Source organism: Rhizobium sp. 11_C7_N12_5, assembly GCF_051811145.1.
Classification (GTDB): Bacteria; Pseudomonadota; Alphaproteobacteria; order Rhizobiales; family Rhizobiaceae; genus Rhizobium; species Rhizobium lusitanum.
In genome coordinates this window covers 1,091,598-1,205,144 of record NZ_JBPWPY010000002.1, presented here as the reverse complement: position 1 = coordinate 1,205,144, position 113,547 = coordinate 1,091,598, and the positions used below count along the sequence as shown (strand labels likewise).

Annotated in this window: 101 protein-coding genes and 13 pseudogenes (2 of these 114 running past the window's edge); 58 read left to right on the top strand and 56 right to left on the bottom strand. The window is 58.0% G+C overall.

From position 1 onward, the window contains the following. Window positions 1-871, bottom strand: partial view of a sugar ABC transporter ATP-binding protein gene (locus AB8B29_RS24690; protein WP_113119297.1) — the 5' portion only. Its footprint begins 608 nt before the window's first position; the window shows 871 of its 1,479 coding nt (coding positions 1-871); the start codon lies at window positions 869-871; its stop codon lies off the left edge, out of view. Window positions 872-1,118: 247 nt separating this feature from the next. On the opposite strand from AB8B29_RS24690, the gene AB8B29_RS24685 reads away from it, so the two are divergent. The 4 genes from AB8B29_RS24685 (at window position 1,119) to AB8B29_RS24670 (ending at window position 5,003) form a co-directional block, all read left to right on the top strand. Beyond that, on the top strand, window positions 1,119-1,835 hold the full coding sequence (locus AB8B29_RS24685; protein ID WP_439006766.1) for a FadR/GntR family transcriptional regulator: 717 nt from the start codon (window positions 1,119-1,121) through the stop codon (window positions 1,833-1,835). A gap of 64 nt (window positions 1,836-1,899) precedes the next feature. Further along, window positions 1,900-2,874, top strand: coding sequence for a mannonate dehydratase (locus AB8B29_RS24680; protein WP_113119295.1), 975 nt, complete (start codon window positions 1,900-1,902; stop codon window positions 2,872-2,874). Between the two features lie 38 nt (window positions 2,875-2,912). Beyond that, window positions 2,913-3,815 carry a 5-dehydro-4-deoxyglucarate dehydratase gene (gene kdgD / locus AB8B29_RS24675; RefSeq protein WP_113119294.1) on the top strand — a complete coding sequence of 301 codons (903 nt, stop codon included), beginning with the start codon at window positions 2,913-2,915 and terminating at the stop codon, window positions 3,813-3,815. 66 nt (window positions 3,816-3,881) lie between these two features. After that, window positions 3,882-5,003 carry a lactonase family protein gene (locus AB8B29_RS24670; protein WP_113119293.1) on the top strand — a complete coding sequence of 374 codons (1,122 nt, stop codon included), beginning with the start codon at window positions 3,882-3,884 and terminating at the stop codon, window positions 5,001-5,003. A gap of 55 nt (window positions 5,004-5,058) precedes the next feature. Here AB8B29_RS24670 and AB8B29_RS24665 read toward each other — a convergent pair whose 3' ends face one another. Further along, window positions 5,059-7,155, bottom strand: coding sequence for a putative bifunctional diguanylate cyclase/phosphodiesterase (locus AB8B29_RS24665; RefSeq protein WP_439006765.1), 2,097 nt, complete (start codon window positions 7,153-7,155; stop codon window positions 5,059-5,061). Between the two features lie 393 nt (window positions 7,156-7,548). Here AB8B29_RS24665 and AB8B29_RS24660 point away from each other — a divergent pair, with 393 nt between their 5' ends. Next, window positions 7,549-8,463: a DMT family transporter gene (locus AB8B29_RS24660; RefSeq protein ID WP_113084564.1), complete on the top strand. Its 915-nt coding sequence runs from the start codon at window positions 7,549-7,551 to the stop codon at window positions 8,461-8,463. Between the two features lie 88 nt (window positions 8,464-8,551). On the opposite strand, the gene AB8B29_RS24655 is transcribed toward AB8B29_RS24660, so the two are convergent. Both AB8B29_RS24655 and AB8B29_RS24650 read right to left on the bottom strand, forming a co-directional pair. Further along, window positions 8,552-10,135, bottom strand: a complete 1,584-nt coding sequence (locus AB8B29_RS24655; RefSeq protein ID WP_439006764.1) for a DHA2 family efflux MFS transporter permease subunit — start codon at window positions 10,133-10,135, stop codon at window positions 8,552-8,554. Further along, window positions 10,132-11,391 (bottom strand): HlyD family secretion protein, encoded by a 1,260-nt coding sequence (locus AB8B29_RS24650; protein ID WP_113119292.1) that lies wholly within the window; start codon window positions 11,389-11,391, stop codon window positions 10,132-10,134. The genes AB8B29_RS24655 and AB8B29_RS24650 overlap by 4 nt, the downstream gene beginning before the upstream one ends. A 220-nt stretch (window positions 11,392-11,611) precedes the next feature. On the opposite strand from AB8B29_RS24650, the gene AB8B29_RS24645 reads away from it, so the two are divergent. Further along, window positions 11,612-12,232, top strand: coding sequence for a TetR/AcrR family transcriptional regulator (locus AB8B29_RS24645; RefSeq protein ID WP_051964015.1), 621 nt, complete (start codon window positions 11,612-11,614; stop codon window positions 12,230-12,232). A gap of 283 nt (window positions 12,233-12,515) precedes the next feature. Here the strand turns inward: AB8B29_RS24645 and AB8B29_RS24640 are convergent, their stop codons facing one another. The 3 genes from AB8B29_RS24640 to AB8B29_RS24630 all read right to left on the bottom strand — a co-directional run bounded on the left by AB8B29_RS24640 (window position 12,516) and on the right by AB8B29_RS24630 (window position 14,968). Continuing rightward, complete coding sequence (locus AB8B29_RS24640) at window positions 12,516-12,788, bottom strand: helix-turn-helix transcriptional regulator (protein WP_037199144.1); 273 nt, start codon at window positions 12,786-12,788, stop codon at window positions 12,516-12,518. Between the two features lie 17 nt (window positions 12,789-12,805). Continuing rightward, on the bottom strand, window positions 12,806-14,128 hold the full coding sequence (locus AB8B29_RS24635; protein ID WP_439006763.1) for a type II toxin-antitoxin system HipA family toxin: 1,323 nt from the start codon (window positions 14,126-14,128) through the stop codon (window positions 12,806-12,808). Window positions 14,129-14,500: 372 nt separating this feature from the next. Further along, the gene (locus AB8B29_RS24630) at window positions 14,501-14,968 is read right to left on the bottom strand and encodes a hypothetical protein (protein WP_439006934.1); all 468 of its coding nucleotides are present in this window, start codon (window positions 14,966-14,968) and stop codon (window positions 14,501-14,503) included. Between AB8B29_RS24630 and AB8B29_RS24625 the strand changes: the two genes are divergently transcribed. Further along, window positions 14,861-16,090: a putative bifunctional diguanylate cyclase/phosphodiesterase gene (locus AB8B29_RS24625; RefSeq protein WP_439006917.1), complete on the top strand. Its 1,230-nt coding sequence runs from the start codon at window positions 14,861-14,863 to the stop codon at window positions 16,088-16,090. The genes AB8B29_RS24630 and AB8B29_RS24625 overlap by 108 nt on opposite strands. Window positions 16,091-16,274: 184 nt before the next feature. On the opposite strand, the gene AB8B29_RS24620 is transcribed toward AB8B29_RS24625, so the two are convergent. The 4 genes from AB8B29_RS24620 to AB8B29_RS24605 all read right to left on the bottom strand — a co-directional run bounded on the left by AB8B29_RS24620 (window position 16,275) and on the right by AB8B29_RS24605 (window position 21,200). Further along, the gene (locus AB8B29_RS24620; protein ID WP_113084566.1) at window positions 16,275-17,135 is read right to left on the bottom strand and encodes a nucleotidyl transferase AbiEii/AbiGii toxin family protein; all 861 of its coding nucleotides are present in this window, start codon (window positions 17,133-17,135) and stop codon (window positions 16,275-16,277) included. Beyond that, window positions 17,132-17,959 (bottom strand): type IV toxin-antitoxin system AbiEi family antitoxin, encoded by an 828-nt coding sequence (locus AB8B29_RS24615; RefSeq protein ID WP_047640194.1) that lies wholly within the window; start codon window positions 17,957-17,959, stop codon window positions 17,132-17,134. Before AB8B29_RS24615 ends, AB8B29_RS24620 begins: the two co-directional genes overlap by 4 nt. Before the next feature lie 765 nt (window positions 17,960-18,724). Beyond that, window positions 18,725-19,765, bottom strand: coding sequence for an IS110 family transposase (locus AB8B29_RS24610; RefSeq protein WP_439006762.1), 1,041 nt, complete (start codon window positions 19,763-19,765; stop codon window positions 18,725-18,727). A 268-nt stretch (window positions 19,766-20,033) separates the two neighbouring features. Then, window positions 20,034-21,200: an IS110 family transposase gene (locus AB8B29_RS24605; RefSeq protein ID WP_439006761.1), complete on the bottom strand. Its 1,167-nt coding sequence runs from the start codon at window positions 21,198-21,200 to the stop codon at window positions 20,034-20,036. 150 nt (window positions 21,201-21,350) lie between these two features. Here AB8B29_RS24605 and AB8B29_RS24600 point away from each other — a divergent pair, with 150 nt between their 5' ends. The 7 genes and pseudogenes from AB8B29_RS24600 (at window position 21,351) to argE (ending at window position 30,060) form a co-directional block, all read left to right on the top strand. Next, window positions 21,351-22,388, top strand: a complete 1,038-nt coding sequence (locus tag AB8B29_RS24600) for an IS110 family transposase (protein WP_439006760.1) — start codon at window positions 21,351-21,353, stop codon at window positions 22,386-22,388. 520 nt (window positions 22,389-22,908) lie between these two features. Beyond that, complete coding sequence (locus AB8B29_RS24595; RefSeq protein ID WP_037199134.1) at window positions 22,909-24,174, top strand: flavin-containing monooxygenase; 1,266 nt, start codon at window positions 22,909-22,911, stop codon at window positions 24,172-24,174. Between the two features lie 51 nt (window positions 24,175-24,225). After that, complete coding sequence (locus AB8B29_RS24590) at window positions 24,226-24,639, top strand: RidA family protein (protein ID WP_037199132.1); 414 nt, start codon at window positions 24,226-24,228, stop codon at window positions 24,637-24,639. 14 nt (window positions 24,640-24,653) lie between these two features. After that, complete coding sequence (locus tag AB8B29_RS24585; RefSeq protein ID WP_439006759.1) at window positions 24,654-25,325, top strand: DUF1028 domain-containing protein; 672 nt, start codon at window positions 24,654-24,656, stop codon at window positions 25,323-25,325. Between the two features lie 50 nt (window positions 25,326-25,375). After that, the gene (locus AB8B29_RS24580; RefSeq protein WP_037199129.1) at window positions 25,376-26,326 is read left to right on the top strand and encodes a LysR family transcriptional regulator; all 951 of its coding nucleotides are present in this window, start codon (window positions 25,376-25,378) and stop codon (window positions 26,324-26,326) included. Between the two features lie 194 nt (window positions 26,327-26,520). Next, window positions 26,521-28,877 (top strand): annotated as a pseudogene (locus AB8B29_RS24575) (beta-glucosidase). A 73-nt stretch (window positions 28,878-28,950) separates the two neighbouring features. After that, on the top strand, window positions 28,951-30,060 hold the full coding sequence (gene argE, locus AB8B29_RS24570; RefSeq protein WP_439006758.1) for an acetylornithine deacetylase: 1,110 nt from the start codon (window positions 28,951-28,953) through the stop codon (window positions 30,058-30,060). A 45-nt stretch (window positions 30,061-30,105) separates the two neighbouring features. Here the strand turns inward: argE and AB8B29_RS24565 are convergent, their stop codons facing one another. The 5 genes from AB8B29_RS24565 to AB8B29_RS24545 form a co-directional block, all read right to left on the bottom strand. Further along, window positions 30,106-31,191 (bottom strand): ABC transporter ATP-binding protein, encoded by a 1,086-nt coding sequence (locus tag AB8B29_RS24565; RefSeq protein WP_047640200.1) that lies wholly within the window; start codon window positions 31,189-31,191, stop codon window positions 30,106-30,108. 4 nt (window positions 31,192-31,195) lie between these two features. Next, window positions 31,196-32,098 carry a carbohydrate ABC transporter permease gene (locus AB8B29_RS24560; RefSeq protein ID WP_037199123.1) on the bottom strand — a complete coding sequence of 301 codons (903 nt, stop codon included), beginning with the start codon at window positions 32,096-32,098 and terminating at the stop codon, window positions 31,196-31,198. Then, entirely contained in the window at window positions 32,095-32,961 is an 867-nt protein-coding gene (locus tag AB8B29_RS24555) for a carbohydrate ABC transporter permease (RefSeq protein ID WP_037199122.1), read from the bottom strand. Before AB8B29_RS24555 ends, AB8B29_RS24560 begins: the two co-directional genes overlap by 4 nt. A gap of 87 nt (window positions 32,962-33,048) precedes the next feature. Beyond that, window positions 33,049-34,275, bottom strand: a complete 1,227-nt coding sequence (locus AB8B29_RS24550; protein ID WP_244655219.1) for an ABC transporter substrate-binding protein — start codon at window positions 34,273-34,275, stop codon at window positions 33,049-33,051. A 324-nt stretch (window positions 34,276-34,599) separates the two neighbouring features. Further along, on the bottom strand, window positions 34,600-35,076 hold the full coding sequence (locus AB8B29_RS24545) for an Lrp/AsnC family transcriptional regulator (protein ID WP_112442784.1): 477 nt from the start codon (window positions 35,074-35,076) through the stop codon (window positions 34,600-34,602). A 138-nt stretch (window positions 35,077-35,214) separates the two neighbouring features. Here AB8B29_RS24545 and AB8B29_RS24540 point away from each other — a divergent pair, with 138 nt between their 5' ends. The 10 genes from AB8B29_RS24540 to AB8B29_RS24495 all read left to right on the top strand — a co-directional run bounded on the left by AB8B29_RS24540 (window position 35,215) and on the right by AB8B29_RS24495 (window position 44,921). Next, complete coding sequence (locus AB8B29_RS24540; RefSeq protein WP_439006757.1) at window positions 35,215-36,702, top strand: NAD-dependent succinate-semialdehyde dehydrogenase; 1,488 nt, start codon at window positions 35,215-35,217, stop codon at window positions 36,700-36,702. 9 nt (window positions 36,703-36,711) lie between these two features. Then, window positions 36,712-38,112 carry an aspartate aminotransferase family protein gene (locus tag AB8B29_RS24535; RefSeq protein ID WP_113084587.1) on the top strand — a complete coding sequence of 467 codons (1,401 nt, stop codon included), beginning with the start codon at window positions 36,712-36,714 and terminating at the stop codon, window positions 38,110-38,112. Between the two features lie 32 nt (window positions 38,113-38,144). Further along, window positions 38,145-38,921, top strand: coding sequence for an amino acid ABC transporter ATP-binding protein (locus tag AB8B29_RS24530; protein WP_113084570.1), 777 nt, complete (start codon window positions 38,145-38,147; stop codon window positions 38,919-38,921). Window positions 38,922-38,958: 37 nt separating this feature from the next. Further along, complete coding sequence (locus AB8B29_RS24525) at window positions 38,959-39,777, top strand: transporter substrate-binding domain-containing protein (RefSeq protein ID WP_112442790.1); 819 nt, start codon at window positions 38,959-38,961, stop codon at window positions 39,775-39,777. Between the two features lie 59 nt (window positions 39,778-39,836). After that, on the top strand, window positions 39,837-40,550 hold the full coding sequence (locus tag AB8B29_RS24520) for an ABC transporter permease subunit (protein WP_439006756.1): 714 nt from the start codon (window positions 39,837-39,839) through the stop codon (window positions 40,548-40,550). Window positions 40,551-40,552: 2 nt separating this feature from the next. After that, window positions 40,553-41,233 (top strand): ABC transporter permease, encoded by a 681-nt coding sequence (locus AB8B29_RS24515; protein ID WP_112442794.1) that lies wholly within the window; start codon window positions 40,553-40,555, stop codon window positions 41,231-41,233. Window positions 41,234-41,253: 20 nt separating this feature from the next. After that, the gene (locus tag AB8B29_RS24510; protein WP_112442796.1) at window positions 41,254-41,607 is read left to right on the top strand and encodes a cupin domain-containing protein; all 354 of its coding nucleotides are present in this window, start codon (window positions 41,254-41,256) and stop codon (window positions 41,605-41,607) included. A 42-nt stretch (window positions 41,608-41,649) separates the two neighbouring features. Continuing rightward, on the top strand, window positions 41,650-42,969 hold the full coding sequence (locus AB8B29_RS24505; protein ID WP_439006755.1) for an NAD(P)/FAD-dependent oxidoreductase: 1,320 nt from the start codon (window positions 41,650-41,652) through the stop codon (window positions 42,967-42,969). 225 nt (window positions 42,970-43,194) lie between these two features. Next, on the top strand, window positions 43,195-43,929 hold the full coding sequence (locus tag AB8B29_RS24500; protein ID WP_439006754.1) for a hypothetical protein: 735 nt from the start codon (window positions 43,195-43,197) through the stop codon (window positions 43,927-43,929). Window positions 43,930-44,000: 71 nt separating this feature from the next. Then, a complete protein-coding gene (locus tag AB8B29_RS24495; RefSeq protein WP_439006753.1) occupies window positions 44,001-44,921 on the top strand; it encodes a hypothetical protein in 921 nt (306 codons plus the stop codon). A gap of 126 nt (window positions 44,922-45,047) precedes the next feature. On the opposite strand, the gene istB is transcribed toward AB8B29_RS24495, so the two are convergent. From istB to AB8B29_RS24470, 5 genes and pseudogenes are all read right to left on the bottom strand, one after another. Beyond that, the gene (gene istB / locus AB8B29_RS24490) at window positions 45,048-45,842 is read right to left on the bottom strand and encodes an IS21-like element helper ATPase IstB (RefSeq protein WP_421446353.1); all 795 of its coding nucleotides are present in this window, start codon (window positions 45,840-45,842) and stop codon (window positions 45,048-45,050) included. Beyond that, the gene (gene istA, locus AB8B29_RS24485) at window positions 45,832-47,352 is read right to left on the bottom strand and encodes an IS21 family transposase (RefSeq protein WP_439006679.1); all 1,521 of its coding nucleotides are present in this window, start codon (window positions 47,350-47,352) and stop codon (window positions 45,832-45,834) included. Before istA ends, istB begins: the two co-directional genes overlap by 11 nt. A 470-nt stretch (window positions 47,353-47,822) precedes the next feature. Next, window positions 47,823-47,999 carry a hypothetical protein gene (locus tag AB8B29_RS24480; protein ID WP_439006752.1) on the bottom strand — a complete coding sequence of 59 codons (177 nt, stop codon included), beginning with the start codon at window positions 47,997-47,999 and terminating at the stop codon, window positions 47,823-47,825. A gap of 448 nt (window positions 48,000-48,447) precedes the next feature. Further along, window positions 48,448-49,626, bottom strand: coding sequence for a GGDEF domain-containing protein (locus AB8B29_RS24475; protein ID WP_439006751.1), 1,179 nt, complete (start codon window positions 49,624-49,626; stop codon window positions 48,448-48,450). 283 nt (window positions 49,627-49,909) lie between these two features. Beyond that, window positions 49,910-50,395, bottom strand: a pseudogene (locus tag AB8B29_RS24470) (UPF0149 family protein); the annotation flags it as partial. Window positions 50,396-50,425: 30 nt separating this feature from the next. Between AB8B29_RS24470 and AB8B29_RS24465 the strand changes: the two are divergent. Next, entirely contained in the window at window positions 50,426-50,800 is a 375-nt protein-coding gene (locus tag AB8B29_RS24465; RefSeq protein WP_037199114.1) for a hypothetical protein, read from the top strand. 562 nt (window positions 50,801-51,362) lie between these two features. Here AB8B29_RS24465 and AB8B29_RS24460 read toward each other — a convergent pair. The 4 genes and pseudogenes from AB8B29_RS24460 to AB8B29_RS24445 all read right to left on the bottom strand — a co-directional run bounded on the left by AB8B29_RS24460 (window position 51,363) and on the right by AB8B29_RS24445 (window position 55,544). After that, window positions 51,363-53,198 (bottom strand): type II toxin-antitoxin system HipA family toxin, encoded by a 1,836-nt coding sequence (locus AB8B29_RS24460; protein ID WP_037199113.1) that lies wholly within the window; start codon window positions 53,196-53,198, stop codon window positions 51,363-51,365. 600 nt (window positions 53,199-53,798) lie between these two features. Beyond that, window positions 53,799-54,262, bottom strand: a pseudogene (locus AB8B29_RS24455) (DUF1348 family protein). 106 nt (window positions 54,263-54,368) lie between these two features. Further along, window positions 54,369-54,839, bottom strand: a complete 471-nt coding sequence (cynS, locus tag AB8B29_RS24450) for a cyanase (RefSeq protein ID WP_037199110.1) — start codon at window positions 54,837-54,839, stop codon at window positions 54,369-54,371. 30 nt (window positions 54,840-54,869) lie between these two features. Then, the gene (locus tag AB8B29_RS24445) at window positions 54,870-55,544 is read right to left on the bottom strand and encodes a carbonic anhydrase (RefSeq protein WP_439006750.1); all 675 of its coding nucleotides are present in this window, start codon (window positions 55,542-55,544) and stop codon (window positions 54,870-54,872) included. A 96-nt stretch (window positions 55,545-55,640) separates the two neighbouring features. On the opposite strand from AB8B29_RS24445, the gene cynR reads away from it, so the two are divergent. Further along, window positions 55,641-56,555 carry a transcriptional regulator CynR gene (gene cynR, locus AB8B29_RS24440; RefSeq protein WP_037199107.1) on the top strand — a complete coding sequence of 305 codons (915 nt, stop codon included), beginning with the start codon at window positions 55,641-55,643 and terminating at the stop codon, window positions 56,553-56,555. Window positions 56,556-56,894: 339 nt separating this feature from the next. On the opposite strand, the gene AB8B29_RS24435 is transcribed toward cynR, so the two are convergent. Together AB8B29_RS24435 and AB8B29_RS24430 are read right to left on the bottom strand one after the other, a co-directional pair. Beyond that, complete coding sequence (locus AB8B29_RS24435; RefSeq protein WP_037199105.1) at window positions 56,895-57,779, bottom strand: alpha/beta fold hydrolase; 885 nt, start codon at window positions 57,777-57,779, stop codon at window positions 56,895-56,897. Between the two features lie 111 nt (window positions 57,780-57,890). After that, a complete protein-coding gene (locus tag AB8B29_RS24430; RefSeq protein ID WP_439006749.1) occupies window positions 57,891-58,016 on the bottom strand; it encodes a hypothetical protein in 126 nt (41 codons plus the stop codon). 307 nt (window positions 58,017-58,323) lie between these two features. On the opposite strand from AB8B29_RS24430, the gene AB8B29_RS24425 reads away from it, so the two are divergent. The 8 genes from AB8B29_RS24425 (at window position 58,324) to AB8B29_RS24390 (ending at window position 67,938) form a co-directional block, all read left to right on the top strand. After that, window positions 58,324-58,830, top strand: a complete 507-nt coding sequence (locus AB8B29_RS24425) for a sigma-70 family RNA polymerase sigma factor (RefSeq protein WP_037199104.1) — start codon at window positions 58,324-58,326, stop codon at window positions 58,828-58,830. 98 nt (window positions 58,831-58,928) lie between these two features. Then, a complete protein-coding gene (locus AB8B29_RS24420) occupies window positions 58,929-59,864 on the top strand; it encodes a FecR family protein (protein WP_037199102.1) in 936 nt (311 codons plus the stop codon). A 193-nt stretch (window positions 59,865-60,057) separates the two neighbouring features. Further along, on the top strand, window positions 60,058-62,451 hold the full coding sequence (locus tag AB8B29_RS24415; RefSeq protein ID WP_162732633.1) for a TonB-dependent siderophore receptor: 2,394 nt from the start codon (window positions 60,058-60,060) through the stop codon (window positions 62,449-62,451). Beyond that, complete coding sequence (locus AB8B29_RS24410) at window positions 62,451-63,377, top strand: ABC transporter substrate-binding protein (RefSeq protein WP_162732632.1); 927 nt, start codon at window positions 62,451-62,453, stop codon at window positions 63,375-63,377. The genes AB8B29_RS24415 and AB8B29_RS24410 overlap by 1 nt, the downstream gene beginning before the upstream one ends. Next, the gene (gene fhuB / locus AB8B29_RS24405; protein ID WP_051964004.1) at window positions 63,374-65,359 is read left to right on the top strand and encodes a Fe(3+)-hydroxamate ABC transporter permease FhuB; all 1,986 of its coding nucleotides are present in this window, start codon (window positions 63,374-63,376) and stop codon (window positions 65,357-65,359) included. Before AB8B29_RS24410 ends, fhuB begins: the two co-directional genes overlap by 4 nt. A gap of 140 nt (window positions 65,360-65,499) precedes the next feature. Continuing rightward, the gene (locus tag AB8B29_RS24400) at window positions 65,500-66,306 is read left to right on the top strand and encodes an ATP-binding cassette domain-containing protein (protein WP_051964021.1); all 807 of its coding nucleotides are present in this window, start codon (window positions 65,500-65,502) and stop codon (window positions 66,304-66,306) included. 554 nt (window positions 66,307-66,860) lie between these two features. Then, entirely contained in the window at window positions 66,861-67,664 is an 804-nt protein-coding gene (locus tag AB8B29_RS24395; protein WP_439006748.1) for a PAS domain-containing protein, read from the top strand. Then, window positions 67,609-67,938, top strand: coding sequence for a hypothetical protein (locus AB8B29_RS24390; RefSeq protein ID WP_439006747.1), 330 nt, complete (start codon window positions 67,609-67,611; stop codon window positions 67,936-67,938). Before AB8B29_RS24395 ends, AB8B29_RS24390 begins: the two co-directional genes overlap by 56 nt. A gap of 21 nt (window positions 67,939-67,959) precedes the next feature. On the opposite strand, the gene AB8B29_RS24385 is transcribed toward AB8B29_RS24390, so the two are convergent. Beyond that, window positions 67,960-68,334: a PPC domain-containing DNA-binding protein gene (locus AB8B29_RS24385; RefSeq protein WP_439006746.1), complete on the bottom strand. Its 375-nt coding sequence runs from the start codon at window positions 68,332-68,334 to the stop codon at window positions 67,960-67,962. 81 nt (window positions 68,335-68,415) lie between these two features. Beyond that, on the bottom strand, window positions 68,416-68,736 hold the full coding sequence (locus AB8B29_RS24380) for a hypothetical protein (protein WP_037199098.1): 321 nt from the start codon (window positions 68,734-68,736) through the stop codon (window positions 68,416-68,418). A 140-nt stretch (window positions 68,737-68,876) separates the two neighbouring features. Between AB8B29_RS24380 and AB8B29_RS24375 the strand changes: the two genes are divergently transcribed. Then, the gene (locus tag AB8B29_RS24375) at window positions 68,877-69,770 is read left to right on the top strand and encodes an SDR family oxidoreductase (protein WP_037199097.1); all 894 of its coding nucleotides are present in this window, start codon (window positions 68,877-68,879) and stop codon (window positions 69,768-69,770) included. Between the two features lie 174 nt (window positions 69,771-69,944). Here the strand turns inward: AB8B29_RS24375 and AB8B29_RS24370 are convergent. Beyond that, a pseudogene (locus AB8B29_RS24370) lies at window positions 69,945-70,108 on the bottom strand (divalent metal cation transporter); the annotation flags it as partial. Between the two features lie 207 nt (window positions 70,109-70,315). Next, entirely contained in the window at window positions 70,316-71,314 is a 999-nt protein-coding gene (locus AB8B29_RS24365; RefSeq protein WP_081938813.1) for a DUF72 domain-containing protein, read from the bottom strand. Between the two features lie 125 nt (window positions 71,315-71,439). Between AB8B29_RS24365 and AB8B29_RS24360 the strand changes: the two are divergent. After that, window positions 71,440-72,139, top strand: a pseudogene (locus AB8B29_RS24360) (IS6 family transposase). Window positions 72,140-72,356: 217 nt separating this feature from the next. On the opposite strand, the gene AB8B29_RS24355 reads toward AB8B29_RS24360, so the two are convergent. Together AB8B29_RS24355 and AB8B29_RS24350 are read right to left on the bottom strand one after the other, a co-directional pair. Next, window positions 72,357-72,593 (bottom strand): hypothetical protein, encoded by a 237-nt coding sequence (locus tag AB8B29_RS24355; protein ID WP_113102449.1) that lies wholly within the window; start codon window positions 72,591-72,593, stop codon window positions 72,357-72,359. A 187-nt stretch (window positions 72,594-72,780) separates the two neighbouring features. Then, entirely contained in the window at window positions 72,781-73,038 is a 258-nt protein-coding gene (locus AB8B29_RS24350) for a DUF2934 domain-containing protein (protein ID WP_037199095.1), read from the bottom strand. 140 nt (window positions 73,039-73,178) lie between these two features. On the opposite strand from AB8B29_RS24350, the gene AB8B29_RS24345 reads away from it, so the two are divergent. The 3 genes and pseudogenes from AB8B29_RS24345 (at window position 73,179) to AB8B29_RS24335 (ending at window position 75,770) form a co-directional block, all read left to right on the top strand. Continuing rightward, a complete protein-coding gene (locus AB8B29_RS24345) occupies window positions 73,179-73,640 on the top strand; it encodes a YbhB/YbcL family Raf kinase inhibitor-like protein (RefSeq protein WP_037199094.1) in 462 nt (153 codons plus the stop codon). 318 nt (window positions 73,641-73,958) lie between these two features. Beyond that, window positions 73,959-74,113 (top strand): annotated as a pseudogene (locus tag AB8B29_RS24340) (DUF3008 family protein); the annotation flags it as partial. Window positions 74,114-74,405: 292 nt separating this feature from the next. Then, entirely contained in the window at window positions 74,406-75,770 is a 1,365-nt protein-coding gene (locus tag AB8B29_RS24335) for an MFS transporter (protein ID WP_037199093.1), read from the top strand. A gap of 430 nt (window positions 75,771-76,200) precedes the next feature. On the opposite strand, the gene AB8B29_RS24330 is transcribed toward AB8B29_RS24335, so the two are convergent. Continuing rightward, on the bottom strand, window positions 76,201-76,656 hold the full coding sequence (locus AB8B29_RS24330) for a hypothetical protein (RefSeq protein WP_439006745.1): 456 nt from the start codon (window positions 76,654-76,656) through the stop codon (window positions 76,201-76,203). Window positions 76,657-77,124: 468 nt separating this feature from the next. On the opposite strand from AB8B29_RS24330, the pseudogene AB8B29_RS24325 reads away from it, so the two are divergent. Both AB8B29_RS24325 and AB8B29_RS24320 read left to right on the top strand, forming a co-directional pair. After that, window positions 77,125-77,328: pseudogene (locus AB8B29_RS24325) on the top strand (DUF2934 domain-containing protein); the annotation flags it as partial. A 44-nt stretch (window positions 77,329-77,372) separates the two neighbouring features. Beyond that, entirely contained in the window at window positions 77,373-77,789 is a 417-nt protein-coding gene (locus tag AB8B29_RS24320) for an HD domain-containing protein (protein WP_037199180.1), read from the top strand. A gap of 970 nt (window positions 77,790-78,759) precedes the next feature. Here the strand turns inward: AB8B29_RS24320 and AB8B29_RS24315 are convergent. From AB8B29_RS24315 to AB8B29_RS24300, 4 genes are all read right to left on the bottom strand, one after another. After that, a complete protein-coding gene (locus AB8B29_RS24315; protein WP_051964001.1) occupies window positions 78,760-79,068 on the bottom strand; it encodes a hypothetical protein in 309 nt (102 codons plus the stop codon). Window positions 79,069-79,123: 55 nt separating this feature from the next. Further along, on the bottom strand, window positions 79,124-79,561 hold the full coding sequence (locus AB8B29_RS24310; protein ID WP_439006744.1) for a hypothetical protein: 438 nt from the start codon (window positions 79,559-79,561) through the stop codon (window positions 79,124-79,126). Between the two features lie 1,518 nt (window positions 79,562-81,079). Then, complete coding sequence (locus AB8B29_RS24305) at window positions 81,080-81,376, bottom strand: type II toxin-antitoxin system RelE/ParE family toxin (protein ID WP_037199091.1); 297 nt, start codon at window positions 81,374-81,376, stop codon at window positions 81,080-81,082. Next, window positions 81,373-81,639 carry a type II toxin-antitoxin system ParD family antitoxin gene (locus tag AB8B29_RS24300; RefSeq protein ID WP_037199090.1) on the bottom strand — a complete coding sequence of 89 codons (267 nt, stop codon included), beginning with the start codon at window positions 81,637-81,639 and terminating at the stop codon, window positions 81,373-81,375. Before AB8B29_RS24300 ends, AB8B29_RS24305 begins: the two co-directional genes overlap by 4 nt. A gap of 655 nt (window positions 81,640-82,294) precedes the next feature. Here AB8B29_RS24300 and AB8B29_RS24295 point away from each other — a divergent pair. After that, the gene (locus tag AB8B29_RS24295) at window positions 82,295-83,116 is read left to right on the top strand and encodes a helix-turn-helix domain-containing protein (RefSeq protein WP_081938821.1); all 822 of its coding nucleotides are present in this window, start codon (window positions 82,295-82,297) and stop codon (window positions 83,114-83,116) included. A gap of 36 nt (window positions 83,117-83,152) precedes the next feature. Here AB8B29_RS24295 and AB8B29_RS24290 read toward each other — a convergent pair whose 3' ends face one another. The 4 genes and pseudogenes from AB8B29_RS24290 to AB8B29_RS24275 all read right to left on the bottom strand — a co-directional run. After that, a complete protein-coding gene (locus AB8B29_RS24290) occupies window positions 83,153-83,542 on the bottom strand; it encodes a nuclear transport factor 2 family protein (RefSeq protein WP_037199089.1) in 390 nt (129 codons plus the stop codon). Window positions 83,543-83,553: 11 nt separating this feature from the next. Next, window positions 83,554-84,328: pseudogene (locus tag AB8B29_RS24285) on the bottom strand (MoaF C-terminal domain-containing protein). A 12-nt stretch (window positions 84,329-84,340) separates the two neighbouring features. After that, entirely contained in the window at window positions 84,341-85,132 is a 792-nt protein-coding gene (locus AB8B29_RS24280; RefSeq protein WP_037199088.1) for an SDR family NAD(P)-dependent oxidoreductase, read from the bottom strand. A gap of 250 nt (window positions 85,133-85,382) precedes the next feature. Next, a pseudogene (locus AB8B29_RS24275) lies at window positions 85,383-85,607 on the bottom strand (LysE family translocator); the annotation flags it as partial. On the opposite strand from AB8B29_RS24275, the gene AB8B29_RS24270 reads away from it, so the two are divergent. The 6 genes and pseudogenes from AB8B29_RS24270 to AB8B29_RS24245 form a co-directional block, all read left to right on the top strand. Beyond that, complete coding sequence (locus AB8B29_RS24270) at window positions 85,555-86,016, top strand: hypothetical protein (RefSeq protein WP_245297549.1); 462 nt, start codon at window positions 85,555-85,557, stop codon at window positions 86,014-86,016. The pseudogene AB8B29_RS24275 and the gene AB8B29_RS24270 overlap by 53 nt on opposite strands. A gap of 166 nt (window positions 86,017-86,182) precedes the next feature. Continuing rightward, window positions 86,183-86,773 (top strand): helix-turn-helix domain-containing protein, encoded by a 591-nt coding sequence (locus AB8B29_RS24265; protein WP_245297535.1) that lies wholly within the window; start codon window positions 86,183-86,185, stop codon window positions 86,771-86,773. Continuing rightward, window positions 86,766-88,025, top strand: coding sequence for a type II toxin-antitoxin system HipA family toxin (locus AB8B29_RS24260; protein WP_037199087.1), 1,260 nt, complete (start codon window positions 86,766-86,768; stop codon window positions 88,023-88,025). The genes AB8B29_RS24265 and AB8B29_RS24260 overlap by 8 nt, the downstream gene beginning before the upstream one ends. 253 nt (window positions 88,026-88,278) lie before the next feature. Further along, a complete protein-coding gene (locus AB8B29_RS24255; protein WP_037199086.1) occupies window positions 88,279-88,779 on the top strand; it encodes a carotenoid oxygenase family protein in 501 nt (166 codons plus the stop codon). Next, window positions 88,722-88,886 (top strand): annotated as a pseudogene (locus AB8B29_RS24250) (HipA N-terminal domain-containing protein); the annotation flags it as partial. The gene AB8B29_RS24255 and the pseudogene AB8B29_RS24250, both read left to right, overlap by 58 nt. Next, window positions 88,886-89,197: pseudogene (locus tag AB8B29_RS24245) on the top strand (methyl-accepting chemotaxis protein); the annotation flags it as partial. The pseudogenes AB8B29_RS24250 and AB8B29_RS24245, both read left to right, overlap by 1 nt. A gap of 207 nt (window positions 89,198-89,404) precedes the next feature. On the opposite strand, the gene AB8B29_RS24240 reads toward AB8B29_RS24245, so the two are convergent. Next, complete coding sequence (locus AB8B29_RS24240) at window positions 89,405-90,316, bottom strand: AraC family transcriptional regulator (protein WP_037199171.1); 912 nt, start codon at window positions 90,314-90,316, stop codon at window positions 89,405-89,407. Between the two features lie 91 nt (window positions 90,317-90,407). On the opposite strand from AB8B29_RS24240, the gene AB8B29_RS24235 reads away from it, so the two are divergent. The 5 genes from AB8B29_RS24235 to AB8B29_RS24215 all read left to right on the top strand — a co-directional run bounded on the left by AB8B29_RS24235 (window position 90,408) and on the right by AB8B29_RS24215 (window position 93,438). Further along, complete coding sequence (locus AB8B29_RS24235) at window positions 90,408-91,235, top strand: oxidoreductase (RefSeq protein WP_037199084.1); 828 nt, start codon at window positions 90,408-90,410, stop codon at window positions 91,233-91,235. A 352-nt stretch (window positions 91,236-91,587) separates the two neighbouring features. Next, on the top strand, window positions 91,588-91,986 hold the full coding sequence (locus AB8B29_RS24230) for a DUF3313 family protein (protein ID WP_051963996.1): 399 nt from the start codon (window positions 91,588-91,590) through the stop codon (window positions 91,984-91,986). Next, complete coding sequence (locus tag AB8B29_RS24225; RefSeq protein WP_081938809.1) at window positions 91,983-92,312, top strand: DUF932 domain-containing protein; 330 nt, start codon at window positions 91,983-91,985, stop codon at window positions 92,310-92,312. Before AB8B29_RS24230 ends, AB8B29_RS24225 begins: the two co-directional genes overlap by 4 nt. Before the next feature lie 446 nt (window positions 92,313-92,758). After that, complete coding sequence (locus tag AB8B29_RS24220; RefSeq protein ID WP_439006743.1) at window positions 92,759-93,013, top strand: type II toxin-antitoxin system Phd/YefM family antitoxin; 255 nt, start codon at window positions 92,759-92,761, stop codon at window positions 93,011-93,013. Continuing rightward, window positions 93,013-93,438: a type II toxin-antitoxin system VapC family toxin gene (locus AB8B29_RS24215; protein WP_037199082.1), complete on the top strand. Its 426-nt coding sequence runs from the start codon at window positions 93,013-93,015 to the stop codon at window positions 93,436-93,438. The genes AB8B29_RS24220 and AB8B29_RS24215 overlap by 1 nt, the downstream gene beginning before the upstream one ends. 108 nt (window positions 93,439-93,546) lie before the next feature. Here the strand turns inward: AB8B29_RS24215 and AB8B29_RS24210 are convergent. Next, window positions 93,547-93,708, bottom strand: a pseudogene (locus tag AB8B29_RS24210) (NADP-dependent oxidoreductase); the annotation flags it as partial. 186 nt (window positions 93,709-93,894) lie between these two features. Beyond that, entirely contained in the window at window positions 93,895-94,845 is a 951-nt protein-coding gene (locus AB8B29_RS24205; RefSeq protein WP_439006742.1) for an NmrA family NAD(P)-binding protein, read from the bottom strand. A 73-nt stretch (window positions 94,846-94,918) separates the two neighbouring features. Here AB8B29_RS24205 and AB8B29_RS24200 point away from each other — a divergent pair. Next, window positions 94,919-95,723: pseudogene (locus tag AB8B29_RS24200) on the top strand (AraC family transcriptional regulator). Between the two features lie 432 nt (window positions 95,724-96,155). Here the strand turns inward: AB8B29_RS24200 and AB8B29_RS24195 are convergent. Both AB8B29_RS24195 and AB8B29_RS24190 read right to left on the bottom strand, forming a co-directional pair. Continuing rightward, entirely contained in the window at window positions 96,156-98,570 is a 2,415-nt protein-coding gene (locus tag AB8B29_RS24195; RefSeq protein WP_113119633.1) for a phosphoketolase family protein, read from the bottom strand. Window positions 98,571-98,640: 70 nt separating this feature from the next. Continuing rightward, entirely contained in the window at window positions 98,641-99,825 is a 1,185-nt protein-coding gene (locus tag AB8B29_RS24190) for an acetate/propionate family kinase (protein ID WP_113119632.1), read from the bottom strand. A 273-nt stretch (window positions 99,826-100,098) separates the two neighbouring features. On the opposite strand from AB8B29_RS24190, the gene AB8B29_RS24185 reads away from it, so the two are divergent. Next, window positions 100,099-100,932, top strand: a complete 834-nt coding sequence (locus AB8B29_RS24185; RefSeq protein ID WP_113119631.1) for a universal stress protein — start codon at window positions 100,099-100,101, stop codon at window positions 100,930-100,932. An 81-nt stretch (window positions 100,933-101,013) separates the two neighbouring features. Beyond that, window positions 101,014-101,454, top strand: a complete 441-nt coding sequence (locus AB8B29_RS24180; protein WP_113119630.1) for a hypothetical protein — start codon at window positions 101,014-101,016, stop codon at window positions 101,452-101,454. Window positions 101,455-101,481: 27 nt separating this feature from the next. On the opposite strand, the gene AB8B29_RS24175 is transcribed toward AB8B29_RS24180, so the two are convergent. Next, window positions 101,482-102,207 (bottom strand): response regulator, encoded by a 726-nt coding sequence (locus AB8B29_RS24175; protein WP_113119629.1) that lies wholly within the window; start codon window positions 102,205-102,207, stop codon window positions 101,482-101,484. A gap of 247 nt (window positions 102,208-102,454) precedes the next feature. Between AB8B29_RS24175 and AB8B29_RS24170 the strand changes: the two genes are divergently transcribed. Then, the gene (locus AB8B29_RS24170) at window positions 102,455-103,108 is read left to right on the top strand and encodes a Crp/Fnr family transcriptional regulator (protein ID WP_244655222.1); all 654 of its coding nucleotides are present in this window, start codon (window positions 102,455-102,457) and stop codon (window positions 103,106-103,108) included. A gap of 21 nt (window positions 103,109-103,129) precedes the next feature. Continuing rightward, entirely contained in the window at window positions 103,130-105,049 is a 1,920-nt protein-coding gene (locus tag AB8B29_RS24165; RefSeq protein WP_439006741.1) for a PAS domain S-box protein, read from the top strand. 19 nt (window positions 105,050-105,068) lie between these two features. Here AB8B29_RS24165 and hemN read toward each other — a convergent pair whose 3' ends face one another. The 8 genes from hemN to AB8B29_RS24125 form a co-directional block, all read right to left on the bottom strand. Continuing rightward, window positions 105,069-106,415, bottom strand: coding sequence for an oxygen-independent coproporphyrinogen III oxidase (gene hemN, locus AB8B29_RS24160; protein WP_439006740.1), 1,347 nt, complete (start codon window positions 106,413-106,415; stop codon window positions 105,069-105,071). Window positions 106,416-106,492: 77 nt separating this feature from the next. Next, on the bottom strand, window positions 106,493-106,606 hold the full coding sequence (cydX, locus tag AB8B29_RS24155) for a cytochrome bd-I oxidase subunit CydX (RefSeq protein WP_037201400.1): 114 nt from the start codon (window positions 106,604-106,606) through the stop codon (window positions 106,493-106,495). 18 nt (window positions 106,607-106,624) lie between these two features. Further along, window positions 106,625-107,779, bottom strand: a complete 1,155-nt coding sequence (gene cydB / locus AB8B29_RS24150) for a cytochrome d ubiquinol oxidase subunit II (protein WP_439006739.1) — start codon at window positions 107,777-107,779, stop codon at window positions 106,625-106,627. Window positions 107,780-107,785: 6 nt separating this feature from the next. Further along, window positions 107,786-109,387 (bottom strand): cytochrome ubiquinol oxidase subunit I, encoded by a 1,602-nt coding sequence (locus AB8B29_RS24145; RefSeq protein ID WP_145676395.1) that lies wholly within the window; start codon window positions 109,385-109,387, stop codon window positions 107,786-107,788. 81 nt (window positions 109,388-109,468) lie between these two features. Next, a complete protein-coding gene (gene cydC, locus AB8B29_RS24140; RefSeq protein ID WP_113084982.1) occupies window positions 109,469-111,157 on the bottom strand; it encodes a thiol reductant ABC exporter subunit CydC in 1,689 nt (562 codons plus the stop codon). Continuing rightward, a complete protein-coding gene (gene cydD / locus AB8B29_RS24135; protein ID WP_113084991.1) occupies window positions 111,154-112,920 on the bottom strand; it encodes a thiol reductant ABC exporter subunit CydD in 1,767 nt (588 codons plus the stop codon). Before cydD ends, cydC begins: the two co-directional genes overlap by 4 nt. 4 nt (window positions 112,921-112,924) lie before the next feature. After that, on the bottom strand, window positions 112,925-113,134 hold the full coding sequence (locus AB8B29_RS24130) for a hypothetical protein (protein WP_047640904.1): 210 nt from the start codon (window positions 113,132-113,134) through the stop codon (window positions 112,925-112,927). A 272-nt stretch (window positions 113,135-113,406) separates the two neighbouring features. Next, a protein-coding gene (locus tag AB8B29_RS24125; protein WP_113119557.1) for a CBS domain-containing protein crosses the window boundary here: on the bottom strand, window positions 113,407-113,547 show its 3' end. Its footprint extends 573 nt past the window's final position; the window shows 141 of its 714 coding nt (coding positions 574-714); the start codon falls outside the window, past its right edge; its stop codon occupies window positions 113,407-113,409.

The window sequence follows — 113,547 nt, the reverse complement described above, 5'->3', positions numbered from 1 at the left end:
CCGACCCCATCAGGCCGTAGATGCCAAAGATCTCGCCCTTATGTGCAACAAAGGAAATGTTATCGATCTTGCCGTCGGCCCTAAGTCCCGAGACGTCCAGTCCGGGCACATCCGTCGGCACATTGGTCTTGATGTATTCTTCGCCGAGTTCGCGGCCGACGATCATGCGGATGAGGCCGGGTCTGTCGATATCGGCGAGCGCACCGCTGCCGACATAGGAGCCATCGCGGAAGGCCGTGTAGGAATCGGCGATCTGGAAGATTTCCGATAGCCGGTGCGAGACATAGACGATGCCTTTGCCCTCGGCCTTCAGTCGCTCGATGGTCGAGAACAGCTGCTGCGCTTCCTTCTCGCCGATGGCCGAGGTGGGCTCGTCCATGAAGATGACTTCGGCATCGTGGCTGAGCGCCTTGGCAATCTCGACCAATTGAACCTGGGCGACCGAGAGGTTCATCATGAATTGCGTGGCGCGGATATTGAACTGCAGGCGTTCGAGCAGCGCCTGTGCATTGCGGTTCATCGATTTGAAATCGATGCTGCCGAAACGGGCAGACGGCTCGCGGCCGAGATAGATGTTCTCCGCAACCGTCATGTGCGGGATCGGACTGAGCTCCTGCTCGATGATGGCGATCCCGGCGGAAAGGGCTTCCGCTGGACTGGCGTAATCAACCTCTTTGCCGCGGCGGCGGATGGAGCCGGCGTCACGCTTGTGAATGCCCATCAGGATCTTAAGAAAGGTCGATTTGCCAGCGCCGTTACCGCCGCACAATGCGTGGACAGACCCCGGTCGCAACTGAAAGCGCCCGTCGCGCAGCGCAGCAACGCCGCCAAAGGACTTCTTCAGTCCTTCCACTTCAAGCAGGAAATCCACTTTCTCCTCCGCACTCCCGATGCCGGATCAAGGTCGGCTAACACCGATTGCCACCGTCAAGCACCAATATTGACAATATTCGATAGGCTATCGACAAATGTCAATATGCTGATTTTGTTTTCGGGATAACGCGCTCTCCGATACCTGCTTCCCTATGGTATCCACATGTCATAATATGAATTTCTGGATTGACCCGGCCTATGGACGAAACAGATCGATTTGCCATGACAGATTTGGGGACCAAGGAATGACGATAATCGGCCGAGGCCGGCAAAGACTGGCGCAACGGGTCATCGACCAGCTGCGCGTCCAGATCGAGACGGGCACGCTTCAGGCGGGCGATAAGCTTCCGACGGAGCCGCAGCTGGAGGCAACATATGGCGTCAGCCGGACCGTCGTGCGCGAGGCGATTGCCGATCTGCGCTCTGCCGGGCTCGTCAGGCCTGTTCAGGGCAAGGGCGTGTTTGTTACCGAAATGATGATACCCTCAGGATCAATGCTGACGCCTGTGGAGATCAGAAGCATCCCGGAAACGCTGGAATTGCTGGAGTTTCGCATGGCCACGGAGGGTGAGGCGGCCGCCATTGCGGCCTATCGCAGGACCGCCGAACAGGAGGCGGCAATCGCTGCGGCCAATCGGAAAATGGCTGCCCTGATAGAGCAGGGGCTCCCGACCGTCGAAGCGGATTACGAATTCCACATGGCCGTCGCCATCGCCACCAACAACCGATTCTACATGGATGTGCTCAGGCATTTCGGTACTCGCACCATCCCGCGCGGGCAGTTTCCGACATTGCCGGAGGCGAATGATCGCGCCTATCTGGAAAAGGTTCATGCGGAGCATGTCGAGATTTTGGCGGCGATCGCAGATCAGGATCCGGAGCGTGCGCGGCAAGCGATGCGTGCTCACATGATGGCGAGCCAGCGACGGTATCGCTTCCTTGCAGAACAGCAACCGCAATAGGGCTCGACTCCCGACAAAAGTCATATTATGTCATATGATATGAATCTCATGGGAGATACACCAGGTGTATGCAGGGACGCAGGTCGAGGCACGGGACGATGATGACTACCGGGTTTTCAGGCAACTAGGGCTGAAGCATATCTGCGCGGATCCGCCGGGAAGACCTGACAGTTGGACGCTGCCCGATCTCGAACGTCACCGCGACAAGATCGAAAGCTTCGGGCTGATCCTGGACATGATCCAGCTGCCTCTGCCGTCCCAGCCGATCGAGAAGGCTTCTTATCCCGATATCCTACTTGCCGGACCCGATCGCGACCGGCAGATCGACGCGGTCTGCAAGCTGATCGAAGATATTGCGGCCGCCGGCATCCCATCGGCGAAATACAATCTCAATCTCATCGGCATCCCGCGCACGCCCGAGGAGGCGGGGCGAGGCGGCTCGATGAATGCGAGCTTTCGCTGGGACAAGGCTGACCACCAGGCAACCCCCGGCCTGGCCGGCGTGCTGTCGGAAGACGAGAACTGGGAGCGGATCGACTATTTCCTGGAGCGCGTCGTTCCTGTGGCGGAAAGCAATCGCGTCCGTCTCGCCTGCCATCCGCATGATCCCTATACGCCGCCAGGTTACCGCGGCGTCACGCGCGTCCTCGGCACGGTGGAGGGCCTGAAGAAATTCGTGCTTATGCGCGAAAGCCCTTATCACGGGCTGAACTTCTGCCAGGGCTCGATCGGCGAAATGCTCGACAATCCGCGCGAGGAGATCGACGACATCATCCGTTGGTTCGGCACGCGCGGCAAAATCTTCAACGTCCACTTCCGCAACATCAGGGGCGGCAAGCTGTCCTTCATGGAAACCTTCCCGGACGAGGGTGATATGGACATGATTCGCTCGGCCCGGATCTATAAGGAGGTCGGCTATCAATACATGCTGATGCCGGACCATGTGCCGACGATCAGCGGCCGCGATCCCACAGGCGTCGCCTTCGCCTTCTGCTACGGGTACATCGCCGCTCTCGTCCAGACGCTCGAACACGCCTGAAGCATCGTCGCTCCATCGATCGACAAAAGGATTTCACGATGAACCCGAATGGATTGAAAAAGGCAGTTGGCAGCGGTCTTCTGTCGTTCCCCGTCACGCATTTTAATCAGGATCTGACATTCGACGAAGCCAAATATCGCAGTCACGTCGAGTGGCTGGCAGGCTACGATGCAGCGGCACTTTTTGCAGCCGGTGGCACCGGCGAGTTCTTCTCCCTCAACCCTGCCGAAATCCCTCAGGTCGTTCGTGCCGCCAAGGCCGCGGCAGGCAATACGCCGATCATTTCGGGAACCGGCTACGGAACGTCGCTTGCCGTCGAAATCGCCAGGGCCGCGGAAAAAGCCGGCGCGGACGGTCTGCTGCTGCTGCCGCCCTATCTGATGTTTGCGGAGCAGGCTGGTCTGATTGCCCATGTGAAGGCCGTCTGCCAGGCCGTCGGCATCGGCGTCATTGTCTACAATCGCGACAATGCCGTGCTCAACGCCGAGAGCCTGGCGCGCCTTGCCGACGAATGTCCGAACCTCATCGGCTTCAAGGATGGCGTGGGTGACGTCGACAAGGTGATCGAGATCACGACGCTGCTCAAGGACCGCCTGGTCTATGTAGGCGGTATGCCGACCCACGAAGTCTATGCTCAGGCCTATTTCGGCGCTGGAGTAACGACCTATTCTTCCGCCGTCTTCAATTTCGTGCCCGCCTTGGCACAGCGCTTCTATGCAGCGTTGCGTGCCGGCGAGCAGACAACGGTGGACAATATCCTCAAAGGCTTCTTCTTCCCGTTGGTCACCCTGCGCAATCGCAGGAAAGGTTATGCAGTCTCGATCATCAAGGCGGGCCTGCGCGTGCTCGGCAAGGATCCAGGTCCAGTGAGACCACCTTTGACCGATCTGACGGCGGAAGAAATGACCGTGCTGGAAAAGATCGTCGCCGCAGCTGGATAATTTTTGCTAGAAGGCTCGTCTGATCGTCAAGCCGGGCCGGCAGTCAACGCTCGGGTGAGGTGACCAATGATTGAAGCTTCGTTCCGTGCAGCTACCCGGACGTTCGTCTATGTCGCCGCAACGACGGCGGGGACGATCGACATATACAGTATGGATGAAACGACAGGCGCGCTCACGCAGGTTTCGACTTTCGATGCGGGCAAGATGATCATGCCGATGACCGTCAGCCCCGACAGGAAACATCTCTATGCCGTCATTCGCTCGCAACCATATCGGGTGCTGACGCTGGCGATCAACCCGGAAACCGGCAAGCTGACGCACGAAGCTGTTGCTGCTTTGCCCGATAGTATGGCTTACGTCTCCACCGACCCATCGGGCAGGTTGCTTTTCACCGCCTCCTATGGCGGCAACAAGATCGCCGTACTGCCTATTAACAGGGACGGGCTTGTCACCGACGGCGCGCGACAGATGGTCCTCACCGGCCGCAATGCCCATTCGATCGTCAGCGATCGGACCGGCAAATTCGTCTTCGCAACCAATCTCGGTTCCGATGTCGTGCAGCAGTTCGTCCTCGATCCGGAGGCCGGCATGCTGGAGGCGAACGATCCGCCGCACGTCGCGACCAGGCCGGGATACGGTCCGCGTCATATCATTCTGTCTCCGGACAATAAGTCCGTTTATGTCCTGACCGAATTGACCGGCCACGTCATCCACTACGCTCTCGATCCCGGCAGGGGTACGTTGAGCGAAATCGAAAGTGTGGCGTCCGTGCCTGACGACGCGGGGTTGTCTCCGGGCGCCACCCCGCCGGCTCCTCCACCATTCAATGCAATCACGCCCGCCGCGGCCCCAGTGGATGACGGCAAACCGAAGGTTTGGGCTGCCGACATCGGCATCACGCCCAACGGTAAATTCCTGTATACGACCGAGCGAACCACCAGCAAAATTGCGCTCTTCCATGTGGCTGGTGGGGACGGGACGCTGACCTATGTCACGAATTACCCGACCGAGCAGCAACCGCGTGGCATTCGCATAGATCCGTCGGGCCGATTCCTTGTGGCATCCGGTGAGAAATCCGACAAACTGTCTGTTTATGCCATCGACCAGACGAGCGGCACGCTCGGTTCCGTCGGCAGGTATCCGGTCGACGCCGGCGCGAACTGGATCGAAATCGTGACGTTGCCTTGAACTCGGACAGCCGAAGAGGAGCGGTTACGCTGGTGCGTAAGGTGCGGCGGTTGGGCTATCCGGTTTGGGCAACCAGCTTGGCAATAAGGTTTCCGACCTCGGAAGCGGGAAGGGGTTTTGCAAACAAAAAGCCCTGAAACATTTCGCATCCGGCCCCCTCGAGGAATTGGGCTTGCTCCTCGGTCTCCACACCCTCGGCGACGACCTCCAATTCGAGAGTTCTGCCAAGTGACACGATGGCGGAGGTGATCGCCATGTCGCCAGCTTTCTCGGGAATGTCCGCAATGAACGACCTGTCGATCTTCAACCGGGAGAGGGGGAAGCGTCTGAGGGTACTTAGGCTCGAATATCCCGTGCCGAAATCGTCGATCGCGATGCTGACACCGAGCTCTTTCAATGCATGCATGCGCTCTATGGCCCCCTCCACATCCCGCATGATCAAGCTTTCGGTCAGTTCCAGCTCGAGCCATTGTGGATCGAGGCCGGCAGCCTGAAGCGCCGATGCAACCTGGTCTATCAGCGAATTCTCGAGAAACTGTCTGGCGGATACATTCACCGCTATACGCAATGGTGGCAGACCCTGGTCCTGCCAGGCCCGAGCTTGGCGGCAAGCCTCGCGCAAAACCATATCGCCGATCAAGACCACCAGCCCCGTTTCTTCGGCCAGCGGGATGAACGTTCCCGGCAATAGCAAGCCTTCGACAGGATGCTGCCATCGTACGAGCGCTTCGACGCCGATCACTTGACCGCTACTGATATTCTTCTGCGGTTGATAGTGAAGCACGAACTCGTTCCGCTCCACCGCCCGCCGCAGCTCCTCAATACGGCTCAGCTTGCTGCGGGCTTCTTCCCCCATTGCGGGCGTGAACAGCTGAATACCGTTGCGACCGGATTCCTTCACGCGATAAAGCGCCATATCGGCGTTTGCGAATAGCTCCGACGCGGTATCGCCGTGCTTTCTGGAGCACGCTACGCCGATGCTGCAACTGACTCGAATTTCGACGCCATCGATGGTCAGCGGCTCGGATATGCCTTCGAGAATAGCCTTGAGTCTTTCATGGAAAGGGTCCTGGTTCTCTTCCAGAACAATGATGAACTCATCGCCGCCGATCCTCGACACGATGCCGCTGCTTTTAATTTGCGCCGATATCCTCTGGGCAACCACCTTGAGCAATTCGTCTCCGGCGGCATGTCCAAGGCTGTCATTCACCAGCTTGAAATTATCAAGATCCACAAAGGCTACGGCCAAGGATTTCCCCGCCTGCGATGCCTTTTCCAAGAGAGCGACGACCTTTCGATTAAGGAGCGTGCGATTTGGCAACCCGGTCAGCGCATCATGCTCAGCAAGATAGGCAATGTGAGCGATGTCACGATGGCGATCGATGGCGATGCCGACGGTTTGAGCGATTCCTGCGAGGAATTCCACGAGGCCGCTTTCGTCATCCTCAGTCTTCGACGCTGTCAACGTACCGTGCTTGCCTCCATCTCGCGAGAAGATGGGAAACTCAATCACTTCATCCGCCAGGGTCTCGCGTTGCTGGCCGTCCAAAATGAAGCTGACCCGTCTTCCGTTGAGGAGGCGCTCAAGCAGGAATTGGGCATCCTTGAGAAACGAACCGAGGTCAACGCCTCGCGCAACGTCATGGAGAAGCTTCGTTTGCGCGCTCATCAACTCCTCTGCGCGCTTGCGGGCCGAGATATCGCGGGAGGCTCCGACGACGCCGATGATATTGCCATTCCGGTCCCGCAACGGCACACGCGACATCATCAGCCAGCCTTCGCCCTTCAGCCGTCGTTCCTCCACGCCGAGATCGGGCTCACCCGTCTCCATGACCCGCCGTTCGACTTCGTCAATCTTATGAGCGTCGGCCACTGGGTGAATTTCGGCATCGGTAAGGCCGATCAATTCGTCGACATGCGTGAAGCCGTTGTTGAGGACGATCGCACGGTTGGCAAAGAGGAAACGGCCGTCTCTGTCCTTGGCGTAGATGAAGTCGGGCACGTAGTTGATCATCGCCTCGAGCCATTCGTATCGCTCGGTGAGCGACAGAAGCTGAGCTTGGAGCAATTCGAGCGAGACCCGGGGCTGCCGGTCGGCGTCGTTCTGATCTTCTATGGTTGACTTTGACGGATTTCCCGGCTGCTGCGTCATCACTGCTCTCTTGCTTGGCTAACGAATAATATTGGCAACGGGTTATGCAACCACAAAAACACAGGATGCATTTTGGTCGTTGGAGGCGAGGGCATAGATCTCAACTTGCGACCAACCAAGCGCATTTCTTCCCGCATGATCGGATAAACGATCGAACTGGTCGGCCTCTGCCGCTCTTGTCACCCTTCTTCGCCTTGCGAAGCGCCAAGTGCTCATCAAGGCAAAAGGTAACAGGCGTGACCTGATCCCGCAAACAGATGGTCTGCGCCTCAAAATGGCTGATCGGGATATAGGCCGTGAGCCAGGCGACCCGCTCGCGGCCGCCTTGCGGGGTAGGGGCAAAAGCGGCTACAGCCATGTGAAAGAAACATGAGAATCGTCGGGAGAAGCATCATGGATGTTCGCAAAGCCGGCACGGACGGCAATCTCGTGCTTGCCGGCGTGCTTTTGATGCTTCTCGGCGATTTTCTGTTTTCACTGAACGATGCCATGGGCAAGTGGTTGGTCGCGAGCTTTTCCGTCGGCCAAGTTCTGGTGATACGCTCGCTCGGCTCCTTTATCATTCTCGCGCCCATGATCGCGCGGCAGGGAAGCGATGCACTGTTCCGCATCGAGCGGCCGCCGTTGCAGCTTCTGCGCATAGTGATGACGACCACCGACGTTGGTCTCTTCTATGCGGCTGTCGCCTATCTGCCGCTTGCAGATGTCATGACCTTCTACATGGCCGGTCCTATCTATGTCGCCGCGATCTCGCATTTCTTCCTTGGCGAGAGGATCGGTTGGCGGCGGTGGCTGGCCGTCTTCGTCGGTTTTGCCGGCGTACTGATCGCGCTTAAACCTTCGACGGCAATGTTCTCCTGGCCGTCGCTTTTCGGCCTTTGCGGCAGCCTCGCGTTCGCGATGACACTTGTGCTTGGCCGGCGGCTGCGACAGACGAACGATGCGACGCTCGTCGCCTGGCAGACTGTCGGCGCACTTGTCGCCGGACTGGTACTCAGCATCGGCAACTGGCGTTCCGCCTCGACGCTCGATTTTGCGGCCATGTTGGCGCTCGGCGTTGTCGCCGGCAGCGCCCATATGCTGATAACGCGATCGCTGAAACTTGCGCCCGCGTCGCTGCTCGCACCTCTGCAATATACGCTGCTTATCTGGGCGATAGCGCTCGGTTTCTTCTTCTTCGGCGACATTCCGGATATCCAGGTCTTCCTCGGAGCCGCCATCATCGTGCTTGCCGGTCTTTTCATCTTCCACCGGAAGAATCTGACCGACACTATCCCGAAGGAAGCTGTCGCACCGGACGGGCATTGAGGCGGTGGCGTTCTCCGTCTCCTAAATGCTCCTCTGAAGAACCAGTACACATCTGAACAAAGTTGGGGCTGCTGGTTTTCGATAGGCTCTAATGTCCCATGGATGCCTTTTTGCCGAGTGTTACGTTGCGTAGGGTAAGGGCCAGCGGAATTGCGGCCAGGGAAATCAGCGTCAAAACCCAGAAGGCATCGATGTAAGCCAGGAACGAAGCCTGGCTTTGCACCTGCTCGTTGATCCAGGCAAGCGCCTGCTGATTTGCCGTCACCAGTGAACTGCCCTGGCTAGTGAAGTAATTTGTCACCTGGTTGAGCGTATCCTGATAGGCCCCGTTCGAAGGTATGACATGCTCGACCATACGGCTCTGGTGAAACTGCTCCCGATGGGTAATGATGTTCGATATCAGCGACACGCCAATCGATCCGCCGGTGTTGCGCGCGGCATTCAGCAGCGCCGATGCCTGGTCCGTCTTGCTGGAGGGAATGCCGTCATAAGAGGCCGCGGTAATCGGCAGGAATATGAAGGGCAGGCCAATTCCTTGCAGCATACGTGCTTCGGCAAGATACCAGAAGCCGATGCCACTGTAGGCGCTGGTCACCTGATACATGGAAAAGGCAACAAAGCCGGCACCCACCGCTATCAAATATTTCGGCTGCACTTTTGACGACAGAACGCCGACGACGAACATCATGATCATCGTCACAAGGCCGCCGGGAGACAGCATCAGGCCAGCCCAAGTTGCCGTATAGCCGAGATTTGCTTGAACCAGCTGCGGCAGATATTGAGTTGTCGCCAGAAGCAGCGCGCCCGTCGCCATCATCACCAGGAAGCAGGTGCCGAACTGCCGGCTAACGAGCATCCTGATATCAACGGCTGGATTCTTGTGCTTCAGTTCCCAGGGGACCATTAAAACAAAGGCCAAAGCGCAGATCGCAGCGGCCATGATGATGAAGTTCGATCCAAACCAATCGTCTTCAAGGCCACGATCAAGCATCAGCTCCAGCGCTCCGAGAAAGGTCGCAACAAGGCCGAAGCCGATCCAGTCGAAGCCAATCTTTTCCTTCCGCAGCCGCACGCGCTCCTCGGCGCTGCCTTCGGGCTCCTTGATCAGCATGGCAACGGCTGCCAGCGTCAGAATGCCGACCGGCCCGTTGATCAGGAAGCACCAGTGCCAGGAAAAATTATCGGAAAGCCAGCCGCCCAGGGTCGGTCCGACCACAGGAGCAACAACAACCGCCACCCCGAACAGGGCAAAGCCTTGCCCGCGTTTTTCGGGCGGAAAGCTGTCGGCTAGAATGGATTGCGCGACAGGCACCATCCCGCCACCGCCGATGCCTTGCAATATCCGGGCTAAGAGCAGGAATTGCAGGTTGGGTGCAAAGCCACACATGACCGAACTAATTGTAAACAATGCCAGGCAGCCAAGGAAAAAGGTCTTACGTCCCAGAATGCGCACGAGATAGCTCGTCGCCGTCACGATCACCGCATTGGAGACGAGATAGGTGGTGACAACCCAGGATGCCTCGTCCTGACTGACGCCGAGGCCACCGGAAATGTAATTCAGGGCGACATTGGCGATCGTCGTATCAAGCACTTCCATGAAGCTGGCGAGTGCTACGACAATGGCGATGATCCAAGGGGTTGCCGATGGTTTGGCAACAGCGTTCGTGCTCACAGCAGGCTCCTCAAGCTTTCCCACAGGGATAGGCTTGCATCGGTCCGCACGGTTGGTACGACCGACATGCCCGGTCCCAGCGCCACATCGCTCGGCACATCGTCAAGCACGATTTTCACCGGCACTCGCTGTACGATTTTCACATAGTTGCCGGTGGCATTTTCCGCCGGGAGCAGCGAAAAAGCGGTCCCCGATCCCGGCTGTACGCTTGCGATATGGCCATCGAGTAAGCGTCCCCCATAGGCGTCGATGGTCAGCGTGACAGGCTGACCCGGACGCATATGGTCGAGCTGCGTTTCTTTGAAATTGGCCGTGACCCAAAGCTTGTCCGGCACGAACATGGCGAGATTCGACCCCGTCTGGACATATTGGCCATCGCCAGCCGAAAGCTGCACGACCCGTCCGGGCTGCGCCGCCGTTATGGTCGTATAGGAGAGATTTAGCTTTGCCTGGTCGAGCTGCGCTTCATCCTGTTTTTGGGTGGCCTGGGCGCTGGCGATCTGAGAATCATAGGCAGCGAGCTGGCGCTGCGCGGCGGTCAAAGAGGCTTCGTCCGTATTCAGGGCAGCCTGTTGCTGGTGCAATTGCGACTGATATTGCTGTGCTTCCTGAATGGTGCCGGAACCGCTCCTCATCAGCGTTTCGTAGCGGTCATATTGCTGCTGGGCAAAGACGAGGTTGGCCTTGGCCTGCTCAATCTGAGCCTTGGCCTGTTCCACATTCGCCTCCTGGACCTGCTTCTGCGCTTCGGTATTCCGGATATTGGCCTCTGCGGCGGCAACCTGCGCCTGCGCCTGTTCCAGAGATGTCTGGTAATCGCGGTCATCGATCCGGGCGATCACTTCGCCTGCGGTCACATGCTGGTTATCGGTAACCGCAACCGAAGAAATGTAACCGGCAACCCTAGAGGTAATGGCATATTGACGGGCGGCGATAAAGGCATCGTCCGTGCTTTCATAGTGCGAGCCATTATCCCAATAGACATAGGTTGCAGCAGCTGCCACAGCCAGCGCGGTCCCGCCGATCAAAAGCATCGTCGTGCGTCGCGAGCGCCCACTTTTGGCTTTCTCCTCATCGGAATTGTCCGGAGCCTGTCGTTCATCCTCACGTATGCGGGCTTGCTCGCTGGTGTGCGGCGCTTCTGCCTGCTCTTGTTTTGCCGTGATGTTATCCTGTTCATTGTCTGCCGCCGCGCTGCCTTTTTTAGGCTCCAGCACGATCAGCTTTCCAAAGGTCTCATCCTGAGGCGCGCTCATGTTCTACCTCTTTGCTCGATGCATTAAATTGAAACGAAACGTTTCATTTAAATATTGACTTAGAACTGATCGGGATGTTAGTCAAGAGGCGGAGAGGGCAGGGACCCCGATCCATGCCAATCAAAAATCGGTGAGGCCCGTTTTGGCGAGAGAAACGACAAAACTAAAAAATATAGAGCCGAAGGCAGGCATGCCCCGGCGCGGGCGGCCGCCGCGAGAAATGGCTGGAGAAGTCGAAGACAGGATCTTGCAGGCCGCTCTTCAGGTTTTCGTCGCCCGCGGTTACGAAGGGGCCAGCATTGACGAAATCGCCGAGGTAGCCAGGGCCGGCAAGCCGAGCATCTATACGCGCTTTACCAGCAAGGAAACCTTGTTCAGAGAGGTGGTTTTGCGCTGGGTGCAGAAGTCCGGCGAGATGGCTGCCTCGGCCACTTCGGGCAATATTCAGGAACGTTTCCAGACTGCGGGTGTCCTGATTGTGCAGCGCGCTATCAAGGACGAGACCGTAGGGCTCATGCGTAGCGTGATGGGAGAGGCAACGCGCCATCCGGAGCTGGCAACCACCATCCACTATGCCATCCGTGCGCATGGGACGGCCACGGTGATGAAGCTCGTCGCAGAACTGGCGGAGGCCGAGGAAATCAGATCTCTCCCGGCCTTTGCACCGGACAATCTTCCGGCGACGACCCGCCGCTTCATCGACTTGGTCTTGCTGCCGATGATGATGTCCTCGCTGTTTCATGCCGACCTGACGCCGGTCAAGACGGAGATGGAAAATCATGCGCGCGAAGCGGCATCATTTTTCCTGCGCGGTTGCGGCTACTGCCCGACTGGCGCCTGAGGTGAAGGCGGACCGACCGGCACGATAGCGCCGCGCCAGAGAATCCGCTTAGCGACAAATGATGTATCCGTTAGCCGATCAGGCGCTGTCTGGTGTCCGGGCGCTTCATCGCTCGGCTGCCACCGGAGGCCGACGGTCGCTGAAAAGAGCAAGCAGAGCCGGATTGATGTAATGTCTGAATGAAAAGCTGCGTTACAAATTCCCGTCTGGTGCCCACAATACAGACTCTTGAAAATCCGAATATTCCAATGTCTGTGTTGCCCGCGTTTCACGCCACGCAGAGCTATTTGGCCACAAAACCAACTCGGAATCCGAACAACCGGCCTATCTTTTCCAATGTTTCGAGCGTTGGGTTCCCGGTGCCGGCTTCGATCTCCGCAACTTGTCGCCTAGTAAGCGACAGCGTCTTGGCAAACTCCTCCTGCGTCATGCCGAACCCTTTACGGATCTCCGCCACAGCACCGGGCAGCCTCAGGTCCCCAGTTCGAGCACGTTCCGCCAGTGCTCGCCGGTTTTCCAGAATCTCCTCTTTCGTCGGTTTCTTCCATCGAGCCATTTAGCGGTCCTTCGTCATCAGTGGCACGCCGCCAGAACGCTGTCTGCTATCTCAATGCAGCGTCCCATTGCACGCTCCAGAACCTCCGGGGCCGCAGCCATATTCTTCGCCATGGCCGGACCCTGGCGCAGATGTTCGGCAAACGCGGAAAGCGCAGCCGCGAGAACTTTCTGCTCTTCCGGATTTGGCATCAGTTCAGTGCAAATCCGCTTCCAATCAGGAAGATGATCGCGACCTCCGTCACGCATCATGGCCCAACGGGTGGAGCGAACGATCCCCTCTTTGGCGAGCCGCATTGGTGCGAAATCAAAGAGCGGAGACAGGCGGATCGTGCCGTCCTGATGCTTGCTGAGTGCCGAATTCCGGCCGTGATTGTCGGGATTACCGAGCGCCAGATTGGCGATGTCGCGCTTCAGGTATTCCACAACGTCCGCGAAGGGATCGGCTGAATATTCGCGCAGAACGTCGATATAGGCCTCATGCGTGCCGACATGGCCGAAATCGGCAACGCCGATCGTTGACACCAGGCTTTCTTGACCCAGCCGCACGGTTCCGCCGCCTTCTTTAGTCTTCCGATCGAAACGGGGAATGATCAGGACGCCTTCGGCATAGGTCGATGGTTCGCTGACATTTAGACCGATCCCTTGAGCGATCCGCGAGTAGAGGGCTTCGCCTTCGAGAATCAGGCGGTCCACAGGCTCGTTGCTGCGGACCAGCTTGACGATGATGTGGCGCACGGCCTCATCATCGGTCACGAAGCTGTCGGGGTAATATAACCCGTCATTCGCCTGGGTCATCGAGACCTTCGGCCATTCGCCTTGCAGGCCGCTAGAGCCGGAGGCGAGCATTCCAAAGCGATCGGCGACTTCCATGAACCGATCGGAGCGCTCAAGGATTTCCGCTTCTGTAACCCCTTGGCGCTCAACGCCGCGCAGCCGTTCCGTCTCGGCTTGTGCCGCTTCTTTGATCCGGATATTGCCTATGCCCCCAGTCGCCGATCGCAGAAGCAGCGGCAGATCGGGAGCGCGCGAGCCTTCAGCAAGGCCGAGATGTTCGGCAAGCTTTCGCCTTGCATGCCCTTGGGGCATAAGATCCAACAGGAAGGGCGGCCAGCTGCGGCTAAATCGATTTTCGAGGTTAACGGGATAACGGACTGACAAGGCGCGATGGTCGCAGACCGTTTTTCCGGCCACGAATTCCGCCGACGCCACTGTGACGAAATAATCGAGGTCGTAATCGACGATCGACGCGCCTTGAAAGCCGGTCGCATCGTCCTTGAGTTCCAGCGTCGCGGCGCGATGCCACTCACCATTGAAATGGATTTGGAGCGTTAGGCGCATTAATTGACCCTTTCAATGGTTCAAATAATGCATTTCTTTAAATTATTCAACCCATCAAAGTGGGTCGAATAACTGCTCTTAGAATTGCCAGTTGCCGAAGCGGTTATGGAAGCATTTGATGCGACTAGCGACCTTTGTTTCCACATCCTCGTGCGATCGACATGCCGAGCGGATATGTCGTCAAATCATGTCGATAGAATCGCAATATATCGACACACTATATGTCTCGTAAGCAGTCTGTACAAATGCAGAAGGTGCAGCAAACGTTCCTTTGTGAACGCTTCTTGGCGAGAGAACGCAGAGATGGACTCGATCGGGGCGGTTTAAGTGTTATTCAACACATAAAAGCGAAATTGCAGATGTGAAGATGATTTAATCTCTCAATCGAGGCATGACGCCGACTCTTGTGGATAGAGGTAGGGAATGCCTAGCATTCAGTATAATCGCGCGCGGCTCGAAGCGCTCGTTTGGGGCGGTGCGTTCATAGTCCTTTATAGACTGGCTGTATATTTCGATGCCCATGAGGCGCTCGATCACTATTTTCGGGATCACGAGAGTTACAATCTCGACGAGATCTTCACAGCGCTCAATATCGCCGGATTTCTTGGGCTGATTTATTCGGCGCTCCGTATCAAGGATATGGCCCACGAAATTTCCCGCCGCCTTGAAGCCGAGCGAAATGTCGACTGGATCGCCTGTCATGATCCACTGACGCAATTGCCGAATAGACGCATGCTTGACGCCGTTTGCTCCCGGGCGGAGTTGGCCGCCAGCGATCGCTATGCCGTCTTCACTGTTGACCTCGACGGCTTCAAGAAAGTCAATGATCTCTGGGGGCATGAGAGCGGCGACCAGGCCCTCACAACGGCGGCAGGCCGATTGGCGGAAGTGTTTCCAGATGATCTCATCTACCGCCTGGGCGGAGACGAATTTGTTGTTCTGACAAAAATCAAAGGTAAACCCGATCTCCAGGCCCTTGGAACGCGGATTGTCCGGGCAATTTCGAAGCCGATGGCAATTAAAGGTGCAACTGTCGATCTCGGTGCCAGTGTCGGATATGCAATGAGCGGCCAGGAAGACGCTGACCTTCCAAAGGCGATACAGCAGGCCGACTGCGCAATGTACGCCGCGAAGAAAGCTGGCCGTAACAACGTCGCTGCCTTTATCCCTGCCATGCTTGAAGAGCTCAACAAACGGGTCCAACTCGAGGCGCAGCTTCGTGACGCCATGCGAACCGGTCTGATTGAACCCTACTATCAGCCATTCATGGATTTGGGCACGCGAAAGCTGGCAGGGTTTGAAGCATTGGCGCGGTGGAAGACGGCAGAAGGCCGTTTCATTCCTCCTTGCGATTTTATTCCGGTCGCAGAGGACGCCGGCCTCATTGTTGAGTTGACGGAGCAGTTGTTCCGCCGCGCCTGCAAGGACGCCATGTCCTGGCCATCAGATACGATCCTCTCATTCAACGTGTCACCAACGCAATTGAGCGACAGACTTCTCGGACTGCGGCTGTTGAAGATCATGGGAGAAGTTGGGCTGCCGGTTCAGCGTTTGGAAATCGAAATCACGGAAAGCGCGCTGATCCAGGACGCCGCCGTTGCGAAAGAGGTTCTGGAGGATCTCACGAAAGCGGGGATCAGGATCGCCTTGGACGACTTTGGGACTGGCTATTCGAGCCTTTCACAGCTGTCGAATTACCAGTTCCAGAAGATTAAGATCGACCGAAGCTTCATCCAGACATTCGAGACCAGCGAAAAGCAAGACAAGGTCGTCAGGGCCATGGTCGCGCTGGGACATGGCCTTGGTGTCCAGGTCACGGCGGAGGGGATCGAGGAGCCGAGCCAGCTTCAATATCTTCAGGAGCTCGGTTGCGACCTTGGGCAAGGGTATCTGCTCGGCAGGCCGCAGCCCAATGATGAAGCCATCCATTTCATATCGAGTTCCATCGACGTTGCGGTTTAGCCAGCGTCGACACACAATGCGCTATGTGAGACGGCCGGGTCCACCTTCAAAAAGAGCCCGGTAGCCCGAGCTGGCCCTGACGAACTGGGTGTCGTGAAGGCGGCAAAGGAGATCAAATCCCTGAAGCTCACATAGTGGCTCTGTTTCAGCAAGCGCGCCACACAGTCCCGACGCTTTAAGCTGGTTACAGCCCGAACCGCTTTCGCATTTCCCCCGCCTTCGCCCACTCGTCGCCGGACATCCGGTCGATCAGTTCCTTCATTACCCTCGAAAACGCGGCCTTAAGCGTTTCTTCGGTCAAAGCCTTGGCGAGATCCGTTGGAAGCAGCGGGCCCATGTCAGTGAAGAAGCCCGGATTGACGAGTTTCTGGAACATGCGCTGTTGCGCCTCGGCTCTGGAAATCGCTACCTCTCCTTTTTCAAGGTAGAGCAGAAAACACTCGACGATCCTGGCCGAGTTCAGCCCCTCGAACACGCTGAGCGCGTAGTCAAGGTCGAACAGATCGCGGCCCTTATTGCGTTGAAGCAAGGCACGCAGCTTGGTCGCCAGCATTTCTTCCCGAGAGAAGGTCGGGATTGCAGCCGTTCCGGTGAACCATGGATTTTCGACACCAAAAGGAATCTCGATGGGTGGATCGTAAGCTTCACGCTCGCGCGTGTTGATTTCGATCTTGAGTTTTATCGAACCGGGAGAAGCCTTGTCTTCGGCTTCGACAGCGTATTTAAGTTTGGGCGCAACCGGGCTCTGATCGAAACGCGGCTTGCCCAGCCACGGATCGAGAACGTCCTGGAGATGCTCCAGTAACGGGCGGATAGGACCGGCAGTCGTCCTCACAAGGTCGATGTCTTCCGAATAGCGCAGTGGCTTGGGGAAGTGCAGCTTGTTGAGCGCAGTGCCGCCGCGGAAGCGCAGTTCGTCGCGCAGGAACGGATCGGAGAAGATGGCGACAATCGCGCGGCTGATGATGAGATCCTGCTCGACTTGCCGTGGACTTGCCCATGGCACCACACCATTCCAGGCGGTGATGTAGTCCTGCGGTATCATTCGTCGATCTCCGGTGGCCAACGAACGATCACACGCCAGTGTTCATCGCGTTCAGATGGCGGCGGCGACAGATCTGGATCTCCGGCCTGCTTGGGATCGAGTTCGACCCATGGCAACGGCCCACGTGGAGATAGCGCTGCAAACATCGCTTCCGCTATCTGCGAGTGACCCAGCCTCCCAAGCAGATATCCGAGGCGTTGTGCGACCGCTTTCTCGAAAGCACGCGACAGGGAGGCAAGCTTTTTGGGTTGCAACCGGTCGGCAAGTTCGGAAAGCACCGTAGCAATATTGTCTAGACCAGCCCCGGAATGCGGATAGCGTACCAGATCGAGCGCTGTCAGTTCCGGCGAGGATAGCTTCATATATCCCGAGGGCGTCTTGCAATCTTCGATTCCCGCCGAGACTGCTCCCATATCCTTGCGATACGAAAAGACGATCCGCGTTCGCCCGGCCTCAATATCGGGCAGGAGTTTGTTCGTGACGACCTGAAATACCATGGTGGCCTGGTGGGAGGCGCCATGGGCGGCGGCGGCCGTCAGCAATCCCACATAGTAGGGTCGTTTTTCGTGGCGCATCAGGGCGTCGATATACCACTCCGGCGGCGGCGCTCCCATGACGGCGTGCTGAGGCGGCACAACCACATAGAAGCCGCGACGAGGCCGGATAAGCTGGCCGCGCCGCTGCAAACGCTCGGCGGCGTCAAGGAATGCGCCCCGGCTGATGCCGATCTCCTGCTGGGCTTCATCTGCAGAGAAAACTCCCCTGCCCGTAGCAAGTAGACCAGAAGCGTAGGAAGACAGCGTTGATCGTCCGGTTTGCATCATATCTCCTTATCCGCTTCTAACGCGGAAAAATCAATATGATGCCACTATTGAATCATTCTCGAAAATCCGCCCTTATTGCGGAAAATTTGATATGACTCGTTGACGCTGTCGCCACCGATGCCAGCCGCCAGATCAGATGACCGCTGCCATTTTCTCGAATTTCCTCACCATTCAGATGCTTCACCTAGGTGAGAAGTAGTCATTCAAATAGGCGTGCCATTAGTGGCGGTTAATCCGTTCTGAACAAGCAAACCTATCGGTCCGTTCTTGGCTCCAGATCGGCGCTCCTGGAGCGCAAGTTATTGCCCCACTTATAGAAATTAACACAAACATATGCTGCTTGAACGACAAGGTCGGCGGTTCGAATCCTTTCACATCAGGTCTTTTGTCAATTGTTCATTCGAGTGGCATCGTATTTCTCCTTGTAAGGGGATCCTTGGTCTGAGCCCATAGCAATTACCGGCCCGGTTCTCGGGCCTATACAACCTCATATGTGGAACGGCCCGCGGTGCAAGAGGCTTCGCAATCGACTTCACCCACGAGGACGGTGCGTTCATATGTACGGCCTGTGAGGGCGGTGCATGACCGCTGGCCTCGATGAGATCCGCGAAACGAGGAGCTGAATCACATCCACGCACTTTGGAGTGCACTGAGGTTGGCGGCTTCGCTCGTTCCGGAATTTCGTCCCATGACTTCATCGTTTGCTGTTGCACCTTGCATCTGTCGGCCGACGCCGGTCAGATCAGTTATAAGTCCTGATACTCTTCAGGTTGCCGCTACATTTGGGCTTGGTTCCGGAGGATCGTAGAATCCGCCCTTATTCAGGAGGGCCCAGATGATCCGAGCCATTTTATTGGCCAACGCCACAGCGGCCACCTTGAACGGACGTCTGACAAGTAGTGCCTTTAACCAAGGTCGTGCCTTTTCATCGTTCCGGGCAATCCGCAGAACGGCTGTCGCTCCGAGGACCAGGAGAACACGGAGTTCGGGATTCCCCATTTTCGAGATCCTACCCAATCGCTCTTTGCCTCCGCTGGAATGAGGCCTGGGGGTCAGTCCCACCCAAGCGGCGAAGTGCCGCCCGGACTTAAACCCGCCGGGATCCGGAACCAAAGCTTTGATCGTCGCAGCGGTTATGGCACCAACACCGGGGATCGTTGTCAGTCGACGCATGCTCTCATCGCGCTTCGATTCCGTAACGATTGTGCGCTCGAGCACGTTGATCTGAATGGCCAAGGCGTCGATCTGATCGACAATAGCTGTGAGGGCGAATCGTGCTGCTGTGGGTAGTCGGGTATCTTCAGCTTCCCGAACAATGGTCATCAGTGCCGCGACGTTGGGAAGGCCACCGGCCGCGATGATGCCCAGTTCGGCCAAATGTGCTCGTAGGGCATTAACCGATTGCGTTCTCTGTTGCACCAGAAGAGCACGGGTCTTCAGGACCATCGCATCCGCTTGCTGCTCGGCGGTCTTGATGGGGACGAAGCGCATGGTCTTGCGGATCACCGCTTCGCTGATGGCTTCCGCATCGGCCGCGTCCGTCTTGCCGCGCTTGACGAAAGGTTTGACATAAGCCGGCGGAATGAGACGCACATCATGACCAAGTTGAGCAATCTCCCGCGCCCAATAGTGTGCGCCACCACACGCCTCCATGCCAACCAGGCACGGAGGCAGTCTTTCGAAGAAGCGCAGCACTTCCGTGCGCCGCAGTTTCCGATTGAACAGGACCGAACCTTCATTGTCGGCGCCGTGAACTTGGAAGACGTGTTTGGCCAAATCCAGCCCGATTGTGCTAACTTGCTTCATGGAACGGTCCCTCCTTTGTGGCGTTCGAGCAACGACCACGTTTTAGCACTAGATGCTGTCGGAGCGGGCCGTTCCACCTCATCACATCCGGTCGCCGCTCTTAGCGGCTGCACCATTATCCCGCATTCGACGGGCACGGGCTCAGGAGAACGGGACCAAACTCAAGATCGGCATTTAAAGGCCAAAAGGATTCCCGGTCCGTTCACCTGGATCCGCCAGGACTGATCAGGTCCTGAGGATTCGAATTTTCGTTTCACACATTCCAGCTTCAAGCGGTTTTCATGGTCGCACCTTCGATCACGACACCGGAGCTCACATACTTCCATAGAGCCACGAGCAGCTTACGCGCGAGCGCCACGATCATCGGCGTCTTTAAGCGGCCGGCGTTGCGAGCAATGCGCTCTTTGAACCATAGCGTTAATGTCGATTTCGGTTGATGCCGCAACCAGAGCCAGGCGAGCTCGACCATAGTGGCTCGCAAACGAGGATTTCCCGCCTTAGACACGCCCTGTTCGCGGTTGATGTTACCGCTTTGCCAAGGGGAGGGGGCAAGGCCTGCGTACGATGCGATTTGGCGTCGGTTGTCGAAGTGTCGGAACAGTCCTTCGGTGTAAAGTATCGTAGCGAATTCCGGCCCTATTCCTTTGATGCCCAAAAGAGCGGTCGCTTCCTTCGGTGTCTCCGACGTCTCGCGGACGATCAAGGCATCTCGCTCGGCTTCTACAGCCTTGATTTGTGTGAGCAACAACTCGAGGCGGTCAAGTTCTCTGCAGACTTCGGCCTTCAGGTGTTTTGATAGCGGACGCCCATCGCCAGTTCGAAGCTCATCCAGACGTTGGCGGCGATCTCGATTGACAGGTTCGTACTCCCGTATTCCTTGCGCGAAGAGTAGTCCTTTAATGCGATTGACGTGGAAGACGCGCTCGGCAATCAGAGTTTTCCGCTCCCGCCCGATCCGTCGGTTGTCGTCTTCCTCGGGTGTGAGAAGCCTGACCATTGAGCACGCACGAGGCTCGCCACGTTTCCACGCAATCAAAGCCCGGATCAGCGTCTCACCGTCGATACGGTCGGTCTTCGCCCGGCGATGCCGGCGCGGCATGGCAATCGATGCGGCCTCGACAATGTGGCTCTCTATCCAAGCTTCCTTGCTCAGCACTCGTCCTAACCAGAAGCCATCCAGCCCGACCTCTTGGATCACGACCAATGGGTACAATGTGTTCTTTCGCCGTTTGACCTTCTGGCGAAGTGCGGCGAAGCATGCAAACAAACCGGCGATATCGCCTCCACTGATGCTGTGGCGGGACATCTTTTCGCTGCCAGGTGACAGAGCCGTCACCAGCCATGTTGACTTACTTAATTCCAACGAGACGAAAATTGCGCCAAGATCGACGAGAGTAGCGGTCTGCGCTTGAGATTGATCTGCTGTCATCGGCATGGTTGGCCTCCAGAGAGTTTTCTAGATGGTGTAACGGGCGGAGCCCAGCCAGCCGAGTTTGAAGGTTTGGTGCTTTGGTGGTCGTCCCTCACAATGATGGTGTCGCGGAGTCAGGAGTGGCCTGCTCCATAGCATCACGGAGAGACGACCATGAAGCAGTATGCCGGCATCGACGTATCATTGGAATACTCGAGTGTGTGCGTGGTGGATGCGGATGGTCGCATCGTGCGGGAAGCGAAGCTCCTCAGCGAGCCCGATGCGCTGACCGCCTGGTTTGCCGAGCACGGCGTGGCCATGGAGCGGATCGGCCTTGAGGCTGGCCCCCTGTCGCAATGGCTTTATGCCGGGATGGCGAAGACGGGTCTGGCGGTCGAGCTGATCGAGACGCGGCACGTGCGTGCGGCCTTCAAGACGATGCCGGTGAAGACCGACAAGAAGGATGCGCGGGGCATTGCGCAGTTGATGCGGCTTGGTTGGTTCAGGCCGGTCCACTGCAAATCTCTTGCCGCCCAAGAGGTGCGCGCGCTGCTGACAGCCCGCAAACTGATCCAGGGGAAACTTCATGACATCGAGATGAGCATCCGCGGCATTCTACGCGGCTTCGGCCTTAAGGTGGGACCGACGACGCGACGCACCTATGCGGCACGGATCTGCGAACTGATCGAAGGTCATCCGACCTTGGAGGCGATTGCCGCGTCGCTGTTGAAAGCGCGCGACGCGCTTGCGGACGAATTTGCCTGTTTCGAACGCAAGTTGCGTGTCATCGCCCGTCAGGACGACAAAGCCCGTCGGTTGATGACGACGCCGGGCGTCGGCGTCCTGGTGGCACTAACATTCGCGGCGGCCGTCGACGCGCCTGAGCGTTTCCGAACATCACGAGCGGTGGGGCCGCATTTCGGATTGACACCGAAGAAGTATCAATCGGGCGAGACCGACTACAGTGGTCGCATCTCGAAGATCGGCGATGTGGGTGTGCGAACCGCGCTCTACGAGGCGGCCAACGTCATCCTGACCCGGCCGGTCAAAGGCTCGGATCTTAAGACTTGGGCGCTGGCGGTCGCAAGACGGGCGGGACCCAGAAAGGCGCGCGTTGCACTGGCCCGCAAGCTGGCGGTGGTGTTGCACCGCATGCTCAGGGACGGAACCAACTTCCTTCCTCGCAAGGCAGCGCCAGCCATGGCCGGCTGAGGAGGAAGGATGTAACAAGACAGGCTTTCGGGCGGGCCATACCATCAGCCCCCCGGAGCAAGGTCCCTTCGCCGGGACGATGGATGGGTTAGGCCGCAGTGAGGTAAGCAGCCCCAGTGGACTGCGCGTTTCTAGATTGGCCAACCGGTCCTCAGCAGACCCCATAAAGCAGCGACCCCGCGTCGACTGCGGACAGAAGCAAGCACTCGGCGAGGGATTAGGCTCAAAAGGGATTGACTCGCTAAAGCCCGTTACAGAAGCGACCTCACTCTGCCACCGTGCAGGCCGCTACTCACCCCTGATGGGATCTCAAGAGCCGGGAAGTTCAGAATCGACGGTCCGGATCTTCTCGAGCATGGGCGTGGAGCGTTCTTAGCTTTAGGCGAAACGAATCCCAACCCGGCGGCTTAGCGGCAGCCTAATCATTGCAAACTAAAAACGTAATTTTCTCCGTCAGGGCTGTGAACTACACCGGATGTCGAAATCCGCATAAAGCCTTTAAGGGAAAAGGACGCAAGTAATGTCAGTTGAGACCGTGGACACTCTCGTTGTGGGTGCCGGCCAAGCCGGCGTCGCGATGAGTGAGCACCTAGGCAAGGCCGGTGTATCACACCTCGTCCTCGAGCGTAGCCGTATCGCCGAGCGCTGGCGTTCCGAGCGGTGGGACTCGCTGGTTGCCAACGGCCCTGCCTGGCACGACCGTTTCCCCGGAATGGAGTTCCCGGACTGCGATCCGGATAGCTTTCCGACCAAGGATGCCGTAGCCGACTATTTCGAGGCCTATGCTAGGCAGATCGAAGCCCCTGTCCGCTGCGGCGTCGAGGTGAAGAGTGTCGAGCGTCATGTCGGCCGCCCCGGTTTCCGCGTTGAAACCTCGCAAGGCGTGATCGAAGCACAAAACGTGGTTGCTGCAACGGGTGCCTTCCAGGTACCCGCCATTCCCGACCTGATCGCGAATACTCCGGGTATTACCCAGATGCATTCCACTAAGTATCGAAATCCCGCCCAACTCGCCGAAGGAGCCGTTCTCGTCATCGGCGCCGGCTCTTCTGGAACCCAGATTGCTGAAGAGCTTATGCTCTGCGGCCGCAAGGTCTATCTCTCCGTCGGACCGCATGATCGCCCGCCGCGCGCCTACCGCGGTCGTGACTTCTGCTGGTGGCTCGGCGTTCTCGGAAAATGGGATATGGAAACGCCCGGTCCGGGAACGGAGCACGTGACGATCGCCGTTAGTGGCGCGCGCGGCGGCTATACCATCGATTTCCGCCGCCTTGCCCGAAAGGGCATGATCCTGCTCGGCCGAACAGTGGCCTTCAACGGAACAAGCCTAAGTTTTTCGGACGATCTCGCCATGAACCTGGATCGCGGCGATGCCAGCTACATGGCGCTGCTTGATGAGGCGGATGCATACGTGGCAAGAAACGGCATCGACCTGCCGGAAGATCCCGAAGCGCGCCGTATCGAACCGCAGCCCGATTGCGTCGCGAAACCGATCCTTAATCTCGATCTGTGGCAAGCTGGCATCACGACGATCATCTGGGCAACTGGCTTCTCCTCCGACTACAGCTGGCTGAAACTGGATGTCTTCGACGAGCATGGCCGTCCGAAACACCAGCGCGGCGTGTCGGCTGAGCGCGGTATCTATTTCCTTGGTCTGCCCTGGCAGTCGCGGCGAGGATCGAGCTTCATCTGGGGTGTCTGGCACGACGCGAAGCATATCGCCGACCGCATCTCCACCCAGCGCAAGTACAACGAATACCGGCCTTCCGGTCAGAAGGCCGGGTGAACTCAGGCCGCGGCAGGATAGAAGAATTTTCCCCAGACGAGGAACCCGACAATGGCCCATACCCGCATACGCAAGTTCAATACCAAGGATACCTACCCCGAGCAGAAGCTGGATAATGATCTCTGCCAGACGGTCGTTGCCAAGGGCACGATGGTTTTCGTGCGGGGCCAGATCGGCCAGGACCTCGACACGTCCGCCAGCGTTGCAATCGGCGACGTCAATGGCCAGACCGAACAAGCCATGGCCAACATCGAGATGCTTCTTCAGGAAGCCGGCTCGTCGCTCGATCACATCTGCAAGATCACCATCTACATCGTCGATCCGCGCTATCGCGAGGCCGTCTACCGCGTTGTCGGCAGGTGGCTCAAGGGCGTTTTCCCAGTTTCGACGGGTATTGTTGTCTCCGCGCTCGCTCGGCCCGAGTGGCTGGTGGAAGTCGACGCGATTGCTGTCATTCCCGAATAAGGTGCCGTGAGCCGATGACCTTTTCTATCGCTGCCCGCTGCGCCGAGACCGGCATGTTCGGTATCGCCATCTCCTCCTCCTCGCCGGCCGTTGCGGCGCGCTGTTCTCATGCGCGCGCCGGTGCGGGGGGTGTGGCCAGCCAGAACATCACCGATCCGAGCCTTGGCTTCTCGGGTCTGGAGATGCTGGCAACGGGCGCAACGGCGGAAGAAGCACTTGGCCGGCTAGTGGCATCGACTCCCTTTGCCGACTATCGGCAGCTGGCAATCGTTGATGCTCGCGGACATGTCGCCGGGCACTCTGGCGAGCGTACGCTCGGAACCCACGCGATGGCGAAGGGCGAGGGCTGCATCGCAGCAGGTAACCTCCTCTCGAATACCGGCGTACCCCAGCAGATGATTGCTGCCTTTGAAGCTTCAAGCGGTGGCCTGCCATCGCGCCTCTTGAACGCATTGGCGGCCGGCCTCAAAGCAGGCGGAGAGGCGGGCCCCGTTCGCTCGGCGGGGCTGAAGGTTGTCCACAAGGTTGCTTGGCCCATTGTCGATCTCCGCGTGGACTGGCACGATCAGCCGATCGAGGCCCTCCAGGATCTCTGGGCGGTTTATGAGCCGCAAATGGAAGACTACGTTAAGCGAGCGCTTGATCCCAACGCTGCCCCATCCTTTGGGGTGCCTGGCGATGAATAATGCGGTCTCCCGCTGCTTGTTCTTCCAGCTAGCAGAGATATTATGAGCCTATGAGATACACGCTCCGCCAGATCGAATATTTCATTGCGACTGCGGAGACAGGAAGTATCACCCTCGCATCCGAACGACTGAATATTTCCCAGCCATCGATTTCGACGGCGATTACCCATTTGGAAACGGAACTGCAAACGCAGCTCTTTGTCCGCCACCATGCAAAAGGTCTTTCGTTGACGCCGGCAGGCCGCCTCATGCTGGCCGAAGCAAAACAGCTGGTCGAGCAGGCCGAGAATATCTACACGGTGGCATCGGAAGTCAACGAGAAGGTCCGCGGCCAGCTTTCGCTCGGATGTATGGTGACACTAGCTTCTATGGTCATGCCGGAGCTTTCGCACTCCTTCACCACAGCTTTCCCAGAAACGCGCATTATTCAGACAGTCAGCGATCACGAAGAGTTGCTGGGAAAGCTCCAGCGGGCGGAAATCGATGTGGCAATCAGTTATGATCTCCTCATCACGGATGATTTCGACTTTACGCCGCTTGCAACGCTGCCTCCACATATCCTCGTTGGAGAATCTCATCCTTTCGCTCGATACCCATCTGTCAGCTTAGATGAATTGGCCGATTTGCCGCTCATCTTGCTGGATCTGCCCATCAGCCGTGAATATTTCTTAGGTCTCTTTGCGAAATCGGGCGTCGAACCCTCCATCGCCATGCGTTCCGCTTACCAGGACGTCATTCGCACAATGGTGGCGAATGGTTACGGCTATACGATCGCAAATGTTCGGCCTCGGTCGCAACTGGCAATGGACGGTAGGACGGTTGTCCGTGTGCCGATATCCGGCAACCAGAAACCGATGGTCATTGGGGTCTTTACCCTGAAGCAAAATCGAAAGCCTCGATTGATCGAGATGTTCGAACAGCATTGCAAGTCGTGTGTGTCCGATTCCTACATACCTGGAATGGTCGCTCCGATCATGGAACGGCGCAGGGTACCGAGCTGATTGCGCCTGCCAAGCTTTTGATGAAGCGCGGCTTCGGAAATGCATTATTTCACTGTGATCAGGTCAATGCCATGATCATTCAACGTGATCGAGCTCCGGCCATGATCTAACCTTTGCGATCTAGAGCAACCGTCCTCCGGAGACTGCCAATATCCGACCCATTTTGGAGACATGACGTGAATTCAGACAAGCTTATGAGTGGCGACTTTGCGGCGCTGATCGCGGAAATGACGAACGAGGAGAAGGTCGCCCTTCTGGCCGGGCACCGCATGTGGAAGACGAAGGCGATCGAACGTCTCGGCATTCCCAATATCGTCATGACTGATGGCACCTATGGCGTGCGCTATTCCATCCATCAGATCGACAATGACCAAGCTGGAGGTGTCGACTTCTCGGCCTTTCTCAATGTGGTCGGTCAGCGGGCCAGCCATGTCGAGGTGGCATGGGGCGCCATGAAGCAGGCGACCTGCTTTCCCAACGGCTCCAGCCTGGGCTGCTCCTGGGATGTTGATATGGCCCATGAACTCGGCACGGCGCTCGCTATGGAATGCCAGGAGTTCGGCGTTCATCTGCTGCTAGGACCGGGGATCAATATCCGCCGCACGCCACTCGGCGGCCGCTCCTATGAATATTATGGCGAAGATCCCGTCATCAGCGGTGATTTCGCAGCAGGTGTCATTAATGGTCTGCAGGAGAATGGCGTCGGCGCCTCATTGAAGCACTTTGCCTGCAACAATTCCGAGGTCGAGCGTACCTCGATGGACTCGGTTGTCGACGAGCGTGCGCTGCGCGAAATCTATCTCAAGGGTTTCCAGCGGGCGATCGAAAAGAGCAATCCCTGGACGGTCATGAGCTCCTACAATCGTCTGAACGGTGTTCAGGCCGCCGAGGATCATTGGCTTCTGACCAAGGTGTTGCGCGAAGAGTGGGGCTATGAAGGTCTTGTCGTGTCCGATTGGCACGGCATCAAGGATCGCCCCGCCTCGCTGAAGGCCGGCAACGAGCTCGACATGCCGGAAAGCGAAACCCGCAAGAGCGATCTGCTCGAAGCCATCGAGGCTGGCAAGGTAGACATGGCTGCCGTCGACGAGGCCTGTGCCCACGTGCTCGCGCTGGTGCGTGCAGGCAAGCTCGGCGAGCGTCGCGATACCGTGTTCGACCGCGACGCCCATCACAAGCTTGCCCGCCGCATGGCCGCGAATCTATGGTTCTTCTGAAGAACGATGACCAGCTGCTGCCGATCACCCCTTCAAAGGTCAAGCGGATGGTGGTCATTGGCGAGGGCGCCGGTGTTCCCGTCATCCAGGGTTCGGGCTGCGCAACGACAACGCCGACGCTGGTCGATGTGCCGATCGACGAGATCGTCAAGCTGGCCGGCAATGCGATCAAGGTCGACCAGTATCGCGGTACCAGCGAGGTCGAGAGCGAGCGGGCCACGCTGATTGCGGAAGCCGTGGAAGGCGCGCGCGGTGCCGATGTCGTCGTCATCTTCGTGTGCACCGAGAACGGCTATGACGGCGAAGGTTCCGACCGCACGACGCTTGCCCTGGCGCCGGGCCATGATGCGCTCGTCAGCGCAGTGGCGGCCGTCAATCCGAATGTTGTCGTTGCCATAGCGAGCCCGGATGCCGTGGTTCTGCCGTGGATCCCGGAAGTGAAGTCGATTGTCGAGATGTTCTTCTCCGGCCAGGCGACCGGCGGCGGCATCGCCGATATCCTCTTCGGTATCGCGAATCCGTCGGGCAAGCTGACGACCACCTTCCCGAAGCGCATGCAGGACATGCCATCCTACCTAAGCTACCCCGGCGAGAATGGCCGTCATTACTACAGCGAGGGTATCCATGTCGGGTATCGCTGGTATGATGCACGGGAAATCGAGCCGGAATATCCCTTCGGTTTCGGCCTCAGCTACACGAGCTTTGCCTACTCTGATCTGACACTCGACCGCTCTGCGCTCAACGCAGGTGAGGAGGTCGTGGCGAGCTTCACGATCACCAACGCCGGCACTGTCGCCGGCAAGGAGGCCGCGCAGCTCTACGTCAGCTATGGCAAGCCGCGGCTGCAGCGCCCGAAGCGCGAACTGAAGTCTTTCGCCAAGGTGCATTTGGAACCCGGCCAGTCGAAGCGCGTGACGCTCACCGTCCCGGCCGCCGATTTCATGCTCTATGATTCCGGCAAGGGCCGCTGGATACTGGATGACGACGCCGTCCAGATCGAAGTTGGCTCGTCTTCGCGCAACATTCACCTGCAGGAGCCGCTGCAAATTCGTTCGCGTGCCTCGCGCCATCGCGAGGTGAAGTGGGATACGCAGCCGGTCTTCATCCTGGCCAATCCAATTGCCCGGGCGAAGTTCAACCAGTTCCTGCAGAAGCAGCTATCCATCGGCGAGGCCGAGGCGGACCGCATGCTCGAGCACTGCGCGAACTCGTTCTTCGGCATGTTCACCACCTTCGACCGGCGCTTCCGCCAGGCGTTCCCGAAGGCCGATATCGCGGCATTGCTAGCCGACATCAACCAGACCATGGCCGATGAAGAAACGTTGGTGCACTAGTACACAGGTCGAGATGGAATGAAATGGAAGGCTCGCAACCCATGCGGGCCTTCGTGTTTTTCTGGAGTATGTCTTGAACACGCTTGAATTGCTCGACCGCCTCGTCGCCTATCCCACCGTCAGCGCCGACAGTAACTTGCCGCTGATCGATTTTGCCCGGAGTTATCTGACGGAGCGCGGCTTTGAATGCCGCCTCGTTCCTGACGGCAGCGGCAGCAAGGCCAATCTCTTCGCGTCCATCGGTCCTCGGGGAGATGATGGTATCATGTTGTCGGGCCATACCGATGTCGTCCCAGCCGCCACCCAGGTCTGGATGTCGGACCCATTCCGGCTGACACGGCGCGGGACACGTCTTCATGGCCGCGGCTCGACGGACATGAAAGGCTTTCTCGCCAGTACTTTATCGGCGGCGAGCCGACTTGATGCCGCTGCCCTGAAGCGGCCGCTTCATATAGCCTTTTCGCATGACGAGGAGATCGGTTGCGTCGGTGTCCGCTCGCTGATCGACGTGCTGGCCAGAGAACGGTTCAAGGCGGCGCTCTGTATCGTCGGAGAGCCGACGTCCATGGCGATCGCGCTTGGCCACAAGGGGAAGATGGCGGCGCAGGCCCGGTTCCGCGGCGAGGCTGGCCATTCCTCCCTGGCGCCGCGTTTCGTCAATGCGATCCATCTCGCCTGCGACTTCGTTAGCGTGCTGCGCGATGAGCAGCGGGACATCGCCGCGAGCGGGCGCCGCGATGCGGATTACGATATCCCCTATACCACGGTGCACACTGGCAGGATCGCTGGCGGCGAAGTGCTCAATATCGTTGCCGAGCGCGCGTCTGTCGATTTCGAGATCCGCCATCTCGCCGAGGACGATGTCGGGGAAATCCTCTCCCGCATTCGCGCGGCGGCCGGGGCCAAAACGGAAATCGAGGTCCGCAATGCCTATCCCGGGCTTTCAGCTCCGGTGGATGGGCCCGCGGCCAGCTTAATCAGACGATTGTTCGGTCAGGCACCGACCACGAAGGTCTCCTTCGGCACCGAGGCGGGCCTGTTTGCCACAAGGTTGGGGCTGGAGACCGTCGTGATCGGCCCTGGCAATATGGACCAGGGCCATCAGGCGGATGAATATATCGAGGAGGCCGAATTGCAGCGCTGCGACGCCATGATGGATCGCTTGATCGAGCAACTAAGCTGAGTGGAGAAGAACAGCCGGCGGAACGTCGGCTGTCCTGGCCTCTTCCTAGAGGCGCTGCTCGCTTTCCTTCGAGAAGATCGAGGCGCTGCTCGCATTGAAGGCGAGTCTCACTTCCCCCGACAGGCCACGGGCCTTGGCTGAGGGGAGGCGGACCGAGAATTTCTGTTCGCCAAAGGCAAACCACACGAGCGTATCGGCGCCCATCGGCTCTATGAAGGTGATCGGCGCAAAGAGCGTCGGCAGTGTCGTGCGGTCATCGGCAAGCTGAACTTCTTCCGGCCGGAAGCCGATGACGATCTCCTGGCCGTTTACGGCCGGCTGGCGGAACGGGTAGGCATCGATGGGCAGCTGGCGGTCGCCGAATATCGCCATGGGTTCGCCGTCCTCGATATGGATGCAGGCGGAAAGCAGGTTCATACTGGGCGAACCGACGAAGCCAGCGACGAAGAGGGTTTCGGGCTTCTCGTAGAGTTCGTCCGGCGTGGCATACTGCTCGATCTTGCCACCCTTCATGACGGCAACCCGCGTGGCCAGCGTCATGGCCTCGATCTGATCATGGGTTACGTAGACGATCGTGCTGCGCAGCTCCTGGTGCAGCTTTTTGATTTCCAGACGCATTTCGGTGCGCAGCTTGGCATCGAGGTTGGAGAGCGGCTCGTCGAACAGGCAGACCGGGCTGCGGCGCACGAGAGCACGGCCGATCGCCACGCGCTGGCGCTGGCCGCCGGAGAGCTGCGAGGGACGACGGTCGAGAAGCGGCGTCAGCTGTAGCAGGTTGGCAGCCCATTCGACACGCTTGGCGATTTCGGCCTTCGGCACCTTGTTGACGCGCAGTCCAAAGCCGAGGTTTCTACGCACAGTCATCGTCGGATAGAGCGCGTAGGACTGGAACACCATCGACATGTTGCGACGGCTGGAATCGACGTTCGTCACGTCCTGGTCGCCGGCGATGATCCTGCCAGTGTCGAGATCCTCAAGGCCGGCAATGACGTTGAGCAACGTAGACTTGCCGCAGCCGGAGGAACCGAGCAGCACGATGAACTCGCCGCTGTCGACGTGGAGATTGATATCGCGGAGGATGTGCTGCGGCCCGAAGGACTTGTTGGCTTCGATAACGGAAATCTGTGTCATTGCATTAGCCCTTCACTGCGCCGGCTGCGAGGCCGCGCGCAAAATAGCGTCCGGAGAGAATGTAGATGAGAAGCGGCGGCAGCGCGGTCAGGAAGGTCGCGGCCATATTCACATTATACTCTTTGACGCCGGTCGTTGTATTGACGATGTTGTTCAGCTGTACCGTCATCGGCAGGTGGTCTCGCCCGGCAAAGATCAGGCCCAGCAGGAAGTCGTTCCAGATGCCGGTCGCCTGCATGATGATGGCGACGACGAGGACGTTGACCGACATCGGCAGCATGATCTCGAAGAAGATCGTGAAGAAGCCGGCGCCGTCCATCTTGGCTGCCTTCGAAAGTTCCGGCGGTACGCCCTGGTAGAAATTGAAGAAAAGCAGCGCCATGTAGGGCAGCCCGAAAATGATGTGAATCAGGATGATCCCCGGGAGCGTCCCGTAGAGGCCGACACTGCTGAAGATGCGCACCAGCGGATAGAGGATGACCTGGTAGGGGATGAAGGCGCCGAGCATCAGAGAAAGCAGGATGACGCGGCTGAGCTTCGACTGCCATTGTGACAGGGCGAAGCCGGTGAGCGCTCCGAATAGGATCGAGAGGATGACACTCGGAACGACGATTTCGACGGAATTCCAGAAATTGCCGTGAATACCGTTGCATTCGATCCCGGTGCAGGCCGTCATCCACGCCTTCGTCCAGGCATCGAAATTCAGGCTTTGGGGTAGGGTGAAGATATTGCCGTTGCGCAGCTCCTCAGCGGTTTTCAACGACGTCGAGATCACCAGCAACAGCGGGATCGCATAATAGACCAGCGCCAGCGAAAGGATGACGTAGAGGAGTATGCGGCCAGGCCGTATGCTGCTGGAGCGCGGCACGGTATAGACGAGGGTGGGGGCGAGAGGGGTCGCAGTCATCGCTTCTGCCTCTTGAGCTCGATGTAGACATAGGGCGAAAGCGCGCAGATCACGGTCAGCAGCATCAGCATTGCGGCAGCGGCGGCCGTGCTGATATTGGCTCGCTGGAACAGCAGGTCGACCACGAACTTGCCGGGGACATCGGTGCTGATGCCGGGGCCACCGCCGGTCATGGCGACGACGAGGTCGTAGCTTTTGACCACGGCGGTCGCCAGCAGGATGACGCAGGTGAGGATTAGCGGCCGCAGCATCGGCAGCACGATGCTGATATAGGAGCGCCAGACGGGAATGCCGTCGATTTTGGTTGCTTTCCAGATGTCGCTGTCGATGCCGCGCAGGCCAGCCAGCATGATGGCCATGACGAGCCCCGAGGACTGCCAGATGGCGGCGATCGAAACGGCGTAGATCGCTTTTTCCGGGCTTGCCAGCCAGTTGAAGCTGAAATCCTGCCAGCCGAAGCTGCGCACCAGGGCTTCGACGCCAGTGGTGGGGTTCAAGAGCCATTGCCAGGCAAGGCCAGTGACGACGAAAGACATGGACAGCGGATAGAGAAAGAAGACGCGGAAGAGGCCTTCCGCCTTGACGTTGCGATCGAGCAATGCGGCAAGCGTCGTGCCGATGACGAGCGAGCCGACAATGAAGAGGCTGCCGAAGATCAGCATATTGGCAAAGGCCGTATGCCAGCGCGGCATGGACAGCAGCGTCGCATACTGGCCGAAGCCGTAGAACTTATAGTTCGGCAGCATCGTCGAATGCGTCAGCGAGATATAAAGCGTCCAGAGGATCGTGCCGTAGAAACAAACGGCGATGACCACGGCGCTGGGCACAAGCGTCAGCTTGGCTGCCAGGTTCTTCTTAAACATCAGTTGCCCCTGTTGGTCGACACCGCAACTCATTGACGAAAACTGCCCCGGCAACCGTGCCGGGGCAGCAGAGACTATTGGCAGGACTTAGTTCCGTGCAACGATATCGGCATACTGCTTTGCTGCATCGGCAGGCGTCATCGATGGATTGCTCCAGAACTGGGTTACTAGGTCCTTGATCGCACCGACGGTTTCGCTGCTGAACGAGAGTTCGGCGTTCGGGGCGAGCGCGTTCTGATCCTTGAGCAGCGCCGCTGCCTTCTGGGTGCAGATGTCCGCATCCTTCAGATTTGCGTCGAGGCGCGGCGGCAGGGCGCCCTTGACGGTATTGAAAGCCACCTGGGTTCGCGGGTCGATCATGACGTCGACCAGCAGCTTGCGGGCCGCGACCTGTTCGGGCTTATCGCCGACCGGGAAGACGAAGGTGTCGGAAACGATATTCAGCACGCCGTTGGTACCGGGAGCCAGTTCGCAGCCGTAGTCCTTGCCAGGCGTCATATTGGCGGCCTGGAATTCGCCCTTGGCCCAGTCGCCCATGATCTGCATCGCAGCCTTGCCGGTGATGACCATGTTGGTGGCATCGTTCCAGTTGCGGTTGGTGTTGCCGTCGTCGACATAGCCGCGCAGCTTGGCGAAAGTCTCGAAGGACTTGACCATCAACGGCCCGCCGGCGGCATCGACGTCATGCTTCGTGTAGACGTCTGTGTAGAACTTGTTTCCGCCGGTCGCGATCATGATCGAGCGGAAGACGAGAGCTTCCTGCCAGGCTTGCCCCCCAAAGGCGAGCGGGATGTAGCCCTTGGCCTTGATCTTGTCGGCAGCCGCGAAGAACTCGTCCCAAGTTGCCGGCGGTTTGACGCCGACATCGTTGAGAACCTTTGTCGAGTACCACATCCAGTTAGCGGTACCGATGTCGATTGGAACGGCATAAAGGTGGCCATCGACGCTTGCATTATCGACAACCAGTTTCGGGAAGAACGTCTGCCAGCCCTTGGTGGAGGCAACGTCGTCGATTGGGGCCAGGATGCCTTGTTCCACCAACGGCTTGATTTCGCCGAGATCGACGACCATCGAAGTCGGCGCGTCACCGCCAGCGAGACGGCTGAGAACAGCCGCGCGGGCGGCTTCATAGCCCGTGACGGGGCTGTCCTTCCAGGTACCACCCTTCTTGGCGACATCATCGGCGATGACTTTGATGGCGGCGGCCTCGCTTCCGCTTGTCCAATAGTGCATGACTTCAGCAGTTTGCGCGAAGGCCTGGTTCGAAAGCAGGAGCCCAATCGCAGTGCTTGCGCCGGCCAGTGACAGTTTCATTCCCATTGATGATCCCCTTGTTGGCTTCATTTCTGGGACCGAGTTAATTTCGTCAACTGCTGAATAGCAATTTTGATTTTATGTGCCATTGCGTCGCTAAAACCGATCCTCTCTGCGAGTTCAAAAGATTCTGTAGGGAACATTGTCTTCCATGGCACCGCAACGCGAAAGTTCCTTCCACCCATTTCGCGCATCAGAAGGTCGATCCCCCTTAAAAGGAGATCGGATGCATGCAGGTCGATGGCTCAACTCCCATCAAGAGCGATTGAGGCAAAGAATTTCTGTAATGGTCGGCTTTGGCAGAGCGACAACGCACGGAAATTTCTACGAAAAGTCATCAAAATCGATGGGAACGGAAAATCCGACCTTGACGCGGTCCATGACAACCATCGTCTTGAAGCCCTTGATATCAGGATTTTCATAAAAGAACTTTCGGGTGAAAGCCTCGTAGTCTTCCATACTGCGCGCGGTGACGATCAGAACGAAATCTGAATCTCCCGTGACGTAGTAGCCGTTCATGACTTCTGGCGTTTGGCGGATCGATTGCTTGAAGCGATCAACGATGTCCGCACGCTCACGCTCGAGCGAGACCAGGACGAACATCGCAATTGGCCGCCCGATCATCTTCGGCTTGACGATCGAAACGTCTGCTTCGATTACCCCTTCATCTCTCAGCCTCTTGATCCGTCGTTGAACGGCAGTTGCGGAAAGGCCTACCAAAGCCCCCAGCTCTTCGGTGGTATGACGATTATGCGATTGAAGGATATTGAGAAGTCGGGCATCAAAGCGATCGAGCTGCATTGTCGTTCTCGCAGGATTTCATTCAATTTTGTCAAAAGAAAGCAGGTTTTCTGCGTAGCTGCAAGGAATGTTGCCGAGTAAGTGTGATGCACTGCACCTAAGCTTCTCGCAACAAAGGGAACAAAAACGAGAGGCGAGATGTTGAGTACCGTACCGACGGCACGTCACGCGTTGACGCAATTGACAGACAAGGCGCTGCTCCGTGACAGCTCGTATATTGGTGGCGCGTGGCTAGGCGCCTCGACATTGACCGCAGTTCTTGATCCCGCCAGCAACGAAGAACTCACGAAGGTTGTCGATTGTGATGCTGCCCTGCTTGGTCAGGCAATCGACTCGGCCGAGCAAGCCTTTGGTGGTTGGTGTGATTTGTTGGCCCGGGAACGTGGAAAGCTGCTGATCAAATGGGCTGAACTCATTCGCCAGAATGCCCGTGACCTGGCCGTTATTCTCACTGCAGAGCAGGGCAAGCCAATCGCCGAGTCCGAGGCAGAGATCCTTTATGGGGTAGGTTTCATCGAGTGGTTTGCTGCCGAGGGCGAGCGTGCTTACGGCGAGACAATCCCGACGCACAAACCTTCGAGCCGTCTCTTCGTTTCCATGCAGCCTGTTGGGGTCTGCGCGGCAGTAGCGCCATGGAATTTTCCCAACGCGATGATTGCTCGCAAGGCCGCGGCTGCTCTGGCAGCGGGTTGCCCTATCATCGTCAAGCCAGCTGTCGAGACACCGCTTTCGGCTTTGGCTTTGGCGGAACTCGCGCATCGGGCAGGTTTTCCGGTGGGCGTTTTCCAGGTGGTTACCGGCGATGCGGTGCTTCTGACCGAGGGGCTTCTTTTTGACGAGCGGGTCCGTGCCTTCAGCTTCACAGGTTCGACCGAGGTGGGGCGTCTGCTGCTTGGAAAGGCGGCTCGAACTGTCAAGAAGGTTTCGATGGAACTCGGCGGTCACGCACCTTTCATCATTTTCGATGATGCAGACCTGGAAGAGGCTGTTGAGGGCTGCATCGCTGCGAAATTTACCACATCCGGCCAGGATTGTTTGGCCGCCAACAGGATTTATGTCCAGAGCAGCCTGCATGATGCGTTCGTCGAGCGCCTGAGGGCTCGCATCGGAGATCTCCAGGTTGGACCGGGTTTCCAGCCAGGGGTCGACGTCGGCCCGATGACCAAGGCATCGGTCGTCGCCAAATGCCGCTCGCATATCGTCGATGCGATCGAGAAGGGCGCCAGGATTCTGGTCGGCGAGATACCTGATCCGAAAACGGGCAACTTCGTTGCGCCAACGCTGCTTGTCGATGTCACTCCTACCATGCTGATCGCATCTGAGGAGACCTTTGGTCCCGTCGCACCCGCGCTGCGGTTTGATACCGAAGACGAGGTGAGGGCTTCGGCAAATGCCAGCGAAATGGGGCTTGCAGCTTACCTCTACACCAGCGATCTCAAGCGAGCGATGCGTGTTTCTGACGCCCTCGAATACGGTATGGTCGGCGTTAACACTGCCTCTTTCACCGGTGGTCCTATCCCCTTCGGCGGTTGGAAGCAATCCGGGCTGGGGCGCGAAGGCTCGCGTCACGGACTGCAGGAATTCATGGAACTAAAATACGTCTGCTTTGGCGGCCTCGCCGCGTGAGGAATGAACATGACTGATATTGCTGAAATCGCCGAAATGGATCGCAGGACAGTTCTGCATCCCTTCACCTACCTGAAGGATTACGCCCAGGGCGACGCCGATCCCACCATCATGGAAACGGGTAAGGGCGTTCATATCAGGGACGCGACCGGACGCGAATATATCGACGGCTTCGCCGGCCTTTATTGCGTGAACATCGGCTACGGCCGCACCGAGGTGGCCGAGGCCATTGCCCGCCAGGCCTACAAGCTCGCTTACTACCACTCCTATGCTGCCCACACTACTGAAGAACTGGCGCGCCTGTCTGACCGACTGGTCAGGATGGCCCCGGGCAACATGTCCAAAGTCTTCTATGGCCTCTCCGGTTCCGATGCCAACGAAACGCAGGCGAAGATCGTCTGGTATTACAACAATCTGCGTGGCAAGCCGCACAAGAAGAAGATTATCGCCCGCGAGCGAGGCTATCACGGTTGCTCGGTGGTCGCGGGTTCCATGACGGGTCTCAGCTTCTACCATGACCACATGGACCTGCCGGTTTCCGGCATCCTGCGGACTGGCGTTCCGCATTTCTACCGCGGCGCCCATTTGGGCGAGACCGAGGAGGCCTTTTCCCAGCGACGTGCGGATGAACTCGAAGCACTGATCATAGCGGAAGGTCCCGACACGGTCGGCGCATTCATCGCAGAGCCCGTGCTTGGAACAGGCGGCATCACGCCACCGCCGGCAGGGTACTGGCCGAAGATCCAGGCCGTGTTGCAGAAATATGATGTGCTGCTCATCGCCGATGAAGTGATCTGCGGCTTCGGACGCACAGGCGCCATGTTCGGCTCTTACCTTTACGGCATGGAACCCGATCTGGTGACGGTCGCCAAGGGGCTGACATCAGCCTATGTGCCATTGTCCGCCTCGATTGTATCGCAGAAGGTCTACGAAGTCATGGAAGAGGCCACACCGAGCGTGGGCTCGTTCTCCCATGGTTATACTTATTCCGGCCATCCGATCGGTGCGGCCGCAGCGAACGCCGTGCTTGATATTGTCGAGCGCGAGGATCTGGTCGGCCAGTCGGCAAGGAAGGGCGCGTATCTGATGAAGTGCCTGAAGGCAGCCTTCGAGCAGAACCCGATCGTCGGCGAAGTCCGCGGCGTCGGCATGCTGGCTGCGGTCGAGTTCGTCGCGGATCGTGGAAACAAGGCGGCATTCGACCCTGCTCTAAAGGTCGGCGCGCGGATTTCGCAGGCTGCGCGTAACCGAAATCTGATCGCTCGCGCCATGCCGCATGGCGATATTCTGGGCTTCGCACCGCCGCTCGTCATGACGGAGGCGGAAATCGATGAAATGGTCGCCATTGCCAAGGCCGCCGTTGACGAGGTCCTGAAGGAACTCGATGGCCAGGGCGCCGTGAAAAGCTGATGGATGGTCCCCCGACTGGAGAGCCTGCGCGTATGAAGGAAGCCCTGAAGGTCCACGATCTCGTCAAGTCATTCGGCACGACGCGTGTGTTGGATGGTGTCAGCTTCCGCATGCGGGAGGGTGAGGTTATTTCCCTCATAGGCTCCTCCGGTTGTGGCAAGAGTACGGCGCTTCGCTGCGTGAACTTTTTGGAGACTCCGACGTCGGGGCAAATTGAGGTCCTGGGAGATGCCGTCTCGGTGAGTTCGGACGCGCGAGGCGAGAGCATCATCGTCAATGCTGCGAATATCATGCGGTTCCGCCGTCAGATCGGCATGGTGTTTCAGAACTTCAATCTTTGGCCACACCGGACCGTGCTCGGCAATGTCACCGAAGCTTTGGTCTACGTGCTGAAGCTCGCGAAAAAGGACGCAGCAGACGTCGCGCTGTCGGCCCTTGCCAAGGTCGGCATGGCAGATTTCCGGGATCGGTATCCGCACCAGCTGTCGGGCGGTCAGCAGCAGCGGGTTGCCATCGCCCGCGTCCTGGCGATGCGAGCGAAGCTGATGCTGTTTGACGAGCCGACATCGGCACTGGACCCGGAACTGGTGGGTGAGGTGCTGAAGGTCATACGAACGCTGGCCGAGGAGGGAGCAACCATCCTTCTCGTGACCCATGAGATGCGGTTCGCACGCGATGTGTCGAACCGAATGATATTCCTGCAAAAGGGGCGCCTTGAGCAGGACGATGCGCCGGATGAACTGTTTCGCAATCCCGCTTCGCAAGCGGTCAGACAGTTCCTCTCCAGCGTCATGCCGGCCAATGCCTGACGGCAGGCCACCACAAGAACCATAAAGGGGTAACAGAATGATCAGCAGCAAGTTTATGAAAGCCGCCCTCACATCAAGCCTCCTGTTGGCGGCAGCATCCACGGCGGCATCTGCCGAAGATGGTGTGCTCCGCATTGGGACCGAAGGCGATGCGCCGAAGTTCAGCATGGCCGACGCCACTGGCAACGTAACGGGTTTCGACGCCGACATCGCCAACGGCATTTGCTCCGAGCTAAAGGTCAAGTGCAAATTCGTTGTCCAGACCTTCAGCTCACTTGTTCCGTCAATGGACAGCGACCGCTTCGACGTCATCATTTCCGGTCTCAGCATCACGGCCGAGCGTGCCAAGAAGATCGATTACTCCATCCCCTATGCAACGACACCGCAGTACTTCGTTGTGGCCAAGGATTCGCCGCTTGCCAAGCTGAAGACTCTGGCCGAGGTCGAGAAAGCGCTTGATGGCAAGAGCGTTGGGGTTGTCACCGGCACGACCTACGCGAAATTCGTGCAGAAAAACGTTCCCTCCGCCGATCTGAAAACCTATGACGCGACGACCCAGCAGCTTGCCGACCTTGCGAGCGGTCGTATCGATGCTGCCTATGGCGACTCTCCCACCTGGCAGGATTTTCTCGCGACCCCCGACGGTGCGAACTTCGTCAAGATTGACGTGAAGGTCATGGCGATGGACGACCCGGACACGCTTGGCAAAGGCATGGGTGTCGGCATGAAGAAGGGCAACACAGAGCTGAAGGCCAAGGTCGATGCCGCACTCTGCAAGATGATCAATGACGGTGAGGTCAAGAAATCATCGATGAAGTGGTTTCAGGACGATTATACCATTCCCTGCAAGAAGTGACCCTTTGACAAGGCGACCTGCCTCGGCACTGCGCGGGGCAGGTCAGCGGGACGGTACATATGCTGAATGATTTCTGGGTAATGATGGTGGAGCGCGGCTGGGCGCTGGCGCTGCTGAAAGGCAGTGTCTTGACAGTTGCGATCGGCCTGCTTGGCATGTCACTGGGTTTTGTTGTTGCGACGCCACTTGCCGTGCTGCGCTGGCAAAAGATTGCCGGCGTGTCGCAGTTCGTTGACGCCTTCAGCATCGCGATCCGTGGCGTGCCGGGGTTGCTGGTGATCTATCTGCTGTTTTTCGGGTCGATCGACTGGGTCCGGGCCGTAACCACTGTATTTGGTTTCGAGGACAGTGCTGAGAATGCGTATCCCTTCATCATCGGTGTCTTGGCGATCGCGGCGATTTCTTGCGCCTATTCGATTGAAGTCATCAGGGGTGCGCTCGATGCGGTTCCCCGCGGCGTGATGGAAGCTTCGAAGTCTCTGGCCCTTCCTAGCAAGGTGACGTTCTTCAAGATCGTGATGCCGCTTGCTCTGAGACTTGCACTTGGCGGTATTAATAACGTCTGGCAGATGACCATCAAGGACACCTCGCTGATATCTGTCGTAGGCATGCAGGAACTGATGCGAACCGCGGCCATCGCGGCAGGCATCACGCGTTCTCCTTTGCTGTTCTACTGCATTGCTGCGGCAATGTTCTTCTGCATGACGGCGGTGAGCCAGTCATTGTTCTCAGCCGCCGAGCGCTCCCTCAATCGTGGTTTCGGGGGACGCTGACCATGGATTTCAGCATCATCACCTATGCCGTCCCGTTTCTGCTCACTGGCACAAAGGTCACCTTGCTGATTGCGGTGTTCGGCGTCGTGATAGGCTTGCCGTTCGGCGTTCTCGTCGGTCTCGGGCGTGGAGCAAAGAACAGGCTCCTTCGCCGCGTCTGTGATATCTACTGCGCGATCTTTCGCGGCACCCCAATGCTGGTTCAGGTCTTCATCATCTATTACGGGCTCGCCCAGGTGAGCTTCATTCGGCATAATCCGGTTCTTTGGTGGATGATCGGCAATGGCCTCAATGCAGCGATTCTAGCCGTGGTGCTGAACACCGGCGCCTACACCGCGGAGATATTCCGGACCGCCTTCCTCTCCCTGCCAAGAGGGCTCATCGAGGCGGCGGAAGCCTGCGGAATGTCGCCCTGGCACGTGTTTACGCGGATCAAGTTCCCCTTGGCGCTCAGGCAAGCTCTTCCGTCCTACAGCAGTGAAGTGGCCATCATTGTCAAGGAATCGAGCCTCGCCTCAACCATTACCGTCCTCGAAATCACCGGCTATGCCAAACGGTTGATGAGCGAAACCTTCGCCATCATGGAAATTTTCATCATCACGGCCGCCTTCTATCTTGCTCTCAACGTCGTCGCGTTGACGTCACTGAAACTTCTCGAACGACGCCTGTCGCTCACCCCATAGACTTCGCTGAAAGGGTCACCATGTCCAAGCTCACCTTCATCGACCAGAACAACCTGCCTGAGCCGCGGAAGGGGCAGCCACTTCCGGAGCGGCTCCTTGACGGAGATCCACGGTTCCTCTCCTGGGATATCGCCAAGACCGAGGATGGTCAGGTGTCGTGCGGCCTATGGGAGGCAACACCGGGCGCCTATCGATCGATCAAGGGCAAGGTCTTCGAGTTCTGCTATATCCTGTCGGGCGTCTCCGAACTGACGGAAGACGGTGGTGAGACGCGCCGTATCTCCGCCGGAGATTCTTTTGTCATGCATCCCGGTTTCGAGGGTGTTTGGAAGGTCATTGAGACTACCCGCAAGATCTGGGTCGAGCGCAGCTGATCCACCCTGCATCCTGTCTGCAACATCGATACGGTGTCATTCATGTCTTCATCCGCTCACTCATCGGTCCAATCGACACCCTTTTGGTGGGACGATTGTGACTTCCCTTCTCTGCCGATCAAGCCGGTCAGCACAACCTGCGATGTCGTGATCGTAGGGGGCGGATACACAGGGCTTTCAGCCGCGATCGAGCTTGCGCGTGCCGGCCGGCACGTGCAACTCTTTGATCGGCAGCCTCTCGGTAAGGCTGCTTCCAGCCGCAATGGCGGGATGGCCAGCGGCAGTATCAGGCCTGGACGCAGGGAGCTGATCAAGCGCTTCGGGGAAGAGCGTGCGAACGGCATCCTTCTGGAGGGCAAGGCTGCGCGCGAGGACCTCTGGCGCTTCATGAAGGAGGAGAAGATCGATTGCGACTTCTTCCTCTCTGGCCTCTTCGACGGCGCCATGACACCGGAGGAAGCCGACGACCTGCGGCGCCATGCTGATCTGCTTCACCGGACGCTCGGCATAGAGGCTTTCGCCGTAGAGCGGGCCGATGTCCGCAGATACATCGGCACGGATCTCTACATCGGTGGCCTGGTCAGGAAGGATATCGGTGGCCTGCACCCGGCAAAGCTGCTGGCCGGGATGATCCGGATCGCGGCATCCACGAATGCTGTCATCCACGAAAACACTGCTGTGCTCGGCTCGACCGAGGAAGCAAATGGAGTGAGGGTTCGAACCGAGCGTGGCGAAGTCTTCGCGAAGAACGTTCTCATCTGCACCGACGGATACACGGATGGCTTCGACCCGTGGCTACGACGCCGACTGGTGCCCGTGCGCAGCCGGATCATCGCGACCGAGCGCCTTAGCAAGGAGGTCATGGATCGCCTGATGCCGGCGCGCATGATGCACGGTGACATGCGTAAGCTCAGCTACTATTACCGAGCGTCTCCGGATGGCTCGCGTATCCTTTTCGGTGGGCGCGATGGTACAACAGAGGGCGATCCGAGCGCACCGACGGTCCATCTGCGGGCCGAGCTCGCCAGGCTCTTTCCCGAACTCGCAGGCGTGGGCCTCACCCACAGCTGGTTTGGCTATGTTGCCATGCACCGCGACATGGTTCCGCGGATCTTCTCTACCGGCAACACGATCTATGCCACCGGCTACTGCGGCTCGGGCATCGTCTGGGCCCGCTGGCTTGGCAAGAAGGCGGCGTTCAAGGTTCTTGGCGACACGGAGCAAGTCCGCAGCGCCTTCGACTTCGACCCGGCGCCAAAGGCGATCCCTTTCTACAGTGGTCGTCCTTGGTTCATTCCGATGGTCTATTCCATGTACGAGCGCCACGACAACAAGACGCTGCGGCGCATTAACCGGCGGTGAGGCAAAGCATGGTCTTCTTGTTTCTCTGCGATGCCGAGTGCGGAGCCGTCTTTGCCAGGGCATTTGCCGAACATCTTCCTGATATCAGCACTGGTGGCAACGCAAAAGTATTCTCCTTGTTCGGATGTTTACTGCAGCCTGCAAATGATCAAAAAACGCCAAACCCATTTGCCATGGCGGCTATTGGGGCGTGGGCACGATTGCTTCGGAGGCGCAGGAAATTGCATGGGTATTGCCGTAAGTGGAGTGATTTTCGATCCGCCAAAGGAATTCGACGTTTCGATTTTGAATAGAGCCTTTGCGCTCAGTTTAGAAAAGATCGAAGGGAAGGTCTATCTACTGACAAACCCAAAATTTGATCCCAGGAACAAGGGAGACTTCATCGTACATCGCGGAGATAGACATATTTGTATTATGAATTCCGGAGTCGCTGATGATCTTTTATTCACAAACGATCTCACATCCTACCATGTACTTTCGAGAGAGTTCCCTGCCGTCGACAGGATGATCTTTTTCTGCCTTTACGATTCTGGTGGTTCGTATGGATATTCCGCTTTTGCGGATGGGGAACTAATCCGCAGCAAATTGTACATCGTACATGAAGGGCACGTTGAAAGCGGCATACCGCTTCCGGCCGAAGGAAAATGGCAACCAGCCATTTTGACAGCTCAGGAGATTATTGATGAGGATTTCGAAGACGGTGATGAACGGCGTTTTTTCCGCCACGTAACAACCGGCAGGCTCGCTCCCGATACACTGGTGAACAGTTATATCGTCGACGAACTTCTTCGGGCCGAGTACGGCTGGTCGCCATTTGATGATGATCATCCATCGAAGAATGAGTATTACAGAGCCGCCGAAGCCGAGCACCTGCCTGTCTCATCTGAACCGGCAACGACGCTTGGGCGTCAGCCGGAAGCCAGTTCGATCAGAAGCTTTCTGAGACGATTGTTCCGGTAGTTTGGCGCTACAGATGAGCTGTCGCCAGTTCTAGTAGCGAATGATGGCTATCGAATTCCGATAGGGGCACAGTGATGCGATACACGACTTCTGATGCGATAAAGGATTTGCGTCCTATCTTAGACAGGGCACCGCCTGAGGCGGTTAGCGGAGAGTGGGTCGCTACCACGACACAAGCAGGCGTTTCCTCTCAGTCAGGCACCTACAGAGACTTAAAGGGCGCGGCCGTCGACGCGGCTCCGCACAAGATCATCAGGGACGTTGTCGAGAAACTCGAAAATTCGCAGACGCGACCTTTCAATAAGATCATCGTCCGTTGGACTAAGAAGAAAATGCCGTTCTTGCGGGGACGTGTGACGGTCGAGACCATTTTCGATCCAGCAATCGTGCCGCGTGGTCCAGATAGCCCGGTCTACGAAGCCGCTGCTGTCGCGAGGCTTAATTTTTGGAGGGCGCGTGGCGACCTGGCCGACGGCTTTGCTGCTGATCGAGGAGAGGTCAACATCTACAACCAGACGAAATGGTTCGGACCGCATCACCGGGTTATTGCCGTCAGGTCGGGCTCCACGCTAACACTCGCTACGGACGGACTTTCCACTCCGTGGGCAGGGATAGTGGATCAGCAAAATGGTGTGGAATGCGAACTCTTCATGGAGTTTGATGTCACGACGATGGATGACAAGAAGATCGATAATTGGGCGCATCTGCTCATCGGCATCGGAGACCTTGTAGCAGACGGCTATGGTGTTGCACGAGACGTGGAGAAATACGGTGCAATTCTCTTTTGTCGTCTGGCCGACGAGTACAACCCGATGAGCCAGATCATTCTCAGCCGCGATGGTGCTCAGATCGAAGGATTGCCCTTCGGCTCGGTTCCATTGATCCGCGTGACACCGATCACGGAGGTCGAAATCGAAGGTCAGGACCAATTGGACGAATGGGCGGCAAATGCTGCAAAATATGCTCTGGCAAAACGACAGATCGGAATATAGTCAAAGCCGGGGACGCTGCCGCGACGGTGCCCGTTCACTGGTCATGGCGAAAGGTGTTGGTTTCCACGCGGAACTGAGCCGGTTTTTCCACCGAGAAGTGAGCCACCTCTGAGTATGGTTTTCTGATCAGGATTTGGTCAAGGGATTAGCTTTTTCTCCTCTCTTTTGGGCTGCTGCAGCCGAGCTGGCTTTGAAGCGGAAGCTATCGTTCCCGGTTTCCAGGATATGGCAACGATGGGTCAGGCGGTCGAGCAGAGCCGTGGTCATCTTGGCATCACCGAAGACGGTCGCCCATTCGCTGAAGCTGAGGTTGGTAGTGATGATGACGCTGGTGCGCTCATAGAGCTTGCTCAGCAGATGGAAGAGCAGCGCACCGCCTGAGGCACTGAACGGAAGGTATCCGAGCTCATCGAGGATCAGCAGATCGAGGCGAACCAGCGTCTCAGCAATCTGGCCTGCCTTGCCTTTGGCCTTCTCCTGTTCGAGCGCATTGACCAATTCGATGGTCGAGAAGAAGCGGACCTTTCGGCGATGATGCTCGATCGCCTGGACACCAAGGGCGGTCGCGACATGTGTTTTTCCTGTGCCCGGCCCGCCGACGAGCACGATATTCTGCGCTCCGTCCATGAACTCGCATCGGTGCAGTTGGCGCACCGTCGCCTCGTTGATCTCGCTGGCTGCGAAGTCGAACCCGGAGATGTCCTTGTAGGCCGGGAAGCGAGCTGCCTTCATGTGGTAGGCGATCGAGCGAACCTCGCGCTCGGCCATTTCGGCTTTCAGCAACTGGGACAAGATCGGCACGGCCGCATCGAAGGCTGGAGCCCCTTGCTCGATCAGGTCGATGACGGCTTGGGCCATGCCATACATCTTCAGGCTGCGCAGCATGATGACGACGGCTGCGCTGGCAGGATCATGACGCATGACGGCCTCCTGCGGTCCGCAGGCGCAAACCATCGTAGCGTTCAACATCAGCCTTGGGTTCACGCAACAGCGTGAGCGCCTGTGGCGTATCAACGTCGGGACCATCGATTGTCTTGCCATCGATCAGCCGATGCAGCAGGTTCAAGACATGCGTCTTGGTCGCCACGCCTGCATCCAGGGCCAATTCCACAGCCCTGACAACAACTTGTTCGTCGTGGTGAAGTACAAGAGCAAGGATATCGGCCATCTCACGATCACCGCCGGAGCGGCGGAGCATCTGGTCCTGAAGTTGCCGAAAGGCCAACGGTAATTCCAGGAAAGGCGCACCATTACGCAGGGCACCGGGCTTGCGCTGGATGACCGCAAGATAATGCCGCCAGTCATAAATCGTACGTGGCGGCTTGTCGTGGCTACGTTCAATGACCCGCTCATGCTCGCATAGGATATTGCCTTCTGCCGCAACGACCAGTCGCTCGGGATAGATCCGCAGGCTGACAGGCCGGTTGGCAAACGATGCAGGCACGCTGTAGCGGTTCCGCTCAAAAGTGATCAGGCAGGTGGGCGAGACGCGCTTGCTCTGCTCGACGAAGCCGTCAAACGCGGCAGGGAGCGCCATCAATGCCGGGCGTTCTGCCGACCAGACGTCCGCGATCGTGCCGGGCAAGGTGCCGTGTGCTGTGTCGCGCCACAGGTCCTGGCAATGCTGTTCCAGCCAGGCATTCAATGCCGCCAGATCCGGAAAGTCAGGCATCTGTTGCCACAGTCGCGGTCGGGCATCCTGGACATTCTTCTCGACCTGACCCTTCTCCCAACCCGCGGCGGGATTGCAAAACTCAGGCGCAAAGACGTAGTGGTTCGTCATCGCGAGGAAACGGATATTGACCTGCCGTTCTTTGCCACGACCGACACGATCAACCGCGGTCTTCATGTTGTCGTAAATGCCGCGACCAGGTACTCCGCCAAACACGCGGAACCCGTGCCAGTGGGCGTCGAAGAGCATCTCGTGCGTTTGCAGTAGGTAGGCCCTGACCAGAAACGCCCGGCTGTGTGATAGTTTGATATGGGCGACCTGAAGCTTCGTGCGCTCGCCGCCTATCACGGCATAATCTTCACTCCAATCGAATTGGAACGCTTCGCCTGGGCGGAAAGACAGAGGAACGAATATGCCGCGGCCCGCTGTCTGCTGCTCAACCCGCCAATTACGGGCGAACGCGGCGACCCGACCATAGGAGCCGGTAAATCCGAGAGCCATCAGATCGGCATGAAGCTGCTTCAACGTTCGGCGCTGCTTGCGCGACCTCCCGGCCTCGGTCTTCAGCCAGCCAGAAAGTTTGTCGGCAAAAGGATCAAGCTTGCTCGGTCGTTCCGGTACCGTGAACGTCGGCTCGATCGTACCGGCACTCAAATACTTCGCAATCGTGTTGCGTGACAGCCCAGTGCGCCGACTGATCTCGCGGATTGACTGCTTCTCGCGAAGCGCCATCCGACGGATGATGTTTAAAAGTCCCATGTGGATCACTCCGTTGCCCCCGTCGCTCACCGCTTTGGGGGGAAGGTTCACATGGCTCAATTCTCAATGGAAATTATGCGCCTAACCGGCTCAGTTCTGCGTGGAAACCAACAGGTTTGCCCGTCAGCATCTGCAATACGAAAATGCCGCAACTATCATCCCTTGGACATTGCGTGAAAAATTTAAAACGGACCTTATCGATTGCGGGTTGCGTCAATGCTCAGTTCCTCCTGCTACTCAAAAGGCGCTCTGAGTCCAACACCCAGGACACCGAAGCAACTGGCTGCTCCAAGTTGAGATGATCGGTTTGGCCGACGCGACTAGGAAACGCATAGTCGCGGACTGTTCCACCCCCCTCCGCTCAAGCCAGGCAAGCAGGCTTGCCCTGGCCGCAGCGTTATCGATGCAGACTTGGATTGGCAAGGCTCCCGTCTCTTAAGCGTGTCTGGTTCCGACATAGGCTACTGCTGTTACGCCTTGGCAACCCAGCACATGAACGAAAATGCGGAATAGAAAAGCTCGACATTCGCAAACCCGGCCTCGCGCATCAACGCCTCCTCTTCAGACGCGAGAAGGAGTGGCAAGCCTGCGCCCATTGCGGCACCGGTGGGCGGAAGCGTGCGTCGCTGCTCGGCTGGACGGGCCAAAGCACTTTGTCTCCTTGTCTCAAAGATTCTTGCCGCAGACTAACGGCCGAAGTGAGGGCGTAAAGCTGTCGTCCCGGGTGCACGATGCGCAACCAACATCATCCATCGCCTTGAACAGATTCGAACCGATTGCCACCGCCACTTTAGCGTCAAGTCGTCCAAAACCTTGTGACAGGTTTCACCAGGAACTACCCGCCGTTCAATGGTGAACTTGCATTCGGCGGGATAAGTGGAGATTTCGGTGCCTCCTTCAATAAAGGAAGCGGCCTTCAGCGCTTCGTCTCTGTCTTCTCCGCTGTCCGCAACCTCCTCGTCCCAGCCCGCGCACAACGCTCCGCATTCCAAAACCGCATTCACCGCATCCATGAGATCGGAGAATGGAAAGCTGCGGCCGGAGCCACGGCCTGAGATCAATCCTCGAGGCAGAACGTCTTCCGCGCAACCGATTTCAACTTAAGATGACATCGCTGTGACAACTCCTCGCTGGCGCATCGGAGACAGCCGGCGTGTCGCACTGCGCGGCCGCTGCGGCCGTCGCCGTCCGCGCCACTCGGTTCCTGCCTGCGGATTTCGCCGAATAGAGCAGCTGATCGGCGCGCGCGATCAGATCCTGGAGGCGTTCGCCGGCACGACGTTCCACGACGCCAAAGCTTGCGGTTACCCGGCGAGCAAGGCCGAACTCGTCGAAGGATTGCTCCTCGATCTGGGCACGAACGCGCTCAGCCACGGCCGCCGCGTCGCTTTCAGACACATCAGGCATCAGGATGGCGAATTCCTCTCCTCCTATCCGGCCCGCGAGGTCGGACCACCGCAGCTCGCCGCTGAGCACGGCGCCGAAGCGGCGAATGACCTCATCACCGGCTTGGTGGCCGTAGGCGTCGTTGATCGATTTGAAATGATCGAGGTCGCACAGGATGAGCGAAGCTCGTCCAAGTGAGGCGCGACCCACAACGGCATTCGATCGGCTCTCGAACCCACCGCGATTGAGGACACCGGTCAAAGCATCGGTATCACGCTCGCGCCGCAAGTCGTCCAGCAGATCCGAAAATGCCGCCGCCAGGATCGCGAATGCTAGAACAGCGCCCATCACCACCAGAGAGACCTGCAGGGCCTGCCAGAAGGGCGACTGGCCGAAGGTTTTGGCCGAGAAGACCGCATTGGGCCCGATCGTGAGCACCGTCCTTGGGATGAACTGCACCCCGAACACGAACATGATCCAGAACAGCGCTCGGTCGACCGGCCGTGTTCCCGGGCGCGGAATGATCAACAGCGATGCGACTGTTAGAATTGCTCCATATCCAAAGTTCTGGATATAGATGCGGGCGAGCAGGTTCGGGCTGAGATAGCAGAAGTAGACGACGAGGCCCGTGACCGCCACCATTATCGCGAGATCGACCGGTAGGCTCAACCGCTTGCTCGACCGCCGTACGATCCCTTCGGCAGCGGCAATCACGGCCGCGGTATAAAACATGCTGGAAAGCACGGCGTTGGCATAAATTTCCTCGGGAAGATGCAACACCTGAACGAGCGCGCCGATGCAGAACAGCATGCACGCGAGAGCGAGCAGCAAGAGATAATGACGCCGCCTCTCCACGAACCATGCGCCACAATATACGAAAGCAAACACGAGAAATATCCCTGGTGCAATAAGGGACACTGCTATTGGAGGCTGGGGCTGAATCATTCTTGCCCTTGTCGATATCCAGTAATTATCTGATGCTCATCATGAGTATTCGCCCCCTATTATCGGATCACAATCAAAATACGTTGAAGAGGTTCTAGTGTATTTTAGCAATCGCAATGAAAGCAGCGGCAAAAAGTGCAAACAACCCTTGGCGAATCGATCAAACGTGAGCGCAACGAACAGCCCACGGCTTTTGTAATTGATCAAATCGGCTTCTGGCTTTCAGTCAGAACTTCTGCTTTGCCCGCTTCGGCATAAAATAGGTTCGGATATTGAAGAGTGCTTCAGCGACGGCAGCAGCATCTTGGTGGGTCGCTTTCCGTTTTACCTCACCGAGCTTGCGGATCGGCGCGATGATATCTCTAGTGACGGCATGACCTGGAAGGACAGGTTGCCAAAGCCTTGGCGCGTGTCGTGTTCCAATGAGAAAGCAGATGTCCCAATCAAATGGATCAAGAGTCTGATCATCGATCTGGGTGAACCTTGGCCGGTGGTCTTTCGGTATTTCGGAAAGGCTTGCAGATATCCGATTATACTCTGCAACGATCGTCTGCACGGCCCGATGTTCCGTTGTTTCCATCGGCAGGTTCAGGGCATCCGGGCCGGTCAGTTCCGGGATCCATTGGCGTGGGTCGATGAACTTCGGGCCGATGATGAGGGCCGTAAGATAGCCGTCGAGGCCGCTCATCGACCAGATCGGCGACACGGGACGCTAGCACTTAAAAGCATAATGGGCGATCCAATGCTCGATAATATTGAAAACCTTATTCGATCCGCAATTGCGGAGATCAACGCTTTCACTAAGAAAGCCATTGAAGATAACGAAATAAGAAAGCTCGTCGCGTCTATGGATGCAGTGAAAAGAAATATAACAGATTACTCTGTTATAGATGACAGAAAAGATCAGATTTCCAACGAATTCTTACTTACTGACGCCATATTGAAAACCAGCGATGCTATATCGCAATGCCGTACATTAGGTGTAGATGCAGTAATATGTAATGCAGATGCCGTATCATTGAACATTTTGTCAAAAATTGCATTTCATAAACTAACAAATGCTACCAATTCCAAACAATGTGTCCTCGAAATTATCGGGGAGCAAGAGGATATCTGACGACGCTCATTCCGCCCTTTATCGCGGGCCTGGATCCTGCGAGGCGGATAAGCGTTCCCAATCCGCCTTGCCTCTTCCAAGGGGGGAGGATGGTCAGGCTGGCTACGGACAGTTCTGGCGGATCATTGATGGAAATAAAACCCAGGTTTATGACGGTCTCGCTCTCGATCGAGATGAATGGCAAGACATTGCAAATGGCTTCTTTGCAGACGCTGAGGCTTTTCGTCAAAAGGCCGTTAGTTCCATACAGCTTCCTTTAGGGCAGGCTTTAGATTCTTGGCAACGCGCAGCCGATGCAATCACGTGAGGGCGAGCATATCATCTGAGATTATTTCGGGCTTCCGAAGTTATTCAATTGACCGGTGGGTGCAAGTCCTCAGCAACCCTGCCTGACTGGCGAGGATTGGGGGAAAGTAACTGGAAGAGGGCGGTGCGGTCGCAGGCCAATGGGCGCCCGCTGTCACAGCCGAAGCGGCTCCTCGCGTCCACCGGGATTTATCTGGAGATCAAGCCGCTCTCCGGCACACTGGCGAGCGGATCAACTTCAAAAACACGGGCGACTCTATGCAAAAGTTTCCAGGCGCTCGCGGACAATCGCCTGCATCTGGGCCGCCCGATCAGCACCTGCGGAACCATTGGTCAGCGGCGGCGGCAGGGCGAGATTGTCCAGGCCGCGCGCAAGTGCTGCGACCAGTTCATCCATGGTCGTATCCGCCGCCGCCGCTGGAATACCCACCGTCGAGGCGAAACGCTTGAAATCCGCTCTCTTCAGCCGTTCGTCTTTGCCGGTGATTTTGAGCGCCAGGTGATCGTACTGCATGTTCGGAAACACCCGCGTCGTCACTGCATCGTAAAGCGGCGCCATACGCACTGAGTTGAAATGTCCGCTGCCTGGTTCTGCGATCTTCAGCACCGCCATGTTCTTCAGGTGCATGTCGCCGTCGGCGATCAGCCACGCGAACAGCGCCCGCTTCAAAAGAAGCAGCAAATCCGCGTCGGCGTCGGTCGAGAGTGGACGCAGCGCGCCCGCGATCCGCTCGATGGTGCCTGTGTACTTATCTTCGGCCCGGACGCCGAGAAGGGACGTCATGTCTTCAAGCGCCAGCCTTCGCATGTCGTCATGACTCGTGCGGATATCGAACCGTTCGACCACAAGAGCGGGTGGCATGCCATCTGGCATAGCGACGAGCGCAATGGCGGGTACGATGAATCCGGCCGCCCGGCCGAGTTCCATGGATTGCCACTCGATCACGGGCAATGCTTCGAAGCCCGACGTGCCGGCGGGTTTCAGAATGTGGGTGAACGACTTGTCCGTGCTCGGCATCAGGGTGCCGTCCGCATCAAGGAACATCGGCGCCTTGATCTGGACGCCCGACAGGCGCGGTGTCGCGCCCGTCGCAAAGATCCGCGCCAGATTCTGTTCGAATGTGTCCTGGATGCTGCCGCGGCCGGGGCCCGCGTAGGTTCCCGTAAACATGTGATCCGCCGTATAATGGCTCAACCTCGTCAGCAGAATATCGGCCGGGAGGGCAGCCAATTCGCTGGCCCGTTCGACGATCGTGATGTTCGATATATAGCGCTTGCCCGAGCGCAGTTCTGCCCGTTCGTCTGGGTTGTTTAGCACTTTGCCAAGCCAGCCTTCCGGCAGCAGCGATTCAATGAAAGGCGGCAGTCTGCCAGGCATTGTCTGCCGCACGAGCGGCGGGCCGTCCGGATCGGACCCGTGCCATCGCCATTCAAAGCCATCATGCACCAGGGTGCCGATCGGCGCGCCGTGCCACGCGACAATCAGATCCAGTGCGGCCTGATTGCCGACGGCGGCACCCGGTTTGCGTTTCAGGAAGCGCTCAGCCTGGCTGCCTTCATCGAGCCAGTCATTGTCACGGGCGAGCTTGAACACCGCATCGGCGGCGTTGTTCGAACTACCATATTCTTCGATCAGGCGGGCGCCAATCGCCTCTCTCATCGCTTCGTCAAAGGATGCGGCATGTTCGCTGCGAATCCGGAAGGATTCCAGAAAACGCTGCCTTAGCGAGGATACGTCTACGCGCAGTTCGCCCATGTCGTCGCCAACCACGGCCGGCGCGACGGACGGATGATCCGGCGCCTTGTTCTGAATGATTTCGAGCGTCCTGATGCGCTGCCGTTGCACACGGCGGCCGGTCAGGAACAGGCGGCCATCGCGCATTGGGCCGAGCAGTACGGCGCTCGCGGCCGACAGGTAGGCGTTCGGATAGAGATATTTAGCGATGCGTACCGCGTGGGTCCGCACCGTCTGGTCTATATCGTCGTCGGCATCCACATAGATGCCCCGCATTAACTGAATGAGCTTACCCGCCTCCGCCTGCCGATGGGCGCGGGTTTTATCGATATTTTCGCCGACGAGATGGAGGGGCATAATATGTAACTTTCGCGCATTTCAGATACGCAAAAGTTACACCATATTTTCCGAGATTTCAAGATCGATGTCACTATCGCGCATTTCAGATACGCGATAGTGACAGTCTCTGGCGCGCTAAGAACCTGCTATATAATAGCTATATATTTGATATATAAACGAAATCCCTACTCAATTGTCATAATTCGCATTACGAATCGAAGCTTCGGTCTTTCAAGCACTTAGGTCTTTTAGTTGGACGTCGGCGGTTCAAATCCGCTCACATCATTACGGATCCGATTTTATTGAGTTTGGGTCGTGATCTTTAGAATGTCGCTTTGCAGGCGAGACGAGATGACTGCTCTGCGCCTGCGTTGGTGTCGTCGAACAAGTGGCTCACAGTCTTAGAATCTACCGCCGCGCAGCCGTCGATGCATGCCGAGACTGCTGGCTGGGAAATATCAACTACTAGCGTCGTTGCGAGGCTGGTTTGCCGCACTGTAACGGATTGCGAACCTGTGTGGGGCGCACGCCTTGGGGAACGTCAAGGTTCCATCATGATAGCAAATCGCACCAGTGCGAGCGGAGCACTGGCGCGATCGACGAGAACTGGTGCGTTGTTCAGAGGCCCAGGTCACTCAGCGACGGATGGTCATCCGGACGGCGGCCAAGGGGCCAGTGGTATTTGCGATCCGCTTCAGCGATTGGCATCTCGTTGATGCTGGCGTGCCGATGCGACATCAGTCCATCCTCGGCGAAGAGCCAGTTCTCGTTCCCGTAAGCGCGGAACCATTGCCCACCGTCGTCGTGGTATTCATAGGCATAACGCACCGCGATGCGGTTGTCTGTAAAGGCCCACAGCTCCTTGATGAGCCGGTATTCGTGTTCCTTGTTCCACTTGCGGGTCAGGAAAGCCTGGGCCTCTTCTCGATTGGTCGCGAATTCGACCCGGTTACGCCAGCGCGTATCGAGTGTATAGGCCAGAGCGACCTTCGCCGCATCGCGCGTGTTCCAGCCATCTTCGGCCAGGCGAACCTTTTCGATGGCAGTTTCTCGGGTGAACGGGGGAGTGGGGGACGTGTCATGATGTTTCCTTTCGTGATTTGAGCGGTTGCGGCAAGCGCGGAGCCCGCAAGGGCCACAGCGGGGATCGCGGTAATGAAAGTGCGGCGTTGCATACGAACAGCGTGGTCAAAACGGCTTGGTCGGGAGGTACTTGCCATCCAGCGTGATCACGGCGCGCGAGCCGCCTTCCGGATCTTCAACCTTCTTGATGTCCAACTTGAAGTTGATTGCGCTGATGATGCCATCGCCGAATTTTTCGTGGACCAGAGCCTTCAGCGTGGTCCCATAGACCTGCACGATTTCGTAGAAGCGGTAGATGGTCGGATCGGTTGGCGGACCGTTCCCGATGCTGCCGCGCACCGGAACTGTCTGCAGCAGGGCGATGGCGTCGTCGCCAAGGTCGAGTTTCTTGCCCACGGCTTTGGCGGCGTCCGCCGGAAGTGGATGCTGGCCGAGCAGGGCGGCGGTGACGAAGGCCTCCGACAGACCGGTGCCCTCAGTGATCTGGGCGTAGGTCAGGTCTTTCTTGAGCTTTGATGCGAGGATGACTTCCGTCAGGTCCTGGCGAGTGGTCTGTGTGGCTTGGGACTGTAGCATTGGTATTCTCTCCGTGGTTGGGATTAGGGTTCAGGCAGCGCGCCTGGCTTGATATTTGATGGCCTGGACTTCGGGATTGTCCGCGAGGGAGACGAAGGCGCCCCTGCTGCCATCGAAAGCTTCGATAAGTCCGCTCGCGATGTCGTAAATCCAGCCATGCAGGGTGATGCGTCCCTCCTCGAGGGCCAACCGCACCGACGGGTGTGTCTGGATATTGGCGAGCTGGGCGATGACGTTTTCGCGCACCATCGATGCGACCTTGGCGGGCTGATCGTGGTGCTGGCGGGCTTCGTTCACGACGCGGGCAGAGTCCGCGTAACGCAACCAACTGGCCACGGCGGGCATGTGATCCAGGCACTTGCACGTCGCGATGGCGGTCATCGCGCCGCAGTCGGAGTGGCCGCAGATCACGATGTCGGAGACCTGCAACGCCGCGACGGCATACTCGACCGAGGCGGAAACGCCACCCGGCTCGGGGCCGTAGGGCGGGACGATATTGCCGGCGTTTCCGATGACGAAGAGGTCGCCCGGCTCGCGCTGGGTAACCAGTTCAGGCACCAGGCGGCTGTCGGAACAGGAAATGAACAGAGCCCGCGGGTTCTGCTGATTTGCCAGATCCTTGAAGAGCTTGACTCGTTCCGGAAAAGCCTCCCTCTGGAACTTCAGGAAGCCCTCAATAATGTCCTTCATCGCTGCAATCTCCATTCCTCGATTTGTTGAGGAGAAGGCTACGGAAGGCGTGTCATAATGTAAAAGTCTCGTTTATTATGAGATCTATTAGATAATCTAATAGGTTCGACCATGCTCGCCCGACAGGTTCGTTATTTTCTCGCAGTGGCGGAGCATCAGAGCTTCACGCGGGCTGCAGACGCCCTGCACGTCTCCCAGCCGGCGCTTTCGCAGCAAGTCAGGTTGATGGAGGAAAGCCTCGGCGTGCAGTTGTTCGACCGATCGGGGCGCACGACCAGATTGACGGATTCCGGAGAGGTCTATCTTCAATACGTGCGCCGTGCTTCGCAGGAGTTTCGGGAAGCCAAGCGCGCTATCCACGACGTGAGCGATCTCAGCCGTGGCACGTTGCGCGTTGCACTGACGCCAACGTTCACGACCTACCTGGTCGGCCCTCTCGTCGAGGCGTTCCATAGTCGGTATCCGAATATCTCCCTCAACGTACGGGAGATGTCCCAGGAGCATATGGAGGGCCTGCTCCTGTCTGATGAGGTCGATATCGGGATCGCGTTCGCCGGCACACTGACAGCGGACATAGATCTCGACCCCCTGCTGGTGGAATCCCTCGCCCTGGTCGTCAGTAGCGGTCATGCCCTTGCGAATGAAACGTCGATCGGGCTTGAGACCCTGAGCGCCGAGTCATTGGTGCTGCTCAGCGCAGAGTTCGCGACGCGCGAACAGATCGATCACTTCTGCCGCCAGCACGATATTCGCCCCAAAGTACAGATAGAGGCCAACTCGATCAGCGCGGTGATCGAAATCGTCCGCAGGACGCGGCTCTCGACGCTCCTGCCTTCAACGATCGCATTTGCCCATCAGGACTTGGTCGCCATTGCGCTTGATCCCGTGCGCTTGCAGCGGACCGCCGTTCTGATGCAGCGTAAAGACGCATACAGAAGCGCGGCGGCGCGGGCCTTTGTTGGGTTGGCTAAGGAAGTAGCGGCTGAAATGGAGGGCAGTGACAAAAATCATGGCTTGGATCTCTAAGCCATTGATGAAAGTGTACTTCTGACCTGTAAGGGCTGGCACCGATAGAGGGTCGTAAGTTCGACCCCGTTCAAGGCGACGGCATCTTCTCAGCTGCTTCCGCGCGCGAACTAGCGGACCGTTTTCTCAAGCTCATCTTTCAGGTGTTCTGCATCCATCGGGAGGTGACAATAAACCGGCCTGCCGCGCTCCAATTGCCATCCCTCGGCAAGGAGGCCGGCATCCACCGTCCAACGGCAAGACACATAGGCAGGTGCCCGTCGACACCTCCAGCACGGACATTTAGGAGTGTGGGCAGGAGGAAAAGGGCGCAGCAACGTGCGCCGCGCGGCTGCTACCCTAGGCGCACCAACCTTGAACTGTTGTTATAGCGTCGGCGAAATCATGTGGCGCCTCCCAGGGCAGATTATGTCCGCACCCGACCACTCGATGCTCGTGTCGTGCTTTGAACATCGGGGCATGATCAGCCGTTCCGCCGGGCTTTAACGGATCTTGGGTCCCGTCGATAGTGATCGCGGGGACGGTTATGGGTGGCTTTTCGGCCAACCGCGTTTCCAGATCAGCCAGAGCGGGATCTCCCGCTGCGTTCCCGAAATCGAAGCGATAGGAGTGGATGACGACATCGACGAAATCGGGATTGTCGAAAGCGGCCGCTGTCCGGTCAAACGTCGCGTCGTCAAACGCCCAGGTTGGCGACCACTGCTTCCAGAGGATCCTGCACAAATCGCGGCGGTGGAGAGCCAAGCACTCGCGGCCGCGCTCGTGCTGAAACAAATGTTGGTACCAGACAGCCTGTTCCAGGCTGGGCTGGTAGGCGTGGCCGAGCCGGTTCACGTCGATAACGTCGTAGCCCGCATAGGAGACCAGGCCGGCCACTCGATCGGGCCACAGTGCCGATGCGACGCATGAAGCAAGGCCGCCCCAGTCATAGCCGGCGAGAATGGCCTTCTCGATACCAAGAGCGTCCAGCAGGTCGATAACGTCCTTGCCAAGAGCTGCTTGCTGACCGCTGCGCATTGTGGACTTCGACAGAAAGCGAGTCGGGCCAAAGCCACGCAGGTAAGGCACAATCACCCGAGCTCCCGCTTCCGCTAGGCGAGGCGCCACCTCATCATAGGCGTGGATGTCGTACGGGAATCCATGGCTCAGCACCACAGGCCAACCGTCGGGCGAGCCGTGTTCAAAATAAGCAATTTCGAGTGTTTTGGTTTTGACTGTTCGCATGAAGATCCTCGCATCAAGATTTGCTCAGCGACGCACTTCTCCGAGCGCCTGCCATCCCGGCGGCTTGGGGTAGCTTTCAGGACGCTTAGGAGAGGGCGCGCCCGCGGGTTATCATTGCAGTTGCTGTTCAACGACTGCGGCGAAATAAGAAGCCCCAAACGGCAGGACTTTGAGATCCGCGCGGAATGGCATCTTCTCCCTTACTTTATCGGCCACGAAGATCGCAACGGCGTTCATGCGGATTTCGCACTGGTCTGTTTTCTGGCAGCGTGCCTTGCATCTGATTGCAGGTCAAGATGTGGCAAAAAGCACGTTGCTCGATAGCAACAGGTTCCAATAATATGACTTGTAAAGTCAAGATAAACTCCGCCAGTACCGCATCCGAGTTGAGCAAAAGCAAGCACTTATCGTGTCGGCGCACTCATGATGGTGGCGCGCATATCTCAGTTTAGAACCGGTCTAATAGATTGAGATTGCGAGGAATTTGTCGATCCCCTACAGCCGATAGTCGCGCCTCTCAAGGCTTGAATCCTGGATGAAGTCGATGAATGCCAAGACCTTTGACATCGCTGGTTTGTACATTTCCGAACAAGGACGCCTGCGCCAGCTCGTTCGCCGTCTTGTCGGCAACAGGGCAGCGACGGAAGATCTCGTCCATCAGGCCTTCATCAAGCTGCTCGCAGCCGCAGATAGCGGCAATCTCAACAATTGCCCCGCCTATCTAACGACGACGGCGCGCAATCTCGCGCTCAATCATCTCCGTGATCTCAAGCGGCACGGCGAAGTTGGCATTCCCGACGCAGAGCTTCACGCCATACCGGATGCCAATCCGTCTCCCGAAATGACGGCGGTTTATCGATGCGAGTTGCGACGTGTTCTGCAGGCGGTCGCATCGCTGCCGCCAAAACGCCGTGAGGCCTTCGTCCTCAACAAATTCCAGGGCATGAGCTATGACGAAATCGCTGTTCGCCAAGGTATTTCCCGTAACACCGTGATTTCCCACATTGTTATCGCTCTTGCCGATCTCGACCGGAAAATCGGTAGGAATTAATTCGGCTTCCCATTCATTAGATTGCTCGCTTGCAGTGTCATAAAGAATAGAGGCCTGGGCATACCAGGCCGGGCAAAGCGCCGAGACTGTGAAGCAATATGAACGAAGACGCGACCGATCCGATCGTCATGGAAGCCTTGGAATGGTTCGTGCGGATGCGCGACGACAAGGTTACTGTGGCTGATCGGCAGGCCTTCGAAGCCTGGCTCGCTGCTGATGAAGCCCATGCCGCAGCCTTGAAGCACGCGCAAGCTCTGTGGACGCGTTTCGACATTATGCAGCCGGAGTTCGATCGTATGCGCCGCGGTCGTCCGCTGATATCGCGGCGCAATTTCATCTTGGGCTCCGTCACGTGCATCGGCGGGCTTGGTAGCCTCTATGCCATCAATCAGCCGGGCCTCTTTGCGGAATATAAAACCGACATTGGCGAACGCAGGACAATCGGCCTGCCCGACGGCAGCACTGTCGAGCTCGGCAGCTATTCGGCGCTTTCGACGCGTTTCAGCGAGACGGAACGGCGTGTGGAGCTTTATCGCGGCGAAGGTTTCTTCGACGTCTCACATGATCCGGCACGCTCATTTCTTGTCGACGCCGGCGGTGGAACCACCCAGGCGCTCGGGACGAAGTTCGATGTCAAGTTCGTCGACGATCTTGTCACCGTCGCCGTCAGCGAGCATGCCGTTCAAGTCCAAGGACGCGGTTTCTCCAACTTGCGGCTGGAAGAGGGATGGCAGATCAGCTATGGCCGCGACGGTCTCGGCCAGCCGATCCAGGCAAGTCTCGACACCGTTGAAGCATGGCGCGACGACCGGATCATCTTCCAGGACGTGCCTCTGCGGCGTGTATTGGAGGAGCTGGAGCGCTACCGGCGCGGCCGCATCATTCTCATGGATAGCAGCATCGGCGCCATACCCGTTACGGCGGTTTTCGAAACGGCACGTACCGAAAGCGCGTTGCAGACGATTGCAGATACGCTCGGGGTTCGCCTCCTGAACGCAGCCAATTATGTCACGCTCGTCTACAGCGCCGGCTAATTTTTAAAAACATGATTTTTTTCCTCAACTCATTCATTACCTCAGCGCGGCCGGGTGTCTAACTTTTCGGGGCCATCGAACCGGGTCCCTTTTGAGCAGCAATCCCGCGATGGCGGGCACAGGATGCAGGTGGGCGATGCAGTACCGCGAAAATGACAATCAGAGATCCCGACAAAAAGAGCGAAGCGGCAATTTGCGCCGTGACCCTTCTCTTGCATTCGCGCTGTTGATCACGATCGCGCTTGGGACAATCATTGCTGCCCCTGCGCCTGTCTTCGCGCAAGCGGCCGAGAAGTCGGGCCGGATCGCCTACAACATCCCGCCGCAGCCTCTGTCCCAAGCTCTCGTTCAATTTTCGAAGGTAACCGGCATCCAGCTTTTTTTCAGCGCCGATGTCGCCCGGGGGATAAGCTCGCAAGGGGCCAGAGGTCCACTCACTCGAGCGGAAGCGCTGGACAAGATCCTGGCAGGATCGGGCCTGACCTATCATTTCACCAACGCAACGACGGTGACGATTTCCAATCCGACCGCAGCCGCTGGCTCGGCGGCTGCCAATGGAGCGACGGCGCTCGCCCCCATCGTGGTGCAGGCGGCCAAGCAGAGCGGCTTCGTCACGACCGATGGCAACGTCGCGTCAAAGTCAGGCATCTCGCTGCTGGAAACGCCGCAATCGGTGCAGGTGGTGACCAAAGCCCAGCTCGATGTTCAAAAGCCACAGACCGTTCGCCAGGCCATTGCCTATTCGGCCGGCGTGACCACGCCTGACAGCCCCGACAACCGGCTGGACAATTTTCTGGTTCGCGGGTTCCAGATCGATCAGTATTATAACGGCTTGAAGCTGCAGCAGGGGACCTGGGCCGTACCGAAGGTCGATCCGTTCTTCCTGGATAGCATCGAAGTCCTCCAGGGCCCAGCGTCGGTTCTCTACGGCCAGGGGTCGCCCGGCGGTCTTCTCAACATGGTCGGCAAAAAGCCGACGGATGAGCCGCTTCACGAGATCCAGCTGCAGAGCGGCAGCTACAATCGTGCCCAGGCCGCCTTCGATTTCAGCGGACCGGTGAACGATGACGGCACCTTGCTGTATCGCCTGACCGGATTGGGGCGGACGACCGACACCCAGGTTGAAAACCAGCGCGAAGAGCGCGTCGAGATTGCGCCGGCCATAACGATCAAGCCGGACGAGGATACCAAGCTGACGATCCTCGGCGATTACCTCAACGATCCCAGAGGCGGCTTCTGGAGCCGCCTGCCAACGACGGGAACGCTGGTGCCGACAAGCCACGGCACCTATTTCCCGACGGATCTGTTCACGGGCGACAAGGATTTCGATCACATGCGGCGCCAGCAGCACAGCATCGGATACGAATTCGAGCACCGCTTCGACGATGTGTGGACCGTGCGGCAAAACGTGCGTTTCCAGCACATGAGCGTCGATTATGCCGAATTGCAGGCCTCCGCCCTGGCGGCCGATGGCCATACGTTGAGCCGATCGGCCTATACCGCGCGGGAACAGCTCAACACACTTGCGATTGATAACCAGGCCGAGGCGGATTTCGATACCGGCCCCATCTCGCACAAGGCCATTCTGGGATTGGACTATCAATACAAGAATTGGAACAACCTCACGCGCTTCGGCGCCGGGCCTTCGCTCGATCTCGATCATCCCGACTATACCCAGCCTGTAACATTGCCTGCCGTTTTCCAGAATGCCAGCCAGAGGCAGCAGCAGTTCGGCCTCTATGCGCAGGACCAGCTCAAGTTTGACAATTGGGCGCTGCTTTTGTCCGCTCGCCAGGACTGGGCCTCGACGGACAGCGACAATTACCTGAAAAACGCCACCACCGATCAGGACGACCATGCATTCACCTGGCGCGCCGGCCTGACCTATCTCTTCGATAACGGTTTCGCGCCTTATGTGAGCTACGCGACGTCTTTCAACCCCACGATCGGCGTCAGTTCATCTGGCTCCCCCTTCAAGCCGACAACCGGCGACCAGTATGAAATCGGCGTCAAATATCAGCCCACGGGCTATGACAGCTTCATCACCGCGTCGCTCTACGACTTGAGGCAGCAGAACTATCTGACCAATACCTTGACGACACCCGTTGTCCAGACGCAGGTCGGCGAGGTCAGAAGCCGCGGAGGTCAGATCTCCGGTGTCGCAAGCATCAATGACGAACTCAATGTGACTGCTTCCTACGCCTATCTCAGCAACGAAATCGTGAAGGCGAGCGATGGCACGGCGGGCAACCGCATCGCCAATTTGCCCGCCAACACCGCATCGCTATGGGCCGATTATAAATTTCATGATGGAACGGCCGACGGCCTGGGCCTGGGCTTCGGCGTTCGTTATATCGGCAGCCGTTATGCCACCAACGCCAACACAGCGAAGATACCGGACCATGTGGTGTTCGACGCGGCGTTGAACTACGATCTCGGAAAACTCTCGAACGAGATGCGCGGAGCGACATTTGCCTTGAACGTATCGAACTTGTTCGACAAACACTTCATCAGCGATTGCACCGCGGCTGGTTGCGTGTACGGCATGCGCCGCACCGTCTTCGCGACGCTTGGGTATAAATGGTGATGAACCAGGCAAAGGGTTCCATGGCCGGCATCGGGCGTCGCGCGCTGCTGGCAGGTCTGGCGGCATCATGGGCCGGCGGCATATCCTTGCGGGCGGCCGGGCTACCCGACGCTCCCGCCTCCGTTGCTCCCCGCATTGCTGCGTTGGACTGGGGCATTGCCGCGACGCTTATGGCTCTGGGCATTGTGCCGGTCGGCGTGCCGGCACCAAGCTGGTATGGCCGATACATTGTCGATCCCGTTTTGCCAGCTTCCGTCGTCGATGTCGGCCTGTTGTTTACGCCGAACTTCGAGCTGCTGCTGGCGCTCGCTCCAAGCCTGATCGTCACAACGCCCACCTTGCAGCAGGCAGCGCCGATGCTTCAGCGCATCGCGCCCGTCTATGGCGATCTGCTCTTCCAGCCGACACCAGACGTCCTTGAAATCGCCGAGCGCGGAACACTCGGGCTTGCCGACAGGATCGGGATCCGCACTGCGGGCGAGCGCCTCGTGGAATCCACCCGCGCCGAGCTTGCCACGACCAGCCAACGCCTCGCCGGTTACACAGGCCGACCCATACTCCTGGCAAGCCCGCTTGATAACCGGCATGTCAGCCTCTTCGGACCCAACAGTCTTTATGGCGCCGTGCTGCGGCATGTCGGCTTGCCGCTCGCCGAGCCGAATATATCAGGCGAATTCATCATCGTCGGGCTTGAGAAGCTCGGAGCCTATAATGACGCCATGATGGTTCTGATCGATAGTCCGATCGCGCCGGGGATGGCGGCCAAACTGATGGAAAATCGCTTATGGAAAACCTTCCCTTTTGTCCGCGAAGGTCGATCGCGTGCGGTGGCCACAGTGTTAGGCTCCGGCGGTCTGCCATCCGCATCCCGTTTCGCTCGCCTGCTGACCGCCACCTTGATCGACAATGGCGGGGTATCGCCATGATGCCGGCGCAAGAGAAGTTTCGCATCGGTCCAGTCGCGGTCATGCTGTGCCTTCTTGCGGCCGCTCTCGTTTCTGCCGCGATGCGGCTGTCGGAGATATTGCCCGTGCAAGATTGGTGGCAGACGGCCACCAATCCTGATCTCAACTCCTATATGCAGGTTCTCGTTCACGATAGCGTCCTGCCGCGCTTCCTGATCGCGCTTGTTGCCGGTGGCGCGTTGGGACTGTCGGGCGCCATCTTCCAGCAGGTCCTGCGCACGCCCCTTGCCGATCCATCGACACTCGGCGTTTCGGCCGGGGCTTATCTCGCGCTGGCGCTTGCAACCCTTTGGTTCCCCGCCCTGGTGTTGTCAGTGCGCGAGCTAGTGGCTCTCGCCGGCGGTTTGTTGGCCTTCGCGCTCGTTTTCCTGATCGCATGGCCCCATCGTCTTTCGCCTGTGGCGCTGATCCTCGCCGGCCTAGTCGTCACCTTCATATGCGGGGCAATATCAGCCGCTGTCAGCCTGTCCTACAGCTTGGGAATGACCGGGCTGTTCGTCTGGGCCAGCGGCTCGCTCACGCAGAATGATTGGTCGGCGGTTTCACGCCTGCTTCCCTACGCTTTGTTCGGCTGCGTTGCAGCCGCATTTCTGGCTCGGCCGCTGGAGTTGGTGTCCCTCAATGATGAGGGGGCAAGATCACTCGGCCTGCCGCTCTTTTATGTGCGCCTGCTGTCGACCCTTCTCGCCGTCGTGCTCGCCGCCTTCACCGTTAGCGCCGTCGGCGTCATCGGTTTCGTCGGATTTGCCGCACCGTTCATCGCCCGCGCGGCTGGTGCGCGCAGACTGCCGCACCGCATGATCGCCAGCATCGCGATCGGCGCGGTCTTGCTGCTTGCCGCGGATGAAGCACTGCAGCAGGCCGCGCGCTTCATGCGCGAAATCCCGGCCGGTGCCGCAACAGGTCTCCTCGGTGCTCCCTTGATCGCCATCTTCCTGAGGCAGTTGCCTGTCATGGAAACTCCCGCTTCGCAAATCGCCGAGAACCGCAACCAGCGTCCGCTCCTCTATCTCGCGGTCGCCGCGGTCGTGCTGCTGGCATTGATCTGGCTTTCCCTGTCTCTCGGCCCGTCGCTAAATGGCTGGAGCTTCGCGTCGCCACCGCAGATGCAATCGCTGTTGATCTGGAGGTTACCACGTCTTGCTGCCGCCGCAGCCGCCGGCATTCTCTTCGCGCTCTCCGGAACGATCATCCAGCGCATGACGAACAATCCGATGGCGAGCCCCGAGATCATCGGCGTCAGCGCGGGCGCCGCGCTCGGCATCCTTCTGCTTGTCCTCCTCGCACCCAGTTTTACGCCGATCTTAGAGCTCGCCGTTGCTGCTGTCGGCGCAATCGTTAGCCTGATCGTCGTTCTGCTAATGGGGTATCGCAGCCGTTACAACCCCGATCATGTGCTGCTTTTCGGGATCGCGATCAATACCGCTTTCGCCGCGCTGATCGCAGTCTTGCTTGGCACTGGACTGCCGAAGATTTTCGCGGTCATGCAATGGATGGCGGGCTCGACATACAGCACGACCCCGGCGCAGGCGACGATCGCAGTCACCGTTGCTGCTATCGTGCTGCTGATAGCGCCGTTCTTCACCCGATGGCTCGATCTTTTGCCGTTGGGTGCCGTTTCCTCGACGGCGCTCGGGCTCAACATATCGACAAGCCGCGCGACACTTCTGTCGCTTTCGGCCATTTCCGCTGCGGCGGCAACTTTGCTCATCGGCCCCATGAGCTTTGTTGGCCTGATGGCGCCGCACATTGCCCGAACGCTCGGCTTCCAGCGCGCGTTCCCGCATATGATCGCCGCCGCTTTGACTGGAGCCGCCATCACGACAATTGCCGACTTCATCGGCCGCATCGCGCTATTTCCGAACCAGCTACCGGTCGGTATCGTCGCGACCTTGATTGGCGGGCCCTATTTTCTTTGGCTGATGCGGAAACAAATCCGTTAGGCTCAAGAATGCCTATAGCGGTACAGACTGATACCTCGATAGGACGTGAACTTACCGATGGCGTATCGCCAGCCGGTCGCACCGTAGGAACAGACGAAGGACTAAGAATGATGACGACCAGAGGCTCCGAAGCACGCGCCATGCCTTCCGTCGATGTTTCAGCAATGGACGGCGAGGATCTTTTCCGGCTCGATGAGGTCTCCTTTGCCGCCGCCGGCCGCACGCTGCTACATCCACTCACTCTGACGCTCGCTCCCCGGCAGATCGTCGGTCTCATCGGCCATAATGGCTCCGGCAAGTCGACCCTGCTGAAACTCCTCGCTCGTCAACAGCTTCCGGTCGGTGGCGCCATTCGCTTCGAGGGCAAGCCTCTGCCCGATTGGGGCGATCGCGCCTTTGCCCGCAAGGTCGCCTACCTGCCGCAGTCGACACCAGCTGCCACTGGGATGCTGGTGCGCGAGCTCGTCGCGCTTGGGCGCTATCCCTGGCACGGTGCGCTTGGACGTTTTGGCCAGACCGACCGCGAAAAGGTCGAGGAGGCGATGAAGCTTACCGATGTCGTCGGCATGGCCGACCGGCTCGTCGACACGCTTTCAGGCGGCGAGCGTCAGCGCGTCTGGCTTGCCATGCTGGTTGCCCAAGACGCCGAGTGCCTCCTGCTCGACGAACCGATCTCGGCGCTTGACGTCGCTCATCAGATTGAGGTGCTGTCGCTGGTTCAAGGCCTCAGCCACGCGAGGGGCCTCGGCGTCGTCGTTGTGTTGCATGACGTCAACATGGCCGCCCGCTTTTGTGACCACATCATCGCCCTGCATTCGGGCCGGATCATCGCCAACGGCCAGCCGGACGACATCCTCACCACCGAAGCGCTGCGCGCCATCTACGGCCTCGACATGCACATCATCCAACATCCTGCTTCGGGCCATCCGGTCGCCATACCGGCCTGAACTGCTGTAATCCATAGCGATGTCTTGCGAACGATGGCGTCGTCGAAGGATTCGGCGATCGCTGCAAGAAAAGCTGGCTTCAGCGGCTATACGGCAGACGAGGCCATCGGCAATCGATCATTTCTAGACAAATGCGACGACGTAAAGACAGTAGCCCGGTCGATATTTTCCCACCATCTCGCTTATCTTGGGTGGGAACCGGAAGATCATCGGCGCATCGAAAATCGCCTGAGACAACGAATCCTGCACAAATCGCGGCGTTGGCGATGCATGCACTCGCGGCCGCGCTCGTACTGAAACAAGTGTCGGTACCAGACGGCCTTCAAGGCTGAGGCTGGCGAGCATGGCCGAGCCAACTTTGGGACGTAAATGAACCATCGGTCCCGGTTTCGCCATTGCAATCCTTAGGCAAAATTTCGGATTGTGTCACACAGATTTGCGATCCCCGACTATCATTCTGACTGTTATCGTTGATGTTTAGCGAATATGGTCGGCGGTGCATTAGTGGGCTTGGCCGTCTCGACTTTTGAAAAATGCATTGATTGAGGGCGTAAATGTCGAACTCCGATTATGAGCGACACGAGGGCCAGGCCGAGCTCCGCTTGCGACAGCTGGAGGCTGACATAGAAGCCGCGCAGCATGGACATAATGCTGCAACTTTTCTTGCGGCAATCGTCGAATCTTCCCATGATGCGATTGTCAGCAAGAGCCTAAGCGGAGTCATTACGACCTGGAACAAGGGCGCTGAGCGCCTTTTCGGCTATACGGCAGACGAGGCTATCGGCAACCCAATCACGATCGTTATTCCACCCGATCGCCTCGAGGAGGAGCCTGCCATTTTGGCCCGCATCCAGGCCGGCGAGCGCGTCGATCACTTCGAGACGATACGACGACGTAAAGACGGTACCCTGATCGATATTTCGCTCACCATTTCGCCTATTCGGGACGGCAACGGAAAGATCATCGGCGCATCGAAAATCGCCCGGGACATCTCAGAGCGCAAGCGTGCCGCCGAGCATCAGGAACTTCTGCTCCGGGAAATGCATCATCGGGTCAAAAACCTGTTCGCCATCATCGGCAGCATCATCACCCTTGCTGCAAGGACGGCAAAGACGACCGCCGATCTTGCTGCGGAGATGAAGGACAGGCTGATGGCCCTCTCGCGGGCCCATGAGATGACATTGGCAAGTCTGAATGGTGAGGCCGCGACCGGCGCTACCCGGACCACGCTGTTTCAGCTTCTGTCGAACATTCTCGCGCCGTATGAGCGGCAGAGCCCCGATCGGTGGCAGCTCACTGGAGATGACATCGACGTCAAACGCCAACAAGATCACAAATCTCGCGCTGCTGTTCCATGAATTCGCGACCAATGCCGCAAAATATGGTGCGCTCTCTGTTGAAGAGGGGAAGCTGAATATAATAGTGGCGATGAACGGCGAGATCCTGGAAATCGTCTGGCGGGAGAGCAACGGCCCGCCACAGGAAGCGCCGGAAACACGTTCGATCGGTTTTGGAAGCAGGCTTGAGCAAATCATCGGTCAAAGCCTTGGGCTCGAAATCTCGCGCGAGTGGATGCCGAACGGTGTGGCGATCCGCCTTTCCATCCCTTGCCACGCTGTCAGTGAGCGATGAGACAACGCAGCGGCGCGTGCCTCAACCGGCCGAACCGAGGTGTAGGATGTTGGCGCCGATCGATGCGTCGGCGATTCGTTCAAGGCGGTCCGGTAGAACCTTCACATGGATCTCCATCGAACCGCGTCCGACCGCGAGCGCGAGCAGATGACCGCCGACCCCTTCGAAGGATGAGCTTCCCGCCGTTGCGTGCAGATGCGGGAGCGGCTTTCCGTCCTTCCAGGCAAGCGAGCCCGTCAAATTGGTCACCTCAAGGTTTTTGTAGCTCTTCGGCTTGTATTCGCAGGCTTCGAAGTCGAAGAAGCCGAACGTGATCTGGCCAGCAAAACCAAAGCCAGAAAGTATGGCAGAAGGTATGTCTTTATCGACCATCAGCGTTCCCAGGCGGGCGAGCACGTCGTCTCCCTATCGCAAGACCATCAGAAATCCGTCAGGTGTTGAGATGTAGCGTTTCTGTTCCGCCATGGACACGACCGATCAATGATGGGCGCGGTGCGCGGCGTTCCGTTTCCGGGTCGCGGCCGCTTTCTTCGCCGAAGCCGAACGATCCGCGGTCGATCGCGACGCGGCCGCACTGCCACCCTTCTCGCCGCCTTTGTGGGCAGCCGGATGACCGGTATGCTTGCCTTGCCCGGAACCGCCGGCCTTCTTGCCGCCGCCATCATCCTTGTTGACGGTCGCCCAGGCTCGGCGCTCGGCTTCCTTCTCGGATACGCCACGGTCTTCGTAGCTTTCGGCGATGTGGTCTGCCTTGCGTTCCTGCTTGTCGGTGTACTTGGATTTATCGCCACGGGGCATGACATCTCCTCCTTCGTTGATACTCAGGATGAACGACAACGCAAAAAGTTTGTTCCGAGCCGACAGGGAACAAAGGGATGAGACGGGCGTTCGCAGACAGTAATTTCGCATGCAACTCGCAAAAAACGTTGGGTGTCATTATGAGCGACAAGACCTCCTTGAACGATCCTCGCACGCTTTATCCAGCAGGGCCTTTCCCGGACCAACCGCAACAGGCACCTGGCCTCGCCCGCAAGATGGATCCCAGGCCGGATCACGGCGAGGAGAGTTATCGCGGGTCGGGGAAGCTCACTGGCAGGAAGGCACTCGTCACCGGTGGCGATTCAGGCATCGGCCGGGCTGCATCAATCGCCTTCGCCCGTGAGGGGGCCGACGTTGCCATCGTCTATCTTCCGGATGAAGAGGCGGACGCAAGGGAGGTGACGAGCCTTATCGAAGCCGAGGGCCGCAAGGCCGTCGCGCTTCCGGGCGACATCACGGACGAGGCATGGTGCCGGCAACTGGTCGACGAGGCGGTCTCTGGTCTTGGCGGTCTCGATATCCTCGTCATCAATGCCGGCCGTCAGCAGTACCGCGAAAAGATCGAGGATCTGTCGACAGAGGATTTCGACAAAACGATAAAAACCAATCTCTATGCGCTCCACTGGATCGCACAAGCCGCCGTGCCCCATATGCCGGTGGGATCAGCTGTGATCACCACAGCCTCCATCCAGGCTTATCAGCCGTCACCGATCTTGCTCGACTATGCCACGACAAAGGCTGGTATCGTTGCCTATACGAAGGCCCTTGCCAAGCAACTGATCGAGCGTGGCATTCGCGCCAATGTCGTCGCACCCGGACCGGTCTGGACGGTTCTCCAGCCGAGCGGCGGCCAACCAGACGAGAGGGTGAAGAACTTCGGCAAGGATAGCGACTTCGGTCGTCCGGGCCAGCCGGTCGAACTGGCTCCCGTGTTCGTCCTGCTTGCATCGTCGGAAGCAAGCTTCATCAACGGTGAGGTCTATGGTGTCACCGGCGGCAAGGGCATCGCCTGATCAGGTGACCCACGGATTGACCATGTCGCACGAACCAACGTTGAAACATATCGCCGCGGGAGTTCTGAATGTTGCCCATTACGAGTCGGGCGCGGCAGATGGTTCGGACGCTCCTGCTTCATGGCTTTCGCTATGACGTCCGTGCCTATGACGAGGTAGCGATAAGTTTGCGGCGTAACCGAGTTGTGCACCCGCGTGCGAACAGTTGATATTCCACTCGGGTCGTCGTCCGAGGCGCCTGTAACCAGGCCGGGGGCGAGAATTTCAGGCAAGCACGGCTTTGATGGTTCAACGAGAGCGCTTCTGTTGACTGATGCTCGTTCATAGGGCGCCTCCAACTACCGAGGCTGTCTCAAGCAAGTTCGACCGTTTGCTTGGATAAGAATAGGCGCGGCCGAGGCATCTTTGTTCCGCTGGCTGGAGACAGCTCCTGATATGGCAAAATGCGGCGATAGCCGCAGCCGATCAAAGAACAGACGGCATGGTTGCCGATGTGCGCTGAACGGAGGTTGTCTCCGCGGCGAAGGGAGGGAACCCACCGATCATTAGGAACCGCAGATCAATTGCGCACCGAATGGACGTGCTTCACGGTATCGGCCAATGCTGTCTTGGCACTTCGGAAATCTCGGTCGCACGCAACCGCTTAGCAATTGGCCGGTCGTCGGCAAGGCTAGCCCAAGCCGTTGCGCCAAGCGCTGAGCATCGGCCGGCGCCCTTACTTTCACATCGTTGTCGAAATAGACGTAGACATCGCGGCCCGTTCTGGACGGCTTTAGCGGCTTTAATACGCGATTGACATCGGCAGGCTCGCGCCCACGTGCCCAATCGTCGATCCGCTTTTCCCAAATGCATAATGCTTTGTCGTCGTAACCGCTGACATAAAGTTCTTCGGAACCATGCAGGCGGCAATAGACAAAGTCGGCCGTGATATCCATCAGCAACGGCCATTCGACGGTATCGGCGCAGACAAGGCCGATTTGATGTTCGCGCAGCAGCTCGATGAAATCGGCATGCGCAAAGCTTTCGTTGCGGATTTCGAACGCATGGCGGATCGGCCTTCTTCCATCAGCTTTTAGCCAGTCACGGTCGTTCAATCGCTCGTCATGTTTCTTCGCCAGTTTGGCCGCCGCAACCGTGTCTTTCGGCAGTATCTTCATGAAATTGGAAAATAAATCGGGGTCGAAACGCAGCCGTGGTGGAAACTGCCAGAGAATTGGTCCCAGCTTCGGCCCCAGGCGAAGCAGGCCCGACGCCATGAAATTGGCAAGCGACGTTTCGACATTGCGCAATCTACGTATTTGGGTAATGTAGCGGGAACCCTTTATGGCGAAGACGAATCCGTCAGGCGTCTCATCGCACCATTTCGCAAATGTACCGGGGCGTTGGAGGCCGTAGAATGTGCCATTGATTTCGATGGATGGAAACAGCCTTGAGGCGTAGGCCAGTTCACGCCTCTGCGTGAGCCCCTGGGGATAGAAGACGCCGCGCCACGGGGCGTAGGTCCAGCCTGAAATGCCGATACGGATCGTGCCTCTCTTTGCCATGTCGGTAAACCATCGCTTAGGCTGACTTGTTCCGTCAGCCTCACCTCCACGATCTTAAGCCGAGGGCGCAACGCCGATCAGGGGGCATCGTCGACTTAGCGAAGCATGGACTAGGATGCCCGGCCATGACTGACCGAGATCCTCTTTACCGCCGCCATCGTTTTCCCGCCGAAATCATCGGCCATGCCGTATGGCTCTATTTCCGGTTTCCACTCAGCCTGCGAATGATCGAGGATATGCTGGCGGCGCGAGGGATCATCGTTTCGCATCAAACGGTCAGGCTGTGGGCGGAAAAATTCGGACGCACCTTCGCCAGCCAGATCCGTCGACGTTCGTGCGGCCAGCTCGGCGATAAATGGCATCTCGACGAGGCCGTCATTTCGATCGGAGGCGAGAAACATTGGCTGCGGCGCGCCGTCGATCAGGACGGATTTGTGCTGGAGGTTCTGGTGCAAAGCCGCCGCAATGCCAAGGCAGCCAAACGCCTGATGCGCAAGCTGCTGAAGGGCCAAGGCCGTGCGCCACGCGTGATGGTGACCGAGAAGCTCCGATCCTATGACGCCGCAAGACGAGATCATGCCGGGCGTCGAGCATCGATCCCACAAGGGCCTCAACAATCGAGCCGAGAATTCCCATCAGCCAGTGCGACAGCGAGAGCGGATCATGAAGCGCTTCAAGTCACGGCGACAGTTGCAGCGCTTCGTCTCCATTCACGATCCGATTGCCAACCTATTCCACATTCCTCGCCACGACATTTCCGCCAGCCACCATCGCGAACTACGCGCCGCTGCCATGAACATGTGGGCGGAGATCGCTCGCATATAATCGGCAGGTCGAGCAGGAGCACCAGCTGTCGCCTGACGGACGTTAAGTTAACGGCGCCATTTCACCTATTCCAGACAAGAGAGCCAAACAATGACCCGCCGTTGGCAGAGGCAGAGGACGTTGGCCAACGGCGGGCTTTGCGCGGTCGCGCCGATGAGGGCGAGCCGGGACGGCGACCGTTTGCGGCTAACTCGCCACTTTCCCAACCGTTGCGGATCTAATTTGTTCCCCGTCTAATTCGCCCGCAATCCGCGCTGGCAAGCATGAAGAGCTGGCGTTCGTCATGAATGCCTTGCCTATACAGTTGGATTATGATTGCTGCCGCTCGCTCGGCTTCTTCGCTTTTATTGGCAATATCCAATTCGACCAGGATGGCATCAAAGGCCTGCTGACAGATGCCGAGATCGTTTGAATCCAGATAAATATCCTGCCTGCTGAGAACCGAACGGATCATCGCTTTCCTCCAATCTATGCGACAAGCCTGATCGGGAAAGCGAGATAGCTTCGCCTCCCACATAGGTTTGAATATAATCCCAAAGCGACTGCCAATCCATATTGGAATACGTGCAATGCGACCGGCTCCCGCGCCAGCGACGGGCGGAGTCGCTTATTCGTCATGGGAGAATTGCCCGTGAACAGGGTTATCCGGCGCGCCGGTCGCCGGAGTGTCCGTCTCTGTCCGGTTCCCGTTCATCGTTTTCCGGCCGGTCTATCGCGGGCTTTTGTCGAAGCTTTATGAGCACCTCTTCTCCATCGACGGATGCTCGTGTTCGTTCCATGATCTCACGCTCCTTGGTTGCTTGCTCCCAATGATGCTGGTTGCATCCCCAAGGTCGACCGGCCGCCTCCCAAATGGCGTAGGCCCGCTTGCTGATCCATTCGAACTGTTCATCCGTCATTTTATCCTCCGTCGTGGACGCTTCGAACTGCAGGTGAGGGCAAATATTCCCTGACAGGAACAATAGTATTGCTGACGGGTTCCAACTTAAGTTCGAAAATTCACAAGCATGTGAATCCACGAGGTAGAGAGGAGAAACTGATGGCTTTCACGTTGATCAGCAAGGTTTTCGCTGAAGACGAGCCTATACCGAGAAAATATGCATCTGACGGGAAGAATTTATTTCCGCCGTTGGCTTGGAGTGGCGCTCCTAATAAGACTCAGAGCTTTGCTCTGATTATCGAAGATCCGGATGCGTCAAGCGGCACATTCCACCATTGCGGCATCGCTAACATTCCCGGGCAATGGGCCGGTCTGGTCGAGAGCATTGATACGATGCAGGAGCGGGCGCTGCGCTTCTACCGGAATGATTTCGGCAATTCCCGTTACGACGGCCCGCAGCCCCCAAGCGGTGATCCTCCCCATCGCTATATTTTCCGACTTGCGGCTCTTTATGTCCCGAGACTTACGCTTCCCGAAGCCGTGGGAGTCGAAACCATGTGGCGGAAATTGAGGAAACATATGCTGGCGGAAGCAAGCCTGACCGGCATCTACCAGTCCTAGATCGCGATCCGCACATCCCACTGCCGATCGCGCCGGTATGAGTTAAAAGGACGGCAGAAGTTGGCGTCCGCAGGACGGTTGCAATGAACAAGATAGACCAAGGTATACCAGGCAAGCACAGACCTCGCACGTTTGCGTCCGAGGATGTCCTCAGGGTGAGATCGTCCCGAAGCGGCGGCGGCGGCGCCTGGTATTCATCGGTGGGCTTGCAGTAGTGGTGCTTGTGATCTTGCTCGTCCGCTTTGCCGGATAGGCCGATCCAACCGAGCATACCGAAAATGAGGATTCATCACGCCTGCAAAATCGAAATCGCAATAAATGGCAGCGGGTGCGGCGCTTGCTGCCAAACGCGGCGAAAGGAAAAGGCCGAGTTGAAGGGAGCCTCGAAGAGTATGGTTGATACCATGAGCGAGGGGAGCTTCGCGAACCGGCATCGATCAAGCAAGGGGGAAAAGCCGCAACATGCGGCCAGATCCCGACGTTTAAACGGCTTCGCAGGGCGTCCCCGGCCTCACGAGAAGATGTCGCTTCAGCTTCGCGACCAGGCTGACTATCACATCGGGAGTCTTTTTGCAGAATGGCTGTTGCTCTGCGGCTGCTTGACGAACCGAGACTATCCAATGGTTGTGGCGCCCGTCAGATGCCTGAGTGCGGTGGTCGCATCGACGACACACCAGTCGGATCAGCCGCGACTATTCGAGGTGACCTATGCGATACACTCGTCCATCGGATTCGGATGTTTCCGCAACGACGCAATCAGATCGGATGCCTTCCGCCAGCTCGAAGCTTTCGAAGTCGTTGACGCTTGCGGCCATGAGCCTTGGGTACGGCGTCGTTCAGCTTGATGTTACAATCGTCAACACAGCGCTCAACAGTATCGGGACATCGCTTGGAGGCGGCGTCTCCGAACTTCAATGGGTCGTCAGCACCTACACAATCGCTTTCGCGGCATTCATCCTCACTGCTGGAGCTCTCGGCGATCGTATCGGAGCAAAGATAGTCTTTATGGCGGGCTTCGCCATATTCACCGTCGCGTCCCTTGCTTGCGCACTTGCGCCGACGGCTCAACTCCTAATCGCCGCAAGGGCTACACAGGGATTTGGAGCCGCTATCTTAGTCCCGAATTCGCTTGCACTTTTGAACCATGCCTATGCGGACGAAAGAGAACGCGGTCGCGCGGTCGGAGTCTGGGCTGCCGGTGCGAGCCTTGCGCTGACGGCCGGGCCCCTTGTCGGCGGAGGGTTGATCTCGCTGGTGGGTTGGCGGTCGATCTTTCTGGTCAACCTACCCGTCGGTCTCGTCGGTCTGTGGTTGACCTGGCGTTATACAATAGAAACCGCTCGTTCATCCCGCCGGGAGATAGACTTAGCTGGTCAGGTCGCTGCAATCGCGGCGCTAGGTTGTCTTGCCGGCGCTCTTATCGAAGGCGGTTCGATCGGCTGGAACAGCCCGTTCGTTATCGCGGGTTTCACTTCATCCGCAGTATTGACTGTCCTGTTCATCTTGCAGGAATCGCGCGCATTGCAGCCGATGTTGCCGCTCTCCCTGTTCAAACGCCGCCTGTTCGCCCTGACATCACTCGTGGGTCTTCTTGTCAATGTTGCATTCTACGGGCTGATATTTGTCTTCAGCCTGTACTTTCAGCGCCTCAACGGCTTGTCGCCCTTTGCAACCGGTTTGGCATTCGTGCCCATGATGGGTGCGGTCTTGCCCGCCAATCTGGCCGCGCCGCGCGTATCCGAGGGTATCGGTGCTTCCGCGACCATCGCCGTAGGCGCGGCGACGTCGGGCTTGGCATGTCTGACACTACTTGGTATCCAACATGGCACGAGCTATTGGGCAACTTGCGCGCAACTGGTCGTGATCGGGGCCGGTCTCGGGTTGCTGGTGCCACCACTTACATCCACCCTCTTGGGGAGCGTCGAAAAAGCGCGCTCAGGCATCGCAGCCGGGGTCCTCAATTCGACGCGGCAAACCGGCAGCGTTCTGGGCGTGGCGCTGTTTGGTTCGTTGGTTGGTCGTCGCGACGCTTTCGTCGCCGGTGCACATGCCGCGCTTATCATTTCAGCGTGTCTTCTTTTGGCGGCAGCGGCAGCAATTCTATCCACGCATCTATTCGATAAAGGGTGAGCATCCGCGTCGATGTGGCCTCGCTTGCCATTATGGCGCGCATGCTCGACCAGGCTGTTTTCCAGTCCCATCGTAAAAGGTCAGTGATAGACTAAGGTGAGGAAACATGACCCGCGTTCCTAGTTCCTAGGATGGTCTCGCTGGCTTTTTCAAATGAATCGGCCGTGCCGACATCCCGGACAATCAGGCTTGTCGCTTCTTAACGCTGCTCAAAATTGCCCCACCGTAGCTTATAAAGAACAGAAAGCCGCGACCACCTGAGATGCACGACGATCCGCGTGATGATGCGATCCTGCCGGTGTTCTAACCAACTAAACAGAGCACACCTGATGCGTGATGGCCAAATGGATGAATGATCAAACCTCGGACATCCGACCTCCAGGCTGACGCGGGGTCCGCTTATTCTGCGCCCCTTGCGCGCGAAACGGGATCATTTGTTCGTGCGGTCGAGCAGGATACGCATTTCGTCGAAGCGCCGCTTCCGGTCGGCGTCGGCATCGCTTGCGGAATAGCAGACCTGGGACACGCAGAACCGCGTGAGATGGTAAGGTGGGTCGGACTTATCGAATTCACATTCGAAGCTGTCGATCATATCTGACTTGCTGGTTCCAGGTCGGGTGGAGTACGTCAAACGAGCTCCGGGCGGCTTCAATTCTGGAAAGGATTGGACGATTCCGATGTTGAGATGATCCGTCAAAAGGAAATTCTTGGCGACGACCTGGCATATGTTTTCGAGCTGAGGTGATTGAGCCTCTGCCACGGCTGGCGGCAACAGGAGGGCGGCCGCCACGATCAACGTCCTCAATGCCTTTTCTCCGATGTTCGGGCGTTCGGTCATTCTCTGGCGGAGCCAAAAATCGATGCTGGTGCCTTGAATAGTACCCATGGAGGATGGCCTTTCCGCAGTCCTAAATGTCTGCATATCGACGTTGAGCGCGCATTTTATAGTCTTTTCAAATGTCTCCTGTTGGAGCAGCCTGTGCCGGTGATTGCGTTCAATGGAAATTGATGAGCGTCACCACTCCCGGAGATTCCGCTTATGAACCGATGGAAGAACGATCCAACGTTCTTTCGGTTCCGGAGAAGCTGACGACCGGGTTCTTTTCGCCCTTCCGCTGGAGCAGATCGGCCGATGATCTCGTCAGAGGTGTCGCCATCAGGACATTCCTCAAACACAGCGTGTTTGCGACAGTCGTCCGCGGAGTGATCGAAAGCTGTTGGGGTCGGCGAGCACAATCGGAACAATGCTCCACAAATTGAGTTAGTCACGAGGCAACGGCACCAAGCAAGAGAAGTTGCGAAACACGTTCAATCCTTGCGGTGCGCGAATTGCCCGGTTGGATCACGGGAAATTATGGCTACTGACAAACATGAACAAATCCGCCGCCGCGCTCACGAAATCTGGGAGAACGAGGGTCGCCCCGATGGCGCTGCGTTGCGCCATTGGCTGCAAGCCTGTGATGAACTGGAGGAGGACAATGAGCACGAGACCTTGCAAGATCTGCTAGATGCGGACGATCATAACGCTGAAGCCCTTCTTCATGCCTCCGGCGAAGCGTCGTCAAACCGGACGCATAAAAAGACCGCAGGGCATTGATCGTCATGCAACATCTTGACCACGCGATCCAAATCGCACTCGAGGCACATGAGGGACAGGTCGACAAGACAGGCCGACCGTTCTTCGAGCATTGTCAGCGGATCGCGCTTGTCGTTTCCGGCAGTGAAGCTCGGACGATCGCATATCTTCACGACGTCGTCGAGAAGGGAAGAAGTTGGACGCTCGACCGCCTGAGGGAAGAAGGCTTTCCGCCAACGATTGTGTCGGCTGTAGATGCAATGACGCGACGGATGGGGGAAACAGATGATGAGTTCGTGAGACGGGCAGCATCAAATCCGCTTGCGCTGCCCGTCAAGCAAGCGGATCTCGAAGATAATTTGTGGCAGGCAGAGCAGACCGGCATGAACCCTGAGAAATATCAACGGGGGCTAGATATCCTGTTCGGCGTGATAAACGGCTAAACGGCGCCTTCGCCCGCCCGAAGCACCCGGCAGCCGATAGCTCGACCAAGGCGGGTTTCCTTGGAAGATATTCCCGGGATCCATATTCGCGGACGTGGTCGAGGAGCTTCTCGCGGACCATCCCTGCAAGTACAAGAGGATGCACGTTGGTGACTGCCGACGATTGAAGAACTTTGCGATCCGCGACGCGGCCACGGGAGCGAAGCTCGGCTCGATCAGCATCAACCAGCGCCAGGGTCCACACTTTCCTCACCAGCCTCTGGCAGCGTGCCTGCGCCTGCTGTCTTGGTCTCGTCGATCAGATGTTTCTCCGCATGCGGGCCTGCAGGCGGATGCTCCGCCGAGCTTGCTGGGTTCCTCTTGGTTTGTGCCTCAATTGCCTCTTGCGCTGTGAAAAAGCATCGAAGAATGATCCCGTCGAGAGGGCGCTTAAGCCATTGAAATAGAATTTATTTTACGGACAAACGAGGAGTCACGACCAGCGTCGGCCATGACCCCACAGATGATCTGATTTTGCTATTAATTTTAACTCGTTGTCGAGATTTTCAGCGGAGACAACGTTCCGAGCCAGCTCACACTTCAGGAGCATCAGAAAGTCATATCCTTCGCAATGCTCACAACCGAAACCTGATGCGGGCACCGTGATCGAAACATTCCTGAATGGCAAAATTTGTCCCATGAGAAGCGAGTAAATCCGCGAGCTATGGGAGAAAGCGATGATTGAGATCAAGAACGAGCCAATGTCACTGGATCCTCCGTATCGCAACGATATCCGCACCTCGCAGGCGCTTGATCAGGCAGCCGGCGGTTCGGGGAACATCGCGTCTGTGCAAGGAGAACAGGCATCTTCAGCGGAGATCCGACCCGACCACGGGACCGACGATGCGCGCCGTCAAGCGACGTCGAGACTCCGGCGCCGTAGCGTACGGCCCGATCGAACAGCCCGAGCCGAAGCCTTGAGAGATTGGTATTATTTGTCCGGCTGTTGACCGTTCTGTTGTTCTTTCTGCTGATCTCCAGGCTTTATGACGGGCGTGTTTCCGACCTTTGGCGCGGGTTTTTCCATCTTGTTGTCGCCAACGGCCGGCGGTTTCAGCACGCCGCCGCAGTCGGCCAGTTCCTGGCTGGGATTGCCGTCCGGCGCCGGAGATGCCTGTCCGCTCTCGACCTGCTTGTTGTCGGTCTGCCGGCTGGCGTCCTCGGCCTTGCATCGATCGTCGTTCGGTTGTTGCTGTGCGAATACAAAATTCGATGACATGGCGGCTGCTGTCGCCGCCATCAGCAGGAAGCGGCCGCATTTACTCAGGCCCAAGCCACGCGAACGGCGTGGACGATCAGACCTGCGTGGAGATGACGGTGTCGACGCTGATAGTTCCATCGACGACGCCACGCTGATGATATTCCTTGCCATTGTCCACCTCGATGACGGTATAGAGTTTCTCATTACGAAAGACGCTTGCCATGTTGGTCGTTTTGTCTTCTGCCGGTGCCGCGTCGATGTCCATGAAATCCAGCTCCCTTTCGGACGCGACGATACGAGCGTCCCCGGAGGTGCGCGCGGCAACCAAAACCTCACCATGTGATTTGGCATTTAGCCAATTGGGGTCGTCGTCAGCAGCAATCGGCACTAGGCGATAAAGTTTAAGGGGCTCAGCCATCGTCAATCTCCTTGAGATGTTGAAAAGGCTGCGGATCGGATGGGTAGGAAGCTCGCCTGCCGTTTCGTTGGCTATGGAGAGAAAGCGGAAAATCTCCATATTCTTCAGCACCATCGCGCCCGCCTGGCACGATCTGCAACCTCATAGGGCTAACGCCGCGCTGTGCGCATTGTTCCAGTTCGATGCCAATCGGATGCGGTCGCTCCTCGGTGGAACCATATCCCGGTGTCTCGGTTAGGCTGGCATGGCATTCCTGAGAAACGGAGGTTTGCAATGGCATTCCAGGAACCCAAGAAGACTTCGGAAGATAAGGTGTCATTGTCCGCGACTGACGCCCGGCAGGGCGTGCGTGGTACACACCTATTCGCTATATTGGTCGCGGCACTGGCTCTGGCGGCAATCGTTTGGGGTGGTGTGGAAGTTTGGGGTCGTTATATCGAGCCAAACAAATACCATAACGCAGCGCCGACGATAAGCTCCTCCAGCGGGCAGCCGCAAGCGGGTACGGTCGACAATACCCCCCCCCGCCGGGCAATCGGTCCAGCCGGCGCCGACCGATCGCACGGAAAACAATCAACAGGGAACGAAGAGTACGCCGGCCCAGCCGAGTCGCGATGGAACGCAGAACTGATGCTGTGGCATCGCACGCCGCGCTCACTCGTTCCGCTGCTTGAATTGCATTAATCGCATGTCGCGAGCCAACTTGTCGGCGATGATTTCATCCACGGTCTCGCCAGAGAGACAAATTTGTACCGCTTCGGACATCGCGGTACGCACGCGATGGCGATGTCAGGTTAACTGGGGCTGAAAGATTTTGCGGCTATCTCGCTGTCGGTTGGCACTTAACCGTGAGAATGCGGCTGTTTCTGTTTTGGTTTACAGTTAATTTGAGATTCGAGGGTCGAGGATTTAAACTTAACCGCAGATGCGAGGACGTCGGCTATAGCGAGCGCATTCCGCGATGTCGTTGAAAATGTTGTAAAATCTACATGCTGTCTGTACCTGGGCTGATCTGTAACGGATTGCAAATTTCCGAGAGCACCGTTGATTCTGACACCCCCAGTCTCAAGTTAAGAGCCAAAAACCGTGTAAGAATCTCACATAAACTGCCAAATCTCAAATTAAGTGCCGCAGTAACCTATTGAATTTGTTAGGAGAGAGTCTCGCCGTTAACTGGAAAACGACAAAGACACTCAAAGACAAATTCCACTCAAATCAATGATTTGTCCGCTTTCCCGGGGTGTTTTCGGTTCGAATCCCTTCACATCATACCGATCTCATTTTGGGCGATGGGTTATCGTTTTTAAAAGAGTGAAGTCGCGGCCGAGTGAGGGACGATTGCTTTGCGCCCTCACATCGGCCGTTGATAACGGAGCATCGCGAAGCCTGACATAATCCGCTGGGTTGTAAGGCCGCTTCCTTTCAAGAGCGAGGTTATATGGCGTGCCGGTCAGCATCCGTTATCGCGCATAGTCCTGGTCGTGAAACGAGAAAATCAATGAAGATACGAACCTTTGCCGGATAAACCGCATAGAGGTGGCGTTGAGTGCTGCGGGAAGGTCGAGGAGGTGCACAGGCAGTCGCCCAGCTCCGCTGTTTGAGAGGGCGTTCGTCTCGGATCGACCGGCGCAGTTATTCACCGAACAGCATGGTGCCATAATCGGTGGCGCCGTGCAGAAGATGGATGATGACCACCTTCGCAGATTCGACGCGATAGAAGATCAGATAGTTGCCATGGACGCGCCGGCGGATACCATGGTGCTCGTAGCGGGGGACGAGGGAGTAGCCATTCGGATTATCGACGAGATCCTCGCACTTGCTGCGTAGCTCTCGGATGAATGACAGCGCGCGCTGAGGATTGTCCCTTGCGATATAATCGGCGATCTGCTCAAGGTCGTTTTCCGCCTCGTAGGAAAATTCGAGGATCATGCCGATTTTTCGGCCTTGTCAGCTATCGCGCCGTATTTGGCCTCAAGCCGATCGAAGACATCGCTGGCCGGCTTCGTTCGGCCTGCATCCCCATCGGCAATGCCGCGCATGATTGAGGCATCCAGCGCGGCAAGCCGGGTCTCGCGGTCCTGGATCAGTCGCACACCTTCCCGCAGGACTTCGCTTTTCGAACCATAGCGACCTGTCTCGACAAGTTGCTGAATATAGCTTTCGAGCTGCTTTCCCAGATCGGCACTGATCATGCGGTCCTCCATCTGATGCGATGCAGAACAAATAGGCAGTTTATCAACTATTATCAATCCCCTTCGGGATCCCTCCATTTTGGCCTAAAATTGAAGATCTTAGGTCAAGGGCTGGCCATCTTGCGAACTCAGCTTTAAGACTGCCGTCGTGGCCAATTGGTTCGGCTTCGATTTCGTCCTAAATTTCCGCGGGGCGTTCCCCATGAATTCGGTTACTATCCAAGCGAGACCCGCAGCCATTCCGGAATGGTGCGCTTGAACGGCGATTAAACAGGGGTGTAATTTCTTGGAATCGGTCAGTCTTCCGAGTGCAAAACGACGCGTGACTAACAATTTGAAGCGACGGGCTGATTTGTGGACCGGAATGAACCGGGTCGAACGTTCGTATCCCTTCAAGAGCGCCGTTTATAACTTGGTCAATTCAAAAGGCGGTTGGGGCTGATCAATCCTCCTGAGATGATCGGGCGCCGTTGGAACGACAGCGATTGCCGAAAAGGGCAGTCGCTATCGCTTGTGGTTCAGATCATCCCCACTTCATCTCACCCTTTGCGACCTTGGCACCCAGTTCAAGGGACCCGATGTCAGCGAGATTGGGATATCGCTTGGTCATCGCGGCGATCAAAGTCGCACTGTCTTTGGCCTTCTCTTCTTCCTCATGGAAGGCAACAAGGTAGTCGCGCGTGAACTTGACGGCATCGAGACCTTGCGGTGCGTCTTGGGTCTGATGGGCGGGGACGACGATCTTCGGCTTGCGGGCCGCCAGTTCGTCGAGCGCCTTGATCCAGGCCTGCCGCTTTGCAGGGAAAATGGCCGCAACGTTCCCATTGGCGCCGATGCTGTGGTCATTTACGATCCGAGCCGCCCCTACATGCTGACCAACAGAACGGCCGTTCGCCTGCTCCTCCTGCAATTGCCCCGTCGCGCTTTGCCGGCGGCAGCGGTTATCCGGCTTACGGAGCCGTTTGTCGCGATGCCCGAGCACGCGGGGATGCAGCGTATCCTGCTGTCGCTGATGGATTCGACAATCCGGGAGATTGGGGAGTTGGACGACACAACGCGCGCAAGCCTCGGCCAGACGATGATCGAGCTCGTTCGAACGATAATTGGCACCGATCAGCTGCATGGGCGATCAAGCGCCCATTCCCTCGATTTGCTAAGGCGACGAGTGAAGGATTTCGTCTCGGATAATGTTTCGCGGCCAGATCTCGAGGTCGGTATGATTGCCCGCCGGATGGGGTGTTCCGTGCGGTATGTCTATCGTGCATTCGAGGAAGAGGGCACCACGCCCGCCGACTATATCTGGAGCCTGCGGCTGGAGAGAGCCGCGTCCCGGCTAAGGGACGCAACATGCCGCGCGGGCGAAATATCCGAGATCGCCTTTGCGCTCGGCTTCTCTTCGAGCGCTCATTTCTCACGGGCGTTTCGTGGTCGCTACGCGCTTTCGCCATCCGAATGGCGAAAGGTCGATGCTCCGTGAAATCCGGCCCCTGTGGTCATGGGCCGGTCTCAGGGTTCATTTCATTGCTTCCGCCACACGCAGTGTATCGGTAAACTGCTCGAAGCGCCGGATCTTGCCATCGGCGACGCCCCAGACATGGACGACACGCGCCTCGAAGGGCTTCCCGGTCTCCTTGTGAGTTCCGGCATAATCGCCGATGCCGACCACGTCGCTGCCGGCGTCCAACAGTCGGTCGAGTTTGAAATTATAAACCTCGAAGATGTCACCGAGCGCCAGGAAGACGTTCTTGAAGACCTCTTGCGGGCCGACATAAGTGCCGGCGCAGGGAAAGCCATCCATCTCCGTCCATCGGCAATCTGGCGCTATGTCGGCAAGCATGCCATCCATGTCGCGGCGCTCGTTGGCATCGTAGTGTGCCTTCACGATTTCATATGCTGTGCGCATTGCCGTTCCTCTCAGACCGGTTCCTGATCGGGAAGATAGTATGTCATGGATGCCTTACGTATGAACGCACCGGCCGGGGAGTTCTGGATATGGCCGTCGCCGGTGATGCCAAGGAACTTGCCGGTCGAACGCATATCCTTGAAATTGTAGAAGAATGTCGAAGCGACGGCGATCTTGAATTCACGGAACGTGAAGATGTATTGGTCCTCGTCGAACTTGTAAGTGGTAGTCAGGTCGACGTCGCCGTGGCCACGCTGAACGCCTGCCAGGCACTGCCATGCATAGCGCTGCGACGAGAGGTAAGTATGTTCGTAAACGTGGTTCGGGCTATAGGTCAAAAGCGCCCTCAGCCCGATCAGATCACGGCTTTCGACCGGTTTGGGGCCGCTGACCACACCGCCTTCGACGATACCTGGCCGAAAAATCTGCGCCACTTGCGGTTCGCCCACGGATTGCTCCTCTTCGCGCACTTTAGATCGAGAGAACGCGGCGGCTGGAGACGTTGAGGATCAAGGTTTCGGCTTCCTTGGGCCGATCCGCGAAGATGATTTCGACGAAGAAGGTATCGGGCGCGACCTCGATGACTTCAACCTTCTCGGTTGCGCTGTTTTTGCCATCGGACCACTGAACCTTCCCCTTTGAGAAGACGAGGGCAAGCTTGCGACCATCGTCAAAGTCGATCATGTAGGATGAGCCTGAAAGGGCATTCGTCGTCGGCAAACGGTTCGTATCGATGCCATAGGCAAATTGATCGTAGGCTTTCCAGTCTTTGGGATTCTGGTTCATGATGCTTCCTCCTCAGTGTTCGGAAAATGCGAGCGTGGGCAGATCGACAGTTCCGGCTCCACCGTCAACCGTCAGTATAGCGCCGTTGATCATCGCTGCTTCGGTCGATGCCAGGAAGCAGACAGCATTGGCGACATCTTCTGCAGTGGCCGGGCGCCCAAGCGGAACGTCTTTCGTCACCAGGGCATACGCCTCCTCGATACTCTTCAGCTTGAATTTTTCAACGATGAATTCCATTTGCTCGTCGGCCATCGCCGTCGTCACCCAGCCGGGGCAAACAGTGTTCGTCCTCACGCCAAGACGGCTATAGTCTCGAGCGAGCGACTTTGCCAGCCCGATACAGCCATGCTTCATCGTAACGTAGCCTGCGGCATCGGGACCGGCGAAAAGCCCGGCGATCGAGGCGAGCACGACGATATTGCCTTTGCTCTTGATCAGGTGCGGGAGCGTTTCGCGCGCACTGACGAAGGCCGTGTTGAGGTTGAGCCTGATGGACAGATCCCAGGTCTCGTCCGACATGCTGGTCGTTGGGCCGATACCATGGCCGCCAGCATTGGCAACGAGGATATCCAGTCCGCCGAACGTCTCGACGACCGTTACGACGGCGGCTTTCATGCTGACGCTATCCGCTGCGTCGGCCGCAACGACGGCTGCGCCGATCTCTTCGGCAATCGCGTGGAGTGGCTCCGGGCGCCGCCCCAGTAGTGCGATATTGCCACCTTCCGATCGAATGCGGCGTGCCACTGCCGCTCCGATTCCAGTTCCTCCGCCCGTGATCAAGGCCGTCTTGTTTTTGAAACGCATGATGTCTCCTCTCACCCTCGGGGGATATCATGATCGAATGCGGCAACGCCGTCGCGTCTAGTTCTGCAATCAGTTTTGACTGAGAGTGCACGAAGAACTGGGGAAGTAAGGGAACATCAAGTCACGGTCACACAGCTTTGGCATCCTGCTAAAACGACCGCATAATAGCTGACGCTCCGTTGCGCAAACAGACGGTGGGATCGAGCGGCATCAACTTAACGGCAGAAAAGGCGCGATCATGAAGCGGGCCGATCTCGTATGCGATTGGAACAGCGACAAAAAGCTGTGAAAGTCCCAACGCTGCCGCGAGTGCATGGCAATATGTGCCGAATGCTATCCCGGCATAGGTCAGAAAGCCCGCAGCTCGCCCTTGGCTTATGGTGCGTGACGCAATTAGAAGCATATCGGGTCCGGGCGTCGCAGTGAGTACGACGCATGCGGCTGCAAAAAGCATGATTGTGGAGAAATCCGGCATATCGTTTCGATCCTATCGACTGCATGGCAATGTGGCGCGGGTCTTTCGGGAAGTCGGCATTGTCATTCTTGAGCCCTTGCGGATCGTATCCCACCTGTTCGGCCATCTGGACGGGATGAACGAATCCGACACCCTCTGCGAGGTAGCGCCCGAATTGCCGACCGAGGATCAGGCTTTTGTCAGGGGCATCGGCCGGCTGGTCGAGCAGCTGCGCGACCTATGGGATACGCGTGGGGAGTGGCCGAGCTATGATGCGTGGATCGATGTCGGTGCGGTCTGGTTCCAGCTTTTCGAGGAATTCGGCGTGCATACGCAGCCGCGGCTTGACGGGCAGGTCTTATCAATGTCCCTTTCACAGTGGATACGATGCCGGCAGGATCTGCGCAGGCCGATATGTTGTGCGCCTTGATGGGAGGCTACGGAACCTAGGTCAGTAAGATGAGCCAGCATTGCTACACTGATATATGATTATGTATATACAGAGGCAGTGATACGGTTCTGTATATCACGCTTGCACTGCCTGCAGAACTATTTATATATTATCCTGTATATACCCCATCATGTGATGCAGGATAATGATCGTGGCATATAAGACAGAGCATATAACGCAGCAGTTACGCGCTGCCAGGGAAGGGCAGAAGGTAAGCCAGCGTGAGCTGAGCGCACGTTCCGGCCTGACGCAGAGCCATATTTCCCAGATCGAACGGGGTACAATGGAGCCTGGGCTTGGCAGCCTGGTAGATGTGGCGCGCGCGCTCAACCTCGAAATCATCCTTGCGCCAAAAAAGCTGATGCCGGCGATCCGCAACATCCTCGATAGTAGCTCGGCGTCGAATGACGTCCTCACATCCGACCAACGCAAACTGGTTGCCCGTCTCGAGCGATGGTCGGCGCGGCACGGGTATGGGGTTGGGACGAGCGCCGACGCATTCAAGGATAGCCTGGGCCTCCTGCGGCATCTGCCTCTGACTCCCGACGAACTGGATATCCTCAGGCGGGCAGCCGACCGGCTTGAAAATTCTCAGGCCGACAAGATGTCACGTCAGGAAATGAGTGCGATCGCCCGCGAGATAAGGCAGCTGCGCAACATTGCGGTGCATCGCGACCGTGATGTCGCGATCCCGCGCTCGGCCTACGCGCTGGATGAGGAGGACGAGGATGCCTAAGGTCACGGTACTCGATGTCAGGCTAGACGGAGAACCGGTCGCGACCCTGACGAACCTGCAAGACGGGCGCACTATCTTCGCATTCAACGAGGCCTATATTGAAGACGAGAAGCGGCCGACACTCAGCTTGTCCTTCAAGGACCCGTTCGGCGCTCTGATCACCAAGTTCCGGCCGTATAATCTGGTCGTCCCGCCTTTCTTTTCGAATCTGCTGCCGGAAGGGCCGCTGCGAAAATACCTCGCTGAACGTGCCGGCGTAAAACAGACGCGGGAATTCTTCCTGCTCTGGGTGCTCGGTCGCGACCTGCCCGGTGCAGTGACGGTCTATCCCTCCGAGGGTGATGACCTGCCGCCCGATGACGAGCAGGCTTCTATCGAAGCGCGACCGAATGCGTTACGCTTTTCGCTGGCCGGTGTGCAGCTGAAATTCTCGGCCTTCAAGAACAACACGAAGGGAGGCGGCCTGACTATTCCGGCCGAGGGTACAGGTGGATCATGGATCGTAAAGCTGCCCTCCCAGCAGTATAGCGGCGTGCCAGAAAACGAATTCTCCATGATGACCATCGCTGGCATGATGGGAATGGACGTGCCGGAGATCCAGCTGGTCGAGCTGGATGCGGTGAGCGGCCTGCCACAGGGTGTGGGCGAACTGCACGGGCAGGCGCTCGCTATTAGGCGTTTCGACCGCACGCCGGAAGGTCCGGTGCATATCGAGGATTTTGCGCAAGTGTTCGGCGTGAAGCCGGATGACAAGTACAGCAAGGGCAATTACCGGATGATCGCCCGCGTCCTTGGCATCGAGACGAGTACGGCCGACGTGGCGGAGTTCATCCGGCGGTTGGTCTTCAGCACACTGATCGGCAATGGCGACATGCATCTGAAGAACTGGTCTCTGATCTATCCCGATCGCCGCACTCCTGCGCTCTCGCCGGCTTACGACTTGCTATCGACCATCCCCTATATCGAGGGAGAGGATACGGCCGCGCTTAACTTTTCACGCACGAAAAGAATGACGGAGCTATCGAAGGACGAGCTTGCACATCTGGCCGCCAAGTCGGCGCTGTCCGAAAAGCTGGTCCTCGACACCGCACGCGAGACGGTCGGACGGTTCACGGATGTGTGGAAAAGCGAGAAAAACAACCTGCCGATGGCCGCGAAGGTGCGCGAGACTATCGATGCACATCTGCCCACGATCGAGCTATATCGGGAATTCACTGAAGCTACCTATAAAAAGGTCACGATCGGAAGATGAAGCCCCATCGGCCAGGCTGAAATCATAGATCTATATAAGGTGCATCTTCCGAAGATTTCCCTACTGGAACAATGTGAATCCTGGAACGACTTCACCATCGGCAAGGTCACGGACCACCGCCACCGCATGCCTCGCGCGGGTGAGGGCAACATAGAGTTTTGCTTCTCGTTATTCTTCGGCCCGCGTCTCCAGATCGGGTGCAGCAGCGGAGAATAGTGCTCTCCGCTCGTCTGCGCTTGAGCGAAGGATATCAATGAAATCCTGGCGCACGTTCATCCTTTCCGTCGTGGCCGAGCGAAGTGCCTCCATCCTCCGGCGGCGGCGGATCGTTGATGCTCAAGGCCGCAAGACACGAGAGACGTGGATTGTTGCTCCGTATGCCGCAATGATCCATGATTTCGCGGTCACCGAGAATTACGTGATCTTTCCGCTGATGCCACTTACCGTAGACGCTGAGCGGCTCCGTCAAGGCGCGAAGCACTTTCAGTGGCAACCTGGGCTTGATCAGCTTTTCGGCGTGCTCCGCCGCGATGGCGACGGTCGCGATGTACGTTGGTTCACGGCTCCCAACGGATTCCAGGGGCACACGTGTTGGTTTCCACGCAGAACTGAGCCGGCTCAGTTCCGCGCGGAAACCAACAATATGAGTCAAATTGAGGATCTACGCGATGCGGATCTGCCGGTTGATCGCATCGGCTATTGCCGGACGAGGGCGCTCGGCAACGTCTTGCTAGCGCGCTGGGCCTCTCGGTAGGGAACGCCTTCGGACTGCTGGAAGTTATCGGGGGCGAATGCGCGGGTGCCTTGTCACTCTACCCCACAGGCACGGCGCCCGAACTCTCAGGTCAGTCCCAAACCGAGCCGCAGTTGAAGAGACGGCAGCAGCTCTGGAAAAAATCACGACGACAGTTGCGGATTCGACCAAGCGAGCCCAGGAGGCCGGAGCCCTCATTGCGCGAACCAAGGCCGGAGCCTAGCATTCCGGTGATGTGGTCCGCCAGGCTGTCATCGCGATGGAACGGATCGACAGGTCGTCCGGAGAAATCTCCAACATCATTGGCGTGATCGATGAAATCAACTTTCAAACCAACCTTCTCGCTTTGAACGCTGGTGTCGGGGCCGCCCGTGCCGGTGAAGCAGGCAAGGGATTTGCCGTGGTTGCCCAGGAAGTGTGAGGGTGGCGTCGCCTTCTGATCTCTTCAAGAGCTTTGATTTCACTGTAGCCCACCTCTGGCTCGGAGCGCATCGCGCGGATATATGACAATATACCGTTACGCCCGCCGCGCCTCGAGCTCGATTGTACGCCTGCCCGGATTGCCGTACTGCGTCGGCCTTTCCGTTCGCGCAACCAGTACTCGCTTGCTATACCAATTCGGCAATTAGGCCTGATCTCCAAGGTGATGTTGGACCCACTTAACCTCTTCCGATGCGGTACGCCCGAAATGCCGTTTGAAATCGCGGCTGAATTGGGCGGGGCTGACATAGCCGACCGATGCAGCCACGTCTGCAATGGTCCCGCTCCGGCGGGCGATCATCAGCCTTGCCTCATGGAGTCGCAGCGCTTTCACATACTGCATCGGACTTGAGCCCGTCAGGTCCTTGAAATGAACGTGGTACGAAGGGACACTCATTCCCACGCTTTTAGCGAGATCCGCGACGGCGATTTCGACTGCGTAATTCTTTCGCAACCAAGCCACGCTTTCAACCAGTTTTCCCGACGTCCCCTTTCGCTGCAGGGCCGCGATCACTGCGCCACCTTGCGGCCCTGACATGACCCGGTAATGCAGTTCACGCAGGATAAAACCTCCAAGCACGGCGACCTCGATCGGGCTACCGAGCATCGTCAGCAAGCGTAGCAGGACACCCTCAATGTCTTCGCTCATTTTGCTCGAGAGCAGCCCTATCGGCTTGGCGATTGCGGGACCGGCGTGTTTCTCGACCTGCATGGCGATCTCAGCCGCCATCTGCATGTCGAATTCAAGATAGATAGCCAGCAGTGGCCGCTGTGGACTGGCCGAAGACGTCATCCGGAAGGGAACGGGTACCGAAACGGCAAGATAATGGTCCTCGTCGTAGAGGTAGACTTCCCCGTCCAAGATGCCGTATTTGCTCCCCTGCAATACGAACACAGCCCCCGGCTTATAGAGAACCGGAATGTCGTTGAGCACCGTTTCCGTACGGAGGATACGGACACAGCCGAGCGCAGTCTGATTGTAGCCGAGACGAGGAGCTAGTTGTCCGGCCAGGACGACAAGCCGGTCATGCCTGAGCGGCCGCCGTTCGCTATTCATAGGATTTGGCAAAGCTTTGAGAGGATCCGCGATCGATTTAGAATCTTCTCCAGATTATCTGTCATCCACGGTTAATCAAGGAGTTTCAGAAATGTCGAGCAAAACGTTTTTCATAACAGGTGCGAATTCGGGCTTCGGGTTGGCGATCGCCGCGGCTGCAATCGACGCCGGTCACAGGGTCATCGGGACCGTCCGATCCGAAGCTTCGCGTGAAGCGTTGGCGAAGACGCTCCCGTCACTCCGTACAGACATCTGTGACGTCACCGAATTCGACCGTATTCCGGGCGTGGTCCAGCAGGTGGAGGAAGAGCATGGCCCGGTCGATGTGCTGATCAATAATGCAGGATATGGTCATGAGGGCGTGCTCGAAGAATCGCCAATCGAGGAGATGCGCCGCCAGTTCGACGTGAATGTGTTCGGTGCCGTCGCGGTGGCCAAGGCGTTTCTTCCGAGGTTCCGTGAGCGCCGCAGTGGCTTTATCGTCAACGTCACGTCGATGGGTGGTATGATCACCATGCCCGGCATCGCCTATTACTGTGGCAGCAAGTTCGCGCTTCAGGGCATTTCTGAGGTCATGCGTTCGGAAATGGCGCCTTTCGGTGTTCACGTGACGACGCTTTGCCCCGGCTCATTTCGGACAGACTGGGCAGGCCGTTCTATGGTCCGCACGGAGCGTTCCATCGCGGATTACGACAGCCTGTTTGATCCGATCCGCGAGGCGCGTCAGGCCGTGAGCGGCAAGCAACTCGGCGATCCTGATAAATTGGCAGCGGCTGTCTTGATGTTGGTGGATTCCACCAATCCTCCGCCGCAGCTCCTTCTCGGTAGCGACGCCTTCAAGCATGTGTCGGCCAAGTTGGAGCGCCTCCAACAGGAAATCAATGCCTGGAAATCCGTTACATTCTCGACTGATGGCTAGAGATCGTAAATTTTTCGAGCCTCACGGTGCTCTGCGCCGTCGAGTGGACGAGTGCGCTGCAGCCAAAGCAGCGTAGTGAGCTTGAGGCAAAGCTGGCCGCTGGAACTCGCCACGACCGCCGTCATCATCAACGCGATCTCGCCTGGACCCACGGAGATCGAACTGTCTCGGACGAACAACCTCTCGCAAGCGACAGTGCGCGACGCCCATCCGGTCTTGCTGCAACAAAACGCAATATTCCTGGAATGCTGTCGAAACGCCCGTAGCTGATTATGGGTCGCGCCCCTTATGCGCCGTCTCCGGATGTGGGTCCGGCAAGGCTGAACGACCGCTCTGGAGCGAGGAGACGAAAATGGATGCACTCCTGCCGATCGCACGTACCTGTCACAGGGCGATACTCATCTTAGCAGTGAGCGCCCTCTGTGCATCGTGCTCTACCCAACCTGTTCTGTACCGGGAACTGTCGTCGAGCCGGCAACTGCGCGCAACCAGCCCGCAGACGGATCATCGGGTCGCTTTCAACACGGACCTCGACCCGGGTGCCCTCAAGCCTTACGCTTCAGTTATCTTGGAGCCTGTGCGGATCTATCGCGGCAAGGACAGTCAGTTTGGAGATCTGTCCGAACAGTCCAAGACAGAACTGTCCCGCCATGCCGACCTTTATTTCAGACGTGAACTGGCACACCAGCGGGAGATCGTATTGATTTGGCCATGGGCTGACAGGAAGCGTTGCGCTGACGAGGCGATTTGAACCGCGATGAAAAGGATATTGTCGCAGGCGCCGCCCATGTTCTCATATTTGGCAACAGCGAAGGGGAAACGACGACGCCGATCAAGGCCGAACAGTTGCTTTTCCCCCGCCGTCATGAAGACCGCGCGGACGATCTATGGACGCTCTGGAACGTGGTGCAGGAAAATGCCATTAAGGGCGGGTTGCATGGCGTTGGCCACGACGATCTCGGAAGGCCGCGCCGTGTCAAGTCCCGCGCCGTCAGCGGGATCGATCAGGATATCAAGCTGAATAAGGCACTGTGGTTGCTCGGAGAGCGGATGGCGCAATTGAAAGCCGGCAGGTGATTGCGCAGTGAGATCGCGCCGCCGGCACAAGGCGGCGCAGCTTCTCAGCCCGCTTTGCCGTCCCTTGCCGCATCGAGCGGCGCGAGTCACGGACGAGGGATGCGCCTGGCGCCCCACCCCTCGAAGCTCCCCGCCCGCCCATGAAAAGCGGAGCGCAAGGAGCAGGGGCAGTCGGTCCCGCTTCCCCTTGGGGCCACCATGTTGAAGCTCCTGCGGCTGCCCTTGTTCCGCTCCTTGCACGTCGAGAACTCCCGAAATCCCGGCCTGTGGCCGGCGCTCGCACTGATTTCTCCGATACTCTCCATCACTTCCGGATCACACCTCGCTCGTTTCACCTCGCGTCGGCACGATCGGCGGCCGTGACTGCTTCTTGCAATTCCAGCTTCGGTGAATTAAATGTGGTTACGTAACTACAAATATCGGGGCTACAAACGTTGGAGTTTGCCATGACCGTCACCACGCTTTCAGGCCGTGAACTCAATCACGATCTAGGTCGTGCAAAACGCGCCGCCAAGGACGGCCCGGTCATCATCACTGACAGGGGACGGCCCGCGCACGTCCTCCTGTCGTTCGACGAGTACAAGCGGCTTACCGGCAAAATGCGGACGCTTGGCGATATGCTAGCCGCGCCAGGAGCAGACGACGTTGACTTGCCGCTCCCGCAGCGCTCTGAACATGCTAAGCCGGTTGACCTGTCCTGATGCTATTACTCGATACCAATGTCGTGTCTGAGCTGCGCAAAGTCGCGAGCGGCAGGGCTGATCCCAATGTCGCAGTCTGGAACGAAACCGTCGATCCAGCCGAAACCTTTATTTCGTCCGTGGTCCTGCACGAGCTGGAGATTGGCGTTCGGCTGGTGGAGCACAATGATCCCGTCGCCGGGAAGGTACTGCGCAACTGGCTGGAAAACACGGTCCTCGGGGCATTTTCCGGTCGTATCCTCCCGTTGGATGAGCCGGCCGCCGTTCAGGCGGCGAAATGGCATGTACCCAATCCCAGGCCGATCAATGACGCTTATATCGCGGCGGTAGCCTTCACCCGGCGTATGACTCTGGTCACACGAAACGTCAAAGATTTCGAGGGCATGGGAGTGAACCTCGTGAATCCGTGGGATATGTCTGCATAGCAGTTTTAGATTCCAACTGAATCTTCGCTCTCGATTCCAGGACTTCGCCGATCGCGCGGCCATCCATCGGCTCGTCAACTTTGAACGGTGGGATGTACTCCGCGGATTGTCATCCATGCGCGGACGCATGTAGGGATCTACTGAAAGCCAGAGATTTCTTACGTGGATATGTCCCACTTCGAGGCTCGGCAGCGCGATCTGCTTCAGCTCAAAATTCCCGAGACCAGGCCTGCCAATCGGCCGCGACTTAAGATGCCATGCATAGGCCATTACGTGTCTCCATACTGTTCATGATTTAAACGTTGCCAATCATCACGTCCTAGACACGCACGTCTGCCGTTAAGCCCAGTGTCGTCCTGGCGGCGTTAAGATTCGACATCATCCTGGCCCCATTCTCCGCATCCACCTCCGCCAAAAGGCCGCCGCAATCGTGGATTTATGGGATTGGATCAGTCCTTAAAGTTCAGGCTTTGCGCTCCACGTATAAAATGTTTCGGGTTCGCGTTCGCTCGCAACCGACTGCAGGTAACGCGGCTTCCAAACATCTCTGATGAAGGCTTCCATCTTTGTGGGCAACTGAGGACGCAGCGGAGGGGCGTCACCATAGAAACGCACAACACCATTGTTGTACGCGTCAGCACTCAGGTCGTCGTCAAGCCATCTATCCGGCGTCCCAAAGCGATTGAGAAATTCGGCTTCAACATCCTTCCGCTTTCTGTCGATGCGGCGATACTCCACTGGCTTGGCGATCTCTTTGCTGATGATCGCGGCTAACTCAGTCATCGTGAGATCTTCCGAACCGACCTCCCGGATGACGCGGTGTTCGCCTGTCGGACTGGTCAATTCCTTAGCCGCAAGATCGGCGATGTCATCCGTCGCCACCCATGGCATCTTGAGATCTGGCTTATAGAACCAGGCGATCCGGCCATATCTTGCGACTGACTCCGTCCAGGCCGCCGTATTCTCCATGAACCAGGCCGCCCGCAAATGCACCATGTTGATATTGCTGAGTTCATTCAGCTTTTCATCGAGGATGTAGAAGCACTCCGAATGGCCGGTCTTCCCATTCACGTCCGACCCCAAAGCCGACAAACTGACAGCCAGCTTGACTGGAGACTGGCTAAGCGCATCGACAAAGCGCTGGGCAACCACCGGATAGTGCTCATGAATATTGTTCCAGTCGGTCTTGACCATCAGGAATGCGGCATCGGCATCCTGAAAGAACCTGTCGAGTTCTCCGACGCCTGTGTCAAAGCTTCCAATAACTGGCTCTGCCCCGATCTTGACCAGTGCGTCGAGGGCTGGACCGCCCCTTGAAAGGGCCTTTACCTGATGCCCTGCGCTCAGCAGAGTCCGAGTGAGCTTGGCGCCGATCCTACCGGTTGCGCCGACGACAGCAATTCGCATGACAGTCTCCATCAGGTTGTTGATCACCACTTGTAGCGGATTGCAGTGCGCGCGAATTTAGAGATAATGCCATATGATCTCCAAATCCGGCCAATCTGCGCAGAAGCCGCGCCCCTGCATCCCCGACTTCGATCCCGACCGGTCGGATTGCCCGGCAGTCGCCGTGCATCTCGACTTTAGCGACTACGAAGCCGAGGTGCCGCAGCACCAGCACCGTCAGGGCCAGCTTATCCTCGCCTTGCACGGCGCCGTCACCTGCACGGCTGCAAACGGCCTCTGGATTGTCCCCCCAGACTGCGGGGTCTGGATCCCGGGTGGCGTGCCGCACAGCAACCCGGGTTACGTCCAACGCCCGCCTGTCCTACCTGTTCGTCGAACCCGGCGCGGTGGCGCTGCCGCTGGAATGCTGCACGCTGTCCGTATCGCCGATGCTCCGCGAAATGATCCTCAGCCTGGCAGATGTACCGGGCAGCTATGGTCCGGACGACCACGTCGGCCGCCTCGTGCGGGTCTTGCTGGACGAACTGGCGCTCATGCCAAAACAGGGGCTGGAGCTACCCGTGTCCAGCCACCCCAAGATCGCCATGATCGCCGCTGCGTTGACGGCGGAGTCGAGCGACCGCCGCACCCTTGGGGAATGGGTTGCCCACGTCGCCATGAGCGAGCGATCCTTGAAGCGGCTGATGTTTCAGGAAACCGGGCTGACCTTTGGCCGGTGGCGGCGGCAATTGCACCTGGTGATCGCGCTGCGCGAACTCGCCAGCGGCGCGACGGTCCAGAGGGTGTCGAGCGACCTTGGGTACGAGTCTGCCACCGCCTTCATCTTGATGTTCAAGAAGGCGCTCGGGACAACACCAACGCGCTACTTCTCAACCTGACCGGTCGCGTTGCGACCTGGGCGAAGCGTATCACGACCCGAAACAGACAAGTGTATGATCGCAGCAACCGCCGCCAAGGCAGATCGGGTCACTACCGCTCTCTTCGCCATAGGCAGCGGCCGATCATGTGCCCCGTTCTGGGCGGGCCGCTGATGGCCAAATTTGATGGTCATTTTGGACCTAGCCAATTTACATCGGCTTTGCCATTCGTGACCATGGCGTCTAGGGTTGGCTAAGTTCGGTATAGCCATCCTGGCCTCCTAGCCATGAAAGTTGCCCGCATCTATCTTCGGGTCAGCTCTGACGAACAGGACCTTACCCGCCAGGCTGAGATCGAGCACGGCCCGCGGTCGGCGGGCGACTACATCGCCGGGTGTCTACCGCGAGAAGGTCTCCGGTGCCCGTGCCGCTCCCTTGGTAAAAGGCATCACTTCATGACAAACGATCCCCATCGCCGTTATAGGGCCATTTCCAATTGCTGATTTCCGGCATGTCCTCACCGTATTGGCGAATGTAGCGACCATGTTCTTCGAGCTTGTCGCGGAAAAGCTTGATCACATCCCGTGCTTTTTCCTTGAGACCCGGCACGCGCTCGATCGCTTCGATGGCCAGATGATAGCGATCCAGCTCGTTGAGAACGGTCATGTCGAAGGGGGTTGTCGTCGTACCTTCCTCGATGAAGCCGCGGACATGGAAGTTGCGGTGGTTGGTGCGCCGGTAGGTCAGGCGATGGATCAGGTAGGGATAGCCGTGATAGGCGAAGATGACCGGCCGGTCTGGCGTAAACAACCTATCGAAGACCTCATCGGCGAGACCATGCGGATGCTGTTGCTTCGATTGCAGCGCCATCAGGTCGACAACGTTGACAACGCGGATCGACAGCTCGGGAATATTCTGGCGGAGAAGATCGACGGCAGCGAGCGTCTCCATGGTGGGGACATCACCGGCGCAGGCCATGACGACATCCGGTTCGACCGCGCTCTGTTCGTTGCTGGCCCAGTCCCAAATGCCGATGCCGGCTTCGCAATGCTTGACCGCTTCATCCATCGACAGCCATTGCAGCTCCGGTTGTTTGCCGGCGACGATGACATTGATGCGGTCATAGGTTTTCAGGCAATGGTCGCCGGTCCATAGCAGCGTATTGGCATCCGGCGGCAGGTAGATGCGCACTGTGTCGGCTCTCTTGTTGGCAACAACATCGATGAACCCCGGATCCTGATGGCTGAAGCCATTATGGTCCTGTCGCCAGACATGCGAGGTCAAAAGGTAGTTCAGCGAGGAAACCGGCTTTCGCCATGGCAGTTCGCGCGACACTTTCAGCCATTTGGCGTGCTGGTTGAACATCGAATCAACGATGTGAATGAAGGCTTCATAGCAGGAGAACAGACCGTGGCGACCAGTCAGCAGATAGCCTTCGAGCCATCCCTGGCATAGATGTTCGCTGAGTACTTCCATGACCCGGCCGTCTCGGGCAAGACTGACGTCATAGGGCTTTATCTCCTCCATCCACACTCGGTCTGTCACTTCGAAGACGCTGCCGAGACGGTTGGATTCCGTCTCGTCTGGGCCGAAGATGCGGAAATTGGCGTGATCGGCATTGAGGGTGAGGATATCGCGCAGATAATGCCCGAGAATCTCGGTCGATTGAGCCATTGTTCTGCCTCGCTCCGAGACGGCAACCGCATAGTCGCGAATATCGGGTACGACGAGCTCATGGCGCAGCAAGCCGCCATTTGCATGAGGATTGGCACCCATGCGGCGTTCGCCTGCCGGTGCCAGCGCACGTAGTTCCTCTTTCAAGCGCCCGTCGGTGTCGAACAGATCCTGTGGATTGTAGCTGCGCATCCAATCTTCCAGGATCTTTCGATGGCTGGGGTTTTCGCGGCAATTGGAAACCGGCACCTGATGCGCCCGCCAGAAACCCTCGACCTTCTTGCCGTCGACTTCCTTCGGTCCTGTCCAGCCCTTCGGGCTTCTGAGCACGATCATCGGCCAGCGCGGGCAGAAATTGCCCGGAGCGCCGGTGCGCGCTTCGGCCTGGATGGCGCGGATGCGGTCGAAAACCTGTTCGAAGGTCGCAGCCATTGCCTGATGCATCTGGTGCGGATCGGAACCTTCGACGAAGAAGGGTTCGTAGCCGTAGCCGATGAAGAGATGACGTAGATCCTCGTCTGTGTCGCGGCCAAGGACGGTCGGATTGGCGATCTTGTAGCCATTGAGATGCAGGATCGGCAGCACCGCGCCGTCGCGGGCCGGGTTGAGAAACTTGTTGGAGTGCCAGCTTGCGGCAAGCGGACCGGTTTCCGCTTCGCCATCACCGACGACACAGGCGGCGATCAGATCGGGATTGTCGAAGACGGCGCCATAGGCATGCACCAGCGCATAGCCGAGTTCGCCGCCCTCATGGATCGATCCCGGTGTTTCAGGCGCCGCATGACTCGGAATGCCGCCGGGAAAGGAAAACTGACGGAACAGCTTGCGCATGCCGTCCGTATCCGTCGAAATATCCGGGTAGATCTCGCTGTAGGTGCCTTCGAGATAGGTGTTGGCGACCATGCCGGGGCCGCCATGGCCGGGGCCGCAAATATAGATGATATTAAGATCGCGATTTCGGATGACCCGGTTGAGATGGGCATAGATGAAGTTGAGCCCTGGGGTCGTGCCCCAGTGGCCGAGCAGGCGCGGCTTGATATGCTCGACCGTTAGCGGTTCGCGCAGCAGCGGATTGTCGAGCAGGTAGATCTGGCCGACCGAGAGGTAATTGGCCGCACGCCAATAGCGGTCGATGAGGTCGAGTTCGGCGGCGGCGAGCGGATGTGTAAAAGTCGCGGCTGGCTGGTTTTCCATGTGGTTGCTCCAATTCGATATGGTCGTTCGTTAGGCTACCGCGAACGGCGCGATGGGCTGTTGATCTGGATCACTTGCTTGCCAGAACCGAGAGGGCTTCATTGGCGATGATCTGTTCCTCGTCCGTTGCGATGACGAAGGTCGCGACAGAGCTTGCCGAAGTGCTGATGACGGACGCGCTGGTGGTATTCGCTTCGCCGTCGAGGGCGACGCCCAACCATCGCAGACGGTCGCAGATCGCAGCACGGATTTCCGGCTGATGCTCGCCGATCCCGGCGGTGAAAACGATGCCGTCCAGGCCGCCAAGCGTTGCCGTCATGCGGCCGATTTCGCCAGCAATCCGCAAGGAAAACAGATCAATCGCTTCTCGCGCCTCAGGACGCTCGTCTTTCAGCAGATCGCGCGTATCACCGCTGATGCTCGATACGCCGAGCAGACCGGAGCGATGATAGAGCATGTCCTCTAGATTCCGCAGGGTCCTGGCCTTCGGCCCAAGAAGATGGAGCAACACGCCGGGATCGAGTGCGCCGCAACGCGTTGCCATCGGTATCCCGTCGAGCGTTGAAAACCCCATGCTGCAATCGCGGCTTTCACCGCCATCGAGGGCGCAGAGGCTGGCACCGTTGCCGAGATGGGCAACGATCACCTTGCTGGCAGCAACATCCGGAACGCGCCGGCGTAACTCCCCTGCAATGAAGGCATAGGAGAGACCATGAAAACCATAACGTTTGATCCCCTGATCGTGTAGGGCTCGCGGCAGAGCAAATCGGCGCACAAGATCACTTTGGGTTGCATGAAAGGCCGTATCGAAGGACGCGGTCTGGACGAGCGTCGGTCGCAGATGTTTGACGGCGCGGATCACACGGAGTGCCTGTGGTTGATGCAAAGGGGCAAGGGCGACCAACTTATCCAGTTCGCCGATATTGCCTTCGTCGAGACGAACAGGTCCTGTGAACTGATCTCCACCGTGAACCACGCGGTGACCCACGGCGCGCACCGCTGCCATATCGAAATGCATGCTAAGTACTTCGAATGCTTCTGCAATGACATCGCGCAGATCTTCGCCTCCTTCGGCGTGCAGGCGAAGGTCAAAGACGGCAGGTCCTTCAGTCAGATGAAAGGTGAGGGGCCTTCTGCTGAAATCCACAAGGCCCTTGCCGATACGACGCGCGCCATGCGCATCCCACTCAAACAGACCGATCTTCAGTGACGAAGAGCCTGTATTGAATGTGAGAAGCAGGTTGGTATCCGGCATAATGTTTCCTTCGGTTCAGGAGCCGGCGTTTCCCACGAAATGCCGGAAATGATCGGCTGTGGCGGAACATCTCGCCCGGCTTTGCCTGGAGCGTGTCGCCTGAGGATCAGGATCGTCTCTACGATAGGACGAGGTCATTGGCTTTGACCCAAATCAAGCTGTTCAATGGTCGCGATTTCTCCTTGATCTTCAATCTTGACCAAGATCAACGCGGACTTCGTTCCGTTGCTTAAACTCACACCAATCCAACAAGTTCAAACAGGAGGTGTGACCATGCAAGCCAAGACCATTTTGAGTATCATCGGCGTCAATCAAAACGACGACGATCTACACTCCGCAATCGAATTGTGCCGGGAGTCGAAGGCGCATCTCTCGGTGCTGGTGACAGCACTTGCTGCTCCACCGATCGGCGGCTACGGCGAAGTGACCTCGACAGCCTGGATCGAGGAGCGCGAGCGCGAGACGGAACAGCTCAGCCTAAAGGTGGCTGCTGCCAAGACGATACTGCAATCGGACGACATTTCGTTTGATGTGGCCAGTGTCTTTACGGAATACGGGTGGGCGGAAAACGAAATCGGAGAACGGGCGCGTTATGTCGATCTGACGTTGATCGGCGGCGGCCTTCTGGCCCAGGACGATATGAGGCGCGAAATTTTGAACGGCGCACTGTTTCAGTCGCCGGCCCCGATCCTCGTCGTACCCAAAGGACATGCGGCCTCGCTGCGCCCAAAAACGGTGCTGATTGCCTGGGATTCGCGTAACGAAGCAAGTCAGGCCGTCCGCGCTGCGATGGAGCAGCTGACCGCAGCCGACAATGTGAGCGTTGCGATTGTCGATCCCCATGCATCGACCCACAGTAGCGGCGAAGAACCGGGCGCGGATGTCGCTGCTTTCCTTGCGCGGCATGGAGTTCGGGTATCAGTCAATGTTTTAGCTAGCGGTGGCCGAGCCGTCGCCGACGTCCTGCGACAGCATGCGACAGATATTGGCGCCGATCTAATCGTCATGGGTGCCTACGGACATTCACGCGTGCGGGAGTGGATTTTTGGGGGGGTAACGCGCTCCATGCTGGAACAGACAGCTGTTCCCCTGATGATGACACGATGACATCCAATCGTTGTGCGGTCGCTTCGATATGGCGTGGCCGCTTGCTTTCATTCTTAGAAGGGACTTAGAAGGGGGAGAGGGATGGCTGGCATCTATGTTATTGCCGCGCTGCGGCCGGATCAGATTGTGCGGGCCTATCCTCTCATCCAGGCAGCAGTCCCAACCCTTGGTATGGTGGCGTGGCAGCGGATGGCATCAGATGCCATCCGCCGCGAGGAAATCCTCGTCGCGGTCAACCCTCGAGGCTATATTCAAGGCTTGAGCATCTATAGGCACAGCGACCACCCTGTCGTCGGTCCGTTGCTTGATGTCATCTTTCTGATAGTCACAAGTGCTGCCGATGAACGTGGCCTTGCGCGAACCCTGTTTGCCAGCATTCGTTCGCGAGCCAAGGAACTGAGGTGCGCGCAGATTCGATTCTGGAACCAGGATGCAGGGAATTGGGAGCAAATGCACGATGAGGAGCAGTTCCAGCGGCTGGATCATGGCCTGATGATGTTGTCTGGCGACAAAGATCCTTGAAGCTTCCTCTACTGCAACTCAGGTCGCTTACACCTTGCCGGTGAAGACGTAGCCAACACCGCGTACCGATTTGATCAGCTGTGGATGTGTGGGATCCGTTTCGATTTTCTTGCGCAATCGCGCAATCTGGGCATCGATCGTCCGGTCGTACACTTCCAGATTCCGGCCACGCGTCAGCTCCATCAAAAACTCACGGTTGAGCACTCGTCCAGCGTGGCGCGCAAATACAACCAGTATATCGAATTCACCTGTGGTCAATTCGATTTCGCTCCTGTCCGCCGACAGAAGTTGGCGCTTGCTGATGTCGAGCTGCCAGCCTTCGAAACGGATGACGTCGCCCGCATCGCTCTCCGGTTTTTTTATCGCCGGCTGGCGACGGCGAAGGATAGCTTTCAGGCGAGCATGCACTTCCCGAAGATGGAAGGGCTTGGCGATATAATCGTCAGCTCCGACCTCAATCCCGACGATCCTGTCGACCACATCATCGCGGCCCGTCAGCATCATGATTGGAACGTCCGACTGTCCACGAATTTCACGAGCAAGATCCAGCCCGTCTTCCCCGCCGGGAAGAACCCAGTCGAGCAGAATGATATCAAAATTCTGCTGCCTCAGGCTGGCTCGCATTTCTGCGCCGTTCGAAACCGCGCTTACGACATATCCCTCGTCCCCGAAATACCGTGTCAGCATCTGTCGGATGCGCGCATCGTCATCTACGACCAGAACATGTTCGCGTCGCTGTTGATCCGAGGCCATTGCAAAGGTTCCAGTTGAAGGGGCTTCGACCCTGTGACAATCCGTTACAAAATTGCACCATCTCTAACACGCGCGGCATTCGGCTGTCACTCGGAACACGTCAATCTACCCGGCATCAGAACAACTTTTGAGAGGGATCGTCATGTTGTCGGCAAATCACGCAGAACAGGCTCTGAATTATAGCGACGTTGTCGTTGCTTTTGATAAAGAGCCGGCGTGTCTTCAGGCGTTGTTCTGGAAACAACCAATGGAACAGCTCGATGCCGGTAGAACGTTGTTTTTTGAAGGTGACCAGGCAAAGCACCTTTTTGAGCTGGTCGAGGGTGTTTTGCGTATTTTCAAGATCATGGCGGATGGCAGACGTGTCATCACCGGCTTTCTGTATCCAGGCGATCTTGTCGGTGTGTCGCTCAGAAACCATTATCTCTATAGCGCTGAAGCCGTGACGCCAACCAGGCTGCGCCGCTTCTCCCGCAAGGCCTTCGAGGAAACAGTCAATGGCTCGCCAGAGTTGAGGCCGCAGCTTCTTGCACGTCTTTGCGACGAAATGGCGGCGGCGCAAGATCAAATGGTGCTGTTATCGTGCAAGAATGCCGAAGAGCGGCTTTGCAGCTTCTTGCTGCAACAGCTTCAGCGTAAGCGTGAGCAGGACTGCTCGAGCAACGTCGTCGATCTTCCGATGACCCGCCTCGATATCGCCGATTATCTCGGCCTTACGATCGAAACAGTCTCCAGGACCATGACGAAGCTGACAAACAAGGGTATCGTCGGTCCTGCGGGCCGCCATTCGGTCTGCATTATAAAGGTAAGTACACTTGCACATCTGGCAGGAGAGGGCGATGAATACCACGGCAGTAGTTCGTCCGTCATTTCCTTGGACAATGCGCGGCGACGCCACTAACGAATTGCAAATGGAACAACTATGAACGACCAGCCGTCACAACTTCGGGTCGCCGAAAGCAGATTGGACGAGATCACCCAGATTCTCGATAGTGCAAATATTGTGGTTCACGGGTTCGACGGCGTCATCAGCAGATGGACTACGGGATGCGAGCGGCTTTACGGGTGGACCCGACAGGAAGCAATCGGCCGAGTGGTTCATGACTTGCTGTCAACGATCTTCCCCGAACCGCTCAATACCATACGCGACAAGATCGTTCAGCAGGCTGACTGGCAGGGAGAACTCATTCATCACCACAAGGACGGCAGGCCCATTGTTGTGACCAGCCGGTGGGTTGCGGCGTCCACCGTCGATCCGGCACGGCAGGTGATTGTCCAGACAAACAACGACATAAGCGACCTCAAGCAGATTCAAGCAGATCTGGCAGAGCGGGAAGCGCACCTCCGCTCGATCCTTGCCACGGTGCCCGAATCAATGATCGTCATTGACGAAGCGGGATCGATTGCATCCTTCAGCGCCGCGGCGGAGAAACTGTTTGGGTATGCCGCCGAAGAAGTCTACGGCGAAAATGTTCGTATGCTGATGCCCTCACCGGATCGTGAGGCACATGACGGCTATCTCTCACACTATCTGAGGACCGGCGAGCGGCGCATCATTGGTTATGGTCGTGTCGTCAGCGGGCGACGCAAAGACGGTACGGTCTTTCCAATGGAACTGTCGGTCGGTGAGGCGATCACCAACGGCAAGCGCATCTTTACCGGCTTTGTGCGTGATCTGACGAGCCGTCACAAGATCGAAGAAGAACTGCGGCAGTCGCAAAAGATGGAAGCCGTCGGCCAATTGACGGGCGGGCTGGCACATGACTTCAACAATCTACTCACCGTCATCAGCGGCAACCTGGAAATGATCGAAGCAAGGCTGCAGGATACAAAGCTACTCTCGTTGGTTTCTGAAGCGCAAGCAGCAGCCGAGGATGGCGCGAAGCTCACGGCTCAACTCCTCGCCTTTGGTCGCCGCCAGCCGCTCAACCCGAAGCTTATGGATGTCGGCAAGTTCATATCCAGCTTCTCTGATCTATTGCGGCGTACGCTGGGGGAAGCGATCGAATTGCGAACCGTTGTTACCGGTTCCGTGAATGAAGCGCTTGTTGACGGCTCGCAACTGCAGAATGCTCTTCTCAATCTGGCAATCAATGCACGCGATGCGATGCCGCGCGGTGGCCTCCTGACGATCGAGATTTCACGCCTTCGGCTCGATGCCGATTATGCGCGGATGTATCCCGAAGTCCGGAGCGGCGAATATGTGCTGATCGCGGTGACCGATACCGGCGTTGGTATGTCGAGCGAGACGAAGAAGCGAGCGTTCGAGCCATTCTTTACGACAAAGGGAATGGGCGCCGGCACCGGGCTTGGCCTCAGCATGGTCTATGGTTTTGCCAAGCAATCAGGAGGACTCGTCCAACTCTACAGTGAGATCGACCAAGGGACGAGCGTTCGCATCTTTCTGCCGGCGCAGAAGGCGCCAGCGGGAATCGAACCGGATCGCGTCGATGAGGACAAGAAACCCAATATTCCAAAAGGCTTCGAACGCATCCTCGTCGTCGAAGACGACGAGCGCGTTCGCCGCGTCACAGTCTCCCGGCTTCTCGATGCCGGCTACAGGGTCATCGAGGCGACCAATGGAACCGAGGCACTTGCGCTCTTTCAGGAGAACCCGGACATCGCTCTGCTCTTCACCGATGTCGTGATGCCGGGCGGCATGGCTGGTGACGAACTGGCACACAAGGTCCGAACATTGCGGCCCGAAATCAAAGTCCTGTTCACTTCAGGGTATGCCGAGCCCACGATCGCCGGTCGCGAATTAGCGGAAGCCGGCAGCTGGTTGAAAAAGCCTTATACCGCCCGCGAGCTTGCTGTCCGTCTGCGTGAACTTCTCGATTAATCTGTCTCTTTCAAAGGCGTCAAACGGCGGTGCTGTGGCGCGCCTTGTTGGTCGGCAGATAGCGATCGAAGCGGGAAGCAATCGTGCGAACGAAGGGTCGCGCTGCCGATTTCACCAGGAATAGATCGCCGTCAAAGTCGATCATGTCTTTCTCCTCGGCGGTGATCGCTGCGGCTTCGATTTGCAAATCGTCGACCTGGCTTCCGAAGGTTCGCCTCAGATCGGCGATGGAGAAGGAAAAATTACACATTAGGCTCTCAATCAGTTTGCCTATGATCCGGTCGGAGGGCGAAAGGGCAAAGCCGCGACTGGTCGCTAGCGCGCCGGCTCTGACTCGGCGGATATAATCGCCAACAGAGACCGCATTCTGGACGTAGCCTTGCGGCAGGTTTCCGATGGAAGATGCTCCGAGCCCGATCAGCGTCTCAGCTTCGTCCGTCGTGTATCCCTGAAAGTTGCGTCGCATCTTTCCCGTAGCCGCCGCCGCCGAAAGATTGTCGTTCTCGTCGGCGAAATGATCGATACCGAGCGGGATGTAGCCGGCTTCCGCCAATTGAGCAGCACCAAAGCTTGCCATGTCGAACCGCTCGGCCAGACCAGGAAGGGTATTTTGATCGATGAGGCTCTGGTGTTTTTTCATCCAGGGAACATGCGCATAGCCGAAGAGCGCAATACGGTTCGGCCGCATCGACACGGCAAGATCGATAGTTCGACGCAGCGTCTCCGTCGTTTGAAGCGGCAGGCCGTAGAGAATATCGAGATTGATCGAGCCCACGCCCACGTCGCGCAATGCTTCCACGACCACGCGCGTCTGTTCGAAGCTTTGCAGCCGATTGATTGCCCTTTGAACGTCGGAATCGAAATCTTGAACGCCAAGGCTCGCCCGCGTCATGCCGAAACGATGCCAGGCTTCGAGTTTGTCGGGCGTCGCATTGCGCGGGTCGATCTCGACGCTGATCTCACAATCAGGATCGATGTCGAAAGCGCTATCGAGTTTCCTACGAAGACTGTCGATGTCGTCAGGCTCGATCACGGTGGGCGAGCCGCCACCGAAATGGATGGCGCTCACATGCCGCCGGCCCGGAAGGGCCTTCGCTGCGAGCGCTATCTCCGCCCCTAGTGCGTCCAGATAATCGGCGATGGGATCGTAGCGCCGTACCTGCTTGGTATGGCAGCCACAAAACCAACAGAGCCGGTCGCAAAAGGGCACATGCAGGTAAAGCGAAACGGGTTTGTGCGGATCCGTTTCGCCAAGCCATCTGGCGTAGCTCACATGGTCAATGCCGTCGTGGAAATGCGGCGCCGTGGGATAACTGGTGTAGCGCGGTACGGGTTGAGCGTAACGAATAAGCGAACTGGTGCGCACGGGAAAAACGTCTTTCAATAGATCTGGGGAGTGATTGGTCGGCACGCGGCCGGGTACTGTGCCCGGCCGCGTGCGCCTTATCCGTGCTTGTTGTTCGTCGCTTGATCGTCGACGAGTTCATACCACATGGCATTGAGGACAGCGAAAGCGGCGGCCAGAGGAAAGCCGAGAAGCCAGGCGAAGTACCACATGCGGAATCTCCTTGAAGGTTAGTAGGCGTGACCGCCCTTGTCGTTCACCGTCCGGGCGTCGACCTTGCCCCACAGCACCCGATAGACCCAGGTGGTGTAGAAAAGGATGATCGGAAGAAAGATCAGCGTCGCGGCCAGCATGACGAATAGCGTCATATGGCTTGACGACGCGTCCCAGACCGTGAGGCTGGAGCGTGGATCGAGCGAAGAGGGCAGGAGGAAGGGAAACATCGAGACACCGACTGTCGAGATGATGCCGAAGATGGCGAGCTTGCTGAACAGCAGTGGAGCAAGTTCGCGGCGGGCCAGCATGGCAAGCAGGGCGGCGACGGCACCAATGAAGCCGATTATCGGAGAGGCCATCATCCAAGGATGGCTGCCGTAATTTGCGAACCAGGCACCGGCACTATGATCGACAGTCTTCAAAAGCGGATTGGACGGACCGATCGGATTGATCTGGCTGGTAATGCTATAGCCGTCGACGCCATACCAGAGAGCAAGGCCGCCAAGGGCAAACAACACGATCGTTACGAGCGCTGCCAGACTGCCGTAACGGCGTGCTCTTTCTGCGACATCGCCGCTCGTCTTTAGTTGCAGCCACGCGGCGCCATGCATCGTGAGCATGGAGACCGAGAGAAGGCCGCAGAGCAGCGCATAAGGGTTCAGAAGTGCGAAGAACGACCCTTCATAGTAGATGCGCATGTCGTCATCGAAGCGGAAGGGCACGCCCTGCAGCACGTTGCCGACCGCCACGCCGAAGATCAGCGAGGGAACGAAGCCGCCGATGAACAGCGCCCAGTCCCAACCGGCCTTCCAGCGGGCGCTTTCGCGCTTCGACCGGTATTTAAAGGCGACCGGCCGCAGGATCAACGCAAACAGAATGGCGAACATGGCAAGATAGAAGCCGGAGAAGGACACCGCATAGAGCGGCGGCCAGGCGGCGAAGATGGCGCCGCCTCCAAGCAGCAGCCAGACCTGGTTGCCTTCCCAGGTCGGGCCGATCGAGTTGATGGCAATGCGCCGCTCCGTATCCGTCCTGGCGACGAAGGGAAGAAGCGTGCCGACGCCGAGGTCGAAACCGTCGGTCACGGCAAAGCCGATCAGCAAGACGCCGAGGAGCAGCCACCAGATGATGCGCAGGGTCTCGTAGTCGATTAATTCATGAAGGATCATGGCAGGTTACTCCGCAGCGGGAATGAGGGTTTGGGAGATGAGGCCGGCTTCCTGCTCGTCGTCCGCTTCCGGACCCTTGCGAATGCCCTTCACCATCAGGCTCATTTCGACGACGATCAGCGCAGTGTAGATCGCCGCGAAGCCGAGGATGGTCAGAAGCACGGTGCCGGCGCCGAGATTGGAGACGGCAGCAGCCGTCGGCAGCACGCCTTCGATGATCCATGGCTGGCGGCCGAATTCGGCAACCACCCAGCCCAATTCGATGGCGACCCAGGGCAGCGGGATGGCGAAGACGGCAATCCGCAGCAGCAGCGGATAGCGGTCGAGCTTGCGCCGGGCCGACAGCCAGAAGAACACCGTCATCAGCAGGATGAAGAACATGCCGAGACCGACCATGATGCGGAAGGACCAGAACAGCGTCGGCACATGCGGAATGGTGTCACGAGCCGCCTGCGCGATCTGCGCGTCAGTCGCCTGCCGGGGATCGTCGACATAGCGCTTCAAGAGCAGCGCATAGCCGAGCTGATGACCGATATCCGCGAAGGAGGAACGTGCCTGCTCGGCGGCCGGGTCCTGTACTGCCGTACCGGCGGCCACCGGCTTTGCCGCGCGGATCTTCATCAGCGCGTCATAGGCCTTGATGCCGTCGCGGATGCGGGTCTCCGCTTGCTTCTCGAGCGTGTCGATGCCGGAGATCTCCGTCGTCAGCGATCGCGTGCCGATCAGGCCCATGACCCAGGGAATATGCACGGCATAATGGGTCTCGCGCGCCTCCTGGTCCGGAAAACCGAAGGCGGTGAAGGCAGCCGGCGCCGGCTCGGTCGTCCACATGCCCTCGATCGCCGCGAGCTTCATCTTCTGATGCTCGGTCGTCAGATAACCGCTCTCGTCGCCAAGCACGACCACCGACAGTGCCGAGGCGAGGCCGAAGGAGGCCGCGACCGTCATCGAGCGCTTGGCGATCTCGATATGCCGGCCTTTCAGCATGTACCAGGCCGAGACGCCAAGCACGAAGACCGAGGCACAGACGTAGCCTGCCGAAACGGTGTGGACGAATTTCGCCTGGGCGACCGGATTGAAGACGACATCGAAGAAGCTGGTGATCTCCATGCGCATGGTCTGCGGATTGAGCGCCGAACCCACAGGGTTCTGCATCCAGCCATTGGCGATCAGGATCCACAGTGCCGAGAAGTTCGAGCCGAGCGCGACAGCCCAGGTCGCCACCAGATGGCCGACCTTCGACAGCTTGTCCCAGCCGAAGAAGAACAGGCCGACAAAGGTCGCTTCCAGGAAGAAGGCCATCAGGCCTTCGATCGCCAGCGGTGCCCCGAAAATATCGCCGACATAATAGCTGTAGTAACTCCAGTTCATGCCGAACTGGAATTCCATGACGATGCCTGTGGCGACACCGAGCACGAAATTGATGCCGAACAGTGTCCCCCAGAACTTCGTCATCTGCCGCCAGATCTGCCGGCCGGTCATGACATAAGTCGTTTCCATGATGGCAAGCAGCACGGACAGGCCGAGTGTCAGCGGCACGAACAAGAAGTGATACAGCGCCGTCATGGCAAACTGCAGACGCGATAGCGCCACGATATCAAGTTCCATAGTCTTTCTCCAACGCCTCAAAGGGTGGTTGATGCACCTTGGCCTCGAACGGCCTCGGTTATGATTGATCGATCAGACGTCTCAGTCCTGCCTCAGCCGGGCGAGCGCTGCGTCGAATTTGGGTTCTCCTCGCCGCGCGGTCGCGACGATGCGGCCGTTGTCGAGAACGACGATCCGGTCGGCGATCTCTGCTTCACGGCGAATATGGGTGGCGATTACGAGCGACCGGCCGCAACCGTGACCGGCAAGGCGCCGCATGACATCCCGTCCGGTTTCGCGGTCGAGACCTTCGGTCGGCTCATCGAGCAGCCAGAGTTTGGCGCCGCGCAGGAACAGACGGGCAAGCGCCAGGCGACGGGATTGTCCGCCGGACAGACCAAGGCCGCCTTCACCCAGGCGCGTGTCGATGCCTTTCCGCAGGGCCAGTGCATCTTCAAGGAGGCCGGCATCCGCAAGCGCGGTGTAGAGCATCTCGTCGTTTGCATCCGGAGCAGCAAGACGCAAGTTATCTCGCAGACTGTCTTGGAACAGCTCCGTGCGCTGGGTCAGCATCGCGGCCGTTACGGTTTCGACCGTGCCTCTTTCGGTGGCGAGTTCGCCGGCGAGAATGGCAAAGAGGGTTGATTTTCCGGCTCCGCTCGGGCCGATCACTGCGAGATGCTCGCCCAATGCCAGAGAAAGCGTGATATCCTCAAGCGAAGCCATCGCCGCTCCGTCATATCGGGCGGAGACACCGGAGACCCGGACGGCCAGGCCTTCTGGCGGCATCAGATGTGCAGGGGGGTGAGCGGTCTGTACCAGGCGAGGTGAAAGGCGGCGGGCGGCAAGCACGGTACGGCCGAGTTCCAGCGCCCCACGGCGCAGTGCTGCAAAGGGTTCGAGCGCCGCGAGGGCAATCAGCAGGCCGAGTGCGGCAACCGGTGCACCGATAATGCCGCGTTCGGCCAGCGAGGTGACTATCAGCAAACTGCCGGACAGCAGCGCTGCGGAGGCAAGGCCAAACCCCACTGTTACTCCGCTTTCGATCCGGTTCAGTCTGTCGTCTGCCTCGCGCAGGCGGCGATCGGCGGCAGCGATCGCTGAGCATTGGGCCTGCAATCTCCCGGCCATGACGAGTTCGGTCTGTCCGGCGACGAGATCGACCGCGCGCGAGCGCAGCGCCTCGATCGCATGTGCGCGCCGCCGCGCCGGTTTTAGTGCCAAGCGTCCCGCAATGATTGGAATGCACAGACCGGCAGCGAGCAACCACAGGCCGGCGAGCAGACCGAACGGAACCGACAGAAGCATCAGCGCGATGCTGACCGCCAGGCCCGAGACGATAGCGACAGCGGCCGGCACCAGGACACGCAAATAGAGGGAATCGAGCGCATCGATATCCGCCGTCAACCGAAAAAGCAGCTTGGCTGGCCTGCGCATCAACATCGTTGCCGCATTGGGTGCCGCCCAGCCGCGAAAAAGATTTTCGCGCAGCGCGGCAAGGACGCCGAGCGTCGCATCATGGGTGGTCAGCCGTTCGCCATAGCGCGCAGCGGTGCGAAGGATCGCCAGTAGCCTGATGCCCGCCGATGGAGCAAAGACATCGAAGGTGATGGCTGTCGCCGTCAGGCCAGCGAGCGAAGCCGCCGTGATGAACCAGCCCGAGAGCCCGAGGAGTGCGATGCCGGCGAATACGGTCAGGGCTGACAAGAGTGCGCCGAGAAGCAATGCGCGCCCGCGCGCTGCCAGGAAAAGGCGAAAGACGGGATAGAGGGCGGAGAATGTCGATGTCATGCCGCTTCCTCCCGGGCCGATGCGTCAATATGGATGATCCGGTCCATCCTTGCGGCCAGAGCCGGATCATGGGTGGCAACAACAAGCGTCCGTCCATGCGCAACGGCCAACAATGCGTCGGTGACATCGCGCGCGGTTTCTGCGTCGAGATGAGCGGTCGGCTCGTCCGCGAGGATGATGTCGGCATGCGGGGTCGCGGCAGCGCGGGCAATCGCCAGCCGTAGGGCCTCGCCTCCGGACAGCCCCGCCCCACCTTCGCCGATCGGCGCCCCGCCGCGCTGAATTGCGATCCGCCGGAGAGAGGCAAGATCGATTGCTTGTTGTACGTCATATGGACTGACTTCGGGGCGGCCGAGCGTGACGTTGCTGTTCATCGTGCCGGCAAAAATATGCGGCCGTTGCCCGATCCAGGCCATCCGGGCGCGCAGTGTCGCGGCGGAATCGTCATCAAGCCGCTCTGCGCCGACATGGATCGTACCGCTCTGCGGAGGGGCCAGACCCGCGATCAACGACAGCATCGTTGTCTTGCCCGCACCGCTTGCTCCCAGGAGCGCCACGTGTTCGCCAGCTGCGATTGCAAGGCTGAGATCATCAAAAACAGGCGCAAGGTCGGGACGATGCCGGAAACAAAGGCCACGGATGTTGATTGTCGGCAATGGACGATCTCGGCCGGTTTCCATCGCCTTCTCGTCGCGCCAGCCCGACATAACCATACCAGTACCGGACAGTGCGTCGAGCGCCTCCAGCGCCGCTTCTCCGGCCGCCCGGTCGTGCCAGACTGCCGACAGTTCGCGCAACGGCTCGAAGAAGCTCGGAGCCAGCAAGAGAATGAATAGGCCCTGGGTCAGGCTCAACCGGCCGGACCATGTGCCGACATCGATCGCGCCGAGCAGGCTGAAGCCGACATATACGGCCACTGCGGCAACGCCCAGCGCGGCGAAAAGCTCCAGTACCGCGGAGGATAGAAAGGCAATTTTGAGCACAGCCATGGTTCTTATTCTGAGCTGTTCGGCATCGGCCCGCAGCCGCAAGGCGGTACGGTCGACAGCGCCGAGTGCGCGAATGGTGGCAAGCCCGCGCAGCCGGTCGAGCAGAAAGGCATTGAGCCCGCCGGTCTCAGTCAGTTGTTTCTCGCTCGCCGCCTTGGCGCGCCAACCGATCAAGGCCATGAACACCGGGATTAAAGGCGCCGTGAAGAGCAGAATAAATGCGGCTATCCAGGAAACCGGCGCAACGCAGATAAGAATGACAAGTGGTACCGCACTCGCCTTCAGCTTTGCGGGACGGAAGCGGGCAAGGTAGGGCACGATGGTTTCGGCCTGCTCGGCGATGAGACTGGCGGCAAATCCGGATGCCGCACGGTTACTGTCCAATGGTGAGCGGGCGGCAAGGGCTGTCGCCGCAACGTTGCGCCGAAGGGTTAGTTCGATGCGCGCTGCTTTAAAGGCCAAACGTCCGCCGAGCGCGTCCAGCCCAGCGCGGAGTGCGCCAAGAAGAAAGATGAGGAGGGCCGGTATCGCCATGGCGGGTATGCTATGTCTGTCGGCGATCACACCTATCCCGCTGGCAAGCAAGGCAGCCTGGGGAATCCAGAGAAGGGCTGACAGGGTCTGCACGAGCGCAGCCAGTGATAGCTTGGCGGGAACTATCCTTCGCGATGGGACCTCCGTAGATCCCGATCGGGTCGAGACTTTGGCGACCTCGGTATCAGGCTCTTGTCCGGCTTCCGGTATTGCTCCTAGGTCGAAGAAAGCGCTGGTCATCACCTTACCCCTTGTCGGTGGGTGTGTTGTTCGTGCGCCTCCGGCTGAGCGAAACCATGGGTTTGTTCAGCTCCTCGACAAGTCCGAAATGAGGAATGAAGGATTGGACGAAAGGCGGAGGCATCGCGGTGATTGCCATTGCTGCCTTGCCTTCCGCCGGTTCAGAAGACCGGGCATTTCGTTCGAAAGCTTTGGCGAATGTGATGTCACTCATGCGTCGGTCCAGGCCGTTTGCGTATTGGTCTTGACGTTTTCTAGTTTGCCTGAGCGGACCTCGCTTTGACTTAGGTCAACCTCGAGAATTATGGGAGAGATAGGCCTTGCCACGCGCGCCCACCATTGCCGCAAGATCCCAGTCGTCACGAACAAATAGGTTCTGGTCGCGCTAGGCGCCCGAATAGCGACTAAACGGTCGGGACGGGGTTCGAACCAATCGATCGCCACCCGCCCCGCCGTCCTCCCTTACGCCGATAGAGATTGCACTGTTCAGACTGTTTCAGTCGGCGCCGGCATTGCAACGCCAAGATAGGGGTCGATCCATGCGATCTGATCGGTAACAGACTTGACGCCTGGCACGTTCTCCGCCGCAACCTTGGCAGCCAGTCGTTCTCGTTCGTCGAAGATACT

Excerpts from the sequence above, each read along its gene's own strand:
- AB8B29_RS24685 (WP_439006766.1), top strand. The coding sequence starts at position 1,119 with ATGACGATAATCGGCCGAGGCCGGCAAAGACTGGCGCAACGGGTCATC.
- kdgD (WP_113119294.1), top strand. The coding sequence starts at position 2,913 with ATGAACCCGAATGGATTGAAAAAGGCAGTTGGCAGCGGTCTTCTGTCG.
- AB8B29_RS24670 (WP_113119293.1), top strand. The coding sequence starts at position 3,882 with ATGATTGAAGCTTCGTTCCGTGCAGCTACCCGGACGTTCGTCTATGTC.
- AB8B29_RS24665 (WP_439006765.1), bottom strand. The coding sequence starts at position 7,155 with ATGACGCAGCAGCCGGGAAATCCGTCAAAGTCAACCATAGAAGATCAG.
- AB8B29_RS24660 (WP_113084564.1), top strand. The coding sequence starts at position 7,549 with ATGGATGTTCGCAAAGCCGGCACGGACGGCAATCTCGTGCTTGCCGGC.
- AB8B29_RS24650 (WP_113119292.1), bottom strand. The coding sequence starts at position 11,391 with ATGAGCGCGCCTCAGGATGAGACCTTTGGAAAGCTGATCGTGCTGGAG.
- AB8B29_RS24645 (WP_051964015.1), top strand. The coding sequence starts at position 11,612 with ATGGCTGGAGAAGTCGAAGACAGGATCTTGCAGGCCGCTCTTCAGGTT.
- AB8B29_RS24640 (WP_037199144.1), bottom strand. The coding sequence starts at position 12,788 with ATGGCTCGATGGAAGAAACCGACGAAAGAGGAGATTCTGGAAAACCGG.
- AB8B29_RS24635 (WP_439006763.1), bottom strand. The coding sequence starts at position 14,128 with ATGCGCCTAACGCTCCAAATCCATTTCAATGGTGAGTGGCATCGCGCC.
- AB8B29_RS24625 (WP_439006917.1), top strand. The coding sequence starts at position 14,861 with ATGCTTGACGCCGTTTGCTCCCGGGCGGAGTTGGCCGCCAGCGATCGC.
- AB8B29_RS24630 (WP_439006934.1), bottom strand. The coding sequence starts at position 14,968 with ATGCCCCCAGAGATCATTGACTTTCTTGAAGCCGTCGAGGTCAACAGT.
- AB8B29_RS24620 (WP_113084566.1), bottom strand. The coding sequence starts at position 17,135 with ATGATACCGCAGGACTACATCACCGCCTGGAATGGTGTGGTGCCATGG.
- AB8B29_RS24615 (WP_047640194.1), bottom strand. The coding sequence starts at position 17,959 with ATGATGCAAACCGGACGATCAACGCTGTCTTCCTACGCTTCTGGTCTA.
- AB8B29_RS24610 (WP_439006762.1), bottom strand. The coding sequence starts at position 19,765 with ATGAAGCAAGTTAGCACAATCGGGCTGGATTTGGCCAAACACGTCTTC.
- AB8B29_RS24605 (WP_439006761.1), bottom strand. The coding sequence starts at position 21,200 with ATGCCGATGACAGCAGATCAATCTCAAGCGCAGACCGCTACTCTCGTC.
- AB8B29_RS24600 (WP_439006760.1), top strand. The coding sequence starts at position 21,351 with ATGAAGCAGTATGCCGGCATCGACGTATCATTGGAATACTCGAGTGTG.
- AB8B29_RS24595 (WP_037199134.1), top strand. The coding sequence starts at position 22,909 with ATGTCAGTTGAGACCGTGGACACTCTCGTTGTGGGTGCCGGCCAAGCC.
- AB8B29_RS24590 (WP_037199132.1), top strand. The coding sequence starts at position 24,226 with ATGGCCCATACCCGCATACGCAAGTTCAATACCAAGGATACCTACCCC.
- AB8B29_RS24585 (WP_439006759.1), top strand. The coding sequence starts at position 24,654 with ATGACCTTTTCTATCGCTGCCCGCTGCGCCGAGACCGGCATGTTCGGT.
- AB8B29_RS24580 (WP_037199129.1), top strand. The coding sequence starts at position 25,376 with ATGAGATACACGCTCCGCCAGATCGAATATTTCATTGCGACTGCGGAG.
- AB8B29_RS24565 (WP_047640200.1), bottom strand. The coding sequence starts at position 31,191 with ATGACACAGATTTCCGTTATCGAAGCCAACAAGTCCTTCGGGCCGCAG.
- AB8B29_RS24560 (WP_037199123.1), bottom strand. The coding sequence starts at position 32,098 with ATGACTGCGACCCCTCTCGCCCCCACCCTCGTCTATACCGTGCCGCGC.
- AB8B29_RS24555 (WP_037199122.1), bottom strand. The coding sequence starts at position 32,961 with ATGTTTAAGAAGAACCTGGCAGCCAAGCTGACGCTTGTGCCCAGCGCC.
- AB8B29_RS24550 (WP_244655219.1), bottom strand. The coding sequence starts at position 34,275 with ATGAAACTGTCACTGGCCGGCGCAAGCACTGCGATTGGGCTCCTGCTT.
- AB8B29_RS24545 (WP_112442784.1), bottom strand. The coding sequence starts at position 35,076 with ATGCAGCTCGATCGCTTTGATGCCCGACTTCTCAATATCCTTCAATCG.
- AB8B29_RS24540 (WP_439006757.1), top strand. The coding sequence starts at position 35,215 with ATGTTGAGTACCGTACCGACGGCACGTCACGCGTTGACGCAATTGACA.
- AB8B29_RS24535 (WP_113084587.1), top strand. The coding sequence starts at position 36,712 with ATGACTGATATTGCTGAAATCGCCGAAATGGATCGCAGGACAGTTCTG.
- AB8B29_RS24530 (WP_113084570.1), top strand. The coding sequence starts at position 38,145 with ATGAAGGAAGCCCTGAAGGTCCACGATCTCGTCAAGTCATTCGGCACG.
- AB8B29_RS24525 (WP_112442790.1), top strand. The coding sequence starts at position 38,959 with ATGATCAGCAGCAAGTTTATGAAAGCCGCCCTCACATCAAGCCTCCTG.
- AB8B29_RS24520 (WP_439006756.1), top strand. The coding sequence starts at position 39,837 with ATGCTGAATGATTTCTGGGTAATGATGGTGGAGCGCGGCTGGGCGCTG.
- AB8B29_RS24515 (WP_112442794.1), top strand. The coding sequence starts at position 40,553 with ATGGATTTCAGCATCATCACCTATGCCGTCCCGTTTCTGCTCACTGGC.
- AB8B29_RS24510 (WP_112442796.1), top strand. The coding sequence starts at position 41,254 with ATGTCCAAGCTCACCTTCATCGACCAGAACAACCTGCCTGAGCCGCGG.
- AB8B29_RS24505 (WP_439006755.1), top strand. The coding sequence starts at position 41,650 with ATGTCTTCATCCGCTCACTCATCGGTCCAATCGACACCCTTTTGGTGG.
- AB8B29_RS24500 (WP_439006754.1), top strand. The coding sequence starts at position 43,195 with ATGGGTATTGCCGTAAGTGGAGTGATTTTCGATCCGCCAAAGGAATTC.
- istB (WP_421446353.1), bottom strand. The coding sequence starts at position 45,842 with ATGCGTCATGATCCTGCCAGCGCAGCCGTCGTCATCATGCTGCGCAGC.
- istA (WP_439006679.1), bottom strand. The coding sequence starts at position 47,352 with ATGGGACTTTTAAACATCATCCGTCGGATGGCGCTTCGCGAGAAGCAG.
- AB8B29_RS24465 (WP_037199114.1), top strand. The coding sequence starts at position 50,426 with ATGCTCGATAATATTGAAAACCTTATTCGATCCGCAATTGCGGAGATC.
- AB8B29_RS24460 (WP_037199113.1), bottom strand. The coding sequence starts at position 53,198 with ATGCCCCTCCATCTCGTCGGCGAAAATATCGATAAAACCCGCGCCCAT.
- cynS (WP_037199110.1), bottom strand. The coding sequence starts at position 54,839 with ATGCTACAGTCCCAAGCCACACAGACCACTCGCCAGGACCTGACGGAA.
- AB8B29_RS24445 (WP_439006750.1), bottom strand. The coding sequence starts at position 55,544 with ATGGAGATTGCAGCGATGAAGGACATTATTGAGGGCTTCCTGAAGTTC.
- cynR (WP_037199107.1), top strand. The coding sequence starts at position 55,641 with ATGCTCGCCCGACAGGTTCGTTATTTTCTCGCAGTGGCGGAGCATCAG.
- AB8B29_RS24435 (WP_037199105.1), bottom strand. The coding sequence starts at position 57,779 with ATGCGAACAGTCAAAACCAAAACACTCGAAATTGCTTATTTTGAACAC.
- AB8B29_RS24430 (WP_439006749.1), bottom strand. The coding sequence starts at position 58,016 with ATGAACGCCGTTGCGATCTTCGTGGCCGATAAAGTAAGGGAGAAGATG.
- AB8B29_RS24425 (WP_037199104.1), top strand. The coding sequence starts at position 58,324 with ATGAATGCCAAGACCTTTGACATCGCTGGTTTGTACATTTCCGAACAA.
- AB8B29_RS24420 (WP_037199102.1), top strand. The coding sequence starts at position 58,929 with ATGAACGAAGACGCGACCGATCCGATCGTCATGGAAGCCTTGGAATGG.
- AB8B29_RS24410 (WP_162732632.1), top strand. The coding sequence starts at position 62,451 with ATGAACCAGGCAAAGGGTTCCATGGCCGGCATCGGGCGTCGCGCGCTG.
- fhuB (WP_051964004.1), top strand. The coding sequence starts at position 63,374 with ATGATGCCGGCGCAAGAGAAGTTTCGCATCGGTCCAGTCGCGGTCATG.
- AB8B29_RS24400 (WP_051964021.1), top strand. The coding sequence starts at position 65,500 with ATGCCTTCCGTCGATGTTTCAGCAATGGACGGCGAGGATCTTTTCCGG.
- AB8B29_RS24395 (WP_439006748.1), top strand. The coding sequence starts at position 66,861 with ATGTCGAACTCCGATTATGAGCGACACGAGGGCCAGGCCGAGCTCCGC.
- AB8B29_RS24390 (WP_439006747.1), top strand. The coding sequence starts at position 67,609 with ATGACATCGACGTCAAACGCCAACAAGATCACAAATCTCGCGCTGCTG.
- AB8B29_RS24380 (WP_037199098.1), bottom strand. The coding sequence starts at position 68,736 with ATGCCCCGTGGCGATAAATCCAAGTACACCGACAAGCAGGAACGCAAG.
- AB8B29_RS24375 (WP_037199097.1), top strand. The coding sequence starts at position 68,877 with ATGAGCGACAAGACCTCCTTGAACGATCCTCGCACGCTTTATCCAGCA.
- AB8B29_RS24365 (WP_081938813.1), bottom strand. The coding sequence starts at position 71,314 with ATGGCAAAGAGAGGCACGATCCGTATCGGCATTTCAGGCTGGACCTAC.
- AB8B29_RS24355 (WP_113102449.1), bottom strand. The coding sequence starts at position 72,593 with ATGATCCGTTCGGTTCTCAGCAGGCAGGATATTTATCTGGATTCAAAC.
- AB8B29_RS24350 (WP_037199095.1), bottom strand. The coding sequence starts at position 73,038 with ATGACGGATGAACAGTTCGAATGGATCAGCAAGCGGGCCTACGCCATT.
- AB8B29_RS24345 (WP_037199094.1), top strand. The coding sequence starts at position 73,179 with ATGGCTTTCACGTTGATCAGCAAGGTTTTCGCTGAAGACGAGCCTATA.
- AB8B29_RS24335 (WP_037199093.1), top strand. The coding sequence starts at position 74,406 with ATGCCTTCCGCCAGCTCGAAGCTTTCGAAGTCGTTGACGCTTGCGGCC.
- AB8B29_RS24330 (WP_439006745.1), bottom strand. The coding sequence starts at position 76,656 with ATGGGTACTATTCAAGGCACCAGCATCGATTTTTGGCTCCGCCAGAGA.
- AB8B29_RS24320 (WP_037199180.1), top strand. The coding sequence starts at position 77,373 with ATGCAACATCTTGACCACGCGATCCAAATCGCACTCGAGGCACATGAG.
- AB8B29_RS24315 (WP_051964001.1), bottom strand. The coding sequence starts at position 79,068 with ATGGCGGCGACAGCAGCCGCCATGTCATCGAATTTTGTATTCGCACAG.
- AB8B29_RS24310 (WP_439006744.1), bottom strand. The coding sequence starts at position 79,561 with ATGGTGCTGAAGAATATGGAGATTTTCCGCTTTCTCTCCATAGCCAAC.
- AB8B29_RS24305 (WP_037199091.1), bottom strand. The coding sequence starts at position 81,376 with ATGATCCTCGAATTTTCCTACGAGGCGGAAAACGACCTTGAGCAGATC.
- AB8B29_RS24300 (WP_037199090.1), bottom strand. The coding sequence starts at position 81,639 with ATGATCAGTGCCGATCTGGGAAAGCAGCTCGAAAGCTATATTCAGCAA.
- AB8B29_RS24295 (WP_081938821.1), top strand. The coding sequence starts at position 82,295 with ATGGAAGGCAACAAGGTAGTCGCGCGTGAACTTGACGGCATCGAGACC.
- AB8B29_RS24290 (WP_037199089.1), bottom strand. The coding sequence starts at position 83,542 with ATGCGCACAGCATATGAAATCGTGAAGGCACACTACGATGCCAACGAG.
- AB8B29_RS24280 (WP_037199088.1), bottom strand. The coding sequence starts at position 85,132 with ATGCGTTTCAAAAACAAGACGGCCTTGATCACGGGCGGAGGAACTGGA.
- AB8B29_RS24265 (WP_245297535.1), top strand. The coding sequence starts at position 86,183 with ATGATCGTGGCATATAAGACAGAGCATATAACGCAGCAGTTACGCGCT.
- AB8B29_RS24260 (WP_037199087.1), top strand. The coding sequence starts at position 86,766 with ATGCCTAAGGTCACGGTACTCGATGTCAGGCTAGACGGAGAACCGGTC.
- AB8B29_RS24255 (WP_037199086.1), top strand. The coding sequence starts at position 88,279 with ATGAAATCCTGGCGCACGTTCATCCTTTCCGTCGTGGCCGAGCGAAGT.
- AB8B29_RS24240 (WP_037199171.1), bottom strand. The coding sequence starts at position 90,316 with ATGAATAGCGAACGGCGGCCGCTCAGGCATGACCGGCTTGTCGTCCTG.
- AB8B29_RS24235 (WP_037199084.1), top strand. The coding sequence starts at position 90,408 with ATGTCGAGCAAAACGTTTTTCATAACAGGTGCGAATTCGGGCTTCGGG.
- AB8B29_RS24230 (WP_051963996.1), top strand. The coding sequence starts at position 91,588 with ATGGATGCACTCCTGCCGATCGCACGTACCTGTCACAGGGCGATACTC.
- AB8B29_RS24220 (WP_439006743.1), top strand. The coding sequence starts at position 92,759 with ATGACCGTCACCACGCTTTCAGGCCGTGAACTCAATCACGATCTAGGT.
- AB8B29_RS24215 (WP_037199082.1), top strand. The coding sequence starts at position 93,013 with ATGCTATTACTCGATACCAATGTCGTGTCTGAGCTGCGCAAAGTCGCG.
- AB8B29_RS24205 (WP_439006742.1), bottom strand. The coding sequence starts at position 94,845 with ATGCGAATTGCTGTCGTCGGCGCAACCGGTAGGATCGGCGCCAAGCTC.
- AB8B29_RS24195 (WP_113119633.1), bottom strand. The coding sequence starts at position 98,570 with ATGGAAAACCAGCCAGCCGCGACTTTTACACATCCGCTCGCCGCCGCC.
- AB8B29_RS24190 (WP_113119632.1), bottom strand. The coding sequence starts at position 99,825 with ATGCCGGATACCAACCTGCTTCTCACATTCAATACAGGCTCTTCGTCA.
- AB8B29_RS24185 (WP_113119631.1), top strand. The coding sequence starts at position 100,099 with ATGCAAGCCAAGACCATTTTGAGTATCATCGGCGTCAATCAAAACGAC.
- AB8B29_RS24180 (WP_113119630.1), top strand. The coding sequence starts at position 101,014 with ATGGCTGGCATCTATGTTATTGCCGCGCTGCGGCCGGATCAGATTGTG.
- AB8B29_RS24175 (WP_113119629.1), bottom strand. The coding sequence starts at position 102,207 with ATGGCCTCGGATCAACAGCGACGCGAACATGTTCTGGTCGTAGATGAC.
- AB8B29_RS24170 (WP_244655222.1), top strand. The coding sequence starts at position 102,455 with ATGGAACAGCTCGATGCCGGTAGAACGTTGTTTTTTGAAGGTGACCAG.
- AB8B29_RS24165 (WP_439006741.1), top strand. The coding sequence starts at position 103,130 with ATGAACGACCAGCCGTCACAACTTCGGGTCGCCGAAAGCAGATTGGAC.
- cydX (WP_037201400.1), bottom strand. The coding sequence starts at position 106,606 with ATGTGGTACTTCGCCTGGCTTCTCGGCTTTCCTCTGGCCGCCGCTTTC.
- cydB (WP_439006739.1), bottom strand. The coding sequence starts at position 107,779 with ATGATCCTTCATGAATTAATCGACTACGAGACCCTGCGCATCATCTGG.
- AB8B29_RS24145 (WP_145676395.1), bottom strand. The coding sequence starts at position 109,387 with ATGGAACTTGATATCGTGGCGCTATCGCGTCTGCAGTTTGCCATGACG.
- cydC (WP_113084982.1), bottom strand. The coding sequence starts at position 111,157 with ATGACATCGACATTCTCCGCCCTCTATCCCGTCTTTCGCCTTTTCCTG.
- cydD (WP_113084991.1), bottom strand. The coding sequence starts at position 112,920 with ATGACCAGCGCTTTCTTCGACCTAGGAGCAATACCGGAAGCCGGACAA.
- AB8B29_RS24130 (WP_047640904.1), bottom strand. The coding sequence starts at position 113,134 with ATGAGTGACATCACATTCGCCAAAGCTTTCGAACGAAATGCCCGGTCT.